Annotated in this window: 74 protein-coding genes and 1 pseudogene; 33 read left to right on the forward strand and 42 right to left on the reverse strand. The window is 71.2% G+C overall.

Features of this window, described 5'->3' with window-relative positions; all coding sequences use genetic code 11:
• Positions 1-745 precede the first annotated feature (745 nt).
• The 3 genes from K8612_RS33460 to K8612_RS33470 are packed head-to-tail and all read right to left on the reverse strand — an operon-like array spanning position 746 to position 3,446.
• Positions 746-1,540 (reverse strand): tol-pal system YbgF family protein, encoded by a 795-nt coding sequence (locus K8612_RS33460; protein ID WP_223765215.1) that lies wholly within the window; start codon positions 1,538-1,540, stop codon positions 746-748.
• Positions 1,537-2,127: an RNA polymerase sigma factor gene (locus K8612_RS33465; RefSeq protein ID WP_223743713.1), complete on the reverse strand. Its 591-nt coding sequence runs from the start codon at positions 2,125-2,127 to the stop codon at positions 1,537-1,539. Before K8612_RS33465 ends, K8612_RS33460 begins: the two co-directional genes overlap by 4 nt.
• 44 nt (positions 2,128-2,171) lie before the next feature.
• Positions 2,172-3,446, reverse strand: coding sequence for a hypothetical protein (locus tag K8612_RS33470; protein ID WP_223765216.1), 1,275 nt, complete (start codon positions 3,444-3,446; stop codon positions 2,172-2,174).
• A gap of 227 nt (positions 3,447-3,673) precedes the next feature.
• On the opposite strand from K8612_RS33470, the gene K8612_RS33475 reads away from it, so the two are divergent.
• Entirely contained in the window at positions 3,674-4,936 is a 1,263-nt protein-coding gene (locus K8612_RS33475; protein ID WP_223765217.1) for an MFS transporter, read from the forward strand.
• A gap of 4 nt (positions 4,937-4,940) precedes the next feature.
• Here the strand turns inward: K8612_RS33475 and K8612_RS33480 are convergent, their stop codons facing one another.
• Positions 4,941-6,065, reverse strand: coding sequence for a PQQ-binding-like beta-propeller repeat protein (locus K8612_RS33480; protein WP_223765218.1), 1,125 nt, complete (start codon positions 6,063-6,065; stop codon positions 4,941-4,943).
• Between the two features lie 82 nt (positions 6,066-6,147).
• On the opposite strand from K8612_RS33480, the gene add reads away from it, so the two are divergent.
• Both add and K8612_RS33490 read left to right on the forward strand, forming a co-directional pair.
• Positions 6,148-7,311, forward strand: a complete 1,164-nt coding sequence (add, locus tag K8612_RS33485; RefSeq protein ID WP_223743717.1) for an adenosine deaminase — start codon at positions 6,148-6,150, stop codon at positions 7,309-7,311.
• Positions 7,312-7,321: 10 nt separating this feature from the next.
• Positions 7,322-7,777 (forward strand): hypothetical protein, encoded by a 456-nt coding sequence (locus K8612_RS33490; protein ID WP_223743718.1) that lies wholly within the window; start codon positions 7,322-7,324, stop codon positions 7,775-7,777.
• Positions 7,778-7,832: 55 nt separating this feature from the next.
• On the opposite strand, the gene glgC is transcribed toward K8612_RS33490, so the two are convergent.
• A complete protein-coding gene (gene glgC / locus K8612_RS33495) occupies positions 7,833-9,062 on the reverse strand; it encodes a glucose-1-phosphate adenylyltransferase (RefSeq protein ID WP_223743719.1) in 1,230 nt (409 codons plus the stop codon).
• 207 nt (positions 9,063-9,269) lie between these two features.
• Between glgC and K8612_RS33500 the strand changes: the two genes are divergently transcribed.
• On the forward strand, positions 9,270-10,151 hold the full coding sequence (locus K8612_RS33500; protein ID WP_223743720.1) for a GGDEF domain-containing protein: 882 nt from the start codon (positions 9,270-9,272) through the stop codon (positions 10,149-10,151).
• A gap of 5 nt (positions 10,152-10,156) precedes the next feature.
• Positions 10,157-10,333: a hypothetical protein gene (locus K8612_RS33505; protein WP_223743721.1), complete on the forward strand. Its 177-nt coding sequence runs from the start codon at positions 10,157-10,159 to the stop codon at positions 10,331-10,333.
• Between the two features lie 26 nt (positions 10,334-10,359).
• On the opposite strand, the gene K8612_RS33510 is transcribed toward K8612_RS33505, so the two are convergent.
• From K8612_RS33510 to K8612_RS33530, 5 genes are all read right to left on the reverse strand, one after another.
• Positions 10,360-11,388: an NAD-dependent epimerase/dehydratase family protein gene (locus K8612_RS33510; protein ID WP_223765219.1), complete on the reverse strand. Its 1,029-nt coding sequence runs from the start codon at positions 11,386-11,388 to the stop codon at positions 10,360-10,362.
• Complete coding sequence (locus K8612_RS33515; RefSeq protein WP_223765220.1) at positions 11,385-15,794, reverse strand: AMP-binding protein; 4,410 nt, start codon at positions 15,792-15,794, stop codon at positions 11,385-11,387. Before K8612_RS33515 ends, K8612_RS33510 begins: the two co-directional genes overlap by 4 nt.
• A gap of 17 nt (positions 15,795-15,811) precedes the next feature.
• A complete protein-coding gene (locus K8612_RS33520; protein WP_223765221.1) occupies positions 15,812-17,422 on the reverse strand; it encodes a lactate racemase domain-containing protein in 1,611 nt (536 codons plus the stop codon).
• A 33-nt stretch (positions 17,423-17,455) separates the two neighbouring features.
• Positions 17,456-18,121, reverse strand: coding sequence for an HAD family phosphatase (locus K8612_RS33525; protein ID WP_223646549.1), 666 nt, complete (start codon positions 18,119-18,121; stop codon positions 17,456-17,458).
• A 104-nt stretch (positions 18,122-18,225) separates the two neighbouring features.
• Positions 18,226-19,218, reverse strand: a complete 993-nt coding sequence (locus K8612_RS33530; RefSeq protein WP_223765222.1) for an NAD(P)-dependent oxidoreductase — start codon at positions 19,216-19,218, stop codon at positions 18,226-18,228.
• Between the two features lie 380 nt (positions 19,219-19,598).
• Here K8612_RS33530 and K8612_RS33535 point away from each other — a divergent pair, with 380 nt between their 5' ends.
• From K8612_RS33535 to hemH, 6 genes are all read left to right on the forward strand, one after another.
• Positions 19,599-19,931: an SWIB/MDM2 domain-containing protein gene (locus K8612_RS33535; protein WP_014394388.1), complete on the forward strand. Its 333-nt coding sequence runs from the start codon at positions 19,599-19,601 to the stop codon at positions 19,929-19,931.
• Positions 19,932-20,118: 187 nt separating this feature from the next.
• Positions 20,119-23,226, forward strand: a complete 3,108-nt coding sequence (gene treY / locus K8612_RS33540; RefSeq protein ID WP_223765223.1) for a malto-oligosyltrehalose synthase — start codon at positions 20,119-20,121, stop codon at positions 23,224-23,226.
• Positions 23,223-25,367, forward strand: coding sequence for a glycogen debranching protein GlgX (glgX, locus tag K8612_RS33545; RefSeq protein WP_223743727.1), 2,145 nt, complete (start codon positions 23,223-23,225; stop codon positions 25,365-25,367). The genes treY and glgX overlap by 4 nt, the downstream gene beginning before the upstream one ends.
• A 36-nt stretch (positions 25,368-25,403) precedes the next feature.
• Positions 25,404-26,396, forward strand: coding sequence for a TerC family protein (locus tag K8612_RS33550; RefSeq protein ID WP_223765266.1), 993 nt, complete (start codon positions 25,404-25,406; stop codon positions 26,394-26,396).
• 55 nt (positions 26,397-26,451) lie between these two features.
• Positions 26,452-26,835 carry a Co2+/Mg2+ efflux protein ApaG gene (apaG, locus tag K8612_RS33555; protein ID WP_223743728.1) on the forward strand — a complete coding sequence of 128 codons (384 nt, stop codon included), beginning with the start codon at positions 26,452-26,454 and terminating at the stop codon, positions 26,833-26,835.
• A 10-nt stretch (positions 26,836-26,845) separates the two neighbouring features.
• A complete protein-coding gene (gene hemH, locus K8612_RS33560) occupies positions 26,846-27,916 on the forward strand; it encodes a ferrochelatase (protein ID WP_223765224.1) in 1,071 nt (356 codons plus the stop codon).
• Here the strand turns inward: hemH and K8612_RS33565 are convergent.
• Complete coding sequence (locus K8612_RS33565; protein WP_223765225.1) at positions 27,891-28,982, reverse strand: hypothetical protein; 1,092 nt, start codon at positions 28,980-28,982, stop codon at positions 27,891-27,893. The genes hemH and K8612_RS33565 overlap by 26 nt on opposite strands.
• A 303-nt stretch (positions 28,983-29,285) precedes the next feature.
• Here K8612_RS33565 and K8612_RS33570 point away from each other — a divergent pair, with 303 nt between their 5' ends.
• The gene (locus tag K8612_RS33570) at positions 29,286-29,981 is read left to right on the forward strand and encodes a hypothetical protein (protein ID WP_223765226.1); all 696 of its coding nucleotides are present in this window, start codon (positions 29,286-29,288) and stop codon (positions 29,979-29,981) included.
• Here K8612_RS33570 and K8612_RS33575 read toward each other — a convergent pair whose 3' ends face one another.
• Positions 29,982-30,947 carry an L-threonylcarbamoyladenylate synthase gene (locus K8612_RS33575; RefSeq protein WP_223765227.1) on the reverse strand — a complete coding sequence of 322 codons (966 nt, stop codon included), beginning with the start codon at positions 30,945-30,947 and terminating at the stop codon, positions 29,982-29,984.
• A 32-nt stretch (positions 30,948-30,979) separates the two neighbouring features.
• Here K8612_RS33575 and K8612_RS33580 point away from each other — a divergent pair, with 32 nt between their 5' ends.
• The 5 genes from K8612_RS33580 (at position 30,980) to K8612_RS33600 (ending at position 37,033) form a co-directional block, all read left to right on the forward strand.
• On the forward strand, positions 30,980-32,395 hold the full coding sequence (locus K8612_RS33580) for a TIGR01777 family oxidoreductase (RefSeq protein WP_223765228.1): 1,416 nt from the start codon (positions 30,980-30,982) through the stop codon (positions 32,393-32,395).
• Positions 32,396-32,467: 72 nt separating this feature from the next.
• On the forward strand, positions 32,468-33,394 hold the full coding sequence (locus K8612_RS33585) for an ABC transporter ATP-binding protein (protein ID WP_223765229.1): 927 nt from the start codon (positions 32,468-32,470) through the stop codon (positions 33,392-33,394).
• The gene (locus tag K8612_RS33590) at positions 33,391-34,113 is read left to right on the forward strand and encodes an ABC transporter permease (RefSeq protein ID WP_171414595.1); all 723 of its coding nucleotides are present in this window, start codon (positions 33,391-33,393) and stop codon (positions 34,111-34,113) included. The genes K8612_RS33585 and K8612_RS33590 overlap by 4 nt, the downstream gene beginning before the upstream one ends.
• Positions 34,110-35,981 (forward strand): Gldg family protein, encoded by a 1,872-nt coding sequence (locus tag K8612_RS33595; RefSeq protein ID WP_223765230.1) that lies wholly within the window; start codon positions 34,110-34,112, stop codon positions 35,979-35,981. Before K8612_RS33590 ends, K8612_RS33595 begins: the two co-directional genes overlap by 4 nt.
• Positions 35,978-37,033 (forward strand): hypothetical protein, encoded by a 1,056-nt coding sequence (locus K8612_RS33600; RefSeq protein WP_223765231.1) that lies wholly within the window; start codon positions 35,978-35,980, stop codon positions 37,031-37,033. The genes K8612_RS33595 and K8612_RS33600 overlap by 4 nt, the downstream gene beginning before the upstream one ends.
• Positions 37,034-37,037: 4 nt before the next feature.
• Here the strand turns inward: K8612_RS33600 and K8612_RS33605 are convergent, their stop codons facing one another.
• Genes K8612_RS33605 through K8612_RS33620 form a run of 4 tightly spaced genes read right to left on the reverse strand, consistent with a single transcriptional unit; the run spans position 37,038 to position 40,574 of the window.
• Positions 37,038-37,796, reverse strand: coding sequence for a GvpL/GvpF family gas vesicle protein (locus K8612_RS33605; protein ID WP_223765232.1), 759 nt, complete (start codon positions 37,794-37,796; stop codon positions 37,038-37,040).
• A 33-nt stretch (positions 37,797-37,829) separates the two neighbouring features.
• Positions 37,830-38,240 (reverse strand): response regulator, encoded by a 411-nt coding sequence (locus tag K8612_RS33610; protein WP_223743737.1) that lies wholly within the window; start codon positions 38,238-38,240, stop codon positions 37,830-37,832.
• Positions 38,237-40,351 carry a PAS domain-containing sensor histidine kinase gene (locus K8612_RS33615; RefSeq protein WP_223765233.1) on the reverse strand — a complete coding sequence of 705 codons (2,115 nt, stop codon included), beginning with the start codon at positions 40,349-40,351 and terminating at the stop codon, positions 38,237-38,239. Before K8612_RS33615 ends, K8612_RS33610 begins: the two co-directional genes overlap by 4 nt.
• A 4-nt stretch (positions 40,352-40,355) precedes the next feature.
• Entirely contained in the window at positions 40,356-40,574 is a 219-nt protein-coding gene (locus K8612_RS33620) for a hypothetical protein (RefSeq protein WP_223765234.1), read from the reverse strand.
• 227 nt (positions 40,575-40,801) lie between these two features.
• On the opposite strand from K8612_RS33620, the gene K8612_RS33625 reads away from it, so the two are divergent.
• The 5 genes from K8612_RS33625 (at position 40,802) to K8612_RS33645 (ending at position 45,352) form a co-directional block, all read left to right on the forward strand.
• Positions 40,802-42,316, forward strand: coding sequence for an FAD-dependent oxidoreductase (locus K8612_RS33625; protein ID WP_223765235.1), 1,515 nt, complete (start codon positions 40,802-40,804; stop codon positions 42,314-42,316).
• Positions 42,317-42,397: 81 nt separating this feature from the next.
• Positions 42,398-42,886 carry a hemerythrin domain-containing protein gene (locus tag K8612_RS33630; protein ID WP_223743740.1) on the forward strand — a complete coding sequence of 163 codons (489 nt, stop codon included), beginning with the start codon at positions 42,398-42,400 and terminating at the stop codon, positions 42,884-42,886.
• A 62-nt stretch (positions 42,887-42,948) separates the two neighbouring features.
• Complete coding sequence (locus K8612_RS33635; protein ID WP_373692157.1) at positions 42,949-43,635, forward strand: DNA-3-methyladenine glycosylase; 687 nt, start codon at positions 42,949-42,951, stop codon at positions 43,633-43,635.
• 83 nt (positions 43,636-43,718) lie between these two features.
• A complete protein-coding gene (locus K8612_RS33640) occupies positions 43,719-44,870 on the forward strand; it encodes a zinc-dependent alcohol dehydrogenase (RefSeq protein WP_223765237.1) in 1,152 nt (383 codons plus the stop codon).
• 38 nt (positions 44,871-44,908) lie between these two features.
• Entirely contained in the window at positions 44,909-45,352 is a 444-nt protein-coding gene (locus K8612_RS33645; RefSeq protein ID WP_223765238.1) for a hypothetical protein, read from the forward strand.
• Between the two features lie 10 nt (positions 45,353-45,362).
• On the opposite strand, the gene K8612_RS33650 is transcribed toward K8612_RS33645, so the two are convergent.
• The 3 genes from K8612_RS33650 to K8612_RS33660 form a co-directional block, all read right to left on the reverse strand.
• The gene (locus K8612_RS33650; RefSeq protein ID WP_223765239.1) at positions 45,363-45,722 is read right to left on the reverse strand and encodes a GFA family protein; all 360 of its coding nucleotides are present in this window, start codon (positions 45,720-45,722) and stop codon (positions 45,363-45,365) included.
• A 148-nt stretch (positions 45,723-45,870) separates the two neighbouring features.
• Positions 45,871-46,623: a hypothetical protein gene (locus K8612_RS33655; RefSeq protein WP_223743745.1), complete on the reverse strand. Its 753-nt coding sequence runs from the start codon at positions 46,621-46,623 to the stop codon at positions 45,871-45,873.
• Between the two features lie 145 nt (positions 46,624-46,768).
• Positions 46,769-48,019, reverse strand: coding sequence for an MFS transporter (locus K8612_RS33660; protein ID WP_223765240.1), 1,251 nt, complete (start codon positions 48,017-48,019; stop codon positions 46,769-46,771).
• A gap of 82 nt (positions 48,020-48,101) precedes the next feature.
• On the opposite strand from K8612_RS33660, the gene K8612_RS33665 reads away from it, so the two are divergent.
• Complete coding sequence (locus tag K8612_RS33665; RefSeq protein WP_223765241.1) at positions 48,102-48,785, forward strand: SIMPL domain-containing protein; 684 nt, start codon at positions 48,102-48,104, stop codon at positions 48,783-48,785.
• A gap of 13 nt (positions 48,786-48,798) precedes the next feature.
• Here K8612_RS33665 and K8612_RS33670 read toward each other — a convergent pair whose 3' ends face one another.
• From K8612_RS33670 to K8612_RS33685, 4 genes are all read right to left on the reverse strand, one after another.
• Complete coding sequence (locus K8612_RS33670) at positions 48,799-50,061, reverse strand: pyridoxal phosphate-dependent aminotransferase (protein ID WP_223743748.1); 1,263 nt, start codon at positions 50,059-50,061, stop codon at positions 48,799-48,801.
• Positions 50,062-50,100: 39 nt separating this feature from the next.
• Positions 50,101-50,583, reverse strand: a complete 483-nt coding sequence (gene dps / locus K8612_RS33675; RefSeq protein WP_223743749.1) for a DNA starvation/stationary phase protection protein Dps — start codon at positions 50,581-50,583, stop codon at positions 50,101-50,103.
• Between the two features lie 114 nt (positions 50,584-50,697).
• Entirely contained in the window at positions 50,698-51,225 is a 528-nt protein-coding gene (locus K8612_RS33680) for a carboxymuconolactone decarboxylase family protein (protein ID WP_223743750.1), read from the reverse strand.
• A gap of 6 nt (positions 51,226-51,231) precedes the next feature.
• A complete protein-coding gene (locus K8612_RS33685; RefSeq protein ID WP_223743751.1) occupies positions 51,232-51,786 on the reverse strand; it encodes a peroxiredoxin in 555 nt (184 codons plus the stop codon).
• 500 nt (positions 51,787-52,286) lie between these two features.
• Here K8612_RS33685 and K8612_RS33690 point away from each other — a divergent pair, with 500 nt between their 5' ends.
• Genes K8612_RS33690 through mxcH form a run of 5 tightly spaced genes read left to right on the forward strand, consistent with a single transcriptional unit; the run spans position 52,287 to position 58,212 of the window.
• Positions 52,287-53,498 carry an MxcI gene (locus K8612_RS33690; protein WP_223765242.1) on the forward strand — a complete coding sequence of 404 codons (1,212 nt, stop codon included), beginning with the start codon at positions 52,287-52,289 and terminating at the stop codon, positions 53,496-53,498.
• Positions 53,499-53,552: 54 nt separating this feature from the next.
• Complete coding sequence (locus K8612_RS33695) at positions 53,553-53,882, forward strand: hypothetical protein (RefSeq protein ID WP_223743753.1); 330 nt, start codon at positions 53,553-53,555, stop codon at positions 53,880-53,882.
• Positions 53,879-54,157, forward strand: a complete 279-nt coding sequence (locus K8612_RS33700; protein ID WP_223765243.1) for a hypothetical protein — start codon at positions 53,879-53,881, stop codon at positions 54,155-54,157. The genes K8612_RS33695 and K8612_RS33700 overlap by 4 nt, the downstream gene beginning before the upstream one ends.
• The gene (locus tag K8612_RS33705) at positions 54,154-55,707 is read left to right on the forward strand and encodes a PepSY-associated TM helix domain-containing protein (RefSeq protein WP_223765244.1); all 1,554 of its coding nucleotides are present in this window, start codon (positions 54,154-54,156) and stop codon (positions 55,705-55,707) included. Before K8612_RS33700 ends, K8612_RS33705 begins: the two co-directional genes overlap by 4 nt.
• A 51-nt stretch (positions 55,708-55,758) precedes the next feature.
• Positions 55,759-58,212, forward strand: coding sequence for a TonB-dependent siderophore myxochelin receptor MxcH (gene mxcH / locus K8612_RS33710; protein ID WP_223765245.1), 2,454 nt, complete (start codon positions 55,759-55,761; stop codon positions 58,210-58,212).
• 28 nt (positions 58,213-58,240) lie between these two features.
• On the opposite strand, the gene K8612_RS33715 is transcribed toward mxcH, so the two are convergent.
• The 6 genes from K8612_RS33715 to K8612_RS33740 are packed head-to-tail and all read right to left on the reverse strand — an operon-like array spanning position 58,241 to position 66,995.
• Positions 58,241-60,127 carry an IucA/IucC family siderophore biosynthesis protein gene (locus K8612_RS33715; protein ID WP_223765246.1) on the reverse strand — a complete coding sequence of 629 codons (1,887 nt, stop codon included), beginning with the start codon at positions 60,125-60,127 and terminating at the stop codon, positions 58,241-58,243.
• Positions 60,124-61,707, reverse strand: coding sequence for an MFS transporter (locus K8612_RS33720; protein WP_223765247.1), 1,584 nt, complete (start codon positions 61,705-61,707; stop codon positions 60,124-60,126). Before K8612_RS33720 ends, K8612_RS33715 begins: the two co-directional genes overlap by 4 nt.
• Positions 61,704-63,134: a lysine N(6)-hydroxylase/L-ornithine N(5)-oxygenase family protein gene (locus K8612_RS33725; protein ID WP_223765248.1), complete on the reverse strand. Its 1,431-nt coding sequence runs from the start codon at positions 63,132-63,134 to the stop codon at positions 61,704-61,706. The genes K8612_RS33720 and K8612_RS33725 overlap by 4 nt, the downstream gene beginning before the upstream one ends.
• A complete protein-coding gene (locus K8612_RS33730; RefSeq protein WP_223765249.1) occupies positions 63,131-63,691 on the reverse strand; it encodes a GNAT family N-acetyltransferase in 561 nt (186 codons plus the stop codon). Before K8612_RS33730 ends, K8612_RS33725 begins: the two co-directional genes overlap by 4 nt.
• On the reverse strand, positions 63,688-65,472 hold the full coding sequence (locus K8612_RS33735) for an IucA/IucC family protein (protein ID WP_223765250.1): 1,785 nt from the start codon (positions 65,470-65,472) through the stop codon (positions 63,688-63,690). Before K8612_RS33735 ends, K8612_RS33730 begins: the two co-directional genes overlap by 4 nt.
• The gene (locus K8612_RS33740; RefSeq protein ID WP_223743760.1) at positions 65,469-66,995 is read right to left on the reverse strand and encodes a pyridoxal-dependent decarboxylase; all 1,527 of its coding nucleotides are present in this window, start codon (positions 66,993-66,995) and stop codon (positions 65,469-65,471) included. Before K8612_RS33740 ends, K8612_RS33735 begins: the two co-directional genes overlap by 4 nt.
• Positions 66,996-67,733: 738 nt before the next feature.
• Here K8612_RS33740 and K8612_RS33745 point away from each other — a divergent pair.
• Positions 67,734-69,326, forward strand: coding sequence for a sigma 54-interacting transcriptional regulator (locus K8612_RS33745; RefSeq protein WP_223765251.1), 1,593 nt, complete (start codon positions 67,734-67,736; stop codon positions 69,324-69,326).
• A gap of 7 nt (positions 69,327-69,333) precedes the next feature.
• Here the strand turns inward: K8612_RS33745 and K8612_RS33750 are convergent, their stop codons facing one another.
• The 8 genes from K8612_RS33750 to K8612_RS33785 all read right to left on the reverse strand — a co-directional run bounded on the left by K8612_RS33750 (position 69,334) and on the right by K8612_RS33785 (position 77,694).
• Positions 69,334-69,927, reverse strand: a complete 594-nt coding sequence (locus tag K8612_RS33750; RefSeq protein ID WP_223765252.1) for a hypothetical protein — start codon at positions 69,925-69,927, stop codon at positions 69,334-69,336.
• Positions 69,928-70,020: 93 nt separating this feature from the next.
• Entirely contained in the window at positions 70,021-71,385 is a 1,365-nt protein-coding gene (locus K8612_RS33755; RefSeq protein ID WP_223765253.1) for a hypothetical protein, read from the reverse strand.
• Positions 71,382-72,299: a biotin-dependent carboxyltransferase family protein gene (locus K8612_RS33760; protein WP_223765254.1), complete on the reverse strand. Its 918-nt coding sequence runs from the start codon at positions 72,297-72,299 to the stop codon at positions 71,382-71,384. Before K8612_RS33760 ends, K8612_RS33755 begins: the two co-directional genes overlap by 4 nt.
• A gap of 253 nt (positions 72,300-72,552) precedes the next feature.
• On the reverse strand, positions 72,553-73,842 hold the full coding sequence (locus K8612_RS33765) for a LamB/YcsF family protein (RefSeq protein WP_223765255.1): 1,290 nt from the start codon (positions 73,840-73,842) through the stop codon (positions 72,553-72,555).
• Positions 73,843-73,869: 27 nt separating this feature from the next.
• Entirely contained in the window at positions 73,870-74,562 is a 693-nt protein-coding gene (locus tag K8612_RS33770; protein ID WP_223765256.1) for a histidine phosphatase family protein, read from the reverse strand.
• Between the two features lies 1 nt (position 74,563).
• Positions 74,564-75,643 (reverse strand): phosphotransferase family protein, encoded by a 1,080-nt coding sequence (locus tag K8612_RS33775; RefSeq protein WP_223765257.1) that lies wholly within the window; start codon positions 75,641-75,643, stop codon positions 74,564-74,566.
• A gap of 2 nt (positions 75,644-75,645) precedes the next feature.
• Positions 75,646-76,884: an acyl-CoA dehydrogenase family protein gene (locus tag K8612_RS33780; RefSeq protein ID WP_223765258.1), complete on the reverse strand. Its 1,239-nt coding sequence runs from the start codon at positions 76,882-76,884 to the stop codon at positions 75,646-75,648.
• Positions 76,885-76,971: 87 nt separating this feature from the next.
• The gene (locus K8612_RS33785) at positions 76,972-77,694 is read right to left on the reverse strand and encodes a TetR/AcrR family transcriptional regulator (protein ID WP_223743769.1); all 723 of its coding nucleotides are present in this window, start codon (positions 77,692-77,694) and stop codon (positions 76,972-76,974) included.
• A 133-nt stretch (positions 77,695-77,827) separates the two neighbouring features.
• Here K8612_RS33785 and K8612_RS33790 point away from each other — a divergent pair, with 133 nt between their 5' ends.
• Entirely contained in the window at positions 77,828-78,478 is a 651-nt protein-coding gene (locus tag K8612_RS33790) for a hypothetical protein (RefSeq protein ID WP_223765259.1), read from the forward strand.
• Positions 78,479-78,536: 58 nt separating this feature from the next.
• Positions 78,537-79,676 (forward strand): aminotransferase class V-fold PLP-dependent enzyme, encoded by a 1,140-nt coding sequence (locus K8612_RS33795; RefSeq protein ID WP_223765260.1) that lies wholly within the window; start codon positions 78,537-78,539, stop codon positions 79,674-79,676.
• A gap of 31 nt (positions 79,677-79,707) precedes the next feature.
• Here the strand turns inward: K8612_RS33795 and cysK are convergent, their stop codons facing one another.
• Both cysK and epsC read right to left on the reverse strand, forming a co-directional pair.
• Positions 79,708-80,628: a cysteine synthase A gene (cysK, locus tag K8612_RS33800; RefSeq protein ID WP_223765261.1), complete on the reverse strand. Its 921-nt coding sequence runs from the start codon at positions 80,626-80,628 to the stop codon at positions 79,708-79,710.
• Between the two features lie 44 nt (positions 80,629-80,672).
• Entirely contained in the window at positions 80,673-81,518 is an 846-nt protein-coding gene (gene epsC, locus K8612_RS33805; RefSeq protein ID WP_223743773.1) for a serine O-acetyltransferase EpsC, read from the reverse strand.
• Positions 81,519-81,742: 224 nt separating this feature from the next.
• On the opposite strand from epsC, the gene K8612_RS33810 reads away from it, so the two are divergent.
• On the forward strand, positions 81,743-82,591 hold the full coding sequence (locus tag K8612_RS33810) for an Fpg/Nei family DNA glycosylase (protein WP_223765262.1): 849 nt from the start codon (positions 81,743-81,745) through the stop codon (positions 82,589-82,591).
• 38 nt (positions 82,592-82,629) lie between these two features.
• Positions 82,630-84,273: an AMP-binding protein gene (locus K8612_RS33815; protein ID WP_223765263.1), complete on the forward strand. Its 1,644-nt coding sequence runs from the start codon at positions 82,630-82,632 to the stop codon at positions 84,271-84,273.
• On the opposite strand, the gene K8612_RS33820 is transcribed toward K8612_RS33815, so the two are convergent.
• From K8612_RS33820 to K8612_RS33830, 3 genes and pseudogenes are all read right to left on the reverse strand, one after another.
• On the reverse strand, positions 84,260-84,646 hold the full coding sequence (locus tag K8612_RS33820) for a TfoX/Sxy family protein (RefSeq protein WP_223765264.1): 387 nt from the start codon (positions 84,644-84,646) through the stop codon (positions 84,260-84,262). The genes K8612_RS33815 and K8612_RS33820 overlap by 14 nt on opposite strands.
• A 58-nt stretch (positions 84,647-84,704) precedes the next feature.
• Positions 84,705-85,274 (reverse strand): imm11 family protein, encoded by a 570-nt coding sequence (locus tag K8612_RS33825; RefSeq protein WP_223765265.1) that lies wholly within the window; start codon positions 85,272-85,274, stop codon positions 84,705-84,707.
• Positions 85,275-85,284: 10 nt separating this feature from the next.
• A pseudogene (locus K8612_RS33830) lies at positions 85,285-86,031 on the reverse strand (AHH domain-containing protein); the annotation flags it as partial.
• Between the last annotated feature and the right edge of the window lie 75 nt (positions 86,032-86,106).

Genomic DNA, 86,106 nt, shown 5'->3' on the forward strand with positions numbered 1-86,106 from the left:
GGGCTTCTTCTTGCGATGTCACCCCACCTCTATGCGGCTCGTAGGACTGCTTATTCCGCGCAGACCTCCAGTCGGACCGGTTTCCGCAGTTCGGAGGGCGCAGGCGCGCCGCCCTCCACGCCGGGCCCCGAGGCGGGGGTGGTCCTTCGAACCTGTCCGACTGTCGGACCCGTTTCCACGACTCGGAGGACGCAGGCGTACCGCTCGCCACACCGGGGCCCGAGAAGGCAGCATTCCTCCGAAGCTGTCCGACTGTCGGACCGGTTTCTGCAACTCGGAAGGCGCGGGCCCGCCGCCCGCCATGCCGCGCACCCAGGAGCCGACGTTCCTCCGAACCTGTCCGACTGTCGGACAAGTTTCCACGACTCGGAGGGCGCAGGCGCGCCGTTCGCCATGCCGAGCACCCAGGAGCCGACGTTCCTCCAAACCTGTCCGACTGTCGGACCGGTTTCCGCTGCTCGGAGGGTGCAGGCGTGACACCCGCCACGCCAGGCGCCGGGACGGCGGTTTCCTTCGAAGCTGTCCGACAGTCGGACAGGTTTCCACGGCTCGGAGGGCGCAGGCGCGCCGTCCGCCACGCTGGGCCCGAGGAGTGGGCGTTCCTTCGAAGCTGTCCGACTGTCGGACAGGTTCGCGCTGCTCGCCGCGGACAGGGCGGCCCCGCAGTGTTCTCACCTTCTCATCCATGGGACGGACTTCGTGTCCGAAGGTTTGGGAGAAAGGTCGTGCCTTGATGTGCTCAACCTCATGGCGGTGACAGCTCCCGAAGCCGCGCGCGCGACGCCGCGCTCAGCGGTGAGTCCGGATGCAGCGTGAGGAACTCTCCCAGCGCCCGGGCCTCCGCCGCGGTGTCACCCAGCGCCCGGTGGGCCTCCGCCACGCCGTGGCGTGCCTCCGGATCCAACATGCCACCGGGTTGCAGCCGCACCGCGTCCTGGTACTGACGCAGGGCGCCTCGCGCGTCACCCAGGTGCTCCAGCCGCAGCGACCCCGACGCCACGCGCGCGACGTACGCGGCCAGCGACGATGGCTCCGCGCGGATGACGCGCAGGTACAGCCCCTCCGCGTCCCTCCACTTGCCCTCGGACCGGAGCGCGTTGGCCTGCCGCAGCAGGTCCTCCGGCTTCGATGATTCCTTCACCGTGATGCTCGGACGCAGCGGCCGGGGATGCTCGATGACGAAGGGCTCGGGCGGCGGGGGCAGGGGGACCGGCTCCAGCGTGGCCATCCGCGTCGGCTCCGGCACGGCCGGCTTCAGCATCTGCGGGGGCGGCTGCTCGGGCCGCGCATAGCGCCACACGGCGGCGGCCGCGGCCCCCGTGAAGACGAGCGCCGCGCCCGCCATCAACCACACGGGAGGCCGCCTGCGTCTTCGCGGAGGCTCCGGCGCCTGCTGGAGCGCCGCGTCCAGCGCCGCCTGGACGAGCGCGCTCGACCGCTGCCGGGACAGCCGCCGCGCGGGCCCGCTGCCGTTGTCCAGGGGCCGCAGCAGGTCGTCCAGCGGCTCACCGTCACCGTCGCCGGGGGGGCGGGGGCTCATGACGACTCCCCCTCGGGTGACTCGCCGTCCGAGGCCAGCGCGCGCAGGGCGGTGCGTCCCAGGCGCAGCCGGCTGCGCACGGTCTCGAAAGGGACGCCCAGCTCTGTCGAAATCTCCTGCACGCTCAATTCCAGGACGTGGTGCAGCACCAGCGCATGCCGCTGCTCCGTCGACAACCTGTCCAGTAACGCCACCAGGTGACGGCGGTGCAGATATTCGTCCGCCGGCGCTTCGTCGGATGGCACCGCCAACAGCTCCACCGGGTCCCCACTGTAGCGGGCCTCGCGTCCGCGTGAACGCTTGAGCCACGCGAACGTGGTGCGCACCACCACCCGGTCCACCCAGCCGTGGAAACGCCCGTCGCCGCGATAGGTGGGCAGGCCCCGCACCAGCGCGATGAGCGACTCCTGGGCGATGTCCTCCACGTCCGAGTCCCCTCGCACCAGGTAGCGCACCAGGTTGCGCACGCGCGGCAGCAGCTCCAGGAGCAGGGACTCGGTCGCGTCGCGCTGTCCCCGCATGGCCGCCGTCAGCCGGGCGTCCTCGCCCCGGGGCGCGACGGTCGCATGTGAGCCCGAGCTCCTCATGCCCCCCAAGGAGAAGGGACGCCGCCAGATCGGGTCATCGGTGCTCACGGAAAAATCACCATCCCCACTCCCAGGCGGGGACGCACGGACGCCCCGTCCTCCCGGAGCACGAACTCGCCGTCCACCGAGTAGCCCAGCCGGGGCCGTCCCAGGAGCACCTCTCCCGACAGCGCCGCCTCCAGCGCGAGCGCCGGCGCCACCCGCCACGCCACGCGCACCGCCGACCCCACGACGAAGGCCGCGAGCATCCGCGACGGCGTGGGCTCCACCTCCGCGGCCCGGGCCTCCGTGCGCCGCCAGAAGCCCGCGACCCCCGCCCCGAGACCCACCGTGCCCTCCCACGCGCCCGCCTTCACGAAGGGCACGTCCGCCCACGCCAGCACGGCGCCCTGCGTGAGGCGGATGTCCGCGTACGCGTCCCGAAGGTGCACCGGCAGCGCCGCCAGCACCTGCGCGCGAAGGCGAAGCTCCCGGCCCGCCCATCCCGCGCCCACGCTCAGCCCCTGCTGTCCCCAGGCGTGATACCCGTCCAGCGCCGCGTGCACGCCCACCTGGACGAAGGCCCCGTCCGCCGGAGCCTTGGCCACCTGGGCCTCGGCGACCGGAACCTCGGCGACCGGAGCCTCAGCGCCCCGAGACTTGGCCGCCGGCGCCTCGGCGACCTGAGACTTGGCCACCGGAGCCTCAGCGACCTGAGACTTGGCCGCCGGCGCCTCGGCGACCTGAGCTTTGGCCACTGGAGACTTGGCCACGGGCGCCTTGGCCCCCGGAGCTTCGGCCACCGGCGACGCCACGGCGGGAGGCGGAGGCGGCGGCGGCGTCACCACGGGCGGTGGGGGAGGGGGCGCGACCACTTCGCCCAGCGGTTCGCCCGCGTCCACCGCGCGCAGCGCGGAGCGCACCGCCAACGCCAGGGCCTCCGCGCCCACGGACCACGTCAGCGTCTCCGGCGCGCCCTCCACCCGTGCGCTCCGCACGAACAGGTGGCCCGTCTTGGGAGCCGCCACCGACACCCGCAGCGCCGCCCCATCGCGCGTGAACCACAACACCGCGCGAGCGTCCCTGCGCGAAGCCAGCCGCTCCGCCTCACGCCACGCCCCACCAGGGCCCGAGTCCATGGACCGGCCTGCCTCCACCTCCAGCACCACCGGCAGGTCGCTGCTCTGCCCCCGCACCCGCTCCAGCAGTGCGCGGTCCTCGGCGGACACCACGCGCGCGACCGCCCGCCACGGCCCGTCCGCCCACGCGGGGCTCCACAGGCCCAGCACCACGGCCAGCACCACCACGCGCTGCCTCGCCACGGCCTCCAACACGGACATGCAGTAAAACCTATCTTCCAGGGAATTCTTCTGGAAGCACCGCGCGGTGTGGATCTCCTGTCACGCCCGGATGGGGACGGCGGGAGGGCGGAGGCCCCGCGCGCCGCTCCTCCCGGGCCGCCCGGGTGGGCAGGCGTGGAGGATGTCTGTGTTTGCCCGGGCGGCAGTCAGCGCGGGCGCTGGAGTCGCCCTTCCCGCCCGGGCCAGAAGCGGTAGGGTCGCGCGCCATGAACCGCCTCCGGGAACTGCGCTCGGTCCTGAACCTCACCGTCCTCGTGGCGGGCCTGGGCTACTTCGTGGACCTCTTCGACATCACGCTGTTCGGCGTGGTGCGCGTCGCGTCGCTGAAGGACCTGGGCCTCACGGACCCTTCCGACATCTTCCAGAAGGGGCTGTTCATCTACAACGCGCAGATGGCGGGGATGATGGTGGGCGGCCTCTTCTGGGGGCTGCTCGGGGACAAGCGGGGGCGGCTGTCCGTGATGTTCGGCTCCATCCTCCTGTACTCGGCGGCCAACCTGCTCAACCCCTTCGTCTGGGACGTGAACAGCTACGCCGCCTGCCGCTTCCTCGGCGGCCTGGGGCTGGCGGGCGAGCTGGGCGCGGCCATCACCCTGGTCGCGGAGTCCCTGCCCCGGGAGAAGCGCGGCCTGGGCACCACCGTCGTCGCCACGCTGGGCATGCTGGGCGTCGTCGTCGCGGCGCTCGTCGCGCAGCACCTGCACTGGAAGACGGCCTACGTGACGGGCGGCGTGCTGGGCCTCCTGCTCCTCTTCGCGCGCTTCAAGGTGTCCGAGTCCGTCCTCTTCACCCAGAGGGCCGGCCCCGCGAAGGGGAACGCGCTCCTGCTCCTCACGGGGGGCCGCTTCTCCAAGTACCTGGGCTGCATCCTCGTGGGCGTGCCCATCTACTTCACCACCGGCATCCTCTTCGTCTTCGCCCCGGAGCTGACCGCGGGCCTGCACGTGCAGGGCCCGGTGACGGCGGGCAACGCCATCCTCTTCGGCAGCGTGGGCCTGACGCTGGGGGACCTGCTGTCCGGCGTGCTGAGCCAGTGGCTCCAGAGCCGCAAGCGCGCCGTGGGCTTCAGCCTGTGCGCCTGGTTCGCGCTGGTGCTGGTGTACGGGCTCGTGCCGGGCCTCACCCCGGCGCTCGTCTACGCGCTGACCTTCCTCATCGGCCTGAGCGTGGGCTACTGGGCGGTGCTCGTCACCATGGCCGCCGAGCAGTTCGGCACCAACATCCGCGCCACCGTGGCCACGTCGGTGCCCAACTTCGTGCGCGGCTCCGCGGTCATCGCCGCCACCGCCTTCGGCCAGCTCAAGGGCTCCCTGGGCGTGGCGCACGCGGCGCTCGCCGTGGGCGCGGTGTGCTTCGTCCTGGCGCTCGCCGCCCTGGCGCGGCTGGCGGAGACCTTCCACCGGGACCTGGACTACGTGGAGTCCGCGAACCGCGCGAACGCGGACCTCCCCACCGGCTCCGGCGCCTGAATCCTCAGCCGGGCCGAGGCACCCGCAGGCGCCACGCCAGCACGCGGCCGTCCAGTCCCAGCACGAACACCCGCGCCCCGCGCACCACCGGCCGTGTGCGCAGCGGCGTGTCCGCCCGCACCGTGAACACGGGCGTCCAGCCCGGCGCCTTGAGCGCGACCAGGCGCCCCTCGTGGCCGGACGTGGGCACCAGCAGCAGGTCCTCCAGCCCCACCTGCACCCGGCCCACCAGCGGAGAAGGCAGCGCCACCCGCGCCACCTCCCGGCCCTCCGAGGTGGACAGCCCCACCAGCGAGGACGGGCCCGCGCCCACCCACAGCGCGCCCAGCGCCCGCGCGGGCGGCCCCGTCACCCCGTCCGCGAAGCGCTGCTCCCAGCGCGTGCTCCCGTCATTCACCGACAGCGCCAGCACCCGGCCCGGCCGCGTGGCCACGAACACCGTGTCGCGCTCCGAGTCCAGCCCCACCACGTCCGTCACCGGCTGGGACCAGCGCGGCTCACCGCTCCGGGCGTCCAGCGCCCACAGCCCCGAGTCGAGCGGCACCACCAGCACGCCCGCCAGCAGCACCGGCGCCGCCCGGAGCCCCGGGGCCACGGACCCCCGCGGCTCCAAGGGTTTCACCGGAGCGGACCCCGGAGCGGACCCCGGAGCTGTCGCTGGCGGAGCCTGTCCCGGTGAGGCCCGCGCCGCGGCCACGGGCGCCGGCCGCTTCCAGCGCTCCTGGCCGGACTCCACCGCCAGGGCGCGGACCGCGCCGTCCGGGGCCACCAGGAAGACGGTGTGGCCCGTGTCGTCCACCACGGGCGGGGTCAGCACGGGCGGCTCGCCTCCCAGGCGCCAGCGCTCCCTGCCGTCCTGGAGCGACAGACAGGCCACCTCGCCCACCACCGTCCCCACGACGACGCTCTCGCCGGCCAGGGCGGGGGGCACCGCCACCTCGCGGCCCAGTCGGGCGGTCCACACCGGCCGGCCCTCGCGGTCCAGGCGCACCACCGCGCCCGCCTCGTTGCCCAGGAGCACCCCGTCCGCCAGGGCCGTGAGCCCCGTCCGGGAGGGCGCATCACTGGAGTACTGGAAGGCCGGTTCCACCGGCGAGCGCTGGCACGCCATGACCGCCAGCGTCAACATCAGGCAGGTCACCAGGGGCAGGCGTGGACAGGCGCGGGACGGCATGGTTTGGGGAGGATGACGCAAGCGAGGAACTTCGACCATGCCCACGATTCGTGACGACGAAACCCCCAACGCCACCGGCATCCCTTCATCCGCCCGGCGTACGGACATCATCCCGCCCCCCACGCTGGCGGTGACGGAGGAGCTGCTCCACGCGCTCCCCAAGACGGACCTGCACTGCCACCTGGACGGGTCCATGCGGCTGAAGACCATCCTGGAGCTGGCCGAGCAGCAGAAGATCAAGCTCATGGCCGACACCGAGGACGGCCTGGCCAGGGCCATCCACATGGGCCAGGTGTGCAAGAGCCTGGAGGAGTACCTCGTCGCGTTCGACGTGACGCTCTCCGTGCTCCAGACCGCCGAGTCCCTCTACCGCGCCGCCTACGAGCTGGCCGTGGACGCCGCCGCGGAGAACGTGCGCTGGCTGGAGGTGCGCTACTCGCCCGCGCTGCACCTGCAGAAGGGCCTGAAGATGACCACCGTCATCGACTCCGTGCTGGAGGGCCTGCGCGCCGCCAAGAAGGAGACGGGCATCAAGTGCGCCGTCATCGTCTGCGGCATCCGCCACATCAACCCGCAGACGTCCATGCGCCTGGCGGAGCTGTCCGTGGCGTACAAGAACCGCGGCGTCGTGGGCTTCGACCTGGCGGGCGCCGAGGCCAGCTTCCCCGCCAAGGACCACCTGGACGCCTTCCGCCTCATCCTCAAGAACAACGTCAACTGCACCGCGCACGCCGGTGAGGCGTACGGCCCGGAGTCCATCTCCCAGGCCATCCACTCGCTGGGCGCGCACCGCATCGGCCACGGCACCCGGCTGCGCGAGGACGGGGACCTGCTCAACTACGTCAACGACCACCGCATCCCCATGGAGGTCTGCCCGTCCTCCAACGTCCAGACGGGCGCGGTGTCCTCGCTGGAGTCCCACCCGCTCAAGTTCTACTTCGACTACGGCCTGCGGGTGACCATCAACACGGACAACCGCCTCATCACGGACACCACCGTGACGAAGGAGCTGTGGCTGGCCCACCGCAACCTGGGCCTGTCGCTGGAGGACCTCACCACCATCATCGTGTCCGGCTTCAAGAGCGCCTTCCTCCCGTTCCGGGAGAAGCAGGACATGCTGCGGCAGGTGAACCAGGAGATCGCCACCACGCTCGCCGCCTTCGAGAAGCGCCCCGTCGCGGCGATGCGCCAGCCGGCCTGAGGCCCCCGCCATGGACGAGACCCACGACCTCCCCCCAGCGCCGGACTTCAACCCCTCGCGCGCGAAGGCCGCCCAGGAGCTGTCCATCCCCGCCATCCTGATGCTGGTGCTGGCGGGCCTCAGCTTCCTCTACGCGCTGGTGAGCATGGTGACCCCGGTGGACACGCAGAAGCTCGCCAGCTTCTTCGACAATCCGCAGGTCCCCCAGCAGTGGAAGGACGCCGTCACGTGGCTGCTGACCCCCATGGGCCGGGTGGTGACGACCGTGCCCGGGCTGGTGCTCAACGCGCTGGTGGCCTTCGGCGCCTGGCAGATGAAGAACCTGCGCAGCTACGGCTGGTCCATGACGGCCGCCATCATCTGCTGCATCCCGTGCTGCGGCCCGTGCTCCTGCCTGTCGCTCGTGCCGGGCATCTGGTCGCTCATCGTGCTCAACCGGCCGGACGTGAAGGCCGCGTTCCGCTGAAGTCAAAAGCAAGGCGGGCGCCCCGGGAGTGGCTTTCCGGGAGCGCCCGCGGCGCTCAGGTGACCTTCATCCCCTTGGGGATGACGACGACGCCGCCGGACGTGACGTGGAAGCGGCGCTTGTCCTCCACCGGGTCGTAGCCAATGGTCATCCCGGGCGGAATCTCCACGTTCTTGTCGATGATGGCCCGCTTGATGCGGCAGCGCCGGCCGATGGTGACGTTCTCGAAGAGGATGGAGTCCTCCACCTCCGAATAGGAGTTCACCCGCACCTTCGGCGACAGCACGGAGCGGTGCACGTGGCCGCCGGAGATGATGCAGCCCTCCGCCACCAGCGAGTCCGTGGCGGTGCCCACGCGCTTGTTCTCCCGGTCCGCGAAGACGAACTTCGCCGGCGGGTAGTTGTTGGGCTGGGTGTGGATGGGCCAGCGGTCGTTGTACAGGTTGAAGGTCGGGTCCACCTCCACCAGGTCCATGTTGGACTGGTAGTACACGTCGATGTTCCCCACGTCCCGCCAGTAGCCGCGCTCCTTGTCCTCCTGGCCGGCCACCGTGTTCTGGGCGAAGTCGTACACGTACACGGGCTCGTGCTTGTACAGCTCGCTGATGATGGACTTGCCGAAGTCGTGCGCGCTCTTCTCGTCCGCCGCGTCGCGCACCACCTGCTTCACCAGCGTGTCCGTGGTGAAGAGGTAGTTGCCCATGGAGGCCAAGCACATCCTCGGGTTGCCCGGCATGGGCGGCGGATCCTTGGGCTTCTCCAGGAACTGGAGCATCCGCCCGTCCGGCCCCACGTCGATGATGCCGAACTCGCGCCCCTGCTCGATGGGCACGGGGATGGCCGCCACCGTGCACGCGGCCTTCCGCTCGATGTGGAAGTCCAGCATCTTGCGGACGTCCATCCGGTACACGTGGTCCGCGCCGAAGACGAAGATGTGGTCCGGCTCCTCGTCCGTGATGATGTTGAGGTTCTGGTAGATGGCGTCCGCGCTGCCCTTGTACCAGTCCACGCCGGTGCGCATCTGCGCGGGCACCGCCTCCACGTAGTGACCCAGGAACGCCGTCATGCGCCACGCGCGCGACAGGTGGTTGTTGAGCGAGTCGCTCTTGTACTGGGTCAGCACCTTCATCCGGTACACACCGGAGTTGGCGAAGTTGGAGAGGACGAAGTCGATGATGCGGTAGCGCCCACCGAACGGGACCGCGGGCTTCGCCCGCTCACGGGTCAGGGGCTCCAGGCGCGTGCCCGCGCCTCCCGCCAGAATCATGGCCAGCAGCTTTGACATAGGTAGCGGCCACGTTAGCCCCCGGCCGCCGCCCCACAATGCCCGTCCGGCCCGTGCAAGCCTTTCCGTTGAGTGCCCAACCGGGCGGGGTGGATGGGCGGAAGGCGACCTCCCGGTTTCGCGGCATGTAGGAGGAGGGGCGCAACCTCGTGCGTCCTCTTGGCTTGCGTGGCTTCCCCGGACCTTGCGTGCTAGCGTGGCCGGGCGATGTCTGGCGACCAAACGCGAGTCACCAAGATCTCCAGCCTCACCCCCGGTCCCGAGCGTGGCACCGAGTGCTGCCTCGTGCAGATCCACGGACCGGAGCTGGGCAAGAAGTACGTGCTGGAGGAGTCCGAGTTCACCATTGGCCGGGACCAGCACAACCACATCGTGGTGGACCTGGACAACGTGTCGCGCCGCCACGCGCGCATCTGGAGCCGTCAGGGCAAGACCTACGTGGAGGACCTCCAGTCCACCAACGGCACCTACCTGAACGACCGGGAGGTGCTCCAGGCGCAGCCGCTGCGCAGCGGGGACCTGGTGAAGGTGGGCGGCTCCATCTTCAAGTTCCTCGATGGCGACAACATCGAGACCCAGTACCACGAGACCATCTACACGCTGACCATCGCGGACGGTCTCACCGGCATCAACAACAAGCGCTACTTCCTGGAGTACCTGGAGCGGGAGATGGGCCGCTCGCACCGGTACCAGCGCACGCTGTCGTTGATGATGTTCGACATCGACCACTTCAAGCAGATCAACGACGTCCACGGCCACCTGGCCGGCGACTACGTGCTGCGGGAGATGGCCCAGTCCATCAAGCGGCTGGTGCGCCGCGAGCAGTGCTTCGCGCGCTACGGCGGCGAGGAGTTCGCCATCGTCATGCCGGAGGACGGGCCGGACAAGGCGCGCCTGTTCGCGGAGAAGATCCGCAAGCTGGTGGAGGACAAGCGCTTCATGTTCGAGGACAAGGAGATCCCCGTCACCATCTCCATCGGCGTGGCGGAGGTGGCCTCGGAGATGTCGGAGCCGTCCCAGTTCATCAAGGTGGCGGACGCGAACCTCTACAAGGCCAAGAAGTCCGGCCGCAACCGCGTGGTGGGCTGAAGGCCATGGCGGACTCGGACGGCGGTCCGTCCTTCCTGGCCCGGCTCATCCTCGTCCTGCTGGGCCTGGCCTTCCTGGGCGCCGCCTGGGTGTGGCACCAGAAGGACACGGACCCGAACGCCGCCCGGCTCGTGGAGCGCGTGAGCGGCGGCCGGGTGCACGGCGGCGCGGCGAGCCCGTAGGCCGCCGCGCCATTCTTCACCGCGCGTCAGGTGCCTTCGCGCGTCTCGGCCAGCCGGCCGCGGGTGCCGGGCAGGTTCCCGGGCGGCATCTTCCCGTAGATGTACTGGACGGTGTCCAGGAGCGTCTCGTGGACGTCGCGCGCCTTGAAGCCCAGCTCGCGCTCGGCCTTGGCGGGCTCCAGGTAGAAGAAGTGCTCGCCAATCTCGACCTCCTGCGGGTCGAGCTTGGACGTGACACCGCGCCACTTCGCCACCTGCTCCAGCAGCTTGCCGCCCCAGATGTTCACCTCGCGCGGCAGCTTCATGCGCGGGGCGGGCACGCCGGTGAGGCGCTGGAGCCGGTCGAAGAAGTCCGACATGGCCATGTTCACGCCCATCAGGTGGCGGCCGTACACCTCGCCCCGGGTGAGCGCCTGGAGGAAGGCGTCCGCCGCGTCGCGCGCGTCCACGAAGGAGATGCCGCCGCCGGGCATGGACGGAATCTCCCGGTTGAGGAACTTCACCACCGTCCAGGTGGAGGACAGCCGGTCATCCCCGGGCCCCATCAGCAGGCTGGGGTTGAGCACCACCAGCGGGATGGCGTGCTTGCGGCAGTACTCCAGCGCCAGCTTCTCTTCGTAGATTTTCGACAGGTAGTAGGGCCAGTGGGCGACGGTGGTGATGGGGTAGTCATCCTCCTCCGTGCCCACGCGGTCCTCCTTCGACACCGCGATGGTGCCGGAGGTGGAGCCCAGGATGACGCGCTTCACGCCCGCTTCGCGCACGTCGCGCAGGAACTCGCGCGTGCAGTCCACGTGCAGCTCGTACATCCGCCGCGCGTCCTTGTTCTGGAAGGAGACGAGCCCCGCCAGGTGGTAGACGGCGTCCACGCCCTCCAGCGCGCGGCGCACGGCGTCCCGGTCCTTCAGGTCGCCCTGGCGCACCTCCGTGTTGGCGAACGCGGGGCCTGACGGCTTCGAGCGCGCGATGAGGCGCACGTCGTGGCCCGCGGCCACCAGCTTGGGCACCAGGTGCGTGCCCAGGAATCCCGTGCCTCCGGTGACGAGCAGCTTCACGCGTCCTTCCCTTCCGGCAGGGCCCGGGCGGGCGGGGTGAAGTCCCGGTCCGCGCCCACCTGCTCCAGGTCCAGCACCTTGCCCGCCCTCAGCGAGCGCACCGCCTCCTCCGCGATGTGCGTCACGTAGCGGTAGCCCTCCGAGCGCGCCATGCCCTGCGCCCGGGCCTTCAGCGACGCGTGCTCCAGCGCCGGGCCCACGTGGACCTCCAGCTCCTTCGTCTTCGGGAACATGGAGCCCTTGGGCAGCGCTTCGTACGCGCCGTGGATGTACAGCGGCAGCACGTCCACCCCGTAGGTGAGCGACAGGTAGCCCAGCGTCGGCTTGAACTCCATCAGCTCGCCCGTCTTGGAGCGCGTGCCCTCCGGGAAGATGAGGACGTTGAAGCCCTGCCGGAGCGCCTCGCCCGCCACGCGCAGCGATTCACGCAGCGAACCCTGCCGGTCGATGGGGATGAGGTTGGTGAAGTTCTCGAACCACGCGCGCTTGAGCGGCGTGTCGAAGAAGTAGTCGCGCGCGGCCAGCGACACCAGCCGCTCGCCCTGGTCGCCCAGCACCACGCGCACCAGGCCCGCGTCCAGGTGGCTGGCGTGGTTGGCGATGACCAGGAAGTTGCGGTTCTGCGGGATGAACGTCTTGCCCGTCACCTTCACGTCGAAGACGCCGCCGTAGAGCACCTTCTGCCCGAAGGACAAAAGCTGCCGGCCCAGCGCGGACACCGACTCCGGCACCGGAATCTCCGCCTCCTCCGCGCGCTCGGCCTCCTTCTTGATGTCGCGCGCGCGCGTCTCCTGCGAGGGCCGGCGCCCGGAGGCCACCACCAGCTTGCGCAGGTCCTCCACCGTCTGCACCTGCGTCAGGTCTTCAATGGCGGGCAGCGGCACGCCCGCGCCCTCCAGCGCCACGGACATCTCCGTGAGCATCAGCGAGTCGAAGCCCAGGTCGCCAATGAGCTGCGCGTCCGCCCGCACGTCCGACACGGGGCGGTGGCACACCTCCGCGACGAGCGGGAAGAGCCAGTCCGACACGCCGCCCGTGGTGGGCGCCGCCTGCGCCTTCTCCTTCACGCGGCCCGCGCTGGCCGCCACGCGGTCCAGCCGCTGCAGCTCCTCCACCACGCGCTTGCGCTTCACCTTGCGCGTGGACGTGCGCGGCAGCTCGCCGTCCCAGAAGCGCAGCACCTTCACGCGCCGGTAGAAGGGCATGCCCGCGCTCACCTTGCGGAAGTGCTCCTCCAGCTCGTGGCGGACCTCCTCGCGCGGGCGGTCCTTGAAGTCCGGCACGCACAGGCACGCCACCTTCTCGCCGCCGGCCTCGTCCGGCAGGCCGACGATGGACAGCTCCTTGATGTGCGCGTGCTCCTGGTACAGCTCCTCCAGCTCGTCCGGGTAGACGTTCTTGCCGTTGGCGTCGACGATGACGTCCTTGGCGCGGCCCATGAGGTACAGGCGGCCCTCGTCGTCCATGCGGCCCAGGTCGCCCGTGTGCAGCCAGCCGTCCTTCACCACGGCCTCGGTGGCCTCGCGGTCTCCGAAGTAGCCCGCCATCACGTTCGGGCCCTTGGCCAGCACCTCGCCAATGCCGTCGTTGTCCGGGTTCTGAATCTTGAACTCGATGCCCGGCAGCGCCTTGCCCACCGTGCCCTTCACGCGCTTGTTGGTGGCCTCGGACACCGCCAGCACCGGCGCGGCCTCCGTGAGGCCATAGCCCTCGCGCATGGTGAAGCCCAGCTCGTGGAAGGCCTGGTGCACCTCTTCCGACAGCGCGGAGCCGCCGGACACCAGCACCTTCACCCGGCCGCCGAACTTGCGGTGCACCGGCCAGAACAACAGCTTGCCCAGGTTGAGCGAGCTGCGGTTGCGCAGCTCCCCGTTGGCCGCCATCAGCGCCTTGAGCGCCTGCTCCACCACCGGCGGGCGCGCGGCCATCTCCTGCGTAATCTTGCGGTGCAGGAGCTGCCAGAGCGCGGGCACGCCAATCATCGCCGTCACGCGGCCCGTCTCGAAGACGTCCCCCAGCCGGTCCGACGTGAGCTCGTCGATGTACGTGATCTCCGCGCCGCGCATGAACGGCGTGAGGAAGCCGGCGGAGAACTCAAAGGTGTGGTGCAGGGGCAGCACGGACAGCACGCCGTCCCCCACGCCCACGTCGAACGCGCCCGCCAGCTTCGCCACCAGCGCCGCGAAGTTGCGGTGGGTGAGCATCACGCCCTTGGGCGTGCCGGTGGTGCCGGAGGTGAAGATGACGCTCGCCACGTCGTCGGCGGCGGCGGACTTCTTCACCGGGCCGATGCGGTCCGGGTACGCCGGGTCGCCCGTCATGGCCTCCGCGAGGCTCGCCACGCCCACGCCCTCGCCCAGCGCGGCGAAGAGTCCGGGGAAGTCCTCCGCGGCCTGCTCGGACACCAAGCACTGCTTCGCGGCGGCGCGCTTCGCGATGTTGACCACCTCCGCCTCGGTGAGCGATGGGTCCACCGGCACGGCGGTGCCGCCGGCGCGCAGGATGCCGAAGTAGCTGATGGCCCACTCCGGCCGGTTCTCCGACACCAGCAGGACGCGGTCGCCGCGCTTGATGCCCTGGGCCATGAGGTAGCTGCCCACGCGGGCCGCGTAGCGGTGCACCTCGCCGAAGGTGAAGCGCTCCTCCTTCTCCCCCGCGGCCATGCGGAACGCCACCCGGTGGCGGTACGCGTGCACGGTGGCCTCGAACAGCTCCAGCAGGTCGCGGTGCGCGGGGATGGCGGTGCGCTTCTCGCGCTCCTCGTCCAGGCCCGGGAACACCCACTTCTCCAGGCCGGGCAGGTGCGTGCCCAGGAAGTACTCGCGCCAGTCGATGCGGTCCGGCGCCCAGTCAATCTTCGCGCGGTCCGCCGGCACCATGCGCTCGTAGACGGAGCGCGTGTTGTCGCAGCGGAAGACGTAGCGGTTCTCCCAGAGGAAGGGGAGGAACAGGTCGATGAGGCCGGTGAGGCTGCCCGCCTGGGACTCCACCTCGTCCAGCGCGACGCGGGCCTTGTCCATCATCGCCTGCACGCGGGGCGCGCCCCACGCGGGCCGCACCTCGTCCATGGCCTTCTTGAGCAGCTTCGCGCCCTTCGCCAGCATGGGCGCGCTGAGCAACTGGAACTCCTGCTTGCTCACCGGCTGCGGCTCGATGCGCGAGCGCAACGAGTTGACCAGCGAGTTGCCCGTCTCGCGGTTGCGGTAGAAGCGGCGGCGGTACAGGCCCACCAGCTCCACGGAGCGGCTGGCGAGGAACGGGTTCACGTCACCGGACGCCAGGTTGTAGACGCGGCGCTCCTCCACCTGCATCGCGTGCGCGGTGATGCCCAGCGTGGCGCCCGCCACCTGGTCCACCGGGATGATGTCCAGGATGGCGTGGTCGCCCGCGGGGATGCCGCGCTGGCCCTTGATGCCCGCGTACGCCAGCGGCGCGGACGTGGTGAAGCCCTCGTTCCAGCCGGGGAAGGGGAAGTGCGCCGCGCTCTCCACGATGGAGGGCCGCACGATGGAGTAGCGCAGCCCCGGCGTCCCGGCCATCACCTGTTCGCCCAGGTGCTTGGCGTAGGTGTACGTGTTGGGCCAGCCCCAGTGCTGCGCGCGCTCCATGCCCGCGCGGACCAGCTCGCCGGACAGCCACAGCTTGCGCTCGCGGCCCACGGCCAGGCGCAGCGTCTTCTCGTCCGTGGCGTCGCGGCCCTCCTCCTCCAGGCGGTCCAGCGCCTTCTGCCGGAAGAGGGAGGTGAGCGCCTTGTCATCCGCCTGTTCGCGCAGGCGGGCGACGATCTTCTCCGCGTCCGCCAGCTCCTGCTCCAGGCTGAAGTCGCGCCCGTCCATCTCCTCGTGCTTGGGGAAGTAGCCCAGCACCGGCTCGTCCTCGAAGACGAGCCCGCTGCGGTTGCCCACCACGAACGCGGTGGACATGTGGATGAGCGGCACGGACCAGCGCAGCGCCAGCGCCACCGCGTTCTTCACGCCGTGGGTGTTGACGTTGAGGCCCACCTCCAGCGACGGGTTGAAGGAGACCAGGCCCGCGCAGTTGACGATGGCGTGCACCTGCCCGGTGAGCGCCTCGACCTGCGCCTCCTCCAGGCCCACGAAGGGGTCGGTGATGTCGCCATCCAGGATGGTGCACTTCGCCTGGATGAACGCCATGGCGCCTTCGTCGCCCAGGCGGTCGCGCAGCGGCTGGAAGGGCTCGCTGGGGGCCACCTTGTCGAAGAAGCGGCGCTCCGCGGACGCGGCGCTGCCCTTGCGCACGATGACGTAGACCCGGTCCAGCACGTCGCCGTAGTGGGACAGCAGCATCGACAGCGTCACCTTGCCCACGAAGCCGGTGGTGCCGACGAAGACGATGCGCTTGCCGGTGAAGACCTCGGTGACGTTCAGCGGGGGAAGCGTGGTCATGTCCGTGAGCGACCCTTTCACTTCACGTCCACCATCACCGTGGGCGCGATGCGCAGCAGGCTGATGGACGCCGAGCGCCCCATGAAGCCGCGCGCCTCTTCAATCGCCTCGGAGAGGGTGTCCGTGCGGTCCCAGCCGAGCAGGGCCGGGACGTGGTTGTTCTCCGCGCCCGCGACGATGACCTTGCCCACGTGCTGGCGGCCGTTCTCGCCCCAGTACCACATGTAGAAGGGGTGCACGCCGTGGTAGGCGTTGCCCTTCCGGTACAGGTGCACGTAGCTGGGGTTCTCCGCGAACTCCTTCTCGTACTTGTGCTCCAGCTTCATGGAGTCCCGCGTCTCCGGCAGCAGCCGGTGGAAGAACTCGATGTAGCTGGGGTGCTGCACGGGGTCGAACTCGTCGTAGGCCGGGTGCAGGAGGATGAGCACGCCCCCCTTCTTCACCAGCGGCACGCCCCGGTTGAGGTTGTAGAAGTAGCCCAGCCCCATCACCTGCACGAGCAGCGGGTTGAGGATGGAGTTGACGCTGTAGGGGCTGACGAACGGGATGGGGAAGATGACGATGTCGCTCTGCCCCTCCACCGGCACCACGTACTGCTTCCAGCTCTGCTCCAGCGTCTTGGCGTGCGTGGGCTCCGTGGCCCCCGCGAACACGCCCGTCACGTCATAGGGCGCGGGGATGGCGTTGAGCACCTTGCGCGCCGCCGCGCGGGGCAGCTTGGACAGCGTGAAGCGCAGGGCCTGGAACTTCAGCCGGTCCGCCTCCGTGTAGTCCTCTTCCTTCTTCGCCAGGAAGTCCGTGGGCGCGCCGAACATGCGGTTGTTCAGCGTGGTCTCGATGTGGAAGACCTTCAGCGTCTTGTCGATGACCGTCCCGATGCGCGAGTTCTTCGTGTAGAGCGCGCTCGCCTTCGGCTCCATGTAGGAGTCCGAATCGCGGATGGTCTTCGGGTTGTGGTGGTGCCGCAGCGACGCGTAGTTCGTCACGCCCGTGCCCATGGACTTGTGCCCGCCGTTCATGGGCACGAAGTTGATGTTCACGTAGACGATGAGGTCGCTCTCCGCCACGCGGCGGTTCACGGCCACGACTTCATTGTGGCTGGTGCGCTCCAGCTCCGTGATGCCGTCCGGGTCCTCCGCGTCGTGGTTGTAGTAGCGGTCCGGGTAGTAGGCGTCGAAGATCTTCTCGCCCACCATGCGCTTCATCTCGCCTTCGGTCATCCGGCGGTGCAGCGCGTTGGCGATGACCAGGTGCACGTCATCCACGCCGGAGTCCGCGCACAGCTCCAGCACCACCTCCAGGATGGACTGGCGCACGTCCGGCGTGACCATGGGCGGCAGGGGGACGCTGATGTCGTCGATGACGCACGTCAGCCGCATGCCGGGCTTGAGCAGCGCGTGCAGCGGGTCCATGCCCTCCGGGTGGTTGATGGCCCAGCGGATGGCGGCCTTCACGTTGGGCACGCCCTCCAGCGGGGGGCGGGGGAAGATGACCCGGGTGCCCACGGGCAGGTCTTCCTGGAGGAAGCCCTCGCCGTAGAAGAGCGCCCGCGGGGGGCTGCCCTTCTCCGTGATGACCACCTGGCTTTCCTCGTCGTACAGCTTCTGGAGCGTCTTGAGCGGGCGCATGGATGAAGGGGGGCGGCGAAAAGGGGTGGGGGGTTACTTCAGGTCCAGGATGGGCCAGTTGTACGCGCGCGCGAGCGAGCGCAGCCGCAGGTCCGGGTTCACCGCGGTGGGCCGTCCCACCACGGCGAGCATGGCGTAGTCGGAGGCGCTGTCCGAGTAGCCATGGCACTGGTTGAGGGCCAGGCCCTCGCGCTCGCAGTAGGCGCGGATGGCGTTGGCCTTGTTGGCGCCTTCGATGATGGGCGGAATCACCTTGCCGGTGGCCTTGCCGCCCACGAACTGCATCTTGTTGGCGATGACGTCGTCACAGCCCAGGTGCCGGGCCAGGGGGCGCATGGTGAAGTCCAGCGCGCCGGTGACGAGCACGATGCGGCAGCCGGAGCGGCGCGCCTCGTCGATGAGGTCCTGCGTCTGCTCGTACAGCGCGGGCTTCAGGACGTCCTCGAACATGTCCTCCGCGATGGTGACGAGCCGGTCCTCGCTGAGGCCCGAGTAGTACCGGTAGAAGAATTCGTTGAAGGCCTTGCGGTTGACGGCATCCAGGATGCCGAACACCGGCAGACCCAGGGCGGTGCCCAGGGTTCGGCCCGCGATACCCCGGAGCGAGCCCCGGTTCGTCGCGTAATAGGCATAGACGTGGACGATGTTCGTCCGGACCAGCGTCCCGTCGACGTCGAAGAAGGCTGCTTTGGCGGGCACTTTGGGGGGCATGGGCGGTCGGGCTTCCTCCCATCCTGGAGGGGGTGTGGTCAACGAAAGCGCAAAGGGCCGGGGTGGGCTGCCGGCCCTTTGGGCGCATGGGGCTATAACCAGCCCTGTGCGCGATACCATTCGCCACTGCGGGTGATGGACTCCGCCAGCCCCCGGCGCGGCCGGAAGCCCAGCAGGCGCTCGGCCTTGGCCCCGGAGCAGGTCCAGGCCGGGGCCAGGAGCTGCCGCGCCAGCTTCCGGTTCAGGGGGAGCTTGCGGCCGGTCAGCCGCGTCACCCCGTCCGCCGCCGTGGCCAGGGCGGTCAGCACCGCCGGGGACAGCCGCCAGGTGCGCGTCTGGAAGCCCAGGGCCTTCGCCCCCAGGTCCTGCATCTCCTCCAGGGTCAGCCGCTCCGGGCCGGCGCAGAAGAACGCCTCGCCCAGGGCCTCCGGCTTCTCCGCCAAGACGAGCAGCAGGTCCACCACGTCCTCCACGTCCACCAGGGACAGGGGCCGGGGGCCGCCGGTCAGCTCCAGCCGGATGCCCTTCTTCCCCAGCGTGAAGAAGGTCAGGTTTTCCCGGTCTCCAGGCCCCAGGATGCGCGGCGGGCGGATCACCGTCACCGGCAGCCGGTCCTGGAAGGAGAACGCGATGCGCTCACCCTCCGCCTTGCTCTCGCCGTACCACTCATGCGGGTGGAAGGCGTCCTCCTCCACGTGGGGGCGCTCCGGGGTGGAGGGGCCGTGGGAGGCCAGCGAGCCGCACATCACCAGGCGGGGGCGGGGCTGGGGCAGGGCGGCCATGGCCTCGCAGAGGAGGCGGGTGCCCTGCGCGTTGACGCGCATGAACTCGTCGCGCACCGCGGCGCGGCGGATGCCGGCCAGGTGGAAGACGACGTCCACGCCCTTCACCGCCGGGGCCAGCGAGGCGGGGTCCGTCACGTCGCCCACCACCCGCGTCCAGGGGTGGCCTTCCAGGGCCTTCTCCAACTCGCGGGTGTCCGTGGTGGGGCGCAGCAGGCATGACACCCGGTCGCCGCGCGCGGCCAGCGCCCGAGCGAGCCAGGTCCCCAGGAAGCCACCGGCACCAGTGATGAGGGCATTCATGGACGCTGTTTCATCCGAAAAGCCACATCCCGTCCACCGCCGAAAAGGGCGGGGTCGCGCCCGAGCGGCGGAACGCTCCGGATGCCGACTTTCCGCCTCCGGACGCGCCGCGAGGCACAATCCCCGAGGGAAAACGGCCTCCGGGGCCGGTTTCTGGCGCTCCGGACGCGCCGCGGGGCTTCCATTCCCGAGGGAAGAATGCGCTGCGGGGCCGAGTTCTAGGCTCCGAATCCATTGCTCCGAGGGGCCCCAGAGGGAAAAAGCGCGCGATGGACGCTGTTTTTCGCTCTAGGCCGTGCTACTACGCGCCATCGGCTCTAGCTTGAAGATGCAAGCACGCCGTGCAACGTCCCCTTCGGAGGGGAGGAGACACAAGACGAATGGCCGCCAAGAAAGCCGCTGCGAAGAAGTCTGCCCCTGCTGCCGCGAAGAAGGCCCCTGCCGCGAAGAAGGCCGCGGGCCGTAAGCCGAACGCCGCGTTCATGAAGGAGATGACGCCCTCCGCTGAGCTGGCGGCGATCGTCGGGTCCAAGGCGCTGCCCCGCACCGCGGTGGTCAGCAAGATCTGGGACTACATCAAGAAGAACAACCTCCAGGACGCGAAGAACAAGCGCCAGATCAACGCCGACGACAAGCTCAAGCCCATCTTCGGCGGCAAGAAGAACGTCACCATGTTCGAGATGACCGCGCTGGTGAACAAGCACCTGAGCTGAACGGTGCAGGGCCCGTCGGGGCCGTCGCCGGTCGCCCGAAGGACCCTGGGGGCTCGTCACGCATCGCGCGCGACGGGCCCTCCGCTTTTTCTCCCTCCGCCAACCGCTCGCCCGGAGCGTTGAAAAGGGGGCTAAGGCGCATCTGCCCGCTGGCGGACGCGCCGCGTCGGGCCTACCTCTGGGGCCCATGTTCCACGACAGCCTTGAGGCAGGGGAGCGCTCCGCGCGGCAGGCGGACGCGGATGGCACGCACACGACGGTGGAAGCCCAGGCGGAGGGCCTGTTCGAGCAGGTCCAACGCGAGCTGCAATCGCGCCGCGTCACGCCGCTGTCCACCTACCGGATGCAACTGCACCAGGGCTTCACCTTCCAGCAGGCGAAGGCGCTGGTGCCGTACCTGGCCCGGCTGGGCGTGAGCGACTTCTACGCGTCGCCCTACCTCAAGGCCACGCCCGGCAGCACCCACGGCTACGACTGCGTGGACCACCAACGGCTCAACCCGGAGGTGGGCACGCCCGAGGACCACGCGGCTCTCTGTGACGCCCTGCGCGAGCACGGGCTGGGGCAGGTGCTGGACGTGGTGCCCAACCACATGGGCATCGAGCGGGACAACCGCCTGTGGCTGGACGTGCTGGAGAACGGCCCTTCGTCCATCTACGCGAAGTTCTTCGACGTGGACTGGCGGCCGGTGAAGGACGAGCTGGCGGACAAGGTGCTGCTGCCCATCCTGGGCGACCAGTACGGCATCGTGCTGGAGCGCGGCGAGCTGAAGCTGTCCTACGACGCCGGCGCCTTCCACCTGCACTACTACGACCACCGGCTGCCGGTGGCGCCGCGCCAGTACGCGAGGATCCTCGGGCACGGCCTGGAGCGGCTGGAGAAGCAGTTGGGCGCGGAGTCGCCGCACCTGGTGGAGCTGCTCTCCATCCTGACGGCCCTGGACCACCTGCCGCCGCGCACGGAGGTGAGCACGGCGAAGGTGATTGAGCGGCACCGGGAGAAGGAGGTCATCAAGCGGCGGCTGGGCGCGGTGGTGGCGGACAGCCCGGAGCTGGCGGCGTACGTGGAGGAGAACGTCCGGGTGTTCAACGGCACGCCGGGCAACGTGCGCTCCTTCGACCTGCTGGACGCGCTGCTGCAGAACTGCAGCTACCGGCTGGCGCACTGGCGCGTGGCGGGCGAGGAGATCAACTACCGCCGCTTCTTCGACATCAACGGCCTGGCCGCCATCCGCGTGGAGGACGCGGACGTCTTCCAGGAGGCGCACCAGCTCATCTTCGAGTGGCTGCGCGAGGGGCGCGTCACGGGCCTGCGAATCGACCACCCGGACGGCCTCTTCGACCCCACCGCCTACTTCCTGGACCTGCAGGAGCGCTTCTTCGTGGAGCGCGCGCGGGCGCGCTTCGACGCGGGCCGCGAGGAGGGCGGCGGCGCGCGGTGGCCGGAGGTGGAGGCGCTGTTGCGCGCGAAGTGGCGGCGCGAGGTGATGGACACGCCGGACAGCCCGCTGCGCAAGGCGCTCTTCGTGGCGGTGGAGAAGATTCAAGGTGGCCGTGAGCGCATCCCGGACGCGTGGGCGGTGCACGGCACCACCGGCTACCGCTTCGCCAACGCGGTGAGCGGCCTGTTCGTGCACCCGGCCGCGGAGGCGCACCTGACGGAGACGTACGAGCGCTTCGCGGGCGGCACGCAGGACTTCGCGGAGCTGGTGTACCAGAAGAAGCTGCTCATCATGCGCGTGAGCATGGCCAGCGAAATCAACGTGCTGGCGCACGAGCTCAACCGCATCTCGGAGATGAACCGCCGCACGCGCGACTTCACGCTCAACAGCCTGAGGCGCGCGCTGGTGGAGTTCATCGCGCTGTTCCCCGTCTACCGCACCTACGTGGACGGCTGGCGCGCGGAGCTGGACGTGCGCGACGTGCAGTACATCGAGTGGACCCTCCAGCGCGCCAAGGAGCGCAACACCACCACCAACGCCTCCATCTTCGACTTCCTGCGCGACATCCTCCTGGGCCGCTACCCGGAGCACGTGGGGGACGACGAGAAGGCCGTCATGCTGCGATTCGCCATGAAGCTCCAGCAGGTGACGGGCCCCGTCATGGCCAAGGGCCTGGAGGACACGGTCTTCTACATCTACAACCGGCTGGTGAGCCTCAACGAGGTGGGCGGCGAGCCGGAGCACTTCGGCATGCGCGCCACCACCTTCCACCTGCGCAACCAGGAGCGCGCGGAGCGCTGGCCGGCGAGCATGCTCACCTCCAGCACCCACGACACCAAGCGCAGCGAGGACGTGCGCGCGCGCATCAACGTCCTCACGGAGCTGCCGGAGGCGTGGCGGGAGAAGGTGCGCGCCTGGGCGGACCTCACCCAGGCCTTCGTCAGCCACCTGCCCACGGGCCCCGCGCCGTCGTCCAACGACGTCTACCTCTTCTTCCAGACGGTGGTGGGCGCGTGGCCCATGGGGGATGCGGTGCCCCAGGCCGAGCTCCAGGAGTTCCACCGCCGCGTGCGCGAGTACATGGGCAAGGCCATCAAGGAGGCCAAGGTCCGCACGTCGTGGACCAACCCGGACGGCGCCTACGACGACGCGGTGGCGCGCTTCGTGGACGCGTGCTTCGACCCCGCGAGGAGCCAGGCCTTCCTGGACGACGTGAAGGCCTTCAAGCGCCGCATCGAGCGCGCGGGCCAGCACAACGCGCTGGGGCAACTGCTCCTGAAGCTGGCGTCGCCGGGCGTGGCGGACACGTACCAGGGCTGCGAGCTGTGGGACTTGTCGCTGGTGGATCCGGACAACCGCCGGCCGGTGGACTACGCCCTGCGCGAGCGGCTGCTCACGGCGCTGGACGCCGCGGCGGCGAAGGACCGGCCCGCCCTGTGCGCGCGGCTGTCCCGGGACTTCGACGACGGGCAGGTGAAGCTCTTCGTCCTGGCGGAGGCGCTGCGGCTGCGCCAGCGGTACGCGGACCTGTTCCGCGCCGGCGGCTACGGGGCGCTGGAGCTGTCCGGGCCGCGCTCGCCCGCGGCGGTGGGCTTCGCGCGCACGCACGGTGACAGCGTGCTGATTGCCTGCGCGCCGCGTTACACCCTGGAGGCGCTGGAGTCCGGGGGGCTGGCGCAGGCGTATGACGGCACGTTCCTGAACCTTCCGGAGGCATATGCGGGCATGATGTTCCGCAACGTCTTCACCGGGAACACCGTCCGTCCCCAGCAGGGGCCGGGAGGCGTGGGGCTGGCCCTGGGGCCGCTCCTCGCGGAGTTCCCGGTGGTGCTGCTGGAGAGGAGCACTGGATGAGAAGGGCCGAGGTGCTTCCAGGGAAGCCGTTTCCCCTGGGCGCCACGTACGACGGGAACGGCGTGAACTTCGCCGTGTTCAGTGAGCACGCGAAGAAGGTGGAGGTCTGTCTCTTCGACCCCGCCGACCCGAAGAAGGAGACGCGCCGCTTCCCGTTGCTGGAGACCACGAACCACGTCTGGCACGGCTACATGCCGGGCGTGCACGCCGGCTGTCTGTACGGCCTGCGGGTTCACGGTCCGTATGAACCGAAGAAGGGCCTGCGCTTCAACCCGCACAAGCTCCTGGTGGACCCCTACGCCCGCGCGCTGCACGGGCAGGTGGACCCCAAGGCGCCCATCCACGCGTACGTGCACGGGGGCAAGGAGGAGGACCTGGTCATGGACACGCAGGACGACGCCTGGGGCGTGCCCAAGGCGGTCATCCTGTCGGACGGGTTCGACTGGGAGGGCGACAAGCGGCCGGAGGTCCCCTGGAACAAGACGGTCCTCTATGAGCTGCACGTCAAGGGCTTCACCAAGCTGCACCCGCGCATCCCCGAACACCTGCGCGGCACGTACGCGGGCCTGGCGCACCCGGCCAGCATCGAACACCTGAAGAAGGTGGGCGTGACGAGCGTGGAGCTGCTGCCCATCCACGCCTTCGTGGACGAGCCGTTCCTCACCCAGAAGGGGCGCTCCAACTACTGGGGCTACAACACGCTGGGGTTCTTCGCACCGGACGCGCGCTACTGCGCGTCGGGCTCGCTGGGCGAGCAGGTGGCGGAGTTCAAGGGGATGGTGAAGCTGCTGCACCGCGCGGGCATCGAGGTGATCCTCGACGTGGTCTACAACCACACCTGCGAGGGCAACCACCTGGGGCCCACGCTGTCCTTCAAGGGGCTGGACGCCGGCGCGTACTACCGGCTCAGTGAGAAGGACCCGCGCTACTTCATGGACTTCACCGGGTGCGGCAACTCGTGGAACGCCACGCACCCGTACGCGCTGAAGCTCATCGCGGACAGCCTGCGCTACTGGGTGGAGGTGATGCACGTGGACGGCTTCCGCTTCGACCTGGCGACGACGCTGGGGCGGGACCGGCACGGCTACGACACCCGCGCGGCCTTCTTCCAGATCCTCCACCAGGACCCCGTGCTGAGCCGCGTGAAGCTCATCGCGGAGCCGTGGGACGTGGGGGACTACGGCTACCAGGTGGGCAACTTCCCGGTGCTGTGGAGCGAGTGGAACGGCAAGTACCGCGACACCATGCGCCGCTACTGGAAGGGGGACGACCGGCAGGCGGCGGAGATCGGCTCCCGGCTCACGGGCAGCTCGGACCTGTATGCGCTGTCCGGCCGCAAGCCCACGGCGAGCGTGAACTTCGTCACCGCGCACGACGGCTTCACGCTGCACGACCTGGTGACGTACAGCCAGAAGCACAACGAGGCCAACGGCGAGGACAACCGCGACGGCGCCAATGACAACCACGCCTGGAACTGCGGCGTGGAGGGGGAGACGAACGACCCCAAGGTGAACGCGCTGCGCGAGCAGCAGAAGCGCAACTTCCTGGCGTCCCTCTTCCTGTCGCAGGGCGTGCCCATGCTGGTGGCGGGCGACGAGATGGGCCGCACGCAGAAGGGCAACAACAACGCCTACTGCCAGGACAACGAGCTGTCGTGGGTGAACTGGGAGCTCAACGAGCAGCAGCGCCAGTTGTTGGACTTCACCTCCCGCATCATCAAGCTGCGGCGCGAGCAGCCGGTGCTGTCCAAGCGCCGCTTCTTCCGCGGGGCCCACATCTGGGACAGCGAGCTGAAGGACCTGGCGTGGTTCCGGCCGGACGGCAAGGAGATGAAGCGCGAGGACTGGGAGAAGCCCTACGTGCGCTCCCTGGCCTTCCTGCTGGGAGGCGACGCCATCGCCACGCCGGACGACGAGGGCCACCGCATCGTGGGGGACACGTTGCTGGTGCTGCTCAACGCGCACCACGAGCCCATCACCTTCATGCTGCCCGCGCTGGAGTGGGGCGCGGACTGGGAGCTGGTGGTGGACACCGCGGCGACGGGGGAGTCCCTGCGCACGCACACCCCGGCGGGCGGCAAGGTGCAGGCGGTGGGGCGTTCCCTGGTCGTCTTGCGCCGGCCGGCGACGGAATGGGAGTAGCCGCCGGGGCCGTCCCGGAGTAGGCAGCGGGGCGTGATGACGCACTCGCTCTGGCCCTGGGTGGCCTTCAACGTCTTCGTCCTGGCGATGCTCGCCCTGGACCTGGGGCTGTTCCACCGCAAGGAGCACGCGGTGTCGCCGAAGGAGGCGACGCTGTGGACGCTGGTGTGGGTGAGCATCAGCCTCGCGTTCTGCGGAGGCGTCTGGCACTACGGCGGCAAGGGGCCGGCGCTGGAGTGGCTGACGGCGTACGTCGTGGAGTACGCGCTGTCCGTCGACAACCTCTTCGTCTTCCTGATGGTGTTCGGCTACTTCCGGGTGCCGCCGCAGCACCAGCACCGGGTGCTCTTCTGGGGCATCCTGGGCGCGTTCGTGATGCGCGCGCTGCTCATCGTCGCGGGCACGGCGCTGGTGGCCCGCTTCGAGTGGCTCATCTTCCTGTTCGGCGCGTTCCTCGTCTACACGGCCTCCAAGATGCTGTGGGCCAAGGACGACGAGGACGTGGACCCGGAGGCGGGCTTCATCGTCAGGATGTCCCGGCGCCTGCTGCCGGTGTCGCGCCAGGGCGAGGGCAGCCGCTTCTTCGTCCACGAGGACGGCCGGCGCAAGGTGACGCCGCTGTTCATCGTGTTGCTGGTGGTGGAGGCCACGGACCTGCTCTTCGCCATGGACTCCATCCCGGCGGTGCTGGGCATCAGCAAGGACCCGTTCATCATCTACACGTCCAACGTCTGCGCCATCCTGGGCCTGCGCTCGCTCTTCTTCGTCGTCTCCAGCCTGATGGAGAAGTTCCACCTGCTGAAGGTCGCGCTGGGCGTCATCCTGGCCTTCGTGGGCGTGAAGATGCTCATCGAGCACTGGTTCAAGATCCCCATCGGCATCTCGCTGGCGGTGATTGCCGGGTGCCTGCTGGTGGCCATCCTGGCGTCGCTGGTGTTCCCCAAGCCCCCGGAGGCGGAGGGGTCCACCCCGGTGGCGGACGCGGACAAGGCCCCGGACGCGCCGGCCCGGGAGCAGGAGCGCGGCTGAGGAAGGCCCTGCGTTTCGCTTGCATCGGGCGGGAGTCGCTGCCAAGTCTCCCGCCATGTCCACCGCCACCACCGACGGCATCCGCGTCACCGTGGAGCCGACCTTCTGGCCGGAGCGCAGCACGCCCGAGGCCGGGCAGTTCGCCTTCATGTACAAGGTGGTGCTCCTCAACGAGGGCACCGTCCCGGCGCAGCTCCGGTCCCGGCATTGGATCATCACCGACGCCCAGGGCCACATCGACGAGGTGAAGGGCGAGGGCGTGGTCGGCCGTCAGCCGCACCTCAAGCCGGGCGAGCGGTTCGAGTACACGAGCTGGGCGATGCTGAAGACGCCCTTCGGCACCATGCGCGGCGGCTACGAGATGGAGCGCCCGGACGGCACGCGCTTCGAGGCGCGCATCGCCGAGTTCGCGCTCACGCTGCCTCACGCGCTGCACTGAGGCCTCGCACATGCCTGTGCCGACCACGAAGCGGGGACTGCTGCTCGTCAACCTGGGGACGCCGGACGCGCCCGAGCCCGGGCCGGTGCGCCGCTACCTGCGCGAGTTCCTCAACGACCCGCGCGTCATCGACATCAACCCGGTGGGGCGCTGGTTCCTGCTGAACCTCATCATCCTGCCCTTCCGCCCCGCGAAGAGCGCGGAGGCGTACCGCAAGGTGTGGATGCAGGAGGGCTCGCCGCTGCTCGTGTACAGCCGCGCGCTGGAGGCGCGGGTGCGGGAGCGGCTGGGGGACGACTACGAGGTGGAGCTGGCCATGCGCTACGGCAACCCGTCGCTGCCGGACGCCATCGCGCGGCTGAAGGCGAAGGGCGTGTCGGAGTTCACGGTGCTGCCGCTGTACCCGCATGAGGCGGCGTCGTCCTCCGCGTCGTCGCTGGCGCGGGCCTACGAGGTGCTGGCGGAGGGCTGGGACGTCCCCAACGTGCGCGCGGTGCCGGCCTTCTGGGACGACGCGGGCTTCCTGGACGCGTTCGCGGCGGTGGCGCGGCCGGTGATTGCCGACACGCGCGCGGACCACGTGCTGTTCAGCTTCCACGGGCTGCCGGAGCGGCACATGCGCAAGAGCGACCCGACGGGGAGTCACTGCCTGGCGTCCGCGGGCTGCTGTGACGCCATCACGGCGGAGAACCGGCACTGCTACCGCGCGCAGTGCTTCGCGACGGCGCGGATGCTGGCCCAGCGGCTGGGGCTGCCGGAGGGCGGCTACACGGTGTCCTTCCAGTCGCGGCTGGGGCGCACGCCGTGGGTGAAGCCGTACACGGACCTGGTGCTGCCGGAGCTGGCGGCGAAGGGCGTGAAGCGGCTGGCGGTGATGTGCCCGGCCTTCGTGGCGGACTGCCTGGAGACGCTGGAGGAGATTGGCCTGCGCGCGAAGGAGCAGTTCGTGGAGGCGGGCGGCGAGTCGCTGACGCTGGTGCCGTCCCTCAACGCCCACCCGGAGTGGGTGGACGCTGTGGTGCGGCTGGTGCGCGCTTCGGACGGCCCGGCCCCTGCTACGGCGCGGGCGGAGTCGCGGTAGTCGCGGGCGTTTCCTGAGCCTGGGGAGCCTGCGGGGCCTGGGGCGCGCTGACGGGCGTGATGCGGGCCTGGTAGGTGCCCGCGGGCAGGTTCACGGCGGGCTGCGCGGGGCCGTTGAGGGAGGTGGACAGGGTGCCCTCCCAGGAGCGCCACTGGCCGGCCTTCACCAGGAACTCGCCCTTGCCGGTGACCTTCACGGTGGCGCCCAGCTCGGTGCCCGGCGGCGGGGCGGCGGGGGCGGGGGGCGCGTCGTCCAGCTCGTTGGGGACCTCGATGGCGGCGTTCTCGGGGTCGGCTTGGGGCGCGCCCTTGTCCTTCTTGGGGAGGGTGGCGCGGGGGGCGCTGAGGGTGCCGCCGAACTGCTCCACGAGGTCGTACTCGAGCGTGGCCACCTGCTCGCCGTTGTCGCCCGGGGTGACGGAGACGAGCTTCACGCGGTTGTGGCGCTCGCCGCCGGGGGCGCGGCGGAAGAGGGTGCCCAGGGCGTCCGGCGTGGTGAGCTCGGTGCCCAGGGACCACGTCTCGCCGGGGCGCACGGGGTCGCGCGGCAGCTCCAGCACCAGCGTGGCCAGGTTGCGCGCGGGGCCCTGGAGCCCGTCGATGATGAAGCCGCGGTCGCTGAAGGTGGCGTCCTCGGGCGCGCCGGAGTTGGGCGTCACGCGCAGTTGGCGCTCCCCGTTCTTGTCCAGTTGGAGCACGTACGTGTACTCGGTGGGGACGGAGGCCCTGGCGGCGGCGGGGGCCTGAGGCTCGGTGGGGGCGGCCTTGGCGCCCTTCTTCTTGTCGGCCTTGGCGGGCTTCTCCGCCGGGGCGGACTCCAGGGCGGGCGCGTTGCGGTCCAGGGCGAGGTTGACGCGGAAGGAGATGGGCGCGTCCTGGACGAGCTTCCAGCGCAGCACGACGGCGTCCTTGGGGACGGCGGGCGCCTTGGGAGTGGGAGCGGCCTCCTCGGGCTCGGGCGCGGTGGCTCCCGGCGGGCGCGGGATGGGCTCCAGCTTGCCCGGCGCCTCCTGCTTGCAGGCGGTGAACGCGAGGGCGACGAGCAGACCGGACAGACTTCGCTTCACGGGGACACTCCTGGGTGACGGTCGCGGGATAGCGGAGCGGACGGCGGTTGTAAAAGGGAGAACGGGCCTTGACGCGCCCCGCCGGAGTCAGCGCTTCCAGTCTGGCGGACGTCCACTCCCCCTCCGAGAGGAGCAAGCCTGGGCGAGCAGGCCCCCTGGCCGCAAGCCCCCTGGGGCGTTGGAGGACCCAGCTTCCGGCTCCCCACCGTATTCCTCTATGTCCGCACCTCGCGAAGCGCGGGGGATGCCTGCGATTGGGGGCCTCCATGGGGCGAGGCCCGTGGCTTGGAATGGAGCGGCGAGATGAAGCTCAAGGCATTGGGGCTGTGGGTGGTGCTGGGGGTGTCGGCGGGGTGTGCGTCGGGGAAGCCCACCGCGCTGGAGCGGCGGCAGGCGGTTCGTGACTCGCTGGACAAGACCTACCGGAGCACGGAGGGCTTCCAGGCGGCCCGTTGGGGGATGACGCTGGAGGAGGTGCGCGCGGCGCTGCCCGAGGCGAGCGTGGGGCCGGATGGAACGCTGCGGATGCAGACGACCATCGCGGAGGTGCCGGCGGAGGTGGCGCTCGGATTCCTGGACAACCGGCTGGCGGCGGTGGACGTGTTCTTCGCGGACGTGGCGGATCCGCGCACGTTCCACTCGCTGATGCAGGACCTGCTCACGCGCAAGTATGGCGAGCCGAAGAAGCGCATTGACGTGGCGCGAGAGCTTCAGTGGAAGAAGCTGCCCATCCGCTTCGCCGCGGACCTGATGCCCGTGCAGGAGGTGGAGGCCGCCGCGACCGTCCAGACGACGGAGAGCGCGTTGGCCCAGGGGCGGCCCAAGCTGATCAACCGGTGGACCACGCTGGAGAGCCACGTGAACCTGACGCAGTGGTCCCTGCCGTCCCGGAGCGTCGTGGCCATCCAGTACGAGTCCGCGAAGTACGCGCCCAAGCGCGCGGACCTCATCGGGCGCTACAGCACGAAGGCACGGCAGGACCTGGTGAAGGAGCTCTGATCAGTGAGCGCGGGGCGCCGCCGCGCGGGACAGCCGGTCTCGCACGGCGATGCCCAGGCCGCTCGCGGCGGGCAGACAGGCCACGAGCACGTCGTGGCCCTGTTCGTCGGCTTCACGTAGCCGCGCATAGAGAACGCGTGCGGCCTGCGCGGGTTCTCCCGGCACGTCGAAGCGCTGCACATCTTCAGGCAATGACAGTGACGCGGGGCCCAGCACTCCGACTCGCAATCCCTGTGCTCGCAGGGCTTCCACCCGCTGCACTGCTTCACCCGCCTCCGCGAGCACCACGCCCGCCCTGGGCGCGTAGTGTGACTCCAGCGAACCCGAGACGCGCACCGTGGTCGACGTGCGCACCGGCACCGTGCGCCCCAGCACCCGCTCGATGTCCTCTGTCGCCAGACCTCCGGGCCTGAGGATCGCGGGGGCTCCGGAGGACAGGTCCACGATGGTTGACTCCACGCCCACCGTGGACGGACCTCCGTCCAGCACCAGGTCCACGTCGCTGCCCAGGTCTCGCTGGACGTGCTCCGCCGTCGTCGGGCTCACCCGTCCGAAGCGGTTGGCGCTGGGGGCCGCCACGCCGCCTCCCAGCCGCTGGAGCACCTCCATGGCCACGGAGTGTCCCGGCACTCTCAGGGCCACCGTGTCCTGGCCTCCCGTCACCGCGTCCGTGGCCTTCGACGTGCGCTTCAGCACCAGGGTCAGCGGCCCCGGCCAGAAGGCCTTCGCCAGCGCCTTCGCTTCGTCCGGTACCTCACGGGCCCACTCGGACAGGTGCTCCGCTCCGGGGATGTGGACGATGAGCGGGTGGTTCGCTGGCCGACCCTTGATGGCGAAGACGCGGCGCACCGCCAGCTCGTCCTCGGCGTTGGCCGCGAGGCCGTAGACCGTCTCTGTTGGCAGGGCGATGACACCGCCGCGTCGCAGCAATTCGACTGCACGGTCGAGGAGGTCGGGAGTAAGCATGCTCGGTTCGCACTGTCTCCCCTGGAGAAACCATGGGCAAGCCACACGTTTTCGAAGCGCACAGCCAGATGCCGGTTCCCGCCGCCGACCTCTTCTCCTGGCACACCCGCGAGGGGGCCTTCGAACGCCTGTCACCTCCCTGGGAGACCGCGGAGGTCATCGACCGCTCCGGCGACGGCATCCGTCCCGGCGCCCGCGTCGTCGTGAAGCTCCACCTGGGCCCCATCCCCCAGCGCATGGTCGCCGAGCACACCGCCTACGTGGAGGGCTCCTCCTTCCAGGACACCCAGCGTGAAGGCCCGTTCGCCAAGTGGATCCATGACCACCGCATGAACCCCTCGGGCCCCCAGGCCTCCATCCTGGATGACCACATCCAGTACGAGCTGCCCGTGGGCACGCTCGGGGACACCTTCGGCGGTGGCTATGCGCGCAAGCGTCTGGAGCGCATGTTCGCGTACCGCCACACGCTCACCCGCGCGGACCTGCGCCGCCATGCGCGGTTCGCATCCCAGGGCCCGCTCACCGTGGCCATCGGCGGCGCGTCCGGCATGCTCGGCTCCGCGCTGTCGTCGTTCCTCACCACCGGCGGCCACCGCGTGAAGCGGTTGGTGCGCGGCCGCGCGAACCCGGCGCGCGGGGACATCTCCTGGGCTCCCGACAAGGGCACCATCGACGCCGCGGGCCTGGAGGGCGTGGACGCCGTGGTGCACCTGTCCGGCGCCAACGTGGGCGAAGGCCGTTGGACCGACGAGCGCAAGCAGGAGATCCTCAAGAGCCGCACCGAGAGCACCCGCCTGCTCTGCGAGACGCTGGCCCGCGCCACCCGCAAGCCGCGCGTGCTCATCTGCGCCTCCGCCGTGGGCTACTACGGCAGCCGGGGCGAGGAGGAGGTCACCGAGACGTCCTCCTCCGGTGACGGCTTCCTCGCGGACGTCACGCGCCAGTGGGAGGCCTCCACCAAGGCCGCCGAGGACGCGGGCATCCGCGTGGTGCACCTGCGCATCGGCGTGGTGCTGGACGCGCGCGGCGGGGCGCTCGCGAAGCTGGCGCTCGCGACCCAGGCGGGCGGCGGCGGGCCCGTGGGCTCCGGACGCCAGTGGCTGAGCTGGGTGTCCCTGGAGGACGTGCTGGGGCTCATCCAGTTCGCCCTCTTCACCCCGTCCATCCAGGGCGCCCTCAACGCCGTGTCCCCGAACGCGGTGCGACAGGGCGAGCTGGCGAAGGTGCTGGGCAAGGTGCTGCACCGTCCCGCCGTCTTCCCGCTGCCCGCCGCCGTGGTGAAGACCGTCTTCGGGCAGATGGGCGAGGAGACCCTCCTGTCCAGCACCCACGCCCTGCCCACGGTCGCGCAGGCGAAGGGCTTCTCCTTCCTCCTGCCCGGCCTGGAGGAGGCGCTGCGCTTCACCCTGGGGCGGACCACGGACGGCGCGGAATACCGCCACGGATAGGCCCCGTGCTTGACACTCCTCGGGAGGGGCGACAGAAGTGCGCCGCTTCCCCCCTCGCTTCGAGGAGTCCTGATGATCCAGGTCGAAGGGCTGACGAAGTTCTACGGCGAGCACGCGGCCATCCGGGACCTGGCCTTCACCATCGGCCAGGGCGAGGTCATCGGCTTCCTGGGCCTCAATGGCGCCGGCAAGTCGACGACGCTCAAGATTCTGGGGTGCGTGCTGCTGCCCACCTCGGGCCGCGTCGTCATCGACGGGCACGACGTGGTGAGCCAGTCCCACGAGGTGCGCCAGCGCATCGGCTACCTGCCGGACGTGCCCCCCGTCTACGAGGAGATGACGGTGGGCGAATACCTCGCCTACGTCGCCCGGCTGCGCGACGTGCCCGCGAAGGCCACCGCGTCCCACGTCGGTGAAGCCGAGGAGAAGACCGGCCTGCGCGACGTGCACGGCGAGGTCATCTCCACGCTCAGCCACGGCTACCGTCAGCGCGTGGGGCTGGCGCAGGCGCTGGTGCACAAGCCCGCGCTGCTCATCCTGGACGAGCCGACCAGCGGCCTGGATCCGCTCCAAATCGTGGAGATGCGCGACGTCATCCGCAGCCTCAAGGGCGCGCACACGGTGCTGGTGTCCAGCCACATCCTCCCGGAGATTTCCCAGACGTGCGACCGGCTGCTCATCATCCACAAGGGCACGCTGCTGGCGCAGGGCAGTGAGGAGGAGCTGTCTCGAAGCCTGGGCGGCCCGTCCATCGTGCTGGAGGTGCGGGGCGACCGGGCCCGGGCGCTCGAAGCGCTCCAGGGGTTCGGCGCGGTGGAGGTGCGGGAAGGGGCGGGCGGCGTGCTGGCCCTGAAGGTCGCGGCGGCGCCGGATCTGCGGCCCCAGGTGGCGCGGGCGGTGGTGGGCGCGGGCCTGGAGTTGTTGCGATTGGACGCGAACGAGGGGCAACTGGAGGCGCTGTTCCTGCGCCTGACGCACGGGCAGGAGGTGAAGGCGTGAAGGCGCTCCTGATTGCGCGCCGCGAGCTGGCCGGCTACCTGCGCACGCTCAGCGGCTACGTCATCCTGGCCATCATCCTCGCGGTGAACGGGCTGTTCTTCAACGCGTACGCCCTGGGCGGCGCGAGCAAGCGCTCCGCGGAGGTGCTGTCCGGCTTCTTCTACTACTCCAGCGGCTTCACCATCGTGGCGGCCATCCTGGTGTCCATGCGGCTGCTCGCGGAGGAGCGCCAGACGGGCACGCTGCCGCTCTTGTACGCGTCGCCGGTGCGGGACCGGGACATCGTGCTGGGCAAGTTCCTGGCGGGGCTCGCGTTCCTGGCGCTGTACCTGCTGCTCACGCTCTACATGCCGCTGCTGGTGCTGGTGAACGGCAAGGTGTCCTTCGGGCACGTGGCGGCGGGCTACCTGGGGTTGCTGCTCCTGGGCAGCGCATCGCTCGCGGTGGGGACGTTCGGGTCGTCGCTCGCGAAGAACCAACTGCTCGCGGCCATCTTCTCCGCGGTGATGCTGGTGGCGCTCATCCTCTGCTGGCTGCTGGCGCGCATCACCGAGCAGCCGCTGTCCGACGTCTTCAGCGCGATGTCGCTGTGGAACCAGCACTTCCCTCCGTTCCAGGCCGGGCTCATCCACGTGCGGGACGTCGTCTACTACCTGGTGGTCACCTATGTGGCGCTGTTCGCGGCCACGCGGGTGCTGGAAGCGCGGAGGTGGCGATGAGCACGCCGGTTGCTTTCGGGACGGGGCTCGCCGCGACGGGGGCGTTCGTCGCGGGGCTCGTGGCGGTGTTCCTCGCGGAGCGCGTGCTGGGCGTGGGCTCCGGCCGCGTGGCGCTGGCGGCGCTGGGCACCGCCGGGGTCGTGGCCGCGACGGCGTGGCGCGCGGTGCGGATGATCTCCGCGCCCTCGGACCGGCGCGCGCTGGAGCGGTGGGTGCTCACGCTGTACGTCGTGGGGCTGGCCGCGCTGGTGCTCTACTTCGTGAAGGGGGACGTGGGGACGGCGCTCCTTGGTGAGCCGCTGTCGCGTGCGTCGCCCCGGCTGTCGGTGGTGCTGGCGGTGCTGTTCCCGGCGCTGATGCTGTGCGCGCTCGTGCCGCTGGTGATGGTGGAGGCCGCGCTCGTGGCCATGGCGCGGGCGCCCGTGCCGGAGACGGGCCGGGTGAAGAGCGCGCTGTTCTCCGGTCTGGGCATGGCGTTCGTCATCGTGTTCGCGTTCGCGGCGACGTACGTGGCCACGCAGGCGGACGCGACCTGGGACCTGTCGTACTTCCGGACCGCGAAGCCGGGCGATGCGACGCGCAAGCTGGTGCGCGGTCTCAACGAACCCCTGCAGGTGACGCTCTTCTTCCCGCCCGCCAACGAGGTGGGCGAGGCGGTGCGGCAGTACTTCCGCGACCTGGAGCCGGAGAGCCCGCAGTTGGGCGTGGAGGCGTTGGACCAGGCGGTGGAGCCCGCGCGCGGCAAGGCCCTGGGTGTCAGCAACAACGGCTCCGTGGTGCTGGCGCGGGGGGACCGCAAGGAGATCCTGACGCTGGGATTGGATCCCGAGCGTGCGCGCGGGCAGCTCCAGCGGCTGGACGCGGAGGTGCAGCGGCGGCTCTTGGCGGTGGCGAAGCCCCGGCGCATCGTCTACCTCACGGGCGGCCATGGAGAGCGCGCCGACACGCGGCCCGTTCCGGGTGAGGCGGCCCGGCCGTCGGTGGCGCAGTTCAAGGAGTTGCTGCGCGCGCAGAACGTGGACGTGCGCACGCTCACGGTGGCGGAGGGGTTGGGGTCGGCGGTGCCGGCCGACGCGGCGATGGTGGCGGTGTTGGGGCCCACGCGGGAGCTGCTTCCGGAGGAGGCCGCCGCGCTGCGCGAGTACTGGGAGCGGGGAGGGCGGTTGTGGATCGCGCTGGAGCCGGATGGCGCGGCGCTGGAGCCGCTGCTCCAGCCGATGGGGCTCAAGTCGCTGCGTGTGCCGCTGGCGAATGACCGGGTGTACTTCCGCACCACGCGTCAGCAGAGCGACCGGGGCAACCTGGGCACGGCGAGCTTCTCCTCGCACCCGTCGGTGACGTCGTTGTCCGCGCTGGGGTCGCAGGGCGCGGTGGCGTTCATGGGGGCGACGGCGATGGAGACGCTGAGCCCGCCCGTGCCCGGCGTGCTGCTGGACACGAGCGTGCGCGCGCACGCGGAGACGTTCGCGGACCGCAACGGAGACTTCGAACCGGAGCCGGGCGAGGTCACCAAGGCGTGGCCGCTGGTGGTGGCGGTGGAGCGGCCGGCGGGGGAGGGGAAGCCCGCTTCGCGCGCGGTGGTGATGGCGGACGCGGACGCGCTGGGGGACGGCATCCTGGGCAACGTGGGCAATGCGTATCTCGCGGTGGACACGCTGCGCTGGCTCTCCGGCGAGGAGGCGCTCTCCGGCGTGACGACGAGCGAGGAGGACGTGCCGTTGCAGCACACCCGCTCGCAGGACGTCATGTGGTTCTACGCGACGGTCTTCGGGGTGCCGGTGGCGGTGCTGGCGGTGGGCTTCTTCGTGACGCGGCGGCGCGGACGGCGTGCGCCCCGGAGCACCGCGGTGGCGGGAGGTGCGCGATGAAAGCGCGCGACGTGGCGGTGCAGGGCGTGCTGGCGGGCGTGGCGCTCGTGGCCGCGTTCTTCGTGTGGCAGCGTGAGCCTTCTCGCGCACCGGGCGAGGTGACGGTGGAGGACGCGCAGGCGAGCGCGCTCGACCGCATCCGGTACGACGAGGAGACGCGCTTCGTGGAGCTGTTCCGCGACCCCCAGGACCGCGACACCATCTGGGTCCGCCTGGGCAACAAGCCCGTGAAGCCGGGGGCAGAAGCTGGAACGACGGATGGCGGTGTGGCGCAGCCCGGCCTGACAGACGCTGGGACGGATGCGGGTTCCATCGCCGCGGCGAGCCCTACCCCCGTGCCTCCTCCCCGCGAGCTGCGCGGCAATGACGTGGCGCTGAAGCTGTTCTCCCGCTTTGCTCCGCTGCGCGCGCAGCGGGACCTGGGCGTCCTGGACGACAAGAAGCTGGACGAAATCGGCCTCGCGAAGACGGAGCGCGGTCTGACGCTCGTGCTGGACGGGACGCCGAAGACGTTCCGGATCGCCACGCCCGCTTCGGGCTGGGGCGCCCCCTACCTCCAGCGCGCTTCCGATGGGCACGTCTTCTTTCTCGGCCCCGGACTGCTGCCGGACCTGGAGGCCGCGTCCAGCCGGCTCGTGGACCGGCGCCTGCACACCTTCGACGTGGACGGCTTCGACCGCGTCGTCATCTCCACCGGCACCACGTCCCGCGCCTTCGTCGCCAGCGGCAAACCGCCAGGCGCCGTGCAACTGTCGCCCGTGGACGCCCCCGGCACCCCGGATGACTTCGCCCGCAACTGGCATGACCGCCTGTGGCGCCTCACCCCCGTGGAGCTGCTGGGCCGGGGCGAAGCTCCTCCGGGCCCGGCCCCCACGCCCGCCTTCCGCGTGGAGTACCAGCGCGGCGGCAAGGCCGTGGGCGAGCTCTCCATGGCGAAGACGCCCGACGGCTCGTGGTACGCGCGCACGGAGTTCACCCCCGGCTGGGCCCGCATGGGCGGCGGCCTGGAGCTCCTGGCCGAGGACGCCGCGAAGCTCACCGCGCCGCGCTAGGGGCTCACGGCGCGGTGGACGCCGGCTCCAGGTCCAGCCGCACGTCCACGAAGCTGTAGGCCGGCCACGGCCCCGTGAACCGGAACGTGTACGCGTCCAGCCGCGCCACCAGCGACTGCACCCGCGCCTCGAACGCGGCCACCCGCGTGCGGTCCACCAGCCAGGCCGCGTTGAGCATCATCCGCTCACCCAGCGGCGGCGCTTCGTGCGTCGCCTCCGCCAGCGGACGCAGGCCCGCCCTCAGCCCGTCCAGGTCCTTCCGGATGCGGTCGTGCAGCGCCGCCTCCAGCCGCGCCTCGTGGTCCTCCTCGAGCTCCGCCGGGCCGCGCGCCAGCTCCGGCCGCGCCTCCTGCAACTCTCGCGTCAGCGCGTCGCCGTGGCAGTACACCTTCAGCCCCAGCTCCACCCGGCCCTCCAGCTCGGACAGCGCCCGGCTCAGCGGCGCGCGCGCCACGCGCAACAGCTCCCGCACGCGCTCCTCCGACGGCAGCACCGTCCCGAAGGCCACCGGCACCAGCGTGTGCTCGCGCACCACGGCCTCCGTGACGCGCTGGTGCATCAGCAGGTTCGCCCGCGTGGGCACCACCCGCGGGCCCGTGACGTCGGACACCAGCGCCGCGAGGCCTCCCTCTCGCACCCGCCGCACCGGCGCCTCCCCCAGCCCCGCGAGGTCCTGCTCCCCTCCGCCGTCCTCGCGCACGATGCCGTAGAGATAGTGCGCCCGTGCCTCGCGCGAGGACTCCGCCTGGGTCTTCGTCGTCATGACGTGCCCCCTGCCTCCGTGCAGCCGCCCGCTTCAGCGCGTGGATGCCGCGTCACGCCGCGCAATCATCTTCTTCACCTGGTCCACCAGCGCGTCCGGCAGACACGGCTTGGTGACGTACGCATCACACCCGGCCTCGTTCGCGTCCTCCGAGTGGCCCTTCAGCGCATGCCCCGTGAGCGCCACCACCGGGATGCCCTTCGTGCGCGCGTCGCCCTTCAGCCGGCGCGTCGCCTCCCAGCCGTCCATCACCGGCAGCGACAGGTCCATCAGGATGACGTCCGGCACCAGCTCGAAGGCCTTGTCCAACGCCTCCTGGCCGTTCTTCGCCTCCGCCACGCGGAAGCCCGAGAACTCCAGGTACTCCGCGTACATCTCCCGGGCATCCTGGTAGTCGTCCACCACCAGCACGAGCGGCTTTGTCTTTTCCGGGGTGTTCGTCATGTCCGTCTCGCACGTCTTGGAAAGTGCAGGGTGAAGGTCGAACCCTGGCCCGGAGCGCTCTGGAGGGAGACGCGTCCCCCCAGCATCTCGGCCAGGCGGCGGCAGATGGACAGGCCCAGGCCCGTTCCCCCATAGGCACGCGTGGGAGAGCTGTCCACCTGCTGGAAGTCCTCGAAGATCTTCTCCTGGTTCGACACGTCGATTCCGATGCCTGTGTCCTTCACCGAGATGGCCACGGTGCCGGTGGCGTTCTGATACTCCGCCGCGATGTGCACGCCGCCCTCGTGCGTGAACTTCAGCGCGTTGGACAACAGGTTGAGGACGATCTGCTTCACCTTCTGTCGGTCGCTCCACACCCCCGGCAGCCCCTCATCCAGGCGCGTCTCCACCGTCAGCTTGCTGCGCGCGATGATGGGGTCCATCTCCGCCATCACCTCCTGGATGAGCTCCGGGATGCCGAAGTCCGACAGGTGCAGCGGCATCCGCCCCGCCTCGATGCGGGTGATGTCCAATATCTCGTTGATGACCTCCAGCAGGTGCCGCCCGTTGGAGTCGATGCGCGTGAGGTTCCTGCGCTGCGGCGGCGTCATCTCCCCGGACACGCCCTGCAGGAGCATGTTCGTGTAGCCGAGGATGGCGTTGAGCGGCGTGCGGAACTCATGCGACATGTTGGCCAAAAACTGCGACTTGGCCGCGCTCGCCTGCTCCAACTGGATGGCCTGCTGGCGCAGCAGCTCGTTCTGCTCCGCCAGCTCCGCGGTGGCGGACTGCACGCGCGCCTCCAGCTCGCTGGAGACCTCCTTCACGCGCTCCAACAGCCGCGCCCGCTCCAGCACCTCCGTGCGGTCGTGGAACACGGTGACGATGCCCGTCAGCTCGCCCCCGTCGCCCAGCACCTTGTTGGCCATGGCCTCCATGGGCACGGGCGCGCCGGTGGCCGGGTCGTCCAGCGTCAACTGGCTCTTCCAGCGGGACACGCCCGCGTTCACCGGCCCCAGCAGGTTCGCGAGGAAGGACGCGAAGAGCGCGTCGTTGGCGCGCACCCGGCGCAGCGTGGCCTCGCCGCCGGCGCCCTCTTCGTGAGGCCAGGCGAAGAGGCGCTCGGCCGGGTCGTTCATCATCACCATGCCGCCCGCGGGGTCGGTCAGGATGATGGGGTCCGCCACCGAGTCCAGCACCCGGTCCAGGCGGTGGCGCTCGCTCCGGGCCTCGCGCTCCGTGGCGCGCAGTTGCCGGTAGCTCTCCCCCAGCGCCTGCGTGGCGCGGCCCAGGTCCGTCAGGTTGCGCAGCACGCTCACCACCACGGACGGACCGTCCGGGGCCAGCACCGGGGTGGTGGCCAGCTCGAAGAGCAGGTCCATGCCCTCCAGCGGATCCACCAGCGACACCTCGCGCCGGTGCACGGACGTGCCGCCCTGCGCGAGCGTCTCCCGGAACAGGCGCTGGTTGAGCTCCACGGCGCGCGTGCGGCCGGGGCTCGCGTCCGGGCCCGCCACCAGCAGCGCTTCCGCGCGGGCGTTGGCGAAGAGCAGCGTGCCGTCCGTGTCCGTGAGCAGCACCGGATCCGACACCGCGTTGATGACCCGGCGAAGCAACCGGTCCGGCTCCGGGCGGCGCGGCGCGCGCGCATCCGAGGCCAGTTGCCGGGCCAGGAGCGGCCCCGCGCACGACGCCACCCACGCCACGTCCTCCGGCACCGCCGGTCCAGGCAGCCCCACCACCAGCAGCGCGGCCGCGGGCGCTCCGGCGCGGCCCAGCGGCACCGCGAAGAACCCGCCCGGCATCACCGCGCCCTCCACCGCGTCCGCCGCCAGCCCCCGCGCCCCGGGCCGGTTGCGGAAGCCCGCGAGCGGCGAACCCTGCGCGTCCCACGCCCGGGCCAGCGCGGCCTGCTGCGCCCCGGTCAGCCCTTCGCTGGCCAGGCACGCGGACGCCCCCGCGCCATCCCCCGGCCCGACACAGGCGGCGGGCACGCCATGTCTGCGCGCGAGCCACTCCACGACCGCGCGCGCACAGGCGACGGCGGACTCGCAGGCGAGCAGGTGCTCGGCGAGCACGAGGCGCGCCCCGGGATCGGCTTCGGCGGGGGGCAGCGGGGCTGGGGACGCCACGACCTTACGCTCCGGGTGAAGGGGGACGCGGGGGACGGCCGCGTTCCGGCGAGTCTGCGGTGCGGACCTCCGAAAATGCCACCACGATGCGCGCCTCCCCGTCCAAAGAAGAGGGGCGCCCCAGGACCTCCTGGGCCGGCGTGTCGAAGCGCAATCCCCTGTCCAGCAGGCGGTCCAGCACGTCCACCAGGCTGGCCCCACCAGCCACGCGTTCCACGGGCATTCGGCGCATGCTCCTTCAAGTCCGCCCGGCGCGGACCTTCGGGTCCAAGGGCTGTTTTAACGCGCGGGCGACACCGCACCCCAGCCCCGTCCACGCCCGCCCCCTGTCTGACCAACACCCGGGGCCTGGCTCTGTTGGGTCGCATACACCCCACGCTGGGCAGCCGGCCGGGCGGGGCTCGGCAGGCGTGGCTTATGCCCTGGGAAGCGGATTCCTAGCCTTCCGTCATGAACGACGAGCGCCAGCACAAATCCCTGTGGACGGTGACGACGCTTCCCCGGGACTTCCCCTCCCTGAGGGGCGACCTGGACGTGGACGTGGCCATCATCGGAGGGGGCGTCGCGGGCCTGACGACCGCCTGGCTGCTCAAGCGTGCCGGCAAGAAGGTGGCGGTGCTGGAGATGCACCGCGTCCTCTCCGGGCAGACGGGGCAGACGACCGCGCACCTCACGGAGCTGCTGGACACGCCGTACACGACGCTGCTGAAGGACTTCGGGGAGAAGGGGGCGCACCTGGCCGCGTCCTCCAGCCGGGCCGCCATCGAACAGATCGCGTCCCTGGTGGAGACGCTCGGCATCGACTGCGGCTTCACCCGGGCGCCGGGCTACCGCTACGCGGAGACGGACGCCGAGCTGCGCGAGCTGCTGCAGGAGGTGTCCGCCGCCCGGCAGGCGGGGCTGCTCGCGACCTTCACCAAGGAGGTGCCGCTGCCCTTCCCGGTGAAGGGCGCGCTGCGCGTGGAGGATCAGGCGCTGTTCCACCCGCGGGAGTACCTGCTCGCGCTCGCGGACCGCATCCCGGGGGACGGCTGCCACCTCTTCGAGAACACCAAGGTCGTGGACATCCATGACGGCGCGCCCTGCCGCGTCGTCACGGAGGACGGCACCGTGACGGCGCGGGCCGTGGTGGAGGCCACCACCACGCCGCTCAACCGCGTGGCCATGCACACCAAGCTCTACCCGTACCGCACCTACGCGGTGGCGGCCCCGCTGGACGCGCCGCTGGAGCCGGGCCAGTACTACGACAGCCGCGACCCGTATCACTACATCCGCACGCAGCGGGTGGACGGCGTGTCCTACGTCATCGTGGGCGGCGAGGACCACAAGGTCGGAAGCGAGGAGGACACCGCGTCCTGCTTCGCCGCGCTGGAGGCGTACACGCGCGACCGCTTCCCCGTGAAGCGCATCACCCACCGCTGGTCCGGCCAGGTCATCGAGCCCGCGGACGGCCTGCCCTATATCGGACGCAACGTGGGCAGCCGCCACGTGTACGTGGCCACGGGCTTCTCCGGCACGGGCATGACGTTCGGCACGCTCGCGGGCATGGTGCTGTCGGACCTCATCCTCGGCAACGAGAACCCCTACGCCGCGCTGTACGACGCGGGCCGCGTGAAGCCCAAGGCCGGCGCGAAGGACTTCATCCAGGAGAACGCGGAGGTGGCCTTCCGCTTCGTCGCGGACCGGCTCTCCAAGCCGGACGGACGCCACCTGTCGGACGTGGCCCCGGGCGAGGGGAAGATCCTGGAGGTGGATGGCCGCAAGGTGGCCGTGTACCGCGAGGAGGACGGCACCCCGCACGCCGTATCCCCGGTGTGCACGCACCTGGGCTGCCACGTGCACTGGAACAACGCCGAGCGCTCCTGGGACTGCCCCTGCCACGGCGGCCGCTTCAGCCCCACCGGGCGCGTGCTCAACGGCCCCGCCGTGAAGGACCTGCCTTCGCGCAAGCTGCCGGTGAAGTGAGAAGTGCGTGCGGGTGGGCTTCCATTCGGGCGGGCCCACCCCCATCTCTCTGCACATCCACTTCATTCAGGGGGCAGGGGAATGAACGCGTTGGACCTGATCAAGCAGCAGCACGAAGAGGTGTCCAAGCTCTTCAAGAAGTACGAGAAGCTGTCGGACGAGGACGACGACCAGCGCCAGGAGCTGTTCGAGCAGATCGCCGACCGGCTGGGGGCGCACGCGAAGATTGAAGAGCTGTACCTGTACCCGGTGCTCAAGCAGGACGACACGGAGGACGACCTGCGCGAGGCCGTGGAGGAGCACCTCGCCGTCAAGCGCCTCATCGCGGACCTGCTGGACATGGAGCCCTCCGACGAGGAGTTCGACGCGAAGATGAAGGTCCTCCAGGAGCAGGTGGAGCACCACGTGGAGGAGGAGGAGAAGGACCTCTTCAAGGCGGCGCGCAAGCTCCTGAGCAAGGACCAGTTGGAGGACCTGGGCATCCAGTTGGAGGAGGAATACGACTCCTTGATGGAGGGCGAGCCCCGCAACGAGGTGCCCGAGGAGACGGAGCACGCCGCGCCCATCTAGCGCGGCGCATCCGGGGCAAGACGGGGGTTGCGCGTGGCGTGGGGCCGGGCAGCATGAGGCCCATGCCGCGCGCTCCTGTCTCCACCCCCGTGTTGCTGCCGGATGCCTTCACGCCCGCCGCGCGCCGCGCCCTGGTGCGCGCGGACCCCACGCTGGGAAAGCTCTTCAAGAAGATAGGCCCGTTCCGCTTCGAGCGGTCCCCGCTGCACAGCCCCTTCGAGGCGCTGGCGCACTCCATCGTCTACCAGCAACTCCACGGCCGCGCGGCGGCGACCATCTTCGGCCGCGTCTGCGAGCGGGTGGGGCAGGGCAGGGGCTTCACCCCGGAGAAGCTGCTCGCGCTGCCGGACGCCACGCTGCGCGAGGCCGGGCTGTCCGCGAACAAGCTGCTGGCCATCCAGGACCTGGCGCGCAAGACGGTGGACGGCACGGTGCCGCCGCTCGCGCGCGTGCGCCGCATGTCCGACGCGGACCTGATCGAGCACCTCACGCAGGTGCGCGGCATTGGCCAGTGGACCGTGGAGATGCTGCTCATCTTCCGCCTGGGCCGGCCGGACATCCTCCCCGTGGATGACTACGGCGTGCGCAAGGGCTTCATGGTGCTGCACAACCTCGAGGAACAGCCCAAGCCCAAGGCGCTCTTGGCGTACGGCGAGCGCTGGCGCCCCTACCGCAGCGTGGTGAGCTGGTACCTGTGGCGCGCGGCGGAGGCGCCCGTGGGCACCTTCGCACCGCCGGAGGACAGCTAGCCGAGCGAGGGCCGGGAGCGCACCGTCCCTTGTCTTGGCGCGCGGGCGTCCTCACCCGTAAGGGAAGGGAGGAATCACCCCGCATGCGCGCACTCACGTACCAGGGCCCCTACCGCGTCCAGGTGGAAGAGAAGCCCGACCCCCGCATCGAGCACCCGCAGGACGTCGTCCTCAAGGTCACCCGCGCCGCCATCTGCGGGTCGGACCTGCACCTCCTGCACGGCCTGGTGCCGGACACGCGCGTGGGCTGCACCTTCGGCCACGAGTTCACCGGCGTGGTGGAGGAGGTGGGCAAGGAGGTGTCGCAGTTGAAGAAGGGCGACCGCGTGGTGGTGCCCTTCAACATCTCCTGCGGCACCTGCTTCTACTGCCAGCGCGGCCTCACCGGGAACTGCGAGAACAGCAACCCCGGCAGCGACGTGGCCTCCGGCGTCTACGGCTACTCGCACACCACGGGCGGCTTCGACGGCGGCCAGGCCGAGTACGTGCGCGTGCCCTTCGCGGACGTGGGGCCCATGAAGATTCCGGACGACATGGACGACGAGTCCGTCCTCTTCCTCTCCGACATCCTGCCCACCGGCTACCAGGCCGCGGAGATGGGTGAAATCAAGGGCGGCGAGACCGTGGTCGTGTTCGGCGCGGGCCCGGTGGGCCTCTTCGCCATGAAGTCCGCGTGGCTGATGGGCGCGGGCCGCGTGGTGGCGGTGGACCACGTGCCGTACCGCCTGGAGTTCGCCCGGAAGTTCGCCAACGTGGAGACGGTGAACTTCAAGGAGGTGGGCGACATCGTCCTGCACCTGAAGGAGCTGTTCGAGGGCCGCGGCCCGGACGTCTGCATCGACGCGGTGGGCATGGAGGCGGAGGGCTCGCGCGCGCACCGCGTGCTGGGCCTGGGGCTGAAGCTGGAGGCCGGCGCGCCCACCGTCATCGAGTGGTGCATCAACACCGTGCGCAAGGGCGGCAACGTCTCCATCATCGGCGTGTACGGGCCGCCGTGGAACTTCGTCCCCATTGGCACGGCGATGAACAAGGGGCTCACCCTGCGCATGAACCAGGCGAACACGCGCCGGTACATGCCGCACCTGCTGGAGCACATCCAGAAGGGCCGCATCGACGCGAAGGGCGTCATCACCCACCGCTTCCCGCTGGAGCAGGCGCCGGACGCCTACCACCTGTTCGCGCAGAAGCGGGACGGGTGCGTGAAGTGCGTGCTCATGCCGCACGGCCACGCGTGAACCACTGACTTCATCCGCTCGCAGGCAGGAGGCACGTGATGCCCCAGAAGACGACGCAGAGATCGAGCCGCGCGAAGAACGGCCGCGCGAAGACGCGCGCGAAGGCGAACCCCACCCTGGCCGTGGACCTGGACCCCGCCAACCGCCCGGGCGTCCCCATGGAGACGGCGCCGAAGCCGCTGGCGGGCGCGCGCGTGCCCATCGCGCACCAGCACGCGGAGGTGCCGGTGTTCAAGCACGCCGGCCGCAAGGAGATGCCGCCGGTGTTCGGCACCGCCCAGCCTCCGAAGGGGCTGAGCGGCCTCTTGCGCAAGGCGGCCTACGCGAAGCCGGACCACAAGCCCGGCCACTGGATGCTGCTGCTGCTGGCGGACCGGGTGGACGTCTGGGAGCACCGGCTCAGGAGGTCCCTTCCGTGGGCCGCTCCTTCCGCGGCGGCCTTCCTCGCAGGGGGCCTGATGTGGCGCGCCCGCAGCGCGTGAGCAGGGCGCGCTACGCGTCCCGGCCGTTGTAGGGGAACGGGTTGAGCGTGGACAGGTCCACGCCGTCCACGCAGCGCAGGTTGACGGCGTACATCGCCTTGCCGTCCGGGCCCTTGCCGGTGGCGTAGGACTCCACGCCGCAGGTGGGGCAGTGCAGGTGGTTGATGACCTTCTTGTTGAACTGGTAGGTCTTCACCACGTCCGCGCCGGAGAGGGACTTGAAGTGCTCCGGCGGGACGAACGTCAGCACCGCGCCAGTCTTGTGGCAGAAGGAGCAGTTGCAGCTCACCACCTGCGCCAGGTCCATGGTGGCCTCGTAGCGGACCTGTCCACAGTGGCAGCCACCCGTATACGTCTTCATCTCCGCCATGGTGCTTCCTTCCGGTTGCTGCGTGAGGCCCGGGCAGGAAGCGTGCGCTTCCCCCACCCGGTGCGTGTGACGCGCATCAATGAACGGAGGCGGCGGAGACCGCAAGCGCGCAGGTGGCGTCCCCGCGCGCTTGCGGCGGTGCGTCACGTCAGTCCGCGTACGTCGTCACGGACATCATCCGCACGAAGCGGCGGTCGGTGCTCACCGCGGCGATGGCGAAGCCCTGCGTGTAGCCCGGCGCGCCGCAGCCGCGGCAGCTCCAGCCCGTCCGGTAGAGCCGGTTGCTGTTGCGCGAGATCTGCGTGATGTAGGCCACCGCGCCCTCCACCTCGTCCACGTTGTAGCTGTACGCGCTGAGCTGCGCGATGAGCTCCCGCACGGTGATGGGCTCGAAGATGCTGGCCTGCGGACCGAAGGCGTTGCTGAACGCCTCGCCCAGCGTCTGCTGGTTGGCGATGCCCTGGCCGTTGGGGATGTAGCCCTCGGCGATGCGCGCGGAGGAGAACGAGCCGGTGGCGCCGAACAGCACCGCGGGCGTCTGGGCGACGGGGTACAGGTTCAGCGGGTAGCCCGTGAAGAGGGCGTCGTTCACCTCATAAAAGTCCGCGAAGTACTTCGCCGCGGTGCCCGTCATGGACTGCTGGAACGGCGTGTCGTTGACGCGGGTGGTGAGATAGGCGCGCTCGGCGCTGTCCACGCCGGGGCCAACGTCGTTGAGGAACGCGTCCAGCGCGGTGCGGATCTCCGAGCGCAGGATGGTCGCGCCGCCGGGGCTGGTGGCGCTCTTGGCGGCGGTGATGCTCGCCTCGAAGGCGGGGATGCTGGTGGTGGAGTCCGCGAACGCCGGAGCGGAGAACAGCATCAGCGCGCCCACCAGCGACTTCATCGACAGGGTCTTCATGGGGAACCTCTTCATTCAAGGGGGAGAACCGCGAACGGCGCGCTGGCGAGTACCACGCCCCCCTGACACCGCTCGCGTGAGGTTCCCGTGACACGCGCGGCCCGTGACACGCTCGTGATGGAGCGTGGCGCGAGCCTGGAATTTTTCAGGATGCGGGCTGCGGGGCCGCGGGCGTGGGCGCGTGTCTGCGCAGGGGCGCGAGCAGCGCGAGGAACGCGGCGGACAGCGCGACGCCCAGGAGGAACATGTTCCCGTAGCCCAGGTCGCCGAACCTCGGATCCGCGAGCAGGCCCGCCAGCGGCCCGGCGGGGGCCTTGCCCGCGACCTCCACGCTGGCCAGCAGCGTGAAGTGCGTGGCGCCGATTCTCCGGTCCGTGCGCGACATCATGAACGCGAACATCACGGTGGTGAGCGCGCCGCCGAAGAACTCCTCGGTGAGCGTGACGCCCAGCACGCCCGCGTCGCTGACGCCCGCCCGCGTGAGCAGCCACCGCCCCGCGAGCGGCAACAAACGCAGCATTCCGGTGAGGGCCACCGCGCGCAAAAGCGGCAGGCGCGCGGCGAGGACGCCCCCGCACGTGGACCCCAGCAGCGACGCGGCCGTGCCCCACGTGCCCACCCACAGGCCGATGCGCGCGGGCGTGTAGCCCGCGTCCACGAGGAAGGGCTTGTAGAGGACGTCGGACATCGTCTCGCCCAGCTTGTACGTGCCGATGAAGAGCAGCAGCCACCCGGTGCCCGGCACGGTGAGCGCGGCCCGGATGCGGGCCCAGAGCGCGGGCCAGTCCAGCCTCGGGGACTCGTGGCCCTCGGGCTCGCGCGGGGGCGGCTCGCGCACGAAGAGGACGACGGTGAAGACCGCCAGGCACAGCGCCGCCATGGCGAGGAACAGGCCGGACCAGCCGATGCGGGAGCTGGCCCACACCAGGAGCCCGCCGCCGGTGAGCATGCCCAGCTTGTAGCCCACCACCTGCGCGGTGTTGCCCAGGCCCAGCTCCTCCGGACGCAGGAGGTCCACCGCGAAGCCGTCCACCGCGATGTCCTGCGTCGCGGCGAAGAGGTTCATCACGAAGATGAGGCCCAACAGCAGCGGCAGCGAGTCCCGCCCCGCCGCGAGGGCCGCCCCCGCGCACGCGAGCGCCAGGCCCGCCTGCATGGGCAATATCCACGAGCGCCTGCGCCCCACGCGCGCGGAGCCGTAGCGGTCCACCAGCGGGGCCCACAGCGCCTTGAGCATCCACGGCAGGGACAGCGCGCCCGCGAACCCCAGCGCGGCCAGCGACACGCCGCGCGTGCGCAGGAAGACGGGCAGCGCCGTCACCTGGAAGCCGAAGGGCAGCCCCTGCACGAAGTACAGCGCGCACAACAGCCACAGCCGGGACGGGATGCGTCGCATGGTCGTGGCGCGAGCATAGGCACGCCCCCCGGCCCGAGTCGTGGGCCTATACTCGCCGCGCCAGCCACCCCCAGGGAGCCGCATGCCGGAGCGCGCCGCAGCCGAGTCGGGACTCATCGTCGTGGAGCTGTCCGCCGAGCACGAGCTGGAGGCGGACCACGTGGACGCGGTGGTGGAGGTGAAGGCGTCCTCGTTCTTCACCGGCAACGCGGCCTTCGCCAACGCGCGGGAGGTGGCCTCCCTGGTGCGCGCCATGGAGGACCTGGGCGTGCCGGCCACGGCCTTCACCCTCCAGTCGGTGCAGGCGGAGACCCAGGAGGGGCTGCTCTCGCGCTCCTCGTCCGCCGTGTACTCGGTGCGCATCCGCCTGGTGGACATGGCCCGGGTGGGGGACGTGCTCGCCGCGCTGTCCGGCCTGAAGCAGGCGACGCTGCGCGAGCTGCGCTGGGGCTACACGCACGAGCCGGAGGCGCGGCAGGACTGGCTGGAGGCGCTGGCCCGCGAGTCGGTGAAGAAGGCGCGCCGCGTGGCGGCCGGGCTGGGCGTGACGCTGGCCGGGCTGCACCGCTTCTGCGAGCGCACCTGGGAGTCGCAGGCCTTCGGCGCGAGGGGCGGAGGCTACGGCGGCGGGAGCGAGGACGTGATGCCCATGGCCCCGGCCGGCGGCTACAGCGTGAAGCGGACGGCCGCGCCGGGCTTCCCCGTGTCCCACCGCAAGAAGGTGCACGTGATGGCCACCGCGGAGTTCCAGACGCACCCGGCCTGAGCCCGCCGCTTCGTCAGGGCGTGTGCTTCATCACCAGCGCCTCCAGCCGCTGGAGCGCCTTGTCCAGCGTCTCCCACGACGGGCCGAAGGACAGGCGCACGTAGCTGCGGAAGCGCGAGGCCCGCGCGCGGCGCTTGCCGGGGTTCACGTCGAAGAACTCACCGGGCACGGTGATGACCTGGTGCTCCAGCGCGGCGCGGAAGAAGGCCATGCCGTCGTTGAGCGGCGCGGGCAGCCCGGACAGGTTGCCCCAGACGTAGAACGTCCCGTCCGGCGCGCGGTCCGTGCGGATGCCCAGCCGCTCCAGCCGCGAGTGGAACCGGTCTCTCTTCTCCCGGAACGAGTGGTGGATGGCGCGCGTCTCCGCCACCACCGTGTCCTCCTGGAGCAGGGGGATGGCCGCGCGCTGCAGCGGCCGGCTGCCGCCGCCGTCCAGGAAGCTGCCCGCGCTGGAGACCGTGTCGATGACCTGCCTGGGCCCCACCGTCCACGTCATGCGCCAGCCCGGGTAGCGCCAGTTCTTGGTGAGCCCGTCGAAGAGGATGACCGGGTCGCGGTTCACGTCCTCCACGTACCGGGCGGCGCTCTCCACCGGCAGCACCCCGGGGCGGCCCGTCCAGACGTAGTGCGAATAGAACTCGTCGATGAGCAGCGAGCACTCCAGCTCGCGCGCCACGCCCACCCACCGCGCCAGCTCGTCCCCCTGCACCAGCTTGCCGGTGGGGTTGCACGGGTTGGAGAAGAGCAGCGCGGACAGCCCGCGCCCCTGGATTTCGCGGCGCAGGTCTTCGTGCGTGAAGGCGTAGCCGCGCTCGCCCTCCAGCAGGATGGGGATGGCGGTGAACGCCTTGAAGACGTCCAGCAGCTCCTCGTACGCGGTGTAGTCCGGCAGGAAGTGGCCCAGGTTCACCTGGCCCAGGCTGGCCGCGGCGCGGGTGAGGGCCGCGCGGCCGCCGCCGGACAGGCACACGTTCTCCGCGCTGTACTGGGAGGGCATCCCCTTGCGGTAGAGCCGGTTGTAGAGCGCCGCGATGGCCTCGCGCACCTCCCAGAGGCCCGCGACGGGGGCGTACTCCTGGTCCGCCATGTCCACCGTCACCGAGTGCACGCGCGGCGGGGCGCCGGGCAGGTCCCCCGTCTCCGGCTGGCCCTGGCCCAGGTTGCACCAGTCCGGGTCGCCGGGACGGTAGCCGCGGCGCGTGGCCTCGGCGGTGACGAAGATGACGCCCGTGCGGGGCACGGTGCGAAACGCATGCAGGGGGACGCTGTCGCTCACGCCTCCTACGCTAGCGCGCCCCCTGCCGCGGTGCAGCCCCTAGCCTTCGAGCGAGGCCCGGAGGAACCAGGCGTGCTTCTCGAACTCGGTGATGATGCCCGTGAAGAGGTCCACCGTGTCCGTGTCCTTCAGGCCCTCCACCGCCGTGCGGCTCTCCCGCAGGCCGTTGAGGTACACCTCGATGCGCTCGGCCAGGAGCTTCACGTGCTCCAGGTCGCGTGAGGTCTCCTGCGGGTAGTCCGGCAGGCGGCTGTGCTTGCCCACGTGGCGGCTGGTGCCGTACGCGCGCCCGCCCAGCGTCACCGCGCGCTCCGCGATGGAGTCGTTGTGGTTGGCCAGGCTCACCGCGAACGTCTCGAAGAGCGGGTGCAGCGCGGCGAACTGCGGGCCCTTGATGTTCCAGTGGGCGACCTTGATCTGCGAGTGCAGGTCCAGCCCGTCCGCGAGCCGCTCGTTGAGGGTGGCGGCGATGGCGGTGCGGGCCTGCTCGGAGAGGGGACTCGGGCTCTTGTAGAGGGCCATGACGGACACGTTCCTTTCGGGTGAGGGGTGGGACACCGGAAGCGAAAAGACAGCGCCCCCCGGTGTCTTCCACCGGAGGGCGCCAGTCACAGCGCGGGGATAACCACGGAGGGACTAGGACTCCAGTCCCACCGCCGCCGCGTGGATGACGCTCGCGATGCGGACCGCGTCGTTCACGTGGTCCTCGGAGAGGCCGCCTTCCAGCACGACCTTCTCATGCGACTGGATGCACATCTCGCAGCCGTTGATGGCGCTGACCGCGAGGCAGACCAGCTCGAAGTCCACCTTGTTGGTCAGCACCTGGGCCAGCCGGTTCATCCGCAGCCCGGCCCGCTTGGTCGCGTACGACTCCTTCCCGACCATGTGACGGAATCGGTAGAAGACGTTGTTCATCGCCATCAGCGAGGCCGCCGCGCGGGCGTCCTCGATGACGGGCGTGGCCTTGTCGCCCAGTGCCTGCTTCGCCTCGTCGAGCATGGCCTCCTTCAGCCGCTCGTTCCGGGCGGCGAAGGCGCATGCCACGGCCACACCCCACGTCTGCTCGTGGGTGAGGTTCGTGCTCTCCAGGACCGTGGAGAGGTTGAGGCGGGTGTCCTTGTGGGCGTCCGCGAGCTCGCTGCGGACGACTTCGAGCGAAGCCATGAGCGCCTACCCCGCCTTCTGCATCTTCTGGGTGAGCGTCTCCTCACCCTTCTGCCAGTTGCAGGGGCACAGCTCGTCCGTCTGGAACGCGTCCAGCGTGCGGACGATCTCCTTGACGTTGCGGCCCACGGACAGGTCGTTCACGGACACGTGGCGGATGATGCCCTCCGGGTCCGCGATGAACGTGGCGCGCAGGGCCACGCCCTCCTCCTTGTGCAGGATGCCCAGCGCGCTGGACAGCTCGCGCTTGATGTCCGCCAGCATGGGGAAGGGCAGGTTCTTCAGGTCCGGGTGGTGCGTGCGCCACGCGTGGTGCACGAACTCGTTGTCCGTGGACAGGCCCAGCACCTGCGCGTTGCGGTCGCTGAACTCCTTGTTCAGCTTGCCGAACTCCGCGATCTCCGTCGGGCAGATGAAGGTGAAGTCCTTCGGCCACGCGAACAGGACCGTCCACTTGCCCTTCTGGTCCTCGTTGGTGATGTCCTTGAACTCCTTGCCCTTCTCCAGGCTCACGGCGGCCTTCAGTTTGAACTGCGGAAGCTTGTCGCCAACGGTCAGCATGGGATTCGACTCCTTGGGGATGGGGGGCGGGCCACCGTGGTCCACCCCAGAGGTTGTGGGTTGCTACGGGTATTTGCAGTCACCGTGCCAGCACTTCAACTGCCCTGATTCCAGGAGGTTACGGCTCCTCCCGGGAATCCCACCGGCGGGGCGGTGACGCCGGGCCGGTGCATAACGAAATCCCGGTGCTTTTAGCCACTGCAATTTCGGTGAACCCTCTCACCGGGGCGCGTGGAGACTGTTCGACGTCTCGGGCACGAGCGCCACGGAAAATACCCGAAGCGACGAAGGGTTGCCTCAAGGGCAAGCCGCTGGCCGGGCGAATGGTTGTCCGCCAACGCCTGGGGGCCCGCGCGACCTGGCGCGAGGAATTGACAGGGGGCGTCCGGGCGGGCTACTTCCCGCCTCGCCGGTAATTTTGAAACTGAGTGTCAATTTCAGGAGTCGACGAACCCCGTTCGTTCGAGGAGCACGTGATGCGTGGAGCGCCGAGGGCTGGCATGGGCAGTGTTGGGCGGGGGCTCCTGGCGTGCGCCGCCCTGGTGCTGGGCGCGTGTGGTGGGGACGGCGTGAAGCCCGAGGAGGAGAACCCCGTCCCCCAGGAGGGGGAGCTGTACCTGGTCCACTCCGCGGTGGAGACGAACGGCAGCCGGACGAACTACTTCACCCTGGTGGACTCCCTGGAGGGCACCCGGACGCTGGACTACGCGAAGTCGCTGGAGCTGCCGGGGCGCCCCCGGCTCTACGCGGCGAAGGGCGTGGGCTTCTTCGCCATTGGCGCGGGAGAGGCGCCCACCATCACCCGCTATGAGGTGCGCGACGGCACGCTGGTGGCGGGGCAGAGCCTCTCCTTCCAGAACCTGGGCGTGAAGCGGATGGGCGCGCAGGCGGTGCACTTCGTCAGCGAGACGAAGGCCTATTACAAGGATGACGCGCAGGGCCTGGTCATCGTCTGGAACCCGGCGGAGATGGCCATCGAGAAGACGCTGCGGCTGCCGGCGGAGTTCATCCGGCAGGGGTACGTCACGGCGCTGAGCCAGTGGATGGGCCGCGACGGCGAGGCGTTCTTCGCGCTGGGCTGGTCCACGTCCACCTATGACGGTTCGCTGCCGGGCTCGGTGCTGGTGCGCGTGGACACGGCGACGGACGAGCTGACCTGGACGCGCGACGAGCGCTGCCGCGACCTGCAGAAGGTGGGGCGCCAGGGGGACTCGCTCTACTTCTTCAGCGGCGTGGTGAACGGCCTGGGCTACGCGGTGAAGGGCGCCGGCGAGTTCGGCCAGCAGGACTGCTTCCTGCGCATCTCGCCGGGGCAGAAGACGTTCGACGCGGACTTCGTGGGCAGCGTGGCCCCCGCGCTGGGCGCGGGCAAGGTGGGCGTCGTCATCGCGCTGTCCGAGGACGGCACCGCGTGGATGCAGGTGGCGGACACGAGCGTCACCCCGACGGCGCCGGGCACCACCTACGCGGAGTGGTACAGCAAGGGGTGGGGCTGGTACCGGATGCCGCTCGCCACGCTGAAGGAGCCGGTGCGGGCCCCGGGCGAGCTGGGCGCGTACAGCGGCTTCACCTTCGTGGCGGGGTCCCAGTTGCTCATCACCCAGAGCGCGGCGGACTACTCCACGTCCTCGCTGGTGGACCTGTCGGGCGGCACGCCGCAGCCCCGGTTGACCTTCCCGGGCTTCGCGCTGGACATCGCCCGCATCCGTTAGTTCGAGCCTTTCCGCCGGGCGCCGCGCGGTGCCCGGGCCCCTGAGGTGCGCTGCATGGAAATCCTGGCTCCCTCGCTGCTGTGGCTCGGCGTGGTGTGTCTCTATGGTGCGTGGTGGTGCCGGCACGCCGGACGGTGGCCGGACTTCCCGCGCGCGCCCGGTGTGCTGAAGGGGGCGGGGCTGGCGCTGCTGCTGGGCGGGCTGGCCGCGTCGCTGCGGGGGAGCGTCACCGCGGGCGCGGCGGTGGGGGCGGCCATGGCGTACGTCATGGCCGCGGGCACGCTGCTGGCCATCCTGACGCCGCTGGCGCGCAAGCCGGTGTGGGTGATGGGGTTGCTGCTCCCGGTGGGGCTGGTGCTGGGGATGCTGGAGCGGGTGTCGTGAGCGCGGCGGGGACGCGGGCCCGCCCGGGGTGGCGCTGGGTGCTGGCGGCGGCGGTGGGTGCGCCCTTGGCGGCGCTGCTGGCCTCGCTCGCCCTGTCGGCCGTGGTGCCCGTGTCCCCGGACCTGCGTTACCTGGTGGCGTGCGTCGCGGTCGCGCCGCTGATGGCCGCGGCCCCGTGCGCGGCGCTGCTGGCGCGCTCGGAGGCGCGCGCGTGGGCGGGGGTCGCGCTGACGGGCTGCGTGTCCCTGCTGCTGCTGTGGAGGGCGCTGCCGTGAGGCTGCGCGCCCACACGTATCGCCTGTTGTGGGAGGCGCATGCGTGGGCGGGCGCGGTGGCGTCGGTCCTGCTGGTGGGCATGTTCCTGCTGGGGGTCGCGTCGTTGTTCCGCCATGAGCTGGTGCCCTGGCAGGAGCCGCGCCTGCGCGCGCCCGTCGCCGCCGACGAGCCGCGAGCGTTGGCCACGCTCCAGGCGTGGCTGGACGCGCGCGTGGGCCGGGACGGGCCCTCCACGCTGGACGTGGACCTGCCCGCGCCGTACGCGCCGTGGATGCGGCTGGAGTGGCGGGCCGCGGGCGGCCTGAAGCAGGCCGTCTGGGTGCAGCCCGCGACCGGCGAGGAGGTGCCGGAGCGCAGCGACCTGGGCTACTTCCTGTTCCTCGCGCACTTCCTCTACCCGCTGCCCGGCGGCATGGCGGTGGCGGGCCTGGTGGCGGTGGTGCTGCTGCTGGTGGTGGGCACGGGGCTGATCATCCAACTGGGGCGGCTGCGCCGGGAGCTGGTCCGCTTCCGTCCGCGCGAGGCGCTGCGCACGGTGTGGGGCGACCTGCACAAGGTGCTCGGCGGGCTCGGGACGCCCTTCCAGGCGGTGATGGCCTGGACGGCGGCCATCATCTGCTTGAACGCCGCGGTGCTTCAGCCGGTGGTGGTGCGCACGGCGTTCCAGGGCGACGTGGACGCGGGGCTCCAGACGCTGGGCTATCCGCGCGGCGCGAAGCCGTCCGGACAGGCCGCGCCCGCGCCCCGGGTGGCCGCCATCCTGGACCGGGCCCGCGAGGCGCTGCCCGACGCGCGCCACTACCGCTTCAGCCTGCGCAACCTGGGGGACGCGTCCGCCTACGCGGACGTCCGGGGCCTCGCGCGTGACGGGCTCGCCGAGTTCACCACCGTGCGGGTGGCGGGCGACGGGCGGTTGCTGCACGTGCGGCGGGCCGGCGGGCCGAGCGCGTCCGCGAAGCTGCTGGAGGGGGCCTACGTGCTCCACTCCGGCCTCTATTCGGGCATGGGGCTGCGGCTCGCGTACGCGCTCCTGGGGCTCTTCAGCGCGCTGTGCGTCGTGACGGGCAACCTGGTGTGGCTGGAGCGGCGGGCGCGCTCCATGCGCCGGGTGGACGTGGCGCTCGCGCGGCTGACGGCGGGCGGCTGCGGGGGCGCGGCGTTCGCGATCGCGGCGGTCTTCCTGGCGAACCAGTTGCTGCCGGACGCGCTGCCCCTGCGGGTGGAGTGGGAGCACCGCGTCTTCTTCGGGGCCTGGTGCGCCAGCGTGCTCGGCGGGCTCGTGTATCCCCGTGCCCGGGGCTGGGCGCGGTGGCTGCTGGGCCTGTCCGGCGCGGTCCTGGTGGCGCTGCCCTGGCTGGACGCGTGGCGCAACGCGCGGCGCGTCTTCGACCCGGCGGGTTCGCCCTTCGTGTTCTTCGTGGACCTGGGGCTCGCGGCCCTGGGCGCCGCGTTCCTCCTCTCCGCCTGGGCCATCGGGCGCATCGCCCCGCACGACCCTGATGGGGCCCGGGTGGCTCCGCTGGGTGTGCCGGCGCACGAAGGGCGCTGAATGTCCTCCCGGCCCCGCTCCCCGCGCGTCCCGCGGCTCACGGCTCGCACCATGTCCATCCTCTCCGGCCGCCCTGCCTCTCCCGTGTGTCTTCCCCGCTCGCGCTCGCGCTTGGGCTGGAAGCGGACCCTGGGGGCGCTGGCCCTGTGCCTGTCGGCGCCCGCGCTGGCGCAGGACATGGGGGGGCCCGCGCCGGGCGTGGGCGAGCTTTCGGGCCAGTTGACCGCGTGCGCGGACGGGGACGTGGGGCACGCGGAGCTGCTCCTGCTGGAGCCGGATGGGAACACCCGTGCGCCGAGGATGGACGCGCGCCGCCGCTTCCAGGTGAAGGGGCTGAGCCCCGGCGACTACGAACTGCACGTCTACGTCCCCGGCTGCGAGCCGCGCGCCTGGCGCGTCCAGGTGGCGGCGGGGCAGCGGACGGAGGTGGAGGCCCGGCTGGAGGTGGCGCTCGACATGGGGACCACCATCGGCGTGACGGGCCGCGAGCTGAGCAAGTCGGAGGAGCGCGCCCTGTCCGCGGAGTCGGTCCGCGTGGTGGAGCTGGAGGCCGCGAAGGGGCAGACGGCGGACCTGGGCGAGGTGCTCAGCCGCAACAGCGGCGTCAGCGTGCAGCGCACCGGCGGCCTGGGGTCCAACGCCCGCTTCTCGCTCAACGGCTTCTCCGGGGAGCAGGTCCGCTTCTTCCTGGACGGCGTCCCGCTGGAGCTCGCGGGCTTCGGGCTGGGCATCGCCAACGTGCCGGTCAACCTGCTCAAGCGCGTGGAGGTGTACCGGGGCGTGGTGCCCGTGCGCTTCGGCGCGGACGCGCTGGGCGGCGCGGTGAACCTCGTCTCGTCGGACGGCAACGAGCAGGACGGGCTGTCCGTGTCGCTGCAGGCGGGCTCGTTCGACACGTACCGGGGCGCTGTCTCCGGCCAGTACAAGCTGGGCCCGAGCGGCGTGTTCCTGCGCGGCCACGCCTTCGGGGACTTCGCGCGCAACGACTACGCGGTGGACGTGGAGGTGCCGGACGACCGGGGGCGGCTCCAGCCGGCCCGCGTGCCGCGCTTCCACGACGGCTTCGCAGCGGGAGGCGCCGGGCTGGAGCTGGGCGTCGCCGACACGCCCTACGCGGAGCGCCTGTCGCTGCGCGTGTTCGGCTCGCGCTCCCGCAAGGAGCTCCAGCACAACGTGGTGATGACCGTGCCCTACGGCGAGGCGCTCTCCGCCGAGTCGAGCTGGGGCGCGCTGGCCACCTGGGCCCGGGGCGGGCTGCGGGACGGGAGGCTGCGGCTGGAGGCGGTGGGCGGCTACAGCCGCCGGGACACCGACTTCCGCGACACGTCGATGTTCGTCTACGACTGGTACGGCAACCCGGTCACCGAGCGCCGCCAGCCGGGAGAGCTGGGCGCCACGCCCACGGACCAGACGCTCTGGCAGCACAGCGCCCTGGCGCGGCTCCACGCGGGCTACGAGCTGTCCGAGTCCCAGCGCCTGCGCCTCACGCTGGCGCCCACCTTCGTGAGCCGCCAGGGGCAGGACCGGCTCAAGCAGGACACCGGGCAGCGGGACCCGCTCGACGCGCGCAGGAACCTGCTCACGCTGGTGGGCGGCCTGGAGCACGAGGCGATGCTGGCGGACGGGCGGCTCAAGAACGTGGCCTTCGTGAAGGGCTACGTGATGCGCTCCGCGTCGCAGGAGGTGCTCTCCGCGGGCGACGTCGTGCGCCGCGACCAGGCCAGCGAGCGGTTGGGCGTGGGCGATGGCCTGCGGCTGTTCCTGCCGCACGGGCTGCTGGCCAAGGCGTCCTACGAATACACCACGCGCCTGCCCGGCCCGGACGAGCTGTTCGGCGACGGCGTCCTGGTGGCCGCGAACCTGGCGCTGCGGCCCGAGGCCAGCCACAACGCGAACCTGGAGCTGGCGCTGGAGGACCTGGGCACCGGGCTGGGCCGCTTCCGCGGCAGCGTGGGCGGCTTCGCCCGCTTCGCGGCTCAGCTCATCGTGCTGCTGGGCAACGACACCACCCTCAGCTACGAGAACGTCTACGCGGCGCGCTCGCTGGGCGTGGAGGCCTCCGCGGGGTGGACGGTGCCGGGGGACTGGCTGGCGCTGGACGCCAACGCGACCTGGCAGGACTTCCGCAACGCGGGCGGCGCGGGCGCCTTCGCGGCCTTCGACGGCGACCGCATCCCCAACCGCCCGTGGCTCTTCGCCAACGCGTCGGCGCGGCTCCAGCGGCGCGCGCTGTTCAAGCCCACGGACGTCGCGTCCCTGGGCTTCACCTCGCGCTACGTGCACGGGTTCTTCCGGGGCTGGGAGAGCCAGGGCCTGCGCCAGTACAAGCAGGAGGTGGACGCGCAGCTCGTCCACTCCCTGGCGCTCTCCTACGTGCGCGAGGGCTCCCCCCGGCTGGGGGGCACCCTGGAGGTGCTCAACCTCACGAACGCGAAGGCCTACGACTTCTTCGGCGTGCAGAGGCCGGGCCGCTTCCTGTCCGTCAAGCTGACGGCGGACTTCTAGGACGAGCGGCCCTTTCCCCCGCGCGGCGTCAGTCCCGCGCGAGCGGGTTGGGCAGCGTCCCGTTCGGGTACAGCGCGTGGCGCAGGGCCCGGTCGGTGTAGCGGGTGACGACGATGCGGTCCCGGTTGAGCGCGTAGCGCGGGATGCGCGGCACCAGCAGGTCGTACTCGGCGAAGCGCTCGCGCAGCTCCGGGTTCTTCTGGTGGAAGGCCAGGATGGTCGCGCGCACCTGACGCCAGAAGGCCTGCTCCGGCACGCCCAGTTGCTCCTCGCACAGCGGCGCCAGGTAGCGGAAGTGGCCCACGAAGATCTGGTCCACCACGTGCTGGCGGATGACCGACGGGTGCTTGCGCGGCAGCACGTGGTCATGGCCGTCCGGCTCCGGGCCGCGCTCCGGCACGTCCGTGAAGGACACGCACACGTCGTCCACGAAGTCCTTGAGGTACAGGCGGCGGGGCACGTCGTCCCCGTCGAAGCCCAACAGCGTGTTCTGCCCGTGCGGGTTGAAGGTGATGCCGTAGCGATACAGCACGTGCATGATGGGGATGAGCAGCGTGTCGAACAACCGCTGCAGCCAGGCCTCCGCGCCCAGGCCCGACGCGCGCACCAGCTCCGCGACGAACGCCGTGCCCCGGGTGTCCACGTGCAGGAGCGACGCGAAGGTGCGCACGCGCTCGGCGGGGTCCTGCCGCGCGGCGACGGGCTCGCGCCAGATGCAGCCCAGCGTCTCCAGGTGCTGGTAGGGCACCTCCGCCACCTTGGAGAGGTACGGGTGGCGCACCGTCACGGAGGCCACCTCGCCCAGGAACACCGTGCGGCAGGTGTCCGTGAGGAAGGGGTCGCTGTCCAGCAGGCACTTGAGCCACTGCGTGACGACGGGCGCGCCCAGCGTGCAGTGCGGGGGGATGCCGCGCCACACCAGCGTGTTGAGGATGCGCAGGGGCAGCTTCACGTCATAACGGCCCGGCGTGGTGATGTTGGCCATCGTGCGGATGGACTGGCCGGGCAGGTACTCGTCCGGGCTCTCGCCCAGGGGCACGATGCGCCGCTGCGCCACGTCCGCCGCGTGCAGCACCTGCACCGCGTGCTCCCACTGCCACGGGTGCACGGGCATCCACACGAAGGCGTCCGGCTTGAGGCCCAGCGAGGTGAGGACGCGGGTGAAGCGGGCGCGCGTCGCCGCGTCCAGCTCGCGCTCCAGGATGGCCTGCTCGGACAGCTCCGACGTGCCGCGGAACTCCGCCAGCCCCCGGTGCACCGCCACCCACCGCAGCCGCACCGGCTGGCGCGCCTCCGGGGCGTAGCGGCGCACGTCGGACGCGGAGAAGCCCACGCGGCCCTTGTTCGCCACCAGCCAGTTGTGGCCGGTCATGTGGCACTCCAGCTCGGTGTGGCCCAGTTCGCGCATCTGGGCGGCGGTGTGGCCGCCGTGCGCGAGGCGGGCCGCGTCCACCGCCAGCGTGGAGGACAGCTCGTTGAAGTAGGTGGCCAGCGTGGACGCGTCCGTGTTCAGCGTGGACGCGGCGTCCGCGAGGAACTGGAGCGCGTCCCAGGCGGGCTCCGCGATGCTGTTGCCCAGCATGCCGGTGGCGCTGCGGGTGATGGACGCGGGGTCCACCTTCATCCAGCCAAAGGCGCCCGGCCGCGCGCGGAACAGGTACGACGTGCCGCTGCCCAGGTCCACGCGGTAGCGGCCCTCGCCGCCGTCCTCCACGGGCTTGAGCATCTCCTCGAAGGACCACTCGCCCAGGGCCTTGGCCAGCAGCCGCCGGCTGGCCTCGCGCCAGTCCGCGGGGCTCACGTCGGACAGGGCGGGCACCGGGTGCTCGCCGGCTCCGGTGGAGGTGTTGGGGGCCGCGGTGGGCAGGCGGGTGACGGGGGACTCGAGGTGCATGGCTTCGTTGCGGGGATTCACGGGGACTCCTTCAAGGAAAGGGACGGGGCTCCCACGGCCGGGCGCGAGGCCCGGGGCGCGGAGCGGGAGAGGACGCGAAGCGCGAGGACGGCGCCGCCCAGGCACACCGCCGCGGCGGACAGGCACACGGCCAGGTAGGCGTCGCCGAAGGCGGAGGTGGCCAGCGGAAGCAAGGTCGGCTCCACGGCGCCGAACTGCCCGGTCTCCACCGCCATGCGGGTGTGCCGGGCCACGTCGGACGGCAGCGAGGCCTGGGACAGCGCAGCGCCGAGCCGCGACGAGAACACGGCGCCGAAGACGGCCACCCCCGTGGCGGTGCCCAGGGGGTAGCAGGCGTTGGTCAGTCCGGAGGCCATGCCCGCGCGCTCCGGGGGCACCACGCTCACCGCCACGCCCATCAGCGGCGGGAAGAGGACGGCGCCACCGGTGCCCATCAGGAGGAGCCCCAGGACGTTCACCCACGGCGAGGCCAGGGCGGCCCCCAGCGCGAGGAAGCCCAGCCCCGCGCCCTGGAAGGCGAAGCCGCTGGCCACCAGCGTGGACGCCTGGAAGCGCGCCTGGATGCGCGCCATGAACAGGCCCACGACGAGCAGGCTGCCCGTCAGCGGCAGCAGGCGCAGGCCCACCACCAGGGGCGAGCCGCCCGCCGCGCGCTGCAACCACAGCGTGGTGAAGACGAGCACGCCCAGGCTGGCCATGCGCGCCAGGAACCCGAGCACCGCCGCGCCCGACAGCTCCGGGATGCGCAGCAGCTCCAGGTCCAGCATGGCGCCGGGGCGGCGCTGGCTGGCGACGAGCGCCACCAGGAACACCCCGCCCGCGCACGCCGGCACCCACACGTGCGCGGAGCCCCAGCCGGCGTCGGGCCCCATCATCAGGGGGTAGTGCAGGGACAGCAGCACGCCGATGGCGAGCAGCGCCCCCAGCAGGTCCAGGCCGCGGTGGGTGTCCTTCGGCGTGAGCGAGGGCATCCGGGTCAGCGCGCCCACCACCACCCAGAGGCCGATGGGGACGTTGACCAGGAAGATCCACCGCCAGCCCACCAGCTCCACCAGCACCCCACCCACCACGGGCCCGAGCGCGCCCGCGGCGGAGGCGATGGCCGCGTACGTGGCGATGGCGCGCTGACGCTCCGCGCCCTCGTACACGGCGGCGAGCAGCGCCAGCGCGGGCGCGAACATCATGGAGCCGCCCAGGCCCTGGGCGACGCGGGCGGCCACCAGCGTGCCCGCGTCGGGGGCCAGTCCGCACAGCACGGAGGCGACGGTGAACAGGGCGGTGCCGGCGACGAAGACGCTGCGCCGGCCCACGCGGTCGGACAGCGCGCCCGCGGTGAGCAGCAGCGCGCCGAACGCGAGCGAATACGCGGACACCGTCCACTGCACCTGGCTCAGCCCGGCCTTGAGGTCCGCGGCGATGGCCGCCAGCGCGACGTTGACCACCGTCACGTCCAGCGTCATCACCACGCCCCCCGCGCTCACCAGCGCGAACGTCCACCGCGCGGCGCGGCGGGCCTCCACGCTGGCGTGCTCGACGGACCCTGTCTCCGGGGCCGGGGCTTGCCCTGACCGCGTGCTCATGGCGCCTCCGACAGGCGCGGGCCGACCGGCCGGGGCGGCTCGCCTGGCATCGCCGGGTACGCGTGCGGCACCGGGGCCCTGTCCGCGGGGCGGGCCGCGTCTCCGGAGTGCTCCGGGACGCCGAAGCTGGAGAAGGCCGTGCGCCGGGGCAGCCGGAACACTTCGCGCCCCAGCAGGGTGTTGAGGATGGTGGCGTTGCGGAACGCGGAGATGCCCAGGTCCGGCGCGGCCACGCCGTGGCTGTGCAGGTCGGCGTGGGTGACGAAGACGCGGCCCTGCACCTCGGGCGCGAGCTCCACGGAGTAGTCCAGGCGGACGCGGTAGCGGCCCTGGTCGTCCCAGCGCAACCGCCGCTCCATGGGCTTGAGGAACCCGGGCGAGCGCTGCTTGTAGCCGGTGGCCGCGACGACGAGCGCCGTCGTGTGCTCGAACGTCTCGCCGGTGTCCAGGTGCCGGCACTGGAGCACCACGTCCCCGGCGGGGCTCACGGACGCGTCCTCCACCGCCACGCTGGAGCGCAGCTCCACCGGGGACAGGCCCTGCTCCAGCTCCCGCCGGTACAGCACGTCGTGCAACTGCTCCAGCGTCTCCGTGGAGATGCCCTTGTAGTGCCGCCACTGCTCGGCGACGAGCCGGTCCTTGGTGGGCTGGGGCAGCGCGTGGAAGTACCGGACGTAGGCCGGCGTGGTCATCTCCAGCGTCAGCTTGGTGTAGTCCAGCGGCGCGAAGGACACCGTGCGCGTGAGCCAGCTCACCGCGGCGCCGCCCGCCAGGTTGCGCTGGAGCAGGTCCAGCGCCACCTCCGCGCCGGACTGCCCGGAGCCCACCACCGTCACCCGGCGCGCGGCCTCCACGTCCCGCTGACGGTGCAGGTAGTGGCCGGTGTGCACCACGCGGCCCTCCGGCAGCGACGCCAGCGCGCGCGGCAGCGACGGCTCCGTGCCGATGCCGATGACGACGTCGCGCGCCAGCATCGTCACGCGCTCGCCCTCCGCGCGCCGCACCTGCAGCACGAAGCGCTGGCGCCCGGCGTCCCAGTCCATGGACTCCACGCGGTGCGAGAAGCGCACGGACGGCAGCTTCGTCACGGCCCAGCGCAGGTAGTCCTCGTACTCACGCCGCGTCGGGTGGAAGCGCTCGCGGATGTAGAACGGGTAGAGCCGGTCCTTCTCACCCAGGTACGCCAGGAACGACAGCGGGTGCGTGGGGTCGATGAGGCTGACCAGGTCCGCCAGGAAGCTGAGCTGGAGCAGGGCCTCGTCGAACATCAGGCCCGGGTGCCAGCTCAGGCCCGGCTGGGCCTCCAGCACCACCAGGTCCAGGCCCTCCACGCGCGACGCGAGCGCCGCCAGGCCCAGGTTGAAGGGGCCACAGCCGATGGCCACCACGTCGTGTTCGGAAACGGTCTCAGCGGTCACGGGGTTCATGGGAGGTCTTTCTCGGAGCGGGGGTAGACGAACAGCGTCGCCGCCTTGTCCGGCAGGTTGATGGCGCCAACGGCCCGGAAGCCGGCGGCGGAGAAGGCGCGCAGCGAGGGCGCGTTGCGTGAGTCCGGTTCGGCCACCACCCGGGTGCAGTCGGGGTCCGCGGCGAGCAGCCCCTCCGCCACCGCGCGCAGCAGCGAGCGGCCCAGGCCGCGCCCGGTGCCGCCCAACTCGCCAATGGCCACGTGGACGCCCAGGTCGTGGGGCCGCTGCGCGTAGTGCCCGGCCAGCCGGTCGCGCGCCACGCGGTAGAGCTCCAGGTACGCGAGCGCAACGCCGTCCCGCTCGAGCATGCACGGCAGCGAGTGCGTCCCCGCCAACTGCCGCTCCAGCTCCGCGCGCCAGCGGTCCTCCGGCCAGGCCTGCTTCCAGAACTCGGCCACGTGCGGCGCGCGCATCCACCGCACCAGGCGCTCCAGGTCCTCGGAGACGCTCGCGGGCCTGAGCCGCCACGGCGCGGGGAGGTGGGGCAGCGGGGGGCCAGGAACGTCCACGCTCATCGCCGGGCCTCGCGCAGGGGGTTGGGCGCGTCGAGGTAGACGGACTGCGCGTCCAGCGGCGCGAGCACCTCGTCGATGCCGTGCAGCCGGGTGAGCAGGTTGCTCTTGGTGGGGAGGATGTCCGCCTCCAGCCACCGGCGCGCCAGCCGGTCCCCCGAGGGGCCCGCGGCGGCCAGCGACGGCAGCGCGTCGCGGAGCCGGCCCGCCATCACCCCGAGCAGCCGGCGCTCGTCGCCCAGCCCTTCGGAGCCCAGGCAGCCCACGACCGCGAGGGCCTGGTTTCGCAGCAGGTAGTAGGAGAGCCGCTCGTCGACGAGGGCGTCGTCCACCACGGCCAGCGTGGAGGCGTCCACGCCCAGCAGCCGCAGCAGCCGGGGCAGGTGCGACGAGGCCAGGTAGTAGCCCTGGTTGTCACGGAACGCGGAGCCCACGACGCGGCCCCGGTCATCCAACTGCACCAGCGTGTTCTGCTGGTGCGCCTCAAGGCCGATGCCGGTGGACGCGTACAGGTGCAGCATGGGGACCAGCACGCGGTCCGTGTAGTCGGCCACCCACGCCTCCGCGGCGCCCGGGCCCAGCGCGGCCACGCTCGTGCCCAGCATGCTGCGCCCCAGCCCCGGGCGCGGCGCCACCAGGCCCACGAGGCAGCGCAGGGTCGCGACGCGCGACGGCACCTCGCGCACCGCCACGTCCAGGCCCGTCACCTCCGGCCCTCCGGGCCGCGACGGCTCGTCCACCGCCAGCCAGGACGGGTCCTTCACGATGGAGAAGGACGGGTGCGCGGCGGTGGTGGCGCTCGCGTAGCCCGCGTCCAGCAGCCGGTGGATCTCCAGGCCGCGGCGCAGCTCCGTGCGGGTGGACTCCCGGCGGGAGTTGGTCAGCCGCAGGCCCAGCGACAGCTTCAGCATCACCGGCATGTCCGGGCGGTAGACGGTGCGCACGCTCGACGTGGCCCACCAGCGCGGCCCCCGCTCGCCCAGCGGCGTCAGCAGGCCCGCTTCAATGAGCGCCGCGACGCGCGGCCGGCGGAGCACGTCCCGGGCCTGCCACGGGTGGGCGGGCACCAGCACCCGGCCGTCGTCACGGGGGCACTCCGCAAGGTCCGCCATCAGCGCCACCATGTCCCGCCCCGCCAGCGACGGCGCGCCCGCCACCGCGTCGTGGGACACCACAGAGGGATGCGCGGCGAACCAGTGCAGCCGGAACGAGCCCCGGAGCTCCGGGGAGAAGTCCGCGCTGTCCGTGGAGGACAGCCCGTCCCGGCTCTTGGGGGCCGGGTGGTGCAGGTGGCCCAGCAGCAGCGCCTGCTCGGCGTCCAGGAAGCCGTCCACCCCGGCCGGCGGCTGGGGCCGGGCGCGGCGGTGGCCCACGAAGTCCGTCACCCGGCGCACGGACTCGGCCGTGCGCTCCACCAAGTCCGCGACCTGGCCCGCGGGGATGCCACCCCGGCGGGCGGCGCCACCGCGCAGCGCGGCCTCATGCGCCACCAGCGCCACGGCGAGCACGGGGTCCGCCCGCGTCGCGCCGCCCGGTCCCTCCAGGGACACCGGCCCGAAGCGGTGCCAGCCGCTCGGAGAGCAGTGGGTCACCTCGGTGGTGAGCGCGAGCCCCGACCCGGGCAGGGACACGCGCAGCGGCCCCGGGCGCACGGGGGTATGGGTCTCCATGAGCCAGCAGCGCAGCAGCGCCTCCAGGTGGGCGTGCTCCGCGGACAGGCGCGCGTCCGCGTGCTCCAGCGGATCCACGGCGGGGGAGGGCGTCAGGGCAAGGGCGGTGCTCACGCGGCCCCCTTCTGGAAGCGCGGCGACAGGGCGCGGCCGGCTTCGAGGACGGTGTGCACGAGGGCGTCGATGTCCTCGGGCGTGGTGGTGGGGTTGAGGAGGGTGAACTTCAGGCAGACGCGCTCCGGTGAGCCCGGCCCGTCCAGGCGCACGGCGGTGCGGCCGATGAGCGCGGTCCCGGTCTCCAGGAGGCGGCGGCGCAGGGCGCCGTTGATCTCATCCTCGCGGGACGGGGCCTCCGGGACGCGGTAGCGGAAGACGACGGTGGTCAGCTCGGCGGGGGCCACCAGCTCCAGCTCCGGCTCCGCCAGGATGCGCGCCTCGGCGTGGCGGGCCAGGTCGTGGCAGGTGTCCACCATGTCGCCCAGGCCCCGGCGCCCGTGCGCCAGCAGCGTGGCGGCGACCTTCACCGCGTCCGGCCGGCGCGTCGTCTGGAGGCTGCGGCCCAGCAGGCCGTCATAGCCCGCCTCCGAGTCGTCCTCCGGGTTGAGGTAGGCGACCTGCCGGTCCAGCGCGGCGAAGGCTTTGGCGTCGGAGACCAGCAGCACGCTGGTGGCGGCGGGCTGCCAGCCCAGCTTGTGCAGGTCCAGGGTGAGGGAGTCCGCCCGCGAGACGCCGTCCAGCCGGCCCTTGAGCCGCTCGGAGAACAGCGCGCCGAAGCCGTAGGCCGCGTCCACGTGCAGCCAGACGCCGTGCTCGGCGGCGATGTCCGCGATGGCGTGCAGCGGATCCACGCTGCCGAAGTCCGTGGTGCCCGCCGTGGCCACGATGGCCAGCGGGGTGTGCTCCGGCGGCAGCTCCCGCAGGAGGGCCGCCAGCGCGTCCGGGCGGATGCACCGGCGCGAGTCCGTGGGCACCGGCCGCACGGCGTTCTCGCCCAGCCCCAGGGCCGCGCAGGCCCGGTGCACGGAGAAGTGCGCCAGCTCCGAGCACAGCACCACCGGGCCCGGCAGCGCGGCCACGCCCTGCCGGCGCGTGTCGATGCCCCGGCGCAGCGCCGCCGCGTCCCGGGCCAGCATCAGGCCCATCAGGTTGGACATGGAGCCGCCCGGGGTGAGCACCCCGTCCGCCCGGGCGGAGAGCCCGGCCAGCCCCAGGAGTCCCTGGATCAGCCAGCGCTCGATGGCGATGGCGGAGGGCCCGGAGTCATACGTGTCCAGCGACGCGTTGCTCGCGCTGGCCAGCGCGTCCGCGGCCACCGCGACCGCCAGGGGAGGCGGTTGCAGGTGCGCGACCGCGTGCGCGTGTGACAGGTGCAGCCCGTACTCCACGAGCACCCGCCCCAGCCGGGCCAGCGCCGCCTCCGCGCCCATGCCCTCCTCGGGGATGCCGTCCCCGCCCAGCGCCGCGCGGGCGGCGGCGAGCACGTCCTCCGGAGCCCCGGCGCGCAGCGGGCCCGAGGGCCACCGCGCGACGGCCAGCGCGCTGCCCACCGCCCCCGTCAGGGCCGCCGTCACCGCGGCCAGGCCCTCTCGGGACCCCGCCAGCACCGACGACGGGCGCCGCGGCCAGCGAGGAGGCATGTCTGCCCCTCGCGTTCCCTGCTCAGTCTCTGTCTGCATGGTTCTGCTGTCTCCAGTCTTGGATTGGATGCGGTGTATTGCCGCCAGCGCATGGACATGCGCCGGGCGGCGGAGGGGCTGGACTCACGTCTTGGATAGGCCGCGGACACACCTCGGCCGTGGCCGCACAGGCATGGCCAGACATGGATGTCTGGGTACACCCCGGCCCTCCGGGGCGGACGGTGCCGTCACGGCGGGGATGAATCAGCGGAGCAGTGTGGCTGTATGGGGTTGGGGCCCTGGCGCGCGCAAAGCCGCGTCAGCCCACCCGTTCTGGGAGGAGAAGGAGGGTCCTTGAGATGTCACCTGGAGCAGCGTCGGGGTTGAGACAGACATGCAACGGCATCCGCCCGCCGCCTGGAGCCACGGCTCCCGGACCCGACGTGCACGGATGTGTCACAAATTTATTTACTCATGAAATTGATGATGATTCTCAAAATCATGTACTGATGGGGCTGGAGTATCCGGATGATCCAATGCTTGTCAACAAGATGTTTTCCGGGGTTTGTCTTCTTATGCCGATACCTGGATGTAGCGGACGGGCTGGACCGCGTGTCTGTATCGGCCGGGCTGGGCAGGTGAGGGGGCACGCGGTCCCCGCCCTGGCCGCTGGTCCGGGCGTGGGGCTCCGGTGGTGGGCAACGAAATCCCGGTGCCGGGCGCACTGCAATTTCGGTGGTCCGCTATTATCGCTGGTCCATGGCGGATGAACTGATGGGGCGTCAGCCGGAGGTCTCGCAGGACGCCCGGGAGCTGGTCGAGCTGGCCACCACCGAGGAGGGGGTGGGCGAGCTGCTGCGCCGTGGGCTGGACTGGGTGTCGCGCGTGGTGCCCTTCGACCTGGCCACGCTGTTCCTCCTCAAGGAGGGGCGGCTGGAGGCGGTGGCGGCGCGGGGCCCGCTCGCCAACCAGGCGGTGCGCAAGCACTCGCTGCGGCTGGCGGACTTCCCGTCCCTGAAGCAGGCGCTGGAGACGCGGCGGGCGCGGGCCTTCACGGAGGAGGACCACTCGCACGGGGATGGCGACCCGTTCGACGGCGTGCTGGATCTGCCCTCGGGGCACTCGTGCATGGTGGTGCCGCTGTGCGCGGGGGAGCGCTGCTACGGCGTGCTGACGTTGGACCGCGTGCAGTGTGAGACGTACGCGCAGCCGGTGGTGGACCTGGTGGAGGTCTACGGCCAGATGCTGGCCACGGCGCTCCAGGGCGCGGAGCAGCGCGCCACGGCGGAGCGGCTGCACCGCCAGGACCACGAGCACGCGAAGCTGCTGGAGTCGCAGTTGGGCGGGGACTCGGAAGGCATCCTGGAGACGTCCTTGAGTCCGGTGATGCGCGACCTGTCCCGCCGCGCGCGGCAGGTGGCGGAGACGGACACGCCGGTGCTGATCACGGGCGAGACGGGCACGGGCAAGGAGCGGCTGGCGCGGGCCATCCACCGCTGGAGCGCGCGGGCGGATCAGCCCTTCGTGTCGCTCAACTGCGCGGCGATCCCGGCGGGCCTGCTGGAGAGCGAGCTGTTCGGCCACGTGAAGGGGGCCTTCACCGGCGCGAACCGCGACCGGGCGGGCCGCTTCCAGATGGCGCACGGAGGCACGCTGCTCCTGGACGAGATTGGCGAGCTGCCGGTGGAGCTTCAGGCGAAGCTGTTGCGCGCGCTCCAGGAGAAGACGTTCGAGCCGGTGGGCAGCGACAAGACGGTGCGGGCGGACGTGCGCATCCTCGCGGCGACGCACGTGGACCTGCACCAGGCCATCGCGCAGAAGCGCTTCCGCGAGGACCTCTTCTACCGGCTGAGCGTCTTCCCCTTGAGGCTGCCGCCCCTGCGCGAGCGGCGCGAGGACCTGCCGCAGCTCACCGTGTTCCTCCTGGAGGAGCAGGCGAAGCGCACGGGCCGGAGGGGCATGCGGGTGACGGCGTCAGGGCTGGCGCGGCTGGCGGCGTACGACTGGCCGGGCAACCTGCGCGAGCTGGCGAACGCGCTGGAGCGCGCCACCATCCTCACGCGCGGCCAGGAGCTGACGGCGCAGTCCTTCGACCTGCCGACCGGCGAGCGCGCGCGGGAGGCGCCGGCGGAGGAGACCCCGGCGCCGCTGCCCGCGGGGGCGAAGGTGCCCACGCTGGCGGCGGTGCAGCGCGAGCACATCCTGCGGGTGCTCGCGCTCACCCGGGGCCGCGTCTACGGTGAAGGCGGCGCGGCGGCGCTGCTGGGGCTCAAGCCGTCCACGCTGCAGAGCCGGATGAAGAAGCTGGGCATCGAGCGGCTGGAGGGCTTCACCGCCGTCGAGGACGTGTGACGCGGGCTCAGTGCCAGCGGCTGTCCTCGCGGGCCTCGCGGCGGTCCTCGCGCGTCTCCTGGCGGTTCTGCGCCGTCTCCGTGCGGGCCAACTGGACCAGGTCGGCCAGGAGCATGCGCTTGCGGGAGAGGCTGCCGCTGTCCAGCCGGCCGTAGAGGGCGTTGAGCTCCTGGGCGATGGAGCGCGTCTGGCGCAGGGCGCGGGACTCCTGGCGGGCGTCGCGCACGTCGTCGCGGTGGTCCTTGCGGTCGTCGTAGCGGTAGCCGTCGTGGCGCACCTCGCGGGCGCTGGCGCGCGCCTCCTGCTTGTCCTGGGCCAGCTCGCGGCGGGTCTCGTTCAGCTCGGACGCCACGTAGCGGCGCACGTCCTCTTCCACCTGGAGCAGGTCGCGGCGCGCCGAGCGGCCACGGGCCGAGTCGTAGCGGGAGAGCAGCGACTCCACGTGGCGCAGGTCGTAGCGGTCATCCCGGGTCTCGCGCGCGTCCTGCCGCAGCTCCTGGCGGTCACGGACCTGCTCGCCGTGGTTGTTGCCGCGCGGGCCGTCCGCGTGGGCCAGGGCCGGGAGGGACAGCGCCATCGTTGCCAGCAGCCACTTCGACATGGGGGGCTCCTTCAAGTGCGTCGGATGCCCTGATGGACGCGGCTCGCCGCCGCGAATTCACGGCGGCGGAAGAGTCCCCGGTGGGAGCGAGGCCTACGACACCGCGGGTGCGGCCGGGCGCGGCGTGGAGGGCGCCACGGGGTAGTGGGCCTCCTTGCCGAAGGGCTGGTCGAACAGGTGCGGATCCGCCTGGCGCGAGCGGAAGAGGTCCACGATGTAGTTCATCCGCTGGTCCAGCTTGCTCCAGTCCCTCGCGGCGGTGCCCGTGAGGCTGTCGGGCGTCTTGTCCAGCCGGCCCAGGAGCGCCTTCAGCTTCGGGTCCTCGAGGGTGCGCAGGTGCGGCGGGAAGAGCGTGGACTCCATGCCGGCGGGGGGCGGCAGGTCGTTGCCCAGCTTCAGCGCGCCGCCGGGCACCGCGAGCTTCATCATGTGCTCGGTGGCGATGCCCCGGAACACGCCGGCCAGCTTGTCCACCAGCGGGTTGACCACCAGGTCCACCGCGCCCGACTTGATGGCGGCCCTGGCGGCGAGGTTGGCGGGGAAGGGCAGCGCGTTGGCGCCCGCTTCGATGCTCTGCTTGAGGATGTTGGCGAAGACCTGCTTCACCGGGGCGTTGAGCGCCTTCTCCACGAAGCCCTGGAGCTGGGTCTGCTCGTGCAGGCCCACGGTGTCGTTGGCCCGGAGCATCAGCTCGGCCTTCGTGTTCGGGTCCTTCTCGAACATGGCCTGCGCGTAGGTGCCGAAGGCCTCCTTGAGCAGCGGCTTGTCCGCGGGGAAGCCGTCCAGGTACTGCTGGAGCTTCGCGGGGTCCAACTGCGTGTCACCCTGGAAGGTCTCCACGAAGCGGGCGAACTCGTGGCCCACCTCGCGGAAGACGAACTGGTTGCCGTCGCCAATGGCCTTGCTGACGGTGTCGAGCGCGTCCGCGCCGGCCTTGGCGATGTCGCCGGTGGGCATGGCGGGCAGGCCCAGCTTGCGCAGGAGGTCGTCCACCCTGGACATGGCCTCGCCCACGACGCCGCCGCCCTTGAGGACGTCCACGAAGGCCTTGGGCATGTCCTCCTGGCGGATGCTCACGCCGGCCTGCTTCGAGGCCCAGGTGGCGAAGGTGGACCAGTTGGCGTTCTCCTTGCCCAGCAGGGTGCCCATGGCGTCGGACAGGTCGTGGTAGCCCTGGGTGATGGCCAGGTTGCGCGCGACGGGGTCCTGCATCGCGGCGATGTTCGCCACGTCCGCGGCGGTGGGGTAGCTGCCCGGCGTGGGGCGCGGGCCGCCCTGCTGGGGGGCCGCGGCGGGGGTGGACAGGGCCACCGGGGCCTTCCGGGCCTTGGACGACTCGAAGAGGGAGGTCCCCTGGCTGGCGCCGGGCTTCACCTCGTTGCGGGGGCGCGGCGGGAGGGCCGGCTCCGGCGTGCGGGGCGTGGCGGTGGGGCGCGGGCCGATCTTCGGAGGAGTCATGCCCCCAGTATCGGCCGGGACGGGGCCGAAGTTGCCCTGTCCGGCCGGGCAGGGTGGTTCCTCCAGGCGTCGCGAGCGACCTCCAGGGTCACGGCCTGGAAGCGCACCGGGGCGCCCGGACGGCGGGCCCCCAGGCGGCCCCAGTCCGCGCGGATGACGGCGGCGATGAGGGGGTAGCCCCCGGTGGTGGGGTGGTCCGGGCCCATCACGATGGGCGTGCCGGAGAGGGTGACCTGGATGGCGCCGCGCACCATGGGGCGGCAGGTGCCCCCGCCCTCGTCGCCGTGGGGCACGGGAGGTCCGTCCAGCCGCTGGCCCACGCGGTCGCTGGAGGGCGACACGGTGAAGGTGCTGCCCAGGAGGAGCGCCACGGCCGCGTCGCTGAAGGAGGACGCATCCGGGCCCAGGAGCACGCGCAGCGGGGCGGCCGGGTCCAGGGCCTCCGTGAGACGTGACAGGTCGGCTGGGGAGGGGGCGGTGCCGGGAGGTCCCAGCGGGAGCCGGTCCCCGGTGCGCAGGGGGCGGCCTTCCCAGCCGCCCAGGCGGGCCACCCACAGCGTGCCCTGGCCACCGAGGACTTCAGGCACGGCGAGCGCGCCATCCACGGCCACGTAGCGCACGGCATGTCCGGTGGGCGCGGGCACGGTGCGCGTGGCGCCGTCCGCGAGGAGGCTGGGGGCTTCGCCATCCACGGACACGCGCACGTCGCGGCCCCGGGCGCGCAGCTCCAGCCGGCCGAAGGCCTCCAGCGCCGCGGCGCCAGGTGCGTTGCCCACCGCGCGGTTCGCCGCGATGAGCAGCTCCGGCACCCACGCGCCGCCGGGCGGCACGCCGTGATGCATGACGCCGGGCCGTCCACCGTCCTGCACGGTGGCGGGGGCACCCAGGCCGACGATCTCGATACAGGCGCTCATGGCTCTTCACCTCGCGCGGTCATCCCCAGGCCCTCGGGCAAGGCTGCAAACCGCACGAACCTGTCCGACAGTCGGACACGTTTCGAAGCCCGCGCCCCAGCCGGACAGAGGAAAGCTGTCCGACAGTCGGACAGGTTTCGAAGCCCGCGCCCCCGCCCCGGCCCCGCTTTGGATGGGGGAACTCCCTGCTGCCGTGCCATGGAAATCGGTCCGACAGTCGGACAGGTTTGGCGGCGCGTCGGGCGGAACGCCTTCATTCCTCCACCCGTTCGAAGCGCACGCGGGCTCCCAGTTGGAGCTGCGTACCTCGCTGGGGGTCGAACGCGGTGAAGTCCAGCGCGGTGCCCACGAGGTTCCATCCTCCCGGCGACGCGAACGGGTACACGCCCGTGCGCTGCCCGGCGATGCCCACCGCGAGCGCGGGCACCCGCGTGCGCGGCACCGGCAGGCGGGGACACGCGATGCTCGGATCCACGTCCCCCAGGTACGCGAAGCCCGGCAGGAAGCCCACGCAGCGCACCCGGTACTCGCGCGCCGTGTGACGCCGCACCACTTCGTCCACGGACAGGCCCGCGTGCTCCGCCACCTTCGCCAGGTCCTCGCCGTCGTAGCGCACGCGGATGCGGATGAGCGGATGCTCCACGTGCGTGACCGGTGCCACGCGCAGCCGCGCCAGCACGAGCGCCGGGGACTCGGGCGGTGTCTCCGGGTCGAAGTACACGCAGGCGTGGGCCTCGGTGATGACCGCGTCCCGCACGCCCGGCAGCGCGGCCAGGGCTTCGCGTGCCAGACCCCGGTCCACCGTCTCCGGCAGCACCAGCCGCAGCGCGCTGTCCCCCAGCGGCTCCGGCGGCTGCTCCAGCGCGTCCAGCATCGCGCGCACCTCGCGGGCCAGCACCACCGCGCCCGGCGTGTCGCCGTGCACGCACAGCGTGTCCACCGCGCCGCCCGTGGCCAGCCGCACCGTGTTCTCGCGCGCCTGCCCCACGTCCGTCAGCACCGCGCCGGGCTGACCGCGCGGAATCAACGAACCGTCCGGCAACGTGCCCCGGTCCGCGAAGCCCTCGCGCGCATACCCGAGCCCCGCCGCCCGCGCCGCGTCCCTCAACGCGCCGGTGCCGGGCCCCACGAGCGTGACGTCCGTGCCCAGCGCCTCCACCACGCCGTCCACCACCGCGCGCGCCAGCGCCGGGGACTTGTTGGCCGCGTGGTACAGCGCCCCGTGGGGCTTCGCATGCCTCACCGGCACGCCGCGCTCGCGGGCCAGCGCCGCAAGCTGTCCGCACTGCTGGGCCACCTGCGCGCGCAGCACCTCCGGCGCCACGTCCAGCGCCTTGCGCCCGAAGTCCTCCCGGTCCGCGTAGGACGGGTGCGCGCCCGCCAGCGTGCCGTGGCGCTCGCACAGCTCCAGCGCCCGCCGCATGGACGCCGCATCCCCCGCATGGCCTCCGCAGGCGATGTTCGCCAGGTGCGCGAGCGCGTAGAGCTGTTCGTCCTCCCCGGGCAGCTCCCCCAGGTCGATGTTGAGCAGGCACCGCGTCATGGGCTCACGCTACGCGAGCCCCCCACCTCAGCGGTAGGTGATGAGCGCGCGGTGTTCGCCTTCGAAGTGTCCATGCTCGTTGAGCGTGGACAGATACCTGCCCCGCTCGCTGTAGATGACCTTCGTGACTCCACAGTTCGCCAGCGTCCAGTTCGTCCGGAACGCGTGCGCGTCCGGGATGCCCAGCAGGTCCTGGCTGATGGCCGTGATGGGGCCGCCGGAAGTGAACACCAGCGCCGTCCTGGAGGGTCCCAGCGAAGCGATGAGCGCCGCCAGCGCCTCCAGGCAGCGCGCCTTGAACGCGCTCCAGGGCTCCCGGTACTCGCTGTCATGCCCGCCCGCGACCCAGCGCCCCACGGCCTGGGTGAACAGGTCCTGGTACGCGCGGCGCGGGTCCTTCATCGCGGCCAGTTCCTCGCGCAGCACGGCGAAGTCCGCGTAGCGCGGCGTGTGCCGGTGCACGACCTCCTCGTGGTCGAACTCGTTGAAGCCCGGCGTGCGCACGGGCTCCACCTCCAGGTCCAGCGCCTGAAGGCACGCGTCCGCCGTCTCGCGGTGGCGCAGCATCGTGCCCGTCACCACGGCGTCCACCTTCGGCAGCCGCGCGCGCAGCGCTTCGCCCAGGACGCGCGCCTGCTGCACGCCCACGTCCGACAGCTTGTCGTAGTCCCGCGCGCCGAAGGACGCCTGGCCGTGGCGGATGAAGTAGAGCGCGCCCACCTCAGCCCCCCGCCTTCTTGATGAGCTGCCGGCAGCGGTAGGCCAGGTAGTTGACGATGAGCCAGTAGTTCTTGAGCGCCGGGTTGCGCGTCTGCTTGTGGTGGTAGCGGTAGTAGATCTGCTGCGCGATGACCGCGAGCCGGAACACGCCGTAGACCTCGTAGAAGGTCCAGTTGTCGGGCTTCAGGCCGGTGCGCTCCAGGTAGTACGCCACCACCTCCTCGCGCGTGAGCATGCCGGGCAGGTCCGTGGGCTGACGGCGCGTCATGCGCAGGAAGGCGTCGTCATCTGCCTGGACCCAGTAGGCCAGCGTGTTGCCCAGGTCCATCAGCGGGTCGCCCAGCGTGGCCATCTCCCAGTCCAGCACCCCGATGACCTGCGTGGGGTCCTCCGGCTTGAGCACCACGTTGTCGAAGCGCCAGTCGTTGTGGATGACGCACGTCTTGATGTCCGGCGGCACGTGCGCGGCCAGCCACTCGTGCGTGCGCTTCATGCGGGGCACGTTCCAGGTGCGCGCCTTCTCGTAGCGGTCGGACCAGCCGGAAATCTGTCGCTGCGGATAGCCCGGCCCCTTGCCCAGCGACTGGAGCCCCACCGCCTGCGCGTCCACGCCGTGCAGCGCGATGAGCTGATCCACCACGTTGAGGCACAGTTGGCGCGTGCGGGCCTTGTCCAGCTCCAACCCCTTGGGCAGGTGCTTGCGCGGGATGAGGCCGGGGATGCGCTCCATCACGTAGAACTCCGCGCCCAGCACGGCCGGGTCCTGGCACAGCCCCACCATGGTGGGCACCACCGGGTACACGGGCTTGAGCGCCTGCTGCACCGTGTACTCGCGCGCCATGTCGTGCGCGGACTTCGCCTTGGTGCCCGAGGGCGGCCTGCGCAGGATGAGGTCGCGGTTCTCGTACTTGAGCCGGTAGGTCCAGTTGGAGGCGCCGCCCGTGTACTGCGTCACCTCCGGCGTGCCCTGGAGCGAGGGCACCTGGGCCTTCAGCCACGCGTCCACCGCGGGCACGTCCAGCGCCTCGCCGGAGCGCACGGCCTTGCCCTCGTCCAGGGGGATGGAGACCGGAGCCGTCATGTTCAACCTCCCTTGCTGAAGCCGCGCTTCGCGAGCTCGATGCGGGTGATGACGCCCTTGTGCACCTCGTCCGGGCCGTCCGCGATGCGCAGGCTGCGCGCCTGGGCGAAGAAGCCCGCCAGCGGCGTGTCGCGCGACACGCCCGCGCCGCCGTGCAACTGGATGGCGTCGTCCACCACCTTCTGGAGCACGTTGGGCGCCACGACCTTGATGGCGGAAATCTCCGTCATCGCGCCCAGCGCGCCCACGTCATCCAGCTTCCACGCCGCGTACAGCGTGAGCAGGCGCGCCTGGTCGATGGCGATGCGCGCCTCCGCCACGCGCTCGCGGTTGCCGCCCAGGTTGAGCAGCGGCTTGCCGAACGCGGTGCGGCCCATGCCCCGGTCGATCATCAGCTCCAGCGCCCGCTCCGCCGCGCCAATGCAGCGCATGCAGTGGTGGATGCGGCCCGGCCCCAGGCGGCCCTGCGCGATTTCAAAGCCCATGCCCGGCCCGGAGATGAGCGCGGACACCGGCAGCCGCACATTGTGGAAGTGCACCTCGCCGTGGCCGTGCGGGGCGTCATGGTCGCCGTACACGGGCAGCATGCGGATGATTTCGACGCCCGGCGCGTCCATGGGCACCAGGACCATGGAGTGCTGGTGGTGGCGGTCCGCGCCCGCCTGCGACGTGCGGCCCATGAAGATGGCCACCTTCGCGTTGGGGTGCCCCAGCCCGCTGGACCACCACTTCCTGCCGTTGAGCACCACGTGGTCGCCGTCCACCTCGGCGGTGGCCTGCATGTTGGTGGCGTCCGACGACGCGGCGTCCGGCTCCGTCATGCAGAACACGGAGCGGATGTCCCCCGCGAGCAGCGGCTTCAACCACTGCTCCTGCTGCTCCGGGGAGCCGTAGCGCCAGAGCACCTCCATGTTGCCGGTGTCCGGGGCGCTGCAGTTGAAGACCTCCGGCGCCATGAAGCTGCGGCCCATGGCTTCCGCGAGCGGCGCGTACTCCAGCGTGCTCAGCCCCGCGCCCAGCTTCGCGTCCGGGAGGAAGAGGTTCCACAGCCCTGCCGCCTTCGCGCGGGCCTTGAGCTCCGCCATCACCGGCGGCACCTTCCACTGGCGCCAATCCCCACCGGCCTCCATCGCGTGCAGGGCCTGGAGGTACTCGCCCTCCACCGGCTCGATGTGGTCAGCCATGAAGCGCTTCACGCGCTCCAGGTATTCGGTCGTCCTGGCGGAAGGCTGGAAGTCCATGCGGGGCATCCTGCGCCCCGCCGGGTTGGTGAAGCCACTGAATGTTGAACGTCTGTTCTGGGGCTGGCGCTGGCCTGGCCGCTGCCTTCAGCGGCGGCGCGGGCCCGGGGCCTTGCGCGGCGTGCGCGGCGCGCGCGCCCCACGCCGGCCCTGGGCCTTCGGCTTGCGCGCGGGCGGGCGGGGCGAGGGGGACTGCTCGATGCTCGCGAGGATGATCCGCCGCAGGAGCGCGTACACGGGCAGCGGGTCGAAGCTCTTGTCCAACTGGTGGTGCAGCGCGAGCCCGTCCACGCACGCCTTGATGATGACCGCGTAGTGCCCGTCCTCCGCGGAAGGGGCCGTGGCGTGGCCCGCGCGGAACTGCGCCACGGTGCGGGCGATCTCCCCGTCGCCCTGGCTCAGCAACTGCGCGACGGCGGGCGTCAGGTCGCGGTTGCGCAGGCCCAGCGCGAAGAGTTCGTAACGCAGCCGGCACGTGCCCGGCGCGTCCGTGGCCAGCTTCTCGCCCCAGGCGAAGGCCGTCTCCGCCAGCTCCTCCGCGGGCGTCTGCGCGCGCAGCCGCTCCAGCTCCGACATGTACTGGCGGCTCGCCTCCTGCGTGACGGCCAGCAGCAGCGCGTCCTTGCTGCCGAAGTAGTAGTGCACCAGGCCCTGGTTCACCCCCGCCTCGCGCGCCACCTCCTTCACCGTCGCGGCGTCGTAGCCCCTTTCGCCCAGCACGCGCTGGCCGGCGGCGATGAGGCGCGCCCGGGCGTCAGGCTCCGGAGCGCTGGGGGGAGGCGGCGTCTTGCCACGGCGGGGGGATGGCATCCCAGACCCATAGGGCACCGCCTCCCACCCCCGCAAGGCCGGCGACCGCTCGTCGCCTTGACATCCCGCGTCGTCAGTCTTAGTTAGTTGTGTGACTAAGTTAGTCGTCCGGCTAAACCGAAGGAGACGGGCCATGCGAGTCGAGTCCAAGCGGTCGATGCAGTGGGTGAAGGCGGTGGCGGTGGGTGCGGCGTTGGTGGCGGTGCCGGCGATGGCCCAGGACATGGCGTCCTCGTCCACGGGGCAGGAGCAGCAGCGGCGCGGGGCGTTCCTGCTGGAGCTGCAGCCGCCCGCGCTGGACGGCTCGCTGTACGGCCTCCGGGCGGAGGTCGCGCCGTCGCGGGACTCGCGGCTGGCGTTCGGCATCCTGGGGCGCGCGGGCGGGTGGAACCGGTCGCTGGGCGCGAAGGCGCGCTTCAGCAACGTGGGCGGCAGCGACGTGAAGCTCAACTTCGGCGTGGGCGTGGACAGCCGCTACACGCTGGCCTTCCTGGCGGACGGCACGGTGCGCCCGTTCGTGGGCATGACGCTGGGCCTGGAGGAGTTCGTCGCGCGCCCGGGCGGCGCGGCGATGCCGGACCGCAAGGACTACACGACGACGGCCTTCCTGGAGCCCACGCTGGGCGTGATGTGGCGGCCGGGCTCCGGGCGCGTGGGCCTGTCGGCGCGGGCGGGTCCGGGCTTCACCTTCACGGACGTGCGCGAGCTCCAGGTGGGCAACAGCAACCTGGGCCTGCGCACGGTGTACCCCACGGCGTCGCTGGGCCTGCTGGTCGTCCTGTAGTCGACGGGGCTCGCGGAGCGTGCCGTGCGCGGTGGAGAGGTGGCTACACTCGCCACCCATGAGCTCCCCGTTCGAGTCCTACCGCGCCGAGTTCCCCGTCCTGAAGGAGCAGCTCTACCTCAACCACGCCGGGGTCGCGCCCACCAGCACGCGCGCCGCCGCCGCGGTGAAGGCCTGGATGGACGACGTGGTGAACCACGGCGTCCTCCACGAGCGCGGCTGGGAGGCGCAGAGCGAGAAGGTGCGCGGGCTCGCCGCGCGCATCATCGGCGCGTCCCCGGAGGAGATCGCCTTCGTGCGCAACACCAGCCACGGCCTGGGGCTGGTGGCGGAGGGGCTGGACTGGCAACCCGGGGACGAGGTCGCCGTCGCCACGGGCTTGGAGTACCCCTCCAACGTCTACCCGTGGCTGCACTTGAAGCACCGGGGCGTGGAGGTCCGTGAGATTCCCACGCCGAACGGGGGCGTGACGCCGGAGGCCGTGGCGTCCGTGCTCACCTCGCGCACGCGGCTGGTGGCGGTGTCGTCGGTGCAGTTCGCCACCGGCCACCGCACGGACCTGGATGCGCTGGGCGGGCTGTGTGAGCGCTCGGGCGTGCTCCTGTGCGTGGACGGCATCCAGAGCGTGGGCTGCATCCCGGTGGACGTGAAGAGGAGCCGCGCGCACTTCCTCAGCGCGGACAGCCACAAGTGGATGCTGGGCATCTCCGGCATCGGCTTCCTGTACGTGGCGAAGGACGTGCTGCCGCGCGTGCGGCCCGCGCTGGTGGGCTGGCGCAGCACCACCGACGCGTGGAACTTCAACCGCTCGCACTTCGAGCTGCGCGCGGACGCGGCGAAGTTCGAGGAGGGCAGCGCCGCGTACCCCGGCATCTACGCGATGGGCGCCGCGCTGGAGCTGCTCCTGGAGGTGGGGACGGACGCCATCGGCGCGCGCATTGGCGAGCTGCTGGCCCGGCTGGACCTGGGCCTGCGCGGCCTGGGCTGCGACGTGGGCCCCGAGCCGAAGGACCGCGCGGGCATCCTCACCTTCCTGCCGCCGGGCGCGAACGTCCGGGCGCTCAGCGCGTACCTGGCGGAGCAGAAGGTGTCCCACTCCGTCCGGCGCGGGCGCATCCGCCTGTCGCCGCACTTCTACAACACGCACGAGGAGATGGACCGGCTGGTGGAGCTGGTGCGCGCGTACCGGCCCGGGTGAACTCCTCCCGGACCGGGATGCGCGCAGAGGGCTACTGCGCCGGGAAGAGGTTCTCCACGGAGAGGTAGCGCTCGCCGGTGTCGTAGCAGAAGGCGAGCACGCGGCTGCCGTCCGGCATCTCCGCCAGCTTCTGGTTCACCGCGGACAGCGAGGCGCCGGAGGACACGCCCACGAAGATGCCCTCCTCGCGCGCGGCGCGGCGGGCGAACTCGAAGGCGTCCTTCTCATCCACCTGGATGGCGCCGTCGATGCTCTGCACGTGCAGGTTCTTCGGGATGAAGCCCGCGCCGATGCCCTGGATGGGGTGCGGGCCCGGCTGGCCGCCGCTGATGACGGGGGACTTCACCGGCTCCACCGCGAACACCTTCAGCTTGGGCCACTTCGCCTTGAGGACCTCGGCGCACGCGGTGATGTGGCCGCCGGTGCCCACGCCCGTGATGAGGTAGTCCAGCCCGTCCGGGAAGTCGTTGAGGATCTCCTGCGCGGTGGTGCGCTTGTGGATCTCGATGTTGGACTCGTTCTCGAACTGCTGGGGCATCCACGCGTTGGGCGTCTGCGCGACCAGCTCCTGGGCGCGGGCGATGGCGCCCTTCATGCCCTTGGCGCGCTCCGTCAGGTCAAACTGGGCGCCGTAGGCGGCGAGCACGCGGCGGCGCTCGATGCTCATGGACTCCGGCATCACCAGGATGAGCTTGTAGCCCTTCACCGCGGCCACCATGGCCAGGCCGATGCCGGTGTTGCCGCTCGTCGGCTCGATGATGACGCTGCCTTCCTTGAGCAGGCCCTTCTTCTCCGCGTCTTCAACCATGGCCAGGCCGATGCGGTCCTTGATGCTGCCGCCCGGGTTGGCGCGCTCCAGCTTCAGGTGCACCGTCACGCGCGACGGGTACAGCCGGTTGATGCGCACGTGCGGCGTGTTGCCAATGGTCTGCAGGATGTTGTCGACCTTCATGGCGTCTCCTGTGAATGGGGAACGGGCACTGCGTGGGGAACGACTCAGATGTGGTAGTCGAGGACGTCCAGGCCCTCTTCGCCGTGGCGCGCGCGCACCTCGCTGCGGCGGGTGACGACGGACTGGGCGGGCACGCTCTGCGTGAGCCACGCGTTGCCGGCGATGATGCTGCCCTTGCCCACCACCGTGCCGCCTCCGAGGATGGTGGCGTTCGCGTACACCACGACGTCGTCCTCGATGGTGGGGTGGCGCTTCCTGTCCGCCAGCGCCTTCTCCACCATCAGCGCGCCCAGCGTGACGCCCTGGTAGAGCTTCACGTTGTCGCCAATCACCGTCGTCTCGCCGATGACCAGGCCCGTGCCGTGGTCGATGACGAACCTGCGGCCGATGGTGGCGCCCGGGTGGATGTCCACGCCGGTGCGCTGGTGGGCGTACTCGGTGAGCAGGCGCGGCAGCAGGGGGAAGTTCAGCCGGTGCAGCGCGTTCGCCACGCGGTAGATGGCGATGGCGTAGAAGCCCGGGTAGGTGAGGACGACCTCGTCCACGCTGCGCGCGGCGGGGTCCGCCTCGAAGATGGCGCGCGCGTCCTGCTGGAGCCACTCATAGAGGTCCGGCAGCTTCGCCATGAAGCGCGAGGACATGCCCGCGTCCGTGACGGGGTAGTGCGGCGCGAGCAGGGACTGGATGCGCTGGAGGCTCGCCTCCACCGCGGTGACGTCCCGGCGCACGGCGGCGGCGTTGCACTCCAGCCGCTCCGCGAAGTGGGGGAAGAGCAGCCCCAGCACCTGCGAGACGAACTCCGGCGCGGCCTTGCGCACGTCCGGGGGGAAGCAGTGGCGCTGACGCGCCTCCAGCAGGGTGGCAACCAGTCGGGCGTTCGGATCGTCCATGGGGCGTTGCGTCAGGATAGCGTGCCGTGCCGGCGTTTTCCTTGTTTCCGGCGTTCGAGCGGCAGATGGCGGAGGGGTTGGTCTTTTTCCGGCGTCCCGGGGCGTAGCGACCGGGTTCTGGACGTGGATGCCGCCGGAGGGAAAACGTCGCGGCCGTCTGGACGTTCAGGGGGCAGGGCGCTGTGCGGCTCGGCGGCGAGGGGCGGCGGGGATTACCCAGGGGGATGCCTGAAGGTCACAGCATCCACCGGGTCGCCCGGGTCCACCGCCGCTGGCTGGTGGGGCGGCGTTTCACGGCCGATTCGCCGCAGGGCCGGGGCGAGGTGGCGCGGAGGCTGTCCGGGCGGACGTTGTTGAACGTGGACGCGCACGGCAAGCACCTGTTCCACACGTTCGAGGGGGACGTGCGGCTGCACATCCACCTGGGGCTCTTCGGGCGCATCCGCCACTTCCGGCGGGACGCGCCGGAGCCGTCCACGGCGTGCCGGCTGCGGCTGGCTTCGGAAGGGGCGACGCTGCACCTGTCCGGCCCGTCCGCGTGCGAGCTGCTGTCGCTGGAGGAGGAGGCCGCGCTGCGCGCCAGGCTGGGGGAGGATCCGCTGCGCATGGATGCGTCACCGGACCGGGCGTATGCGCGGCTGACGCGGGGGCGCATGCCGCTGGCGCAGGCGCTCCTGGACCAGGGGCGCATCGCGGGCGTGGGGAACATCGTCCGGGCGGAGGCGCTGTTCGTCGCGGGGCTGCCGCCGCTGTTGCCCGCGTGCGAGCTGGAGCGCGATGCGTTCGACCGGTTGTGGGCCGTGATGCGGGCGCTGCTCCAGGACGGCGTGCGGGACGGGCTCATCGTCACGCCGGGAGCGCCGCCGCTGCCGTCGCCCGGCCGCAAGCGGGCGGAGCGCTTCTGCGTGTACAGCCGCGCGGGCCTGCCGTGTCCTCGCTGCGGTGGGAAGGTGACGGGGCAGGTGCTGGCGGCACGCACGCTCTACTTCTGCGCTGCGTGCCAGGGCGTGGACCGCGTGCGGCGGTCGCGCCGTGGAGACGAGCGGACAGCCAGAGGCCCTGCTCCACGCTGACGCTTGCCGTCCCGGGGCCCCCTGGGGACGATGCGGGGATGACGACCGCCCTGTCCTATGCCCATGGCACCAGCACCACCCCGCTGCTGGGGGAGACCATCGGTCAGAACCTGCGCCGCACCGTCGAACGTTACGGCGACCGCGAGGCGCTGGTGGTGGCCTCGCAGAACTACCGCGTCACCTGGCGGCAGTTCTGGGACGCGACGACGGCGGTGGCCAAGGGGCTGCTGGCGCTGGGCATCCAGAAGGGGGACCGGGTGGGGCTCTGGTCGCCCAACCGCTTCGAGTGGACCGTGTCGCAGTACGCGCTCGCGCGCACGGGCGCCATCCTGGTCAACCTGAACCCCGCCTACCGCACGTCGGAGCTGGAGTACGCGCTCAACCAGGCGGGCGTGAGCGTGCTGCTCCTGGCGAAGGGCTTCCGGCAGACGGACTACACGCGGATGCTGGCGGAGGTGCGGCCCCGGTGCCCGGGCCTGCGCGAGGCGCTGGTGCTGGACTCGGATTGGGAGCGGCTGGTGGAGGGCGGCGCGAGCATTGGCGACGACGTGCTGGAGGCGCGCGAGCTGTCGCTCCAGTTCGATGACCCCATCAACATCCAGTACACGTCCGGCACCACGGGCTTCCCGAAGGGCGCGACGCTGTCGCACCACAACGTGCTCAACAACGGCTTCTTCGTGGGCGAGGTGCTGCGCTACGGGCCGGAGGACCGCGTGTGCATCCCGGTGCCCTTCTACCACTGCTTCGGCATGGTGATGGGCAACCTGGCCTGCACGTCGCACGGCTCCGCCATGGTGATTCCGGGCGAGGCGTTCGACCCGCTGGCGGTGCTCCAGACGGTGCAGGCCGAGCGCTGCACGTCGCTCTACGGCGTGCCCACGATGTTCATCGCGGAGCTGGACCACCCGCGCTTCGGCGAGTTCGACCTGCGCAGCTTGCGCACCGGCATCATGGCGGGCTCGCCGTGTCCGGTGGAGGTGATGAAGCAGGTGCAGTCGCGGATGCACATGGGAGAGGTCACCATCTGCTACGGCATGACGGAGACGTCGCCCGTGTCCACGCAGAACCCGCTGGACGACACGCTGGAGAAGCGCGTGGCCACGGTGGGGCGCGTGCACCCGCACCTGGAGGTGAAGGTGGTGGATCCGGATTCCGGCGCGGTGGTGCCGCTGGGGCAGCCGGGGGAGCTGTGCACGCGGGGCTACAGCGTGATGCTCGGGTACTGGGACAACGCGGAGGCCACGGTGGCGGCCATCGACCGGGCGGGGTGGATGCACACCGGTGACCTGGCGACCATGGACGCGGAGGGCTACGTCAAGATTGTCGGCCGCATCAAGGACATGATCATCCGGGGCGGGGAGAACGTGTATCCGCGTGAGGTGGAGGAGTTCCTGCACACGCACCCGGAGATCTCCGAGGCGCAGGTCATCGGCGTGCCCAGCGTGAGGTACGGCGAGGAGGTGATGGCGTGGGTGCGCCTGAAGTCCGGTGCGGCGCTCACGGCGGAGACGCTGACGGCCTTCTGCACCGGCCGCATCTCCACGTTCAAGATTCCCCGCCACTGGAAGTTCGTGGACAGCTTCCCGATGACCGTTACCGGCAAGGTGCAGAAGTTCCGCATGCGAGAGCTCTCCATCACCGAGCTGGGGCTCGGTGAGGTGGCCCGCATCAAGACCGCTTGACGGGCTTCTTCTTCGCGGCGGGCTTCTTCTTCGCGGCCTTCTTCATCGCGGCGCGGTTGGCGGCGTCCACGGCGCGGCGGGCCCAGGGCAGCAGCCGGCGGCTGTCGTCCTCGGCGTCCGCGGGGGGCGTCCAGTAGCTCATGGGCTGCTCCCGGCCCCGGCTCTGGTAGATGAAGGGCCGGCAGCCTTCGGCCTCGAAGTCGGGGCGGGTGACGTCGTCCGTCTTCAGGTAGAGCTGGCCCTGGAGGATGAGGCCGAACATCCGGCCACCGAAGTACAGGCCCCAGCCGCCGAACATCGACCGGGCGTGCACCGGGCCCAGGGGCCTCAGCAGTTCGATCGTGTACTCCATGAAGCTGTCCGAGCGGGGCATGGGGGAAGTCCTCCAGGCCGAGGACTCTAGCGACCCGGGCCTGTGGCGTGCGGGGGCATTACACCTCCGTGAAGTGCATGCCGGTGGCGCCGGTGGCCTCCAGCGCCGTCTTGATGTCCTCGGAGACGATCAGCGCGATGGACCAACCCCAGGTCCGGAAGACCCTGGCGTCCCCCACCTGGGCCTTGTCGATACGCATGCCGTACACGGAACGGTACTGACCGACCTTCTCAGGCCGTCCGTCCTGGGGCTCCCATCGCCGGGCCTCCTCCGACGCATGCTCATCAATGCAGCGGATGACTCGGGGGGTGATGAGGAGGACGTACTGGTCCGGGTGCTTGGGAATGGTGACGGGGACAAGCTGCACGTCGTCGGCGGCGCGTTCTGCCAGGAGCGTAGCGAGCTTGACGTGAATGACCGGGACCATGCTCAGCCCCGCCATGGAGAAGTCACGAGGCTTTCCGGGCTCCATGATGGGGATTCGAAGCGGCCCCGTGAGTTCGACGGGCCTCCCTGTCCTGAGCCGCCAGGCGTCGTCGACCTCCACGCCGTTCTTGTCGACCGGATCATCCAGATACCAGTACCCCTCCTGGGGGTCGCCATGCAGTTCGAAGAAACGATGAGCCATGATGGTTGTCTCAACGCCCAGGGCGAGTGGTCAGCAGCTTGTTCAGAACAGTGCCTGGAGTGTTGGCTTCTTCAGCCAGTTCCTTGAGCGCGCTCGTCAGTGCATCGCGGCATTGGGCGACGGTTCTGCATTGTTCGGTGGCGTCCAGGAGGTGTCTCATCACACGTCGATGATACTCGGCGGGATGAGGCCCCCGGTGGCCCGGGACTTCGACGATGTTCTCCGGGTCCTTCAGTTCCATTCCGGCCTTCTTGAAGAGCTTCCGGAAAAGCGGGGTCCAGGGCCCGCCATTCTTCGCGGACTTCTCATTGCGGATGGTGGCCAGGTGGTGGCGCTGGGGCTTGCCGGGCCGCGATGACATGGCCACCGCGTTGGGTGCCAGCGCGAGGGTGAAGCCGTCAGCCGTCATGGCCACGGAGCGCACACCCGCGAGGGACATGAACTGGAGGCCCGCCTGAGTCTCCACCGCGACCGCGGCCTGGGCGGAGCCGGGCAGGGTGGGGGCCTTCATCGCGAGCCCCGCGGTGTTGCCAATCGCCGCCGTGGCCAGCATCACGAAGACGCGCGCGGCGTTCCTCCCCAGCACGCCTCCGTAGGCTTCGCCCGCGTCGCGCACCTGGAGGAAGGTGGTGGCCTGGTCCACGTGGCGCACCAGCGTCAGCCAGCCGTCGAGGAGGGTCCACACGGTGTCCACGCCCAGGTACGCAATCGCCGTGGCGGTGATGAGGGCGGCCAGGCCCTTGGAGACGGGCTCCGGAAAACCCATCTCAGCGCACCCCACGTATGCAGCCATCGTCGCGGGATTCGGTGATCATCACCCACCCGCTCCACC

Source organism: Corallococcus sp. AS-1-6, assembly GCF_020037015.1.
Lineage (GTDB): Bacteria > Myxococcota > Myxococcia > Myxococcales > Myxococcaceae > Corallococcus.

Coding starts and splice junctions, on each gene's coding strand:
- K8612_RS33460 (WP_223765215.1), bottom strand. CDS start 1,540: ATGAGCCCCCGCCCCCCCGGCGACGGTGACGGTGAGCCGCTGGACGAC.
- K8612_RS33465 (WP_223743713.1), bottom strand. CDS start 2,127: ATGAGGAGCTCGGGCTCACATGCGACCGTCGCGCCCCGGGGCGAGGAC.
- K8612_RS33470 (WP_223765216.1), bottom strand. CDS start 3,446: ATGTCCGTGTTGGAGGCCGTGGCGAGGCAGCGCGTGGTGGTGCTGGCC.
- K8612_RS33475 (WP_223765217.1), top strand. CDS start 3,674: ATGAACCGCCTCCGGGAACTGCGCTCGGTCCTGAACCTCACCGTCCTC.
- K8612_RS33480 (WP_223765218.1), bottom strand. CDS start 6,065: ATGTTGACGCTGGCGGTCATGGCGTGCCAGCGCTCGCCGGTGGAACCG.
- add (WP_223743717.1), top strand. CDS start 6,148: ATGCCCACGATTCGTGACGACGAAACCCCCAACGCCACCGGCATCCCT.
- K8612_RS33490 (WP_223743718.1), top strand. CDS start 7,322: ATGGACGAGACCCACGACCTCCCCCCAGCGCCGGACTTCAACCCCTCG.
- glgC (WP_223743719.1), bottom strand. CDS start 9,062: ATGTCAAAGCTGCTGGCCATGATTCTGGCGGGAGGCGCGGGCACGCGC.
- K8612_RS33500 (WP_223743720.1), top strand. CDS start 9,270: ATGTCTGGCGACCAAACGCGAGTCACCAAGATCTCCAGCCTCACCCCC.
- K8612_RS33505 (WP_223743721.1), top strand. CDS start 10,157: ATGGCGGACTCGGACGGCGGTCCGTCCTTCCTGGCCCGGCTCATCCTC.
- K8612_RS33515 (WP_223765220.1), bottom strand. CDS start 15,794: ATGACCACGCTTCCCCCGCTGAACGTCACCGAGGTCTTCACCGGCAAG.
- K8612_RS33520 (WP_223765221.1), bottom strand. CDS start 17,422: ATGCGCCCGCTCAAGACGCTCCAGAAGCTGTACGACGAGGAAAGCCAG.
- K8612_RS33530 (WP_223765222.1), bottom strand. CDS start 19,218: ATGAATGCCCTCATCACTGGTGCCGGTGGCTTCCTGGGGACCTGGCTC.
- K8612_RS33535 (WP_014394388.1), top strand. CDS start 19,599: ATGGCCGCCAAGAAAGCCGCTGCGAAGAAGTCTGCCCCTGCTGCCGCG.
- treY (WP_223765223.1), top strand. CDS start 20,119: ATGTTCCACGACAGCCTTGAGGCAGGGGAGCGCTCCGCGCGGCAGGCG.
- glgX (WP_223743727.1), top strand. CDS start 23,223: ATGAGAAGGGCCGAGGTGCTTCCAGGGAAGCCGTTTCCCCTGGGCGCC.
- K8612_RS33550 (WP_223765266.1), top strand. CDS start 25,404: ATGACGCACTCGCTCTGGCCCTGGGTGGCCTTCAACGTCTTCGTCCTG.
- apaG (WP_223743728.1), top strand. CDS start 26,452: ATGTCCACCGCCACCACCGACGGCATCCGCGTCACCGTGGAGCCGACC.
- hemH (WP_223765224.1), top strand. CDS start 26,846: ATGCCTGTGCCGACCACGAAGCGGGGACTGCTGCTCGTCAACCTGGGG.
- K8612_RS33570 (WP_223765226.1), top strand. CDS start 29,286: ATGAAGCTCAAGGCATTGGGGCTGTGGGTGGTGCTGGGGGTGTCGGCG.
- K8612_RS33575 (WP_223765227.1), bottom strand. CDS start 30,947: ATGCTTACTCCCGACCTCCTCGACCGTGCAGTCGAATTGCTGCGACGC.
- K8612_RS33580 (WP_223765228.1), top strand. CDS start 30,980: ATGGGCAAGCCACACGTTTTCGAAGCGCACAGCCAGATGCCGGTTCCC.
- K8612_RS33585 (WP_223765229.1), top strand. CDS start 32,468: ATGATCCAGGTCGAAGGGCTGACGAAGTTCTACGGCGAGCACGCGGCC.
- K8612_RS33595 (WP_223765230.1), top strand. CDS start 34,110: ATGAGCACGCCGGTTGCTTTCGGGACGGGGCTCGCCGCGACGGGGGCG.
- K8612_RS33600 (WP_223765231.1), top strand. CDS start 35,978: ATGAAAGCGCGCGACGTGGCGGTGCAGGGCGTGCTGGCGGGCGTGGCG.
- K8612_RS33605 (WP_223765232.1), bottom strand. CDS start 37,796: ATGACGACGAAGACCCAGGCGGAGTCCTCGCGCGAGGCACGGGCGCAC.
- K8612_RS33610 (WP_223743737.1), bottom strand. CDS start 38,240: ATGACGAACACCCCGGAAAAGACAAAGCCGCTCGTGCTGGTGGTGGAC.
- K8612_RS33620 (WP_223765234.1), bottom strand. CDS start 40,574: ATGCCCGTGGAACGCGTGGCTGGTGGGGCCAGCCTGGTGGACGTGCTG.
- K8612_RS33625 (WP_223765235.1), top strand. CDS start 40,802: ATGAACGACGAGCGCCAGCACAAATCCCTGTGGACGGTGACGACGCTT.
- K8612_RS33630 (WP_223743740.1), top strand. CDS start 42,398: ATGAACGCGTTGGACCTGATCAAGCAGCAGCACGAAGAGGTGTCCAAG.
- K8612_RS33635 (WP_373692157.1), top strand. CDS start 42,949: ATGCCGCGCGCTCCTGTCTCCACCCCCGTGTTGCTGCCGGATGCCTTC.
- K8612_RS33640 (WP_223765237.1), top strand. CDS start 43,719: ATGCGCGCACTCACGTACCAGGGCCCCTACCGCGTCCAGGTGGAAGAG.
- K8612_RS33645 (WP_223765238.1), top strand. CDS start 44,909: ATGCCCCAGAAGACGACGCAGAGATCGAGCCGCGCGAAGAACGGCCGC.
- K8612_RS33650 (WP_223765239.1), bottom strand. CDS start 45,722: ATGGCGGAGATGAAGACGTATACGGGTGGCTGCCACTGTGGACAGGTC.
- K8612_RS33655 (WP_223743745.1), bottom strand. CDS start 46,623: ATGAAGACCCTGTCGATGAAGTCGCTGGTGGGCGCGCTGATGCTGTTC.
- K8612_RS33660 (WP_223765240.1), bottom strand. CDS start 48,019: ATGCGACGCATCCCGTCCCGGCTGTGGCTGTTGTGCGCGCTGTACTTC.
- K8612_RS33665 (WP_223765241.1), top strand. CDS start 48,102: ATGCCGGAGCGCGCCGCAGCCGAGTCGGGACTCATCGTCGTGGAGCTG.
- dps (WP_223743749.1), bottom strand. CDS start 50,583: ATGGCCCTCTACAAGAGCCCGAGTCCCCTCTCCGAGCAGGCCCGCACC.
- K8612_RS33680 (WP_223743750.1), bottom strand. CDS start 51,225: ATGGCTTCGCTCGAAGTCGTCCGCAGCGAGCTCGCGGACGCCCACAAG.
- K8612_RS33685 (WP_223743751.1), bottom strand. CDS start 51,786: ATGCTGACCGTTGGCGACAAGCTTCCGCAGTTCAAACTGAAGGCCGCC.
- K8612_RS33690 (WP_223765242.1), top strand. CDS start 52,287: ATGGGCAGTGTTGGGCGGGGGCTCCTGGCGTGCGCCGCCCTGGTGCTG.
- K8612_RS33695 (WP_223743753.1), top strand. CDS start 53,553: ATGGAAATCCTGGCTCCCTCGCTGCTGTGGCTCGGCGTGGTGTGTCTC.
- mxcH (WP_223765245.1), top strand. CDS start 55,759: ATGTCCATCCTCTCCGGCCGCCCTGCCTCTCCCGTGTGTCTTCCCCGC.
- K8612_RS33720 (WP_223765247.1), bottom strand. CDS start 61,707: ATGAGCACGCGGTCAGGGCAAGCCCCGGCCCCGGAGACAGGGTCCGTC.
- K8612_RS33725 (WP_223765248.1), bottom strand. CDS start 63,134: ATGAACCCCGTGACCGCTGAGACCGTTTCCGAACACGACGTGGTGGCC.
- K8612_RS33730 (WP_223765249.1), bottom strand. CDS start 63,691: ATGAGCGTGGACGTTCCTGGCCCCCCGCTGCCCCACCTCCCCGCGCCG.
- K8612_RS33740 (WP_223743760.1), bottom strand. CDS start 66,995: ATGCCTCCTCGCTGGCCGCGGCGCCCGTCGTCGGTGCTGGCGGGGTCC.
- K8612_RS33745 (WP_223765251.1), top strand. CDS start 67,734: ATGGCGGATGAACTGATGGGGCGTCAGCCGGAGGTCTCGCAGGACGCC.
- K8612_RS33750 (WP_223765252.1), bottom strand. CDS start 69,927: ATGTCGAAGTGGCTGCTGGCAACGATGGCGCTGTCCCTCCCGGCCCTG.
- K8612_RS33755 (WP_223765253.1), bottom strand. CDS start 71,385: ATGACTCCTCCGAAGATCGGCCCGCGCCCCACCGCCACGCCCCGCACG.
- K8612_RS33760 (WP_223765254.1), bottom strand. CDS start 72,299: ATGAGCGCCTGTATCGAGATCGTCGGCCTGGGTGCCCCCGCCACCGTG.
- K8612_RS33765 (WP_223765255.1), bottom strand. CDS start 73,842: ATGACGCGGTGCCTGCTCAACATCGACCTGGGGGAGCTGCCCGGGGAG.
- K8612_RS33775 (WP_223765257.1), bottom strand. CDS start 75,643: ATGACGGCTCCGGTCTCCATCCCCCTGGACGAGGGCAAGGCCGTGCGC.
- K8612_RS33780 (WP_223765258.1), bottom strand. CDS start 76,884: ATGGACTTCCAGCCTTCCGCCAGGACGACCGAATACCTGGAGCGCGTG.
- K8612_RS33785 (WP_223743769.1), bottom strand. CDS start 77,694: ATGCCATCCCCCCGCCGTGGCAAGACGCCGCCTCCCCCCAGCGCTCCG.
- K8612_RS33790 (WP_223765259.1), top strand. CDS start 77,828: ATGCGAGTCGAGTCCAAGCGGTCGATGCAGTGGGTGAAGGCGGTGGCG.
- K8612_RS33795 (WP_223765260.1), top strand. CDS start 78,537: ATGAGCTCCCCGTTCGAGTCCTACCGCGCCGAGTTCCCCGTCCTGAAG.
- cysK (WP_223765261.1), bottom strand. CDS start 80,628: ATGAAGGTCGACAACATCCTGCAGACCATTGGCAACACGCCGCACGTG.
- epsC (WP_223743773.1), bottom strand. CDS start 81,518: ATGGACGATCCGAACGCCCGACTGGTTGCCACCCTGCTGGAGGCGCGT.
- K8612_RS33810 (WP_223765262.1), top strand. CDS start 81,743: ATGCCTGAAGGTCACAGCATCCACCGGGTCGCCCGGGTCCACCGCCGC.
- K8612_RS33815 (WP_223765263.1), top strand. CDS start 82,630: ATGACGACCGCCCTGTCCTATGCCCATGGCACCAGCACCACCCCGCTG.
- K8612_RS33820 (WP_223765264.1), bottom strand. CDS start 84,646: ATGCCCCGCTCGGACAGCTTCATGGAGTACACGATCGAACTGCTGAGG.
- K8612_RS33825 (WP_223765265.1), bottom strand. CDS start 85,274: ATGGCTCATCGTTTCTTCGAACTGCATGGCGACCCCCAGGAGGGGTAC.